The sequence below is a fragment of the Sphingomonas sp. 77B genome (assembly GCF_056497825.1).
In genome coordinates, this window is the sequence record NZ_JBWMBY010000001.1 from 3,576,695 (window position 1) to 3,660,305 (window position 83,611).

Below are 83,611 nucleotides of genomic sequence, written 5' to 3' on the forward strand. Positions count from 1 at the left end.
TCGCGAAGCTGAGCACGGTAGTCAGCGCAAAGACGTGGAAGAGGGGAAGGACGCCCAGGATGCGTTCCTCGCCGATCATCTCCTCGCCGCCGGTATGGATGACCATGGCATCGGCATTGGCGACAAGGTTGGCGTGCGAGAGCATCGCCGCCTTCGGGCTGCCCGTCGTGCCGCCGGTATATTGCAGCACGGCCACATCGTCGGGCTTGGCCGATACCGGGGTCAGCGTGCCGCCGCGCTTCATCATCTGGGCAAAGCTCAGGTGTCGGGGCGATGGGCCGGGCGCGGCGATCATCGCGCGCTTGAGCAGGCGATAGGCCAGGCCCTTGATCGTCGGCAGGGCATCGGCAACCGGGCAGGCGATGACGTGACGCAAGTTCAGCTTTTCGGCGACGTGGGAGACGCGGCCATAGATGTCGGGAATGTCGCAGGTGGCGATGATCTCCGCGCCCGAATCCTCCAGCAGGTGGCACAGCTCGCGCTCGACATAGAGCGGGTTGACGTTGACGACGATGCCCCCGGCCTTGAGCGTCGCGAAGTAGAGCACCGGATAATAGATGATGTTGGGCAGGCAGAGCGCGACGCGGGTGCCCTGTTTCACGCCCAGCGCCTGAAGCCCGGCGGCGGCCTTGTCGACCATCGTGCCCAGTTCGTCATAGCGGGTGATTCGACCCATGAAGTCGATGGCGGGCCGCGACCCGTGCCGCCGTACCGTGGTCTCGAACATATCGGTCAGCAGCCGCGGCTCGAAGACCAGGGGGCGTCCCGTCGCCTGACCCGGTACACCGCCTGTCGTGGTTTCCCCGATGGCTCCTGCCGTCATCGCGTCGCTCTCCTATATCTTTTTTCGACCATACCCGGTTGTCGATTGCGGTCGAGTTGCTTATTGTGTTGACGTATAGGGTAGGTAACGCACCTTAACGTTAGGCCGCAAGCCCATAAAGAGAGGATTGGATGACCAACATCGTGATCGCAGGCTATGCCCGCTCTCCCTTCACCCAGGCTGGCAAGGGCGCGCTCGCACGGGTCCGCCCCGATGATCTGACCGCCCAGGTGATTCGCGGTCTGATCGAACGCACCAGCGTCGATGCGTCGGAGATCGAGGACATCATCCTGGGCTGCGCCTTTCCAGAGGGCGAGCAGGGCATGAACGTCGCGCGCCTGATCGGTCTGCTCGCCGACCTGCCGCTGTCGGTCGGTGGCATGACGGTGAACCGCTTCTGCGGATCGTCCATGTCGGCCATCCATATCGCCATGGGCCAGATCCAGATCGGCGCGGGCGAGGCGTTCATCTGCGCCGGTATCGAGTCGATGAGCCGGGTGCCGATGGGCGGCTACAATCCGCTGCCCAACCCCGAACTCGCCGCCGCGCGCCCCGGTGCCTATATGGGCATGGGCCAGACCGCCGAGAATGTCGCGGAGAAGTACCAGATCACCCGCGCCGAGCAGGAGAAGTTCGCGGTCGCCAGCCAGAAGAAGGCCGCCGAGGCACGCACCGCGGGTCGTCTGGCTGACGAGATCGTGCCGATCCACACCAAGGCGGGCGATGTGACCGAGGACGGCCTGATCCGTCCCGACACCACCGAGGAAGTCCTGTCCGGCCTGAAGCCCGCCTTCGACAAGGACGGCACCGTGACCGCGGGCACCGCTTCGCCGCTGACCGATGGTGCGGCCGCCGTGCTGGTCACGTCGGAGGAATTCGCCAAGAAGCATGGTCTGACGATCCTCGCCCGCATCAAGGCGGTCGGCATTTCCGGTTGCGAGCCGGAGACGATGGGGCTCGGCCCGATCGGTTCGTCGAAGAAGGCGCTGGAGCGTGCTGGTATCTCGGCCAGCGACCTCGACGTCGTCGAGATCAACGAAGCCTTTGCCAGCCAGGCGATCGCCTGCATCCGCGATCTGGGTCTGAAGGACGAGACGATCAACAAGGACGGCGGCGCCATCGCCATCGGCCATCCGCTGGGCGCGACCGGCGCGCGCATCGTCGGCAAGGCGGCGGCGCTGCTGGCGCGCGACGGCGGCCAATATGCGCTCGCCACCCAGTGCATCGGCGGCGGGCAGGGGATCGCCACGGTTCTGGAGCGTGCATGATGGCTGACACGATCAACAAGGTCTGCGTGATCGGTGCAGGCGTGATGGGGGCTGGCATTGCGGCGCAGGTCGCCAACGCCGGTGTGCCCGTCCTGCTGCTCGATATCGTGCCCAAGGACGGCGGTGACCGCGATGCGGTGGCCAAGGGGGCGGTTGCCAAAATGCTCAAGACCGAGCCTGCGCCCTTCATGTCCCCCGCCGCCGCCAAGCTGGTGGAAACCGGCAATATTGAGGATCACCTCGATAAGGTCGCCGAGTGCGATTGGATCGTCGAGGCGGTGGTCGAGCGGCTGGACATCAAGCAGGCACTCTATGCCAAGCTGGAGACGCTGAAGCGTCCCGGCACGGCGGTGTCGTCCAACACCTCGACCATTCCGCTCGCCCATCTGGTCGAGGGGCGGTCGGAGCAGTTCAAAAACGACTTCCTCATCACCCATTTCTTCAACCCCCCGCGCTATATGCGGTTGATCGAGATCGTGACCTCGGAGCATACCGACGCCGGTGTCGCGGCCAAGGTCGAACAGTTCGTCGATCACCGCATGGGCAAACGCATCGTCCGCGCCAAGGATACGCCGGGCTTCATCGCCAACCGTATCGGCACTTTTTGGCTGGCGGTCGCGATCAATGCGGCGATGGACCAGGGGCTGACCGTCGAGGAGGCCGACCAGATCGGCGGCCGTCCGATGGGCGTGCCCAAGACCGGCATTTTCGGGCTGATCGACCTGGTCGGCATCGACCTGATGCCGCTGCTCGCCAAGTCGCTGTCGTCGACGCTGCCCGCGGGTGACGCCTATTTCGACACGATCCGTCCGCTGCCGCTGGTCGACAAGATGATCGCGGAAGGGTTTACGGGCCGCAAGGGCAAGGGCGGCTTCTATCGCCTGGACCGCAAGCCCGACGGCAGCAAGGCCAAGCAGGCGATCGACCTGAAGACCGGCGAGTATCGCGCGGAGAAGAAGCCCGAGCGTCTGCCGGGCCGCGCCGAGAAGGACCTGGCCGCGCTGGTCGCGACGCCGGGCAAGGTCGGCGACTATGCCTGGGCGATCTTGGGTCCGGTGCTGTCCTATGCCGCCGGGCTGGTCGGCGAGGCGGCGGACGACGTGGTCGCGATCGATGACGCGATGAAGCTCGGCTATAACTGGAAGTTCGGCCCGTTCGAGCTGATCGACCGCATGGGTCCGGGCAAACTGGCCGAGCGGCTGCGCGCCGAGGGCAAGCCGGTCCCGGCGCTGCTGGAGACGGCGGGTGACCGCCCCTTCTACCGCGTGGTCGATGGCAAGCGTCAGTATCTGACGCTCGGCGGCGAATACGCCGATGTCGTCCGGGCCGAGGGCGTGTTGCTGCTCGAGGATATCAAGCTGCGCTCCGAACCGCTGCTCAAGAACGGTTCGGCGGCGGCCTGGGATGTCGGTGACGGCGTCGTGGCGTTCGAATTCACCGGCAAGATGAACGCGCTCGACGAGCAGGTCCTGTCGTTGCTCCAGAAGACCATCGCGCTGGTGAAGAGCCAGTATAAGGCGCTGGTCATCTATAATGAGGGCAGCAAATTCTCGGTCGGAGCGAATCTGGGCCTCGCCATGTTTGCGGTGAACATCGCCGCCTGGGGTGAGGTCGACAAGCTGGTCGTCGCGGGGCAGCAGGCGTACAAGGCGCTGAAATACGCGCCTTTCCCCGTGGTCGCCGCGCCTGCGGGCATGGCGCTGGGCGGCGGGTGCGAGATCCTGCTCCACGCCGACGCGATCCAGGCCCATGCGGAGAGCTATATCGGGCTGGTCGAAACCGGCGTCGGTCTGGTGCCGGGCTGGGGTGGCAATGGCGAGCTGATCGATCGTCTCGCCAAGTCGCCCAAGATGCCCAAGGGCCCGATGCCCGCCGCGATGAAGGCGTTCGAGACCATCTCGACCGCGCAGGTGTCGCGCTCGGCGGCGCTGGCCAAGGACCTTGGTTATCTCCGCAAGGACGATGGCATCACCATGAACCGCGACCGTCTGCTCGCCGATGCCAAGCAGAAGGCGCTGTCGCTGGTCGAGGGTTACCAGCCGCCCGAAAAGCCGGTCTTCCGCCTGCCGGGGGCGGCCGGACGCGTCGCCTTCAACGGCGCGGTCGCCGATTTCGCCAAGAAGGGCGTCGCCACGCCCTACGACGTGGTGGTCGCTGGCCGTCTGGCGAACATCGTCACCGGCGGCGAGGCCGACATCATCGACGAGGTGAGCGAGGACCAGCTGCTCAAGCTGGAACGCGCTGCCTTCATGGAAAGCGTCAAGGACGCGCGGACCCAGGCGCGGGTCGAGCACATGCTCGAAACCGGCAAGCCGCTGCGCAATTGATCGGGAGAGGATAATCCCATGCAAGTCTATAACGCACCGCTGCGCGACATGCGTTTCGTCCTCCACGAGCTGTTCCAGGAGGACGAGTTCGGCCCCGTCGCGGGGCAGGACGAATTCGGCCCAGAGCTGTACGACGCCATCCTCGAAGAGGCGGCGCGCGTCACGCAGGAGGTCCTGCTGCCGCTCAACGCCACCGGCGATATCGAGGGCTGCAAGCTGGAAAACGGCGTCGTCCGCACGCCCGCCGGTTTCAAGGAAGCCTATAACCAGTTCTGCGAGGGCGGCTGGGCCGCGCTCGCCTCGCCGGTCGAATATGGCGGGCAGGGGCTGCCGGAGGCGGTGAACAAGCTGGTCGAGGAGATGATCTGCGCGACCAACCTGTCGTTCAGCCTCTATCCCGGCCTGACCCACGGCGCGACCACCGCGCTGATGGGGCATGGTTCGGAAGACCTGAAGAGCTTCTATCTGCCCAAGATGATCTCGGGCGAATGGTCGGGCACCATGTGCCTGACCGAGGCGCATTGCGGCACCGATCTGGGCCTGCTGCGCACCCGCGCCGAGCCGCAGGAGGATGGGTCGTACCGGCTGACCGGCGGCAAGATCTTCATCTCGGCGGGCGACCATGACCTGACCGAAAACGTCATCCACCTCGTCCTCGCGCGCACCCCCGATGCCCCCAAGGGCGTGAAGGGGATCAGCCTGTTCCTGGTGCCGAAGTACCTGCCCAAGGACGACGGCTCGGTCGGCCCCGCCAATGGCGTCAGCGTCGCGGCGATCGAGCACAAGATGGGCCTGAAGGCGTCGGCCACCTGCCAGCTGGAGTTCAACGACTCCAAGGGCTGGGTCGTGGGCGAGCTTAACAAGGGCCTGGCCGCGATGTTCACCATGATGAATACCGAGCGCGTCTCGGTCGGCATCCAGGGCCTGGGCATCAACGAGGTCGCGTACCAGTCGGCCGTCGCTTATGCGAAGGACCGCCTGCAGGGCCGGGCGCTGGGCGGGGCGGCGCGTCCCGACCTGCCCGCCGATCCGATCATCGTCCACCCGGACGTGCGCCGGATGCTGATGACCATGCGCGCCTATGCGGAAGGCTGTCGTGCGCTGGGCCAATGGGCGGCGCGCGGGCTGGATGCCGAGGCGAATGCGATTGACCCGGCCGACCAGTCGCGCGCGGCGGACTTCGTCGCGCTGCTGACCCCGGTCGTGAAGGCGCTTTTCACCGACCTCGCCTTCGACGCGGCGAACATGGCGGTGCAGGTCCATGGCGGCCATGGCTATATCCGCGATCACGGCATCGAGCAGTTCGTCCGCGACGCCCGCATCGCCCAGATCTACGAGGGCACCAACGGCGTTCAGGCGCTCGACCTCGTCGGTCGCAAGATGCCCGCGCACATGGGCCGCTATATGCGTCCCTTCTTCCACGCGGTGTCGGAGCAGGTCGAGGCGCTGGTCCGCCACGAGGACAAGGCGATCACCGGCTGGGCCGCAGGGATGCAGCAGGCGTTCGGCGCGTTGCAGCTTAGCACGGGCATGATCGCGCAAAAGGGCATGAAGGACCCCGAGGAAGCGGGCGCGGCGGCGACCGACTATCTGCGCCTGCTGGGTCTGGTCGGCATGGGCCATTGCTTCCTGAAGTCGGCCCGGATCGCCACCGAGCGGCTGGCCGAGGGGACCGACGAGGCGGGCTTCTACAAGGCCAAGCTCGCCACCGCCGGCTTCTTCTTCGATCGCATCCTGCCCCAGGCGACGGCGGCGTTCCTGGCAATCAAGTCGGGCAAGCGCTCGACCATGGCGCTGGAGCTGGAAGCGTTTTGATACGAAGCGATGCCGGTTGCGCTTGATTGCGCGCAACCGGCATCGTACGCATGATGTGTCATTGTCCTATGCGTCATGCGATGAACGTATAGGGTAATCTGGGGGTGACCGGACAGAACCGGCGCTCCGGCCCGCAAATGGGCATGGAGAGGAGAAGAGGCATGTTGTTGACCCTGACGGCCATGGCCCTTGCAGCGGCTGGCGTGAATGCGGACTCGGTGGTCGGCCGCTGGCAGACCCAGACGCGCGGCGGCGTCGTCGAAATCCAGAAATGCGGCAGCTCGGTCTGTGGCCGTATCCTTTCGTCCGAAGGGCTGCGCACCAACCCGAACCTGACCGACAAGAACAACCGCGATCCCAAGCTGCGCAACCGCCCGATCAAGAATTTGCTGATCCTTCAGGGCTTTTCGCAGGATGGTGCGGCGTGGAGCGGCGGGACCATCTACAATGCCGAGGACGGCAAGACCTATGGCGCCAAGCTGACGCCCGAGGGGGCGGACACGCTGAAGGTGCGCGGCTGCGTCTTCGTACCGCTGTGCAAGACCCAGACCTGGACCCGTATCCGCTGATCCGCAGCGCAACCATCAGAATATCCCGGGGAGTATGCTCATGACCAAGTCCTTCAAGGCGCCGCTCCTGGCGACCGCCATCCTCTCGTCCTCCTTCGCCTTTGCGGGCGCGGCGCATGGCCAGGCCTTTTATCTTCAGGAACAGTCGACCCGTGGCCAGGGCCGCGCCTTTTCGGGTGAGGGCGCCGATACCGGCGCCTCCTCGCTCTGGTGGAACCCGGCGGCGATCGCAGGGATGGAGCGCGGCGAAGCGGTGCTCGGCGCGTCGGCGATCATCCCCAAGGGCGATGTCGTCGACAACGGAACGCTGATCCGCCGTCCGACCCTGCCCGGTGGTCCGGTGCAGACGTTCCAGCCGGTCGGTGGCGACCGCGTGTCGAGCGACCCGATCAATCGCGGCGTCGTGCCTTCCGGGGCGGTCGCCATTCCGCTCAACGACCGGGTCGCGGTCGGCCTGGCGGTCACCTCGCCCTACAGCTTCACCACCGAATATGACGCGACCAGCTGGGCCCGTTACAGCGCGCTCAAGACGGAGCTGCGCACGATCGATATCCAGCCCTCGGTCGGTATCGCGCTGCTCGACTGGCTGCGGGTCGGCGGTGCGCTGAACGTCGAATATACGAAGGCGGAACTCGGCAACGCGCTGCCCAACGTGCTGGCGACGCTGCCCGACGGGTATCAGCGGCTGAAGGGCGACGGCTGGGATCTGGGATGGACCGCAGGCGTCCAGCTGCACAATGACTGGGCCACCGTCGGCATCAGCTACAAATCGCGGATCAAACATAATCTGAAGGGCAGTCTGGAAGTCGGTGGCCTCCTCGGCCCGCTGGCTGGCCAGAACCGCACGATCGACGGGGCGACTGCGACCTTCTACACGCCCGCGCAGATCATCGTCGCGGGTCGCTTCCGCGCCACCGACAAGCTGACGTTGAACGCGCAGGCGGTTCGCTTCACCTGGGCCGATTTCGACGCGATCCGGCTGGGCGCACCGTTGAACACCGCGATCCCGGAGAACTACAAGAACAGCTTCTCGCTGGCGGGAGGTTTCGATTACGCGGCGACGGATCGCCTGACCCTGCGGGCCGGTGCGCAACGTGGTATCACCCCGACCCAGAACGGCAACCGCGATGCGCGTGTGCCCGACGCCAATCGTTGGAACTATTCGATCGGCGGGTCCTATAAGGTGACGCCGCGCTTCACGCTGGATGCAGCGGGCAGCTATATCGACTTCGCCAATGCGCCCATCGACCGCCGTACCGCGGCTTATGCGGGCACGGCCGTGCAGACGCCGATCCTGACCAACGGTCAGGTGCAGAATGCCCGCGCATTCGTGGCGTCGATCGGCGGCCGCTTCAGCTTCTGATTGAGAGACTGGTTATGAAGATCGTCGTGCCCGTGAAGCGGGTGTTGGATTATAATGTGAAGCCGCGCGTGAAGGCGGACGGGACGGGCGTCGATCTGGCGAACGTGAAGATGTCGATGAACCCGTTCGACGAGATCGCGGTGGAAGAGGCGATCCGGCTGAAGGAGAAGGGGGCGGCGACCGAAGTGGTCGTCGTCTCGATCGGCGAGCCGAAAGCGGCAGACACGCTTCGCACCGCGCTCGCCATGGGCGCGGATCGGGCGATCCTCATCACCTCGGACCAGCCGGTCGAACCCTTGGGCGTCGCCAAGCTGCTCGCCAAGGTGGTCGAGGAGGAACAGCCGGGTCTCGTGATCCTGGGCAAGCAGGCGATCGACGGCGACAACAACCAGACCGGCCAGATGCTGGCGGGCCTGCTCGGCTGGGCGCAGGGCACGTTCGCGTCGAAGGTCGAGATCGACGGTGAGAGCGCCAACGTCACCCGCGAGGTCGATGGCGGCCTGGAGACGGTGGCCCTCACGCTGCCTGCGATCGTGACGACCGACCTTCGCCTCAACGAGCCGCGCTATGCGTCTCTCCCCAACATCATGAAGGCCAAGTCCAAGCCGATGGCGACCAAGACGGCCGCCGACTACGGCGTCGATGTCGCCCCGCGCCTGACGATCACCCATGTCGCCGAGCCCGGCAAGCGCCAGGCGGGCGTCAAGGTCGGCTCGGTCGACGAGCTGGTCGAGAAACTCAAAGCACTGGGAGTGGCCAAGTGAAGACGCTGGTTTGGGTCGAGCATGACGGCGGGGCCGTCAAGGATGCCACGCTGGCGACCGTCACGGCGGCGGCCAAGCTGGGCGAGGTGCACCTGATCGTCGCAGGGCAGGGCGTCGATGGCGTGGCGCAGGCCGCGGCGAAAATCGCGGGCGTGGGCAAGGTCCATGTCGCCGACGATGCAGCCTACGCCAATGCGCTGGCCGAGAATGTCGCACCGCTGATCGCCGAGCTGATGGGCCATCACGACGCGTTCCTCGCGCCGTCGACGACGACCGGCAAGAACATCGCCCCGCGTGTCGCCGCGCTCATCGACGTGATGCAGATCAGCGACATCCTGTCGGTCGAGGGACCGGACAGCTTCACCCGGCCGATCTATGCGGGCAACGCCATTGCCACCGTCAAGACCAGCGACAAGAAGCTCGTCCTGACCGTGCGAACCACCGCGTTCGAAAAGGCGGCGGCCGAGGGCGGCGCGGGCACGATCGAAGCGGTGGCCTCGACCGGCGATGCGGCCAAGTCCCGCTTCGTCGGCGCGGAGAAGGCCGAGAATGCCCGGCCCGAGCTGACTAGCGCCAAGATCATCGTCTCGGGTGGCCGCGCGCTGGGCTCGGAGGAGCAGTTCCACGCGCTGATCGACCCGCTCGCCGACAAGCTGGGCGCGGCCGTCGGCGCATCCCGCGCGGCGGTCGATGCGGGCTATGCCCCCAACGACTATCAGGTTGGCCAGACCGGCAAGATCGTGGCACCCGAAGTCTATGTCGCGGTCGGCATCTCAGGCGCGATCCAGCATCTGGCGGGGATGAAGGATTCGAAGGTCATCGTCGCGATCAACAAGGACGAGGATGCGCCGATCTTCCAGGTGGCGGACATCGGCCTGGTCGGCGACCTGTTCACCGTCGTGCCCGAGCTGACGAGCAAGGTCTGACAAACGATCCTCCCCGCTCGCGGGGAGGTGGCAGGCCGCAGGCCTGACGGAGGGGGGCGGCCGCAAGGGACGTCCATCGAGGAAGCCCCCCCTCCACCATGCTTCGCATGGTCCCCCTCCCCGTGGCGGGGAGGATTGATGCTCGCTGGCAATCATCGACTTTAAATTTGGATTAAGATTTACGACATAACCTGCGTGCGCTCTCGTGGAGTGCCGTATGAAACCAGCCGAGCCCCTCGCGCTGAACCATAGCTGGCCCTTGTTCGAACGCGGACGGCGTTTCGATCTGGGGTTCCTGAACGCGCCCGATGCCGCCCCGGTTGAGGTCGACGATGCATGGCTGGCCGCCCATGGCTTCGGGCGTTGGTCCTGTGATCTCGACTCCGAGACGCTGCGCTGGACGACGGGTGTGTTTCCGATATTCGACTGGCAACCCGATCGAGCCCCGGAGCGGCCGGGTATATTACAGCGCTATCGTCCGGAATCGCTGTCGGCGGTCGAGCGGCTACGGTCCTACGCGATCCGGCATCGTCGCGGCTTTACGATCGATGCGGAAATCCATCGACCCGGCGGCTCGCGATGGATCCGGATCATCGGTGCGCCGCAGTGTCGAGGTGAACGCGTGATAGCGCTACATGGCCTGAAAATGGACGTCAGCGCCGAATATCGCTAATCCATGTAAGGAAATGCCCCGAAATTTCGTTGCCTGCTTGTTAGCGCGACGATGCTCCGTTTAGCATTCGCACATGACAGACAATATCATTGGGGGAGGCGATCGTCGGGTTCGGACGATCGCGGATCTGGCGGAGATGGCGGGCGTGTCGCCGGGCACGGTATCGCGCGCGCTGGCAGGCAAGTCGCTGGTCAATGCCGAGACCCGCGCTCGTATTCAGGCGCTGGCTGACCAGCACGGCTTTCGGCCCAACCAGATGGCCAGTCGTCTTCGTACCCGGCGAACCGGGGTGATCGGGATCGTCGTGCCGTTGGGGCATGACCGACGCCAGCATTTGTCCGACCCGTTCTTCATGACGATGCTGGGCCATCTCGCCGATGCGCTGACCGAAAATGGTTATGACGTGATGCTGTCGCGGGTGATCCCGGACGCGCCCGACTGGCTGGACCGGGTGGTCGACAGCGGCATGGTCGATGGCGTGCTGCTGATCGGCCAGTCGAACCAGTATGACGCGATCGAGCGGGTCGCGCGCCGTTATCGTCCGCTGGTCGCCTGGGGCGTCAACCTGCCCGATCAGGTTCATGCGGCGGTCGGCACCGACAATGCCCAGGGCGGCTATCTCGCGGGGCAGCGGCTGGTCGAACGCGGATGCCGCCGCATCGCCTTTCTGGGCGATATCGGCCCGCCCGAGATCCGCCAGCGCCATGACGGAGTAGCGCGCGCCATGGCCGAGGCCGGGCTGGAGGGCCCCATACAACTTTCCACCCATCTCGCCTCCGACGTGATGGCGCAGGAGATCGCCGCGCATATCGATGCGCTGATCGAACAGGGCGGCGGGACGATGGCGATCGACGGGATCGTCGCGGCCTCGGACATGATCGCGATGACGGCGGTGCGCGTGCTCGCCGACCATGCGATCGCGGTGCCCGAGACCCTGCCCGTGATCGGCTATGACGACCTGCCGCTCGCCGCCCAGTCCGTGCCGCGCATCACCACCATTCGCCAGGACATCGCGGCGGGTGCCAAGGCGATGGTCGACGCTCTGTTCGCCCGGATCGGCGGCGAGGAAGCGGGCTCGGTGACACTCGCCCCCGAGTTGATCCTGCGCGAAACGGCCTGAGGCCTCTCCTCCCCGGTGACGGGAGGAAAGGCGGAGGTCAGGCGATCGTCACCCGGTCGCCGTCGAAGGCCAACCGGAACCACGGCGCGGCGGTCCCGCCGAAACGTTGGCGGCGCAGGGCCGCGTCGCTGCCGGCGTCGCGGCCCTCCATGCCCCAATAGTCCACGAAGCTGGTGACATCGCCTTCGCCCGTCACCCACCAGCAATAGGCCTGGGTCGGCTCTTCCACCGGATTGCCTGCGACCAGTCCGGTGCCGTTGACCGGCCGCCATGGCCCCGCAAAGCGATTCGCGACCATCGCGTACAGCCCGGTCGGTGCATTCAGGCCGGGGGCGAAGCGCTTTCCCTGGGTCGACCAGAAGCAATAATACAGGCCGTCGCGGACGATGATATGCGGCCGCTCCAGCTCGCTGTTGACGCCGAGCGCCTCGATCAACGGGGGCTGGATCGTCCAGCCATTGCCTTCGCGCCTGGCGACACCGACCACGCCGTCGATATCCTGGCGCACCCAGCCCGCCGAGCCGACGAATAGCAGATATTCCGCCCCATCCGCCGGATCGCGGAAATAGCCGGGATCGCGAAAGCCTTTGATGCCGCCATTTTCCGGCTCGGCCTGGTTGGCGACGATGTAATGATGGCCATCCGCCGCGACGCTCTCGACCGGCTCGCTCCAGCCCTCGGTGCGGGCGGTATCGCCCTCGACGACGAAGCGGCCCTGCGTCTCGAACAGGCGCTGCTCGAAGGTGCGGGGCTGGCCGCGCCGCCCGGAGGCGGTGAAATACATGGTCAGCGTCGTGTCGTCCTCGCCCAGCACCGCCGAGCCCGACCATTCGCGGCTGCCCGGCGTAAATCCGTCGGCAAAGGTCACGCCGTGATCGCGCCAGCCGTCGGCGCCGTAGCTGGTCAGGCGGATGCGCGCCTCGTCGTGGCGCATCTCGGGATCGGAAAGGCGCGGCGTCGCGAGGAAGAACCACCAGCTTCGCCCACCCAAAAAGGCGGTGCGGCCATCGGCATAGGCGATCTGCCACATGTCCCAGAAATCATGGTCGGGCAGGATCGGCACGACATCGGCGGCGGTGAAGACCGGCAGGCGCGCGTCGGTCTGCGCCGCGATCCCGGCCAGCGCGTCGGCCGACCAATGGGCGGGAATAGGGGTGTCGGTCATGATACCTCAGGTGAAATCGGGTAATGGGATCAGGCTTGCGCGGTGGCACCGAGCGGCAGCCCCTGCGCATTGCGGGCGCGCACCGTGTAGACGGAGACGGCGGCGAGCAGCATCAGTACGCCGCACAGGGTCAGCACGTTGCGCGGATCGCCGCCGAGCCAGCTTTGATAGAAAAGCGGCAACGTCACGCCGAAGATCAGCATGGGGATGACGATCATCATGTTGAAGATGCCCATATAGACACCCGTCCGCTCGGGCGGGATCGAGCCGGCCAGGATGACATAGGGATTGCCCATCATGCTGGCCCAGCCGAGGCCGATGCCGATGGCGGGCAGGAACAGCATCGCCTTGCTGGTCATGTGCGGCATGACCATCATGCCGATGCCGGTGATGACCAGGCAGAGCGCATGCAGCGGCGCCGCGCCGATCCGTTTGGCGAGCGGCACCATCGCGAAGGCGGCGACGAAGGCGACACCGTTGTAGAAAGCCGCCACTTCGCCATTGGTCAGCACCGCGGCGTGAAAGCCCGACGAATTCGCGTCGGCGGTGCCATAGACCGAGCGGCCGATCGCATAGATGACGTAATTCCAATAGGCCATCATGGCGTACCACTGGAACAGGCTCATCAGTGCCAGCTTTCGCATCGGCAGCGGCATGTCGCGGATCGCGCCGCCGATCTCCTTCAGCGTCGCTCCGATGCCCTTGGGCGCAGCGGCGATGCGCGCGCGTTCCTTGGAGGTCAGCGGCAGTTCGGGTACGCGGCGGATCGACCAGACGATCGTGACGAAAGACAGGACCGCGCCGATCATGAAGACGACGCGCGCGGTGTAGGGAATATGGTGCCCATCCACCCAGTCCGGGTTCATCCCCGCCCAAACCAGGATCGAGGGCGTGAGAAAGGCGAGCATCTGCGCCAAGCCGGTAAAGGCGCTCTGCGTCAGGAAGCCGACATTATGCTGCGCACCGTCCAGCCGGTCGGAGACATAGGCGCGGTACGGCTCCATGGTGATATTGTTGCCAGCGTCCAGGATCCAGAGCAGTGACACCGCCATCAGCAGCGACGAACTGAGCGGCATGAAGAACAGCCCCAGCGCGCACAGGACCGCGCCGATCAGGAAATAGGGCGTACGCCGCCCCCAGCGGCTGTCCGTCCGGTCGCTCATCGCGCCGATCAGCGGCTGGATCAGCAGGCCCGTCATCGGCCCCGCCATCTGCAGCAACGGGATCTGGGCCTCCGACGCCCCGAGATAGCTGTAGATCGGCGCCATGTTTCCCTGTTGCAGGCCGAAGCTGAATTGCAGGCCCAGAAAGCCCAGATTCATCTCCAGGATACGGACCAGCGACAGGCGCGGCTTGGGGGTGGCCATGGTTCCGGCAGCAGGGGTGGAGGGGGTCATGCGGGTCCTCTCGCACGCGGGGGTGGGCCAAGGTCTATCGCTGGCTTGCCGCGTCGGAACCATCATGCCGTGCCGCATCACGGATTGCAACAAACGATTGCAATGACAATCGATGAAGTCCTCTGCGCGAGATGGCGGAGGGTCAGGGTATCTCTTCGTCCCGACGCGCCAAGGCCGCGCTTTCCCGCTTGAGTGGGCGCGCCACGGGGCAAACCTCTTGCACGAAGCCGTTCAGCGTGTTGGTCAGGCTTTCGGGGACGAGGCGATAGAAGACGAACTGGCCGCGCTTCTCGCTGGTGACGAGGCCCGCCGCCTCCAGGATCGAAAGATGCTGCGAAATCGACGGCTTGGCCATATCGAAGCGCGAGGCGATATCGCCCGCGCTCAATTCGGCATGGGCCAGATAGGCCAGGATGCGGCGGCGGGCCGGATTGGCCAGTGCCTCGAACACACGTTGCATGATCACGTATTTAGGCAATTCGCTAAGCATTGACAAACGTGCTTCGGTATTTAGGAATATACCTAAATATATAAGGAACGCTGCATGACTTGCCGTTCGACCGCCCGCATGATCGCCTCGCCCGGCAGTAACGCTTGTGACGGGCAGGTACGATGGGCGCCCATGCGATCGCTTTGGATGATTGGGATGACCGGATCGGCCGTGATATTTGCGCCGATATACGTCACGCCTGGGGCCGTGCTGCTGTGGCTGGCGACCTCGGCCGTGACATTGTGCCTCGGGCACTCGATCGGGCTGCATCGCCTGCTGATCCATCGCAGTTTCGCGGCACCGCTCTGGTTCGAACGGGTGCTGGTCTATCTGGGCACATTGGTCGGCATGGCGGGGCCGCTGGGCATGGTGCGGCTGCATGACACGCGCGACTGGGCGCAACGACAGGTGGCGTGTCACGATCTCCATGCCCACCGTGCGTCATGGCTGCGGGATGCCTGGTGGCAGATGCATTGCCGCCTGGACCTGACCCATCCGCCGCGTTTCGAGCCTGAGGTGCGGTTGCACGACGACCGTGTCCTGATCTGGCTGGAGCGGAGCTGGCTGGCGCAGCAAATCCCCTGGGCGCTGTTGGTCCTATGGGCGGGCGGTCTGCCCTGGCTGGTCTGGGGCGTGCCGGTACGGGTGGCGGTCGGCGTCACCGGGCATTGGTTGGTCGGTCACATCACCCACCGGCGGGGTCCGCAAGGTTGGAGCGTCGACGATGTCGCGGTCCAGGGCCACGACCTGCCCGCCGCCGCATTCATCACCTTCGGCGAGGCGTGGCATGGCAACCATCATGCCTGGCCCGACTCCGCGCGGCTGGGGATCGAGCCGGGCCAGCATGATCCGGGCTGGTGGGTGCTGCTGGGCCTGCGCCGGATCGGGTTGGTCCGCGACCTGAAGGAACCGGCGATGCTGTCACCGCGCGAGGGGCTGCGGCGGGTGGCTTTGGCGGAATGATCGCCCTTGTGTTTGGCCGTGCGGCGGTCGACCATCCGGTGCAGAGAGGATCCATCCATGCTGTTCATGATCATAAGTCTGCTGACCGCGCCGATGGCCGCCCAAGCTGTGCCGTCGAAATCGGTCTGCGACGTCGGCCGGGTCATATTGGCGGACATGCTTCCCGGGGGCGGAGATGAAAGTTACCTGGAAACCGATCCGGAACGCAGTGGCCTCATGAAGCTATGTCCGGGACTCCGTGCCGCGCTGCCCAAGGGGTATCGCACGGTCGACGATGATGCCCGGTCGCGTGCCGATATTCACGCGCCGATCCCCGACCAGCCATCGCCCAAGGCCGCCTATATCTATGCGATCGGAGCGCCCGTCATCGCAGCAGACGGGCGCTCGGCGACGGTGGAGATCCTGTGCACCTGCACGGGGCTTTGCGGCTCCGCCACGCGAAGCCGCTACATCCGTACGCCGCAAGGCTGGCGACGCGACGGCAAGCCCCGGATGCTCTGGGTGTCGTGATCGCTCACCGCCCGCCGGGCGGCAGGTTCGTTTCCAGATAGCGGGTCATCAGCGAGTAGAGGTGGATGCTCGTATTCTCGCCCTCAGATATGCCATGGCTGCGGTCGGGATAGGCCATCATCGTGAACGGCTTGTTGAAGTGGATGAGCCGGTCGACCAGCTGGTCCTGGTTCTGGTAATGGACATTGTCGTCCAGCGTGCCGTGGATCAGTAGCAGATTGCCCTTCAGCCGATCGGCGAAGGTGATGGGCGAGCCATTCTTATACCCTTCCGCATTGTCCTGCGGCAGGCCCATATAGCGTTCCTGATAGATGGTATCGTAGAGCTTCATGTCGGTCGGCCCCGCGACCGCGATGCCGGTCTTGTAGAGGTCGGGGTAACGGAACAGCGCGTTCTGCGTCATCGCCCCGCCGCCGCTCCAGCCCCAGATGCCGATCCGGGCGGGGTCGATATAGGGGCGGGTGGCCAGCATCTTCTGCACGCCCGCCGCATAATCGGCCGAGGCGAGGATACCGACTTGGCGATAGATGATCTTGCGCCAGTCATGGCCGCGTGGGCTAGCGGTGCCGCGCGGGTCGAGGCTGGCGACCAGATAGCCCTTTTGCGCCAGCATCCGGTGCCACAGCCCCTGCGACCCCGCCCAGCGATCCGCGACCGTCTGGCCCCAGGGTTCGCCATAGACGAAATAGAGGATCGGATAGCGCTTGGCGGGATCGAAGCCCGGCGGCTTGATGAGCCAGCCGTCCAGCTGCGTGCCGCCGCCGATATCGACGCGGAAGAACTCGGTGGCGGGCAGGCCGGTGTCCTTCACGACCTGGGCGAGCGGCGCATTGGCCGCCAACGTGCGCAGCGGCTGCTGGCGGGTCATGTCGAGCATGTCCGTCACCGGCGGCGCGTCGAAGCGCGACACGGTGTGCAGCGCCCAATGCTCGCCCGGCGCGATGTCGTAGCTGTGCGTGCCCGGCTGGTTCGCAGGCGTCAGCCGCTCGACCCTGGGCGTGCCGGACAGGGTGGTGCGATAGAGGTAACGCTGGGTCGGATTGTCGGGTGAGGCGATGAACCAGGCATAGCCCGCCTTTTCATCGACCCGCAGCAACTCGACCACGTCGAACTTGCCCGGTGTGCGAAGCGTCGCGCGGCCGCTCGCCCGGTCGATCGTATAAAGGTGCCGCCAGCCGTCGCGCTCGGACAGCCAGGTGAGGCTGCGCCCGCCGTTCAGCCAGTCCGGCGCGACATTCGCCTCGACCCAGGCCGCGTCCTTTTCGACCATGATCGGCTTGACCGCGCCGGTCGCGGGATCACCGAGCAGGACATTGTACGTGTTCTGGAGCCTGTTCGATTGTTGGATGAACAGCGCGTCCGATCCGCCTGCCCAGCTGATCTGCGGCACGTAATTCTGGCGCGGATCGCCTGACAGCTTGAACCAGCGGGTCGCACCGTCGGCGACGTCGATTACGCCGGTCGTCACCGCCGAGTTGGTCGTGCCAGCCTTGGGATATTGCAGCGGGATCACCTGCGAATATTGGCCGCCGGTGTTCTTTATCATGTCGAAGGTGCCGACGCCCTTCGTATCGAAGCGCAGAAAGGCGATGCGGCGCGAGTCTGGGCTCCATTCGAAGGCGCGGTGGACGCCGAACTCTTCCTCGTAAACCCAGTCGGCGAGGCCGTTGACGACATAATCGTCGCCGTCCCGGGTCAGCGCGGTCGCCGCGCCGCCCTCGATCGGCTCGACATAGATGTTGTTGCCACGGACATAGGCGATGCGGCGGCTGTCGGGCGAGACGGTGGCGTAGAGCAGGGTCGAGGGCGCGGCGTCGCCGCCGATCTTGTGCAGCCTTTTCGTCGTGGTGTCGTACAGCCAGTAATCCGACAGAGCGTTGGTCCGGCGGAAACGCTTGCCGTTGGTCTGGATCAGCAGCCAGCGATTGTCGGGCGACCATTCATAGCTGTCGATGCCCAGCGGCGCACTCGCCCCCGGCGGGACCAGATCGGCCGCGCCAACCACCACCTGCCGCTGTCCGTCGGCGATCGCATAGCGGACGATGTCCTGCCCGCCCTTGGGCGCATCCTCCAGCGCGAGATAGCTTTCACCATCCTTGCCCCAGCGACTGGAGCGGACATATTCCGTGCGGACGGCCTTGGGCCCGAAAATGCCCTCGACCGACAAGGGCGCGGCCGTGGCGGACGCGGCGGCCTGGGCCGCCAGCGGCGTGGCCAGCGCGAGCGAGGAAAGGGAAACCAAAAGCCCGGAAATCCGCCAGTACGACCGCATCGACCCACCCACTCGAAGAATTGCTCGGGGCCAGCGTAACGACGCCATGCAGGATCGTATACCGAAATCTGCGTGAAGATCGGTGGCGATGCGCTTAGAGCAGGGCGGAAGGCGATCACCAGGGAACGGGCCGGTTGATGGATGCAGGGATAGATCATGTCGCGATCATCGGCGGCGGCTTTGCGGGCACGTTACTGGCCATCAATCTGGTGCGCCATGGCGGCCCGCGCGCGACATTGATCGAGCGACGGGCGAACCAGCTGGCGCGCGGCGTCGCCTATAGCGCGGCGCATGCCGATCACCTGCTGAACGTGCGGGCTGGCAATATGAGCGCGCTGCGTGACGATCCCGACCATTTCGTCCGCTGGCTGGTCGCGCGCGGGGCGGGGGATGCCAAGACCTTCGTGCCGCGCCGGGTGTACGGCGACTATCTGCGCGACCTGTTGATGGAGACGATCGCGGCGGACCCGGCAAGGCTGACGCTGGCAAGCGGCGAGGTGGTAGCGTTGGAGCAGACCGGACAGGGTTATCGCCTCGCCATGGCCGAGGGGGCGAGCCTGTCGGCGGATGCGGTGGTGCTGGCGCTGGGCAATCTGCCGCCGCACACCCCGCCGGGGATCGATCCCGCGATGCTGGTCGACGGGTGCTATCGCGAGGACCCTTGGGCGGGCGATATCGCCGAGGGGCTGGGCGAGGATGACAGGGTGCTGCTGGTGGGCAGTGGGCTGACCGCGATCGACGCGGCGCTGCTGCTTGACGCCAGCGGGTTTGGCGGGCGGACCATCGCCATTTCCCGCCGGGGGCTGGTCCCGCGCCGCCATGCCGAGACGCCGCCGGTTATCCCGATGCGTGAACGGCCAGCCGCCAGCCTGTCGGCGCTGGTGCGGCATGTGCGCTGCGCGGCGACCGAGCAGGGCTGGCGCGGCGCGGTGGATGCGCTGCGGCCCGTGACGCAGATGATGTGGGGCGCGGCGGACGGCGCGACGCGGGCGCGTTTCCTGCGGCATGTGCGGCCCTATTGGGACGTCCATCGCCACCGCCTCGCGCCCTCCGTCGCCGATCGGGTGGACAGGTTGATGGCGGCCGGACGGCTGTCGGTCGCGGGCGGCAAGCTGGTGCGGGTCGAGCCGGATGGTGCGGGGGCGATTGTCCACTGGCGACCGCGTGGGAGCGATAGCGTGGAGACGCTGCGGGTCGCGAGGATCGTCAACTGCACCGGGCCGCAGGGTGACCTGCTGCGATCGCAGGAGCCGCTCATCCGGCATTTGCTGGATGCGGGCATGATCCGGCCGGACGCGCTGCGCATCGGCCTCGAGGTCGATGCGCAGAGCCATGTCGTGGCGGCGGATGGAAGCGTGGACGACCGCCTCTATTGCATCGGCCCGATGACGCGCGGCGGCCTGTGGGAGGTGGTGGCGGTGCCGGACCTGCGCCAGCAGAACTGGGAATTGGCGCGGCGGCTGGCCCACGCGCAATGGGTCGGCGGCGAGGGGTTGTAACCCGCCCTCACCCTTCCGGCGCTTCGCGCCTCCCTCCCTCTCCCGCTGGGAGAGGGAAGGGGCCCGCCCGCATGAGCGGGTGGGAAGGGTGAGGGTGAATGCGGCCTAAGTGGTCGCCCCGATCTTCCTCAACCAGTCCGCATGGCTCGGCATCGACTCCGCCATCTGTCCGATCGCGCCTGCCAGTTTGCCCACGAACCCACGGCTCTGCGCGATATCGCCATAAGCCAGTAGCGGATCCAGCCCCTCGGGCATGTTGAACTGCCCGATATGTACCGCCGCCCAACTGGCCGGGCCGAACAGGTCCATGTCGCGCGCGACCAGCCGTCCGGCGGCGCGGAAATGGTCGATCTTCATCGCCAGCGTGTCGGGAATATCCATCGCCGCACACTTCCGCCACAAGGCCGAGTCCGTCCGCTCGGTCAGCTTGTAGTGCAGGATCAGGAAGTCGCGGATGCGTTCATATTCGGTGATCGCGACGCGGTTATATTCGGCTATCCCGGCAGGCTCGAATGCTTGCGTGGGGAAATAGGCGAGTAGCTTGGCGATGCCCGCCTGGATCAGGTGGATGCTGGTCGACTCCAGCGGTTCCATGAAGCCGCTCGACAGGCCGATGGCGACGACGTTGCGGTTCCACATCAGCTTGCGCCGCCCGGTGGTGAAGCGCAGGAAACGCGGATCGCCCAGCGCCTGACCGTCTAGGTTCGCCATCAGCGTCGTGGCGGCCTCGTCATCCGAGATGTGTCGGCTGCAATAGACATAGCCATTGCCGGTGCGGTGCTGGAGCGGGATACGCCATTGCCACCCGGCTTCGCGCGCGGTCGAGCGGGTATAGGGCGTCAGCCCGTCGCCCCCGGTTTCGCACGGCACCGCCACCGCGCGGTCGCAGGGCAGCCAGTGGGGCCAGTCCTCATAGCCGGTGCCCAGTGCCTCCTCGATCAAGAGGCCGCGAAAGCCCGAACAGTCGACGAACAGATCGCCCGCCAGCACCCGGCCATCGTCCAGCGTGACCGAGGCGACATGGCCGCGCGCGTCTTCCAGAGTATGGCCCGCGATCTTCCCCTCGACCCGCACCACCCCAAGCGCCTCGGCATAGCGGCGTAGGAACCGCGCATAGAGACCGGCGTCGAAGTGATAGGCATAGTCGAAGGTCGAGGCGACGCTGCGCGGATCGGCCATGGGTTGGGCGAACCGTCCGCGCTTTCCTGCGCCCCAGGCCATGGACAGGTCGTCGAACGCTATGCCGCTATCGGGGCCGCCCGCCGCCAGCCAGTGCTGATGCACTGCGACCAGATCGAAGGATTTGCCATGCGTGCCGAAGGGGTGGAAATAGCGATGCCCCGCGCGCCCCCAGCCGACGAACTCGATGCCCAGCTTGAAGCTGCCCTTGGTCTCGCGCAGGAATTCGGCCTCGTCGATGCCCAGCGTCTGGTTGAACAGGCGGATCGGCGGGATGGTCGCCTCGCCGACGCCGACCGTGCCGATGGCGTCGGACTCGACCAGCGTGATCGCCAGCCCTCGCGGCATCGCATGGGCCAGTGCCGCTGCCGTCATCCAGCCCGCCGTGCCGCCGCCGACGATCACCACCGACCGGATTGCCTCGGTGGACCTGTCGTTCATCATGCCATCCTCTCCATCATTCCCCGCGCTGGCGGAGCCGATCTTTGCCGCACCCTATCATGCAAAGGTTTGCGATCCCATCCGATCCGGGGCACGCATCCTCCTGTGATTTTACGATCACAGTGAACAAAGTTTTATGCAAAGGTTTGCATAATAGCGTTGCAAACGTTTGCGCATGTGATACCCAGAATCCACGACATCCCGGACACCGGGGCGAATCAGGAGAGGGATATGACGACGAGCGTTCTGCGGTCCTGCGGATCGATGGCAGCCTTGGCGATGGCGTTGGCAAGTGCACCGGCCTTTGCGCAGGCGGCCCAGGCTCCGACCCCGGCGACCCAGGAAGGGGTAACTCCTGATGCCGGTGCGTCCAGCGAGGACATCGTCGTCACCGCGACCAGCGGCGAGCGGTCGCGCTTCCGCAGCTCGATCTCGGTATCGCAGGTCAGCCAGGAGGCGATCCAGAACTTCACGCCGCGCTCGACCGCCGAAATCCTGCGCAACATTCCTGGTCTTCAGCCCAGCGACACGGCGGGTCCGGGCGGCAACGCCAATATCGGCGTGCGCGGTATCCCGGTGTCGACGGGCGGTTCGGAATATGTCTCGCTGCAGGAAGACGGCCTGCCCGACGTCCTGTTCGGCGACATCAACTTCGGCAACAACGACTATTGGCTGCGCTTCGACCAGAATATCAAGACGGTCGAGGCGGTGCGCGGCGGTTCGGCCTCGACCTTCGCCAGCCAGGCGCCCGGCGCGGTCATCAACTTCATCAGCAAGACCGGCGACGTGAAGGGCGGCCAGATCGCCTATTCCAACGGCCTGGGCTTTCGCGAGCACCGTATCGATTTCGACTATGGCGGCCCGATCGACGAGACGACGCGCTTCCATGTCGGTGGCTATGCGCGCAACGGCGGCGGCTACACCAACGAGAATTTCAACATCCTGCGCGGCTATCAGATCAAGGCGAACATCACCAAGGATCTGCCCGACAATCGCGGCTTCATCCGCCTGTATTTCAAGCGGCTGGACGAGCAGGCACCGACCAACACCACCACGCCGACGCTGGCTACGCTCGACGGGAACAAGGTGACCGGCTTCTCGCCGCTGCCCAATTTCGACGGGCGGTCGGGATCGGCCTATACGATCTACAACCGCAACTTCCAATATCTGGACTATGACAATGGCGGCGTGAAGACGGCCGAGGTGCAGGGCATCCACCCGCGCGTCACCGGCATCAGCGGCCAGGTGCATTACGACATCACCGACAATATCTCGCTGGACGACACGATCCGTTACCAGTGGATCAGCGGCAACTTCACGACCCAGTTCATCAACGTCCAGACCCGGACGGGCACCGGCGGCCTGATCGGATCGACGGTGAACGGCCAGACGGTGGGCTCGATCCGCTATGCGGCCGGGCCGAACACGGGCCAGCTGTTCACCGGGCCGTACATAAACAACAACCCGAACATCAACGTGTTCATGAAGAACATGGACAATTTCGCCAACAACCTGACGCTGAACGGCAAGTTCGATGTTGGTCCGGGCAAGGCGCGGCTGACCGCCGGTCTGTTCGTGATGCGGCAGAACATCGTTCAGGACTGGCATGTCAACCGTCAGTATAGCGAGCTGAACGGCAATAATGCCGCGCCGCTCGACCTGTTCTCGACCACCGGCACGCAGCTGACCGCCGCGGGCCAGGCCGGGTTCAACGACAATTGGGGCAGCTGCTGCGCGCGCCGGGTCGACCTGACCTACACCGATGTCGCGCCCTTCCTTCAGGCCGGTTATGAGGTCGGCGGGCTGAACCTCGACGCCTCGATCCGCTATGACAGCGTGCATGGAGAGGGCACCGCGCAGGGCGGTGTCGCAGGTCCGACGACCCGCGTGACTGACGCGCTGGGCTCGGCACTGATCCCGTCGCTGGTGCTCAGCCCGAACGCGGAGAAGATCAACTATACCGATGGCTATGTCAGCTGGTCGGTCGGCGCGCTCTATGCCTTTGACAGCAGCACCAGCGTCTTTGCCCGCGCCAGCCGGGGCGGCCGCTTCAACGCTGACCGCCGTGTCCTGTCGGGCAACTTCAATGCGGACGGCTCGCTGAATGCGCAGGGGCAGGCGACTTCGGTCAACTTCCTCAACCAGCAGGAAATCGGCCTGAAGCAGCGCGGTGGCCTGTACGGTGCGTCCTATTCGGTCGAGGTGACGGGCTTCCACTCGACGCTGACCGAGAACAATTACGACTTCACCCGGATCAACAATCCGGCGCCGAACAACAATCCGAACATCTCGAACGGCTATCGCTCCTACGGTATCGAGTTCACCAGCCGCGTGACCTATGGCGACTTCCACCTGGCGGTCGACGCGACCTATGCGAACTCGAAGATCACCAGCAGCGCGACGCCCGGACTGGTCGGCAAGAAGCCCGGCGGCCTGCCCGACTTCCTGTTCGTCGTCTCGCCGTCCTATGACGCGGGTCCGGTCGCGTTCGGCGTCAGCATGAACGGCCAGACGAGCACCAAGTCGGACGACTTCAACCTCTACACGATCAAGGGGTCGACCTTCTTCAACGGCTTCATCACCGTGCGGCCGATGGACAAGCTGGAGCTGGGCCTGAACGCCAACAACATTTTCGACAAGCTGGGCTTCCGTGGCGGCGGTGGCATCTTCCCGGTCCTGTCGGCGACGCAGGGCGTGTTCAACAACACCGCGCTCTATGGACGCACGGTGACGGCTTCGGTTCGCTACCGCTTCTGATCCACTCCCCTTGGGGCGGGTGCCACTTGGCATCCGCCCCGTTTTTCGTTCAGGAGGACGGCCATGACCCAATCGGCTCCGCCCGCCCGAACCCTGAAGGATATTGCCCGGCTGGCGGGCGTGTCGCCCGGCACCGTCAGCCGCGCGCTGGCGGGCAAGAGCGTCGTCAATGCCGAGACGCGGGCGAGGATCGAGGCACTGGCCGCCCAGCATAATTTCCAGATCAACCAGATGGCCCGCCGCCTGCGCGCGCAGCGCACCGGCGTGATCGGTGTCGCCATTCCGCTGGGCCATGAACGGCGGCAGCGCCTATCCGACCCGTTCTTCATGACCCTGCTAGGCCATCTCGCCGACGAACTGGCGGCGCGCGACCATGACGTGATGCTGTCGCGGATCATCCCGGACGACGACGACTGGCTGTCGCGCATCACGCGTTCGGGCATGGTCGACGGCGTGCTCCTGATCGGCCAGTCGGACCAGCTGTCGGTGATCGAGGCGGTGGCGGAGAGCTATCTGCCGCTCGTCGTCTGGGGCAGCACCATGCCGGGACAGCATCACTGCGCGGTCGGCGTCGACAATCGGCTGGGCGGGCGGATGGCGGGGGAGCATCTGATTGCCACGGGCCGCCGCCGCATCGCCTTCATGGGCGAGGTCCGCACGCTGGAACTGGCGCAGCGCCATGCCGGGCTGTGCGAGGCGATGGCCGATGCCGGACTGCCGCCGCCGCACCAGCTGGACGTCGCGCTGGCACCCGAGCTGATGCCCGCCCAGATCGAGGGCAATCTGGCACGGATGGAGCGGGAAGGGCAGGCGGTCGACGGCATCGTCGCCGCATCCGACATGATCGCGATGGCGACGATGGCGGCGCTGGTCGCCGGAGGACGGTCGGTGCCCGGCGATGTCGCGGTCACGGGCTTCGACGACCTGCCGCTGGCCGAGCGCGCCATTCCGCGACTGACCACGATCCGCCAGGATCTGGAGGCGGGGGCCAAGGCGATGGTCCAGGCGCTGTTCGCACGGCTGGACGGGACCGCCGCACCGGGCCTGGAAATGCCGCCGCGCCTGATCGTCCGCGATTCCGCCTGACAAAAAGATCGGCGCGGTCTTGAGGGAGATCAGACCGCGCCGACAAGGTTCAGGGAGTTCGAGGTAGAGGTCAGGCCAGCGTCAGGCCGACATCCACATTGCCGCGCGTGGCGTTCGAATACGGGCAGATCTGATGCGCGGCCTCGACCAGCTTCTCGGCCTCGGCACGATCAACGCCCGGCAGCTCGACGGTCAGGTCGGCGGTGATGCCGAACCCGCCCGCCGCGCGGGGACCGATGCCGACCTTGGCCGACACGGCGACATTATCGGGGACCTTTACCTTCAGCTGTTGGCCCGCGACCTTCAGCGCGCCGATGAAGCACGCCGAATAGCCCGCCGCGAACAGCTGTTCCGGGTTGGTGCCGTCGCCGCCAGCACCGCCCAGTTCCTTCGGCGTCGACAGCTTGACGTCGAGCGTGCCGTCCTGGCTGGCGGCATGGCCGTCACGACCGCCGGTGGCGCGGGCCTGGGTCTGGTACTTCACGTCGATCGTCACGGTGTATGCTCCAATAATTGTTATCGCGATACATATATGGGGCAGGCCAGCGGGCTTGTCCAGCACGTCTTTTATCGCGATATGCATTTTGCTCTTAGAGGAGATGGCGAATGTCGGCCCCATGGCCGCTCGACGAACAGCTGTGCTTTGCGGTCTATGCCGCGAACATGGCGATCCAGCGCAGTTACAAGCCGATGCTCGACCAGCTCGGCCTGACCTATCCGCAATATCTCGCGCTGCATGTACTGTGGGAGGAGGACGGGCGGACGATCGGCGCGATCGCCCAGCGTCTGTCGCTCGAGTCCAGCACGGTGACGCCGCTGGTCAAGCGGCTGGAGGCCGCCGGGCTGCTGGTGCGCGAGCGCGATCCTCAGGACGAACGACAGGTGCGGGTGAGACTGACGTCGGGCGGCCGTGACATGCGCGATCGCTGCGGCTGCCTGGGCGAAGAACTGATTGCCCGATCCGGCATGGCGGTCGACGATCTGAAGGCGCTGAAGGCCGAGGTCCATGCGCTGCGCCACGCGCTCGAACGGAGAGAGGGCGCGCAGGGGGACGGCGGCGCATGACCTTGGACTTCGCTCGGGCGGAACGGGGTCTCGGATTACGCAAAGTCCCCCGTTGAGCCGGAGCCGATCCCTACGGCTTCTGTGCCAAGGTAAACACCACCCCCGGCGCGTCGCGCAGCGTCACGTATAGCAACCCGTTCTGCCCCTGCGGCACCGTCAACCGCGCCGCCGTAAACCCCGGCGGAACGCTGACCGCCCCCGTCATGTCGGCATTCGCCGCGACCCGGTCGATCAGGAACAGGTCGCGCCCCGTCATCTGGCACCCGTCGGCGGCGCACGTCATCGCATCGATCCCAGGCAGCCGGACCAGCGTCGCGAGCGGGCTCCAGTCGCCCTTGATCGCCCCGCGCACGATCCGGTAGCGCAAGGGCCCCGCCGCCGCCGGACCCAGCCGTGCCGGATCGAGCGTCGCCACCGCGATGTCGGGCGAGGACAGCCGCACATCGCGCCCGCCCTCCAGCGACACCGAGGCGCTGCCATCGGCGGTCCCGACCTCGATCGCGTCGGTCGGGGCCAGCCGCGTGCCATCGGCCGCACGCACCGAGAAGGTCAGGCGGCTGTTGTCGGGCAGGATCGTCTCGTCCTTGCTGGCCAGCGTCACCGGGCCCGCCGCTGCCTTGGGCGTCAGGCTGCGCGCGATCAGCGTCGCGGCGGGACGCGGCGGCGCAGGCGTGATCGGCACCGACAGGGTTCGTCCATCGGTCAGCCTGATCTTCGCGCTCGTCCCCATGGGCTGGCGGCCATCCGCGGCGGTGACGACCAGCCGGTCGGTGTCGCCCTCGCGGGTCAGGCCATCGGGCGAGAGGCGGACATCGCCGATCTCGACCCCGGCGATCTCGTCCAGCCGCTGCCCGGACAATGTGGCGAAGCGGTCGCCCTTGGCCAGTGTCACCGCGTCGACCCGGCTGGCGGGGGAGAAGGCGCGCAGGGCCACGGTGCGAGGGGCGGCGTCGCCGACCTGCTGCACCTCCAGCGTCACCTCGCCCGCCCGCGCCGATTTCAGCGGCAGGGTGACGGTGATCCCGTCCGCCCCGCGCAGGGTGAAGGGCACGGCTTGCGGCGCGCCTCCACCGCTGCGCATGGTCACGGCGGTTACGCAAGCCGCGGCGGGGCCGGTCAGCGCAACGCTGTTGTCGCGGCCGACGACCAGGCTCTGCCCGCTATCGTCGGCACGCCAGTCGCCGCTGCCGGGAAATTGCAGGGTGAAGCTCGGCCCCTCGAAACGGTCGAAGCCCCAGTCACCGTGCAGCTTGGCCGAAACCTTGCCGGACAGCGCGCCCGCGGGCAGCGGCTCGGTCAGGACATAGCCGCCGCGATCGGCCCGCGCGCGGACAGGCAGGTCGATTCGCTTGCCGTCGGCGGTGGTGATCGACACCATCATGTTGCGCGCAAACGCGGTCGAGTAGATTAGCGGCGCGCCCTCGACCGGCAGGACCAGGCCCGGCCGCGCGCCGCACAGCGGCACGTCGGCGGTGACGCGCAGGCGTGGCGGGCTGACCGCGTCGATCGCGGGCATGGCGGCCACCAGCACCGACTTGGGCTTGGCGAAGGAGGGGGCGGCGTTGAGCAGCAGCGACATCCGGTCCCCGTCGCGCGTCGCGAGCGTGGGCAGATAGCCGAATTGCGGATTGCCGAACGCGCCGAACACGCGCGCGATATCGCGTATGACGCCGATATAGGGGCTGTAATAGCCCAGTCCCGCCTCACGAGTATAGCTGACCTGCAGGGCCAGATCGGTCGGTGCACCGATCAACGTATCGGTCATCGAGCTGCTATGGATATCGGCGAGGACCAGATTATCCTGGTTTTCGAGCAGACAGGCCGCCTGCAACTCGATCACCTTGGCCAGGCAGTCGGGGTTCAGCTTGATCGCCAGGCTGTTGGACAAGGCGGGGGCGAGGGTGCGCAGGAATTCGGGATGGCTGTTCTCCTGCGCGCGGATCGCGGCGACGAAGGCGTTCAGCCGCGACCGATCGAGCGAGGCCTGATTCAGGTCCTGCACCGCGCGGACGAACTCGCCCGGCCGGTCGCGCACCGCATCGACGATGGTGCCCGACGCGCCGCCCGTCTCGGGCACCAGGAACAGCGCCATCTGCCGCGCGCCCTTGGGCACGGTCAGGGCCAGGCGGCGATCCTTGTCCTTGGGCTTCCAGGTCTCGGCCGATTGCACCCAGTCCTTGGGCGGCGGGTTGGTCGCTCCGCTGAGGAAGGCGGAGAAGAGGATATAGCGTGCCCGCTGGTCGCGGGGCAGGTCCGCCTCGATCGTCAGCGTGTCGCCGGTGGCGAGATTGGGCACCGCGGCGATCGGCAGAGTCCGGTCGCCGCGCGTGACCGAGATGCGCAGGCCCGGCCCCGGCAGGTCGAACGGGGCGGGATCGGCAGCGCAGAGCGGGCTTTCGACCAAGGCGGCCGCCGCGAGCGCCAGCGCCATCAGCGGGCGTGGGAAAGAGAGGCGAGGGAGCATGGCAGGGACTTAAGGCGCAGACGGCGGCGGGGATCAAGCCGTTCGCGGCAGATGACATGCGGGCGTCACGTTCGAATCCTCCCCGCTTGCGGGGAGGGGGACCGCCGCGAAGCGGTGGTGGAGGGGGAGTGCGGTAAGCCACGCCCTGTGCGGAAATCCCCCTCCGTCAGGCCTTTGGCCTGCCACCTCCCCGCGAGCGGGGAGGATTTCGGTTAGCCCAGCTTGTCGGCGGTCTTCGTCTCGAAATCGCTGGCGTCATGGCGTTCGCGGAGCTGCTCGGATGGCTCGCCGAAGGTGCGGTTGACCATCCGCCCGCGCTTCACGGCGGGACGCGCATCGATCTCACGCGCCCAACGCAGGACATGGGTGTATTCCTGCACCTGCAAGAACTCGGCGGCGTCATAGAGGCGTCCGAGCACCAGCTGCCCGTACCAGGGCCAGATCGCCATGTCGGCGATGCTATATTCGTCGCCCGCGACGAAGGCGTTATGCTCCAGCTGGCGGTTCAGCACGTCGAGCTGGCGCTTGGCCTCCATCGCATAGCGGTTGATCGCATATTCGATCTTCACCGGCGCGTAGGCGTAGAAATGGCCGAAACCGCCGCCCAGGAACGGCGCGCTGCCCATCTGCCAGAACAGCCAGGATAGGACGCGTGCCTTGGCCGCCGGTTCGGTGGGCAGGAACGCGCCGAAGCTCTCCGCCAGATGGGTCATGATCGCGCCGGATTCGAAGATGGCGAGCGGCTCGGGCCCACGCCGATCGACCAGCGCCGGGATCTTGGAATTGGGATTGATCGCGACGAAGCCGCTGCCGAACTGATCGCCATCGGAAATGCTGATCAGCCAGGCGTCATATTCCGCGTCCGCATGACCGGCGGCGAGCAGTTCCTCCAGCAGGATCGTGACCTTCACCCCATTGGGCGTGCCCATCGAATAGAGCTGAAGCGGATGCTTGCCGACCGGCAGCGCCTTGTCGTGCGTGGCGCCTGCGACCGGGCGATTGATCGCGGCGAAGCGTCCGCCGCTCTCCTTGTCCCAGGTCCAGATCGCGGGTGGGGTATAGGCGTCGTCGCTCATGGCTCTTGGCTCCAGCTTTGTCCGGTGCGGGAGATGGGCGGGGGCGATGGCGAAAACAATCGCGACCGTGCCTTTTATTTCGCTGGCGGAATGCGCAGGTCGCGACGGACGTACAGCAGCTCATGCCGCTCCTCGCGCGGGATCGCCATGACCAGCCGATAGTCGCGCGCCAAAGCCCCGGAAACCTGGGCCTGCGTGGCGGCGTTCCAAGGCGAGAAGGGGTCGTCCATCGTCACGATCGCCGGGGGGCGTCTCGCCAGGATGCGGGCAACCTCGGCGCTTTCGTCGATCCCGATCGCACCGCGCTCGGCCTCATAAGCGAGCGAGGAGGGGAAGGCATAGGCGGTCGGGATGCAGCCGCCCGACAGATGATAGAGGCTGGAGTCGCCTGCAAAGACATAGGGGCATTCACGAGCGTCGACCGCCGCCATCACCTTGGCCATGCGGCGGATGCCGTCGCCCTCGCCGGGGTCGTTGGTCGCGGCGTGGAAGACGAACAGTCCGGCCCCGATCGCGAAGACCGCAGCCACCACGCGGCGGCGCAGCGCGAAGGCGGGTGCGGCGGCCAGCGCGAGCGGCGCGACCAGCGGCAGGGCGTAATGGTCAAAAAACGCGCCGATCATTGCAAAGGCGATCAGCGCGAAGCCGAGCCAGATGCGGGTCAATGTCAGCGCCGGATGCTTCGGACCCTTGCGCCAAGCATAGACCGCGCAGGCGACCAGCGGCAGCAACTGTCCCCCGATCCCCGCCAGCCGCCCGATGATCTTGGCCGCCGGATAGCCGCGCCGCAGCGTGATGGACGTGAAGTTGGCGAACCAGAAGGCATCGAACCCCGCCGCATCGCCCTGCCAGAAATACAGGACGACCAGCGCGGTCGGCAGCAGCCCCAGCGTCATCCAGGCCAAGGCCGCCAGCCCGACGATCAGGATGTTCGCCCGCGCCCGCCAAAGATACCAGAGGTGCGCCAGCCCGAAGAACGCTCCCTCGACCAGCGGGGTGTATTTGATCTGGATCGCGATTCCCGCCAGCAGGCAGGCGATGGCGCCGCTGACGACGATCGCGCCGACCGCGCGCCGCTCGGCCAGGCGCGGCAGCTCCAGCGTCAGCACGGCGGCGGCGGTCATCGCCAGATTGTAGAAGACCGGCGATTGGCCGCTCCCGCCGCTGAGCAGGGGCAACCACAGGATATAGGCCGCTCCCGCCGCCAGCCCGGCCGGGAAGCCGAGGCCCATGCGCCGCGCGGCCAGCCAGATCAGCCATCCGGTCGCCGCCGTGCAGGCGGTGCCGACCAGCTGATAGGCCAGGAAGCCGTCGCCGGGCAGCAGCCGGAACCCGGCGAACAGCAGGAACAGCCCCGGCGGCTTGCGATCCCACAGGTCGATATACAGGCGTGCCCCGTGCAGGATGCGGTCGCCGACCAGCAGATAATATTGCTCGTCGACATGCGCGACCGGGTTCCCGAAGTCGCGCATCCGGGTCAGCACCGCAAAGGCCAGTAGCATCAGCGCCCCGCCGATCGGCCGGTTCAGAAACAGCTTCAGGCCATGCGGCATCGAATAAGCGGGGCGGGCGGGCGTCATTTCCGTCATCACGAACCCTGTTGGAGGAGGGCGACGGGCGGAGCAAAGTCCGGCGGACCCAGCCCGGTGCAGGGCCGTCCATGTCATCGACACCGGGGCTTTCGCAAAGAAAATCGACATGGTTCCCGGCCGAGTGAAAATATTTTCAGCCACCATGTCCGGTTTGGCCGGGATCGCTCCGTCTTAGCCATGAACACCTCTGGCGGCGGCTTCGGCCGCCTCCGGGCGGGGGCTTCGGCAACCGGGTGCTTTGGTCGTTTTTAGGGCGGGGTGGGGTAATGCTGCTCGATGCGGAAGGCGCGGCCTGGCGGAATGCCAGGGCTTGGGCCCGGGCCGGAAAGATCGAACGGACGGGCGCTTATGTGGCGCCGTGCTGGACCGTGGTCGTGCCCTTCTTCAACGAGGAGCGCGATCTGGCGGCGACTCTGGAAAGCCTGGCGGCGCAGACGGTGCGCTTCCGGCTGGTGCTGGTCGACAATGGTTCGCTCGACGCCAGCGCGCGGGTGGCGACCGAGACCTGCGAGCGACTGGGCCTCGACCATATCCTGTTGCACCAGGGGCTGCCGGGCAAGATCAACGCGCTCCACCTGGGCCTTGACCATGTGCACACGCGCTTCGTCGCGACGTGCGACGCCGATACCTATTATCCGGCCGATTATCTGGCGCAGGCGCAAGCGCTGCTGGAAAAGCCCGGCTGCGTGGTCGCCGGGGCCTATTTCATCGCACCCCGCGACGGCGAGGCGGAGCGACGCCGCGAATCCGCCGCGATCCGGCTGGCCGCACGTGTCCTGCCGCGCCAGTGCCATGCGGGGGGCGCGGGTCAGGCGTTCCGCACCGAAGCGTTGAAGGCGGCGGGCGGTTTCGACGCGCGCCACTGGAACTATGTGCTGGAGGATCATGAGGTCATCCACCGCGTGATGCGCCACGGCACCATGGCCTATGCCGACGGCTTCTGGTGCGTACCCTCCGACCGCGAGCGCGACCGGGAATCGATCCGCTGGACGCTGACCGAGCGGCTGGTCTACAGCATCGCGGCGCCGTTCGCCGGGGACTGGTTCTTCTACGACTTCCTGGCGAAAAGACTGCGTGCCCGGCGGCTCACCACCGAGCGGATGCGCGAAAAGGCCTATCAGCATCTGGCGGGAGTGGTGGGTGAACCGGCTTATTCTATGCGCTGACGATTTCGCCTTTTCCACCGAAGACAGTCTGGTCATCGCCGAGCTGCTGCGCTCGGGAAAATTGAACGCCACAAGCTGCATGACCCTTCGTCCGAACTGGATGGAGGACAGCGTGATGCTGCGATCCGTGCCGCAGGGCGCGCAGATCGGCCTTCACCTGACCCTGACCGAGGAAGCGCCGATCCATCCCAACGGCTTTACCCGGGACGGAGTGATGCCGGGGATCGATCCGCTGACGCGATTGGCGGCGAAGCGCCAGCTCGACCCCGCCGAAATCACCCGAGAGGTGGAGGCGCAGTTCGACCGTTTCGAGGCGGCGATGGGCCGTCCCCCCGCCTTTGTCGACGGGCACCAGCATTCGCACGCGCTGCCCGGTGTTCGCCCGATCGTGCTGGCGATCACGCGGCGGCGCGCGCCCGACGCCTGGGTCCGCACCTGCGAGGACAGGCTGGTCGGCCTGTTGGGGCGTCCCTGGCGCGGCAAGGCGATCGGCAGCGCCTATCATTCGCGTGGCCTGACCCGCGCGGCAGAGGCCGCGGGCCTGCATTGCAACGAGGGATTCGCCGGGCATTACGGCTTTGACGGCCGCTTCGCCGAGGCGTTGCCGCGCTTTCTGGATCACGGCGGCCCGGAGCATCTGGTGATGTGCCATCCCGGCGCTGGCAAGCGGGCGGGCGACGCGATCGCGGCGGCGCGTCGCGACGAAGCCGATGTCTTGCGCGCCGTTTCGGTGTCTGACATGGCGGCGCAACGCGGGCTGGCCTTCGCCGCCTGATACGAGGGCGGTCTTTGGGTAATCAGGGTCTGGAAGGCCGGTTCATGGAGGCGCGCCCGCTGCTGCGTCGCCTGCTGGCCGCCCGGCTCGGCTCGCCCGACGAGGCGGAGGATGCGCTTCAGGACCTCTGGCTTCGTGTCGCGGGTCTCGACGCCGATCAGATCGAGCAGCCCATTCCCTTTCTCTGTCGCATGGCCACCAATCTGGCGACCGACCGCCGTATCGCCGCTGCCAGGCGTGGCGCGCGTGACGGCGCCTGGGAAGAGGTACAGCCGCAATCGGGCGAATATGCCGATCCCGAACGCATCGCCTCGGGCCGCAGCGAACTGGCGCAGGCCCATGCGCTGATCGCGCGGATGCCCGAGCGGATGCGCGAGGCCTTTACCCTGTTCCGCTTCGAGGAACGCCCGCAACGCGACATCGCGGAGCAGATGGGCATCACGGTCAGCGCCGTCGAGAAGCTGCTGCGCCGCGCCTATCAATTTTTGCAGGAAAATCGTGATGCCGGGGGTGCGGATCGGTTGCGGTCGTGTCGTCCTGACAATGGAAGGAGCGGGGACGAGTGACGCGGGAGGAACAGGCGATCGACTGGCACGTCCGGCAACGCGACATGAGCGTGGCCGAATGGGATGCCTTTGCGACCTGGCTGGAGGACAGTCCGGAAAACGCGCGCGCCTATGACGCGGTGGCGATGGCCGATGCCGCGCTGACCGCCCCGACCACCGGGGCCGAACCGCTCACCGTGGAAATGCCGGTCGCCGCCAACGATAACAGGGGGTGGGGTCGTTGGTGGCTGATGGGCGGGGTTGCGGCGGCCGTCGCGCTGATGGCGGGGCCGGTGCTGCTGCATTCGCGTCCCGATATCCGGATCGAGCAGACCCGAGCGGGCGAGACGCGGGTCATTGCGCTGAACGACGGCACGCAGGTCGAACTGGCGGGCGGATCGCGGCTTCGGCTCGACCGCAACGACACGCGCGTGGCGACCCTGGAAAGCGGACAGGCGCTATTCCGCGTCCGCCACGACGCCTCCGCTCCTTTCGAACTGCGCTCGGGCGACGTGTCGATCCGCGACGTGGGGACCGTGTTCAATGTCCGGCGCGAGGGGGCTCGGCTGGACGTGACGGTCGCGGAAGGGGCCATCGCGCTGGCGCCGCAGGGCCAGGAAATGCAGCAGCTGTCCGCCGGGCAGGGCGTGCGGCTGGACGAGGCGCGGGGCAGCGTGCGCCGCGTCCGCGTCGACCCGGCGATGGTCGGCGGCTGGCGTCGCGGTTTCCTGGATCTGGACGGCGACACGGTCGACGCGATTGCTGCCCGATTGCAATCCGCCTATGGCATGCGCGTCGCGGTGGAGGGGCCGCTGGCGAAGCGCAGCGTCACCGGGATCGTCCGGATGACCGGCGACGCCGGCCAGGACGTTCCGCGTCTCGCGAAGCTGATCGGAGCGGAGTGGCGCCAAAGCGGTGGGGACTGGATTTTGCGGGCGTCGGACGGGGTTCATTGAGCGCGGCCTGTTGGCCGTGGCCGTCCTTGCCTTGCCTGTTGCCGGTCGGGCGCAAACCACCGGCGATACCGCGTCCCGGCGGATCGTGCTGGCCCCGGCGACGCTGGACTTCGCGCTGCGCGAACTGGCGCGGCAGGGGGGCATCACCGTCGTCGCCACCGATCCTCGCCTGCGGAACGTCCACACCCGCGCACTGACCACCGCCGCGCCGCCGTCCAAAGCTTTGGCGCTGTTGCTGCGCGGCACCGGCTATCGCGCCATCGCGGTCGATGCCGCCAGCTTTCGTGTCGTCGGATCGCCGCGCCTGATACCGGCGCGGCGTCCTTGGTCGCCTTCCTCTCCGCCCCCTGCCGGTGCGGGCAGCGACATCATCGTGATGGCCAGCAAACAGGGGACCGAACTGGCGCGTTATCCGGGCAGCGTGTCGGTGGTCGGTCGCGGCGTGGCCTTACCGAACGGGTCGATCGACCTCAGCGATGTCGCCGCGCAAACGCCGATCCTTCAGACCACCGCGCTGGGGCCGGGACGCAACAAGCTGTTCATTCGCGGCATCGCCGACAGCAGCTTCAACGGCGCGACCGAGTCCACCGCCAGCCTCTATCTCGACGAGGTTCAGATCGCCTTTGCCGGGCCTGATCCGGGGTTGAAGCTCTATGACGTCGGCGAGGTTGAGATCGCCGAGGGGCCGCAGGGTGCGCTGCACGGATCCGGCGCGATCGGGGGGATCATTCGCCTCACGTCCAATCCGGTGTCGCTGACCCATGACGGCGGCCGGATCGAATGGGGCGGTGCGCTGACCGGGGGCGGGGCACCCAGCAACGATGTGGCGGCCGTCGCCAACAAGGTGTTGCTGCCCGATACGCTGGGCGTCCGGCTGGTCGGCTATCATGCGGCCGATGGTGGCTATATCGACAATCTGCGCACGGGCGCACGCAACATCAACCGGGTGCTGACCAGCGGCTTGCGGGGTGCGCTGGCCTGGGATGGCGGTGGCGGCTGGCATGCGGAACTGGGTGGCGGCACCCAGTCGATCGTGGCGCGCGATGCGCAATATGTCATGCGCGAGGATGTGCTCGCCAGCCGATCGGCCATCCCGCAACCGTTCTGGAGCGACATGCGGTTCGGGCGGCTGCTCTTGACCAAACAATGGGCCAGCGGCCTGCAGTTCGTCTCCGCCACCGGCCTGGTTCAGGGGGCATCGTTCGAACAGTTCGATGCCAGCACGCTCCTGCCGCTTGGATCCTATCAGTTGAACGGGTCCAAGACCTTGTTCTCTCACGAAAGCCGCCTGTCACGGCGCCTTCCCGGCGGTGGTTCCTGGGTGGTCGGTGTCAATCTGGTGTCCGACCAATCGGTGATGGGGCGCTCGCTGACCATCCGCCAGGGCGTTCGGCCGGTGATCGGCGTGACCAATGTGACGCGGAGCGGCGCCGTCTTTGGCGAGGCGACGCATCCGCTGACCAGCCGCTTGTGGGTGACGCTCGGCGGCCGCCTGACTGCTGCGCGAGTGGATGGCGAACCGTCGATCGCGCCGCGATCGAGAAATTTCGTTCGCGGCCGTTCCACCACGCGGGTCGACCCGACCTTCGGCTTTTCCTGGCTACTGGGCGGCGGCTGGACTTTGTTCGGACGCTATCAGTCGGGCTTCCGCACGGGCGGCCTGGCGGTGGCGGCGGGCGTCGGACGGGTCGCCAATTTCGAGTCCGATTCGATCCAGATGGTCGAGGCGGGGCTGCGCCATGTGCGGCGCGGGGCCACTGGCGTGTCGGCCTCGGTCAGCCTGTCCCACGCGCATTGGAGCGCGATTCAGGCCGATCTGCTCAATCGCGGGGGCCAGCCCGTGACGAGCAATATCGGCGACGCCCGGATCGATGCGCTGGAGGGCTGGGTCGAATGGGTGCCGCGACAGGACTGGCACCTGACGGGCGCCGTGTTCGTGACCGACAACGAGGTGACCGGCTCGATCGCCTCGCTCAGCCGCGCCAACAATCGCCGTTTGCCCGAAACGCCCAGCATTTCTGCGCGCATGGGCCTGATCCACGATGTTCCGCTGGGGCGCGAGACGGTGCTTTCGGCGCGCGGCGAAGTGGCGTTCGTCGGGCCGTCCGTGCTGGGGGTAGGGGATCTGCTCGACGTGCGGCAGGGGGGGTATGGCGTCGCCAACCTCGGGCTGACGGCACGGCGGGGGGGCTATGCGTTGGCGCTGACGGTCGACAATCTGCTCGACGAGCGGGGCAATCGTTTCGCCTATGGCAACCCGTTTCTGCTGGGGCGGCGCAATGTCTCCACGCCGTTGCGACCGCGTACCGTGGGCGTCAGGCTGAGCGCGGACTTCTGATCGCGGCGCGGGCATAAGCGGCGAAGCCCGCCAGCACATGGCGCAGGCGAAAGGCGTGGAAGTGTCGGATGGTCGCCACGGGTCCGGCAAAGCGATCGCCGAGATTGTGCAGGTCCTGCGCCAGCCAGCGGCGGACCCGGCGGTCGCTCCCGATATGCTTGGCGTATAGCGCCCCGTCGCCGAACCCATAGCCTGCCAGCAGGGCGACGCCCTCATCCTCCCGGCGGCGGCCATGGTGGTGATCGACCGTGAAGCCGGGATCGTACCGGATCGCAACGCCCAGTGCCTGTGCGCGCATCAGGAAGTCGGTGTCCTCGGCGGCGCGGAACGGCGCGCCCGCCCCGAAGCGTTCGTCAAATGGCCCAACCAGGCAACGGACATCGGCGCTGAAGGCCAGATTGGCCCCCATCACGAAGCCGCCGGGAAACACGCCGGGCTCCGCGATCATCGGGTGATCCTCCAGCTTGACCGTCAGTGTCAGGTCGGCGGGATCGCCCAGCAGGATGCGGCCACCGATGATGACGGGTGCGGGCTGTTCGGCAAAGGCACTGGCGAGCCGGGTGAAATAGTCGGGGTGCAGCACGCAATCGTCATCGGTCATCGCAACGATCCGCCCGCGTGCCGCGCGCAAAGCCATATTGCGCGCGCGGGCCAGGCCGGGCAGCGGCTCCGACAGCAAGCGAACGATAAAGGGCCGATCGGTCGCCCAGTGCCGGATGACCGCCGCAGTTGCATCGGTCGAGCCGTTGTCGACCAGGATCAATTCGATCCGGCCATCGCTCCATTGCCCCGCGGCGGCCTCGACCGATGCAAGCGTGGCCGCCAGGCTGCGGCTGCGATTGCGGGTGCAGATCAGCAGGCTGAGGTCGATCATTCCGCGATCATCTCCGCCGCCTCCTGCGGAGACCCCGCCTGTCGGACGAGGGGGCTGCCGTGCGTCCACGCGGCGATATAGGCACCGACCTTGCCATAGTCATTGTCCAGCACGACGTGCGGGATGCCGAGCAGAAGCGCCAGGATATGGCCGTGCAGCCGATCGGTGACGATCCGCTCGCCGCGCGATAGCAGCCGCAGACCGCGTTCGACCCGCATAGTTGCGCGCTCGGTCGGAGCGGACGCCGCGACCGGCGGTTCGTCGAGCCAGTCGAGCGCCACGGCACCCGGCGAGGCGAGCAGCGGCGCGTCATCGCGCGCCGCCCGTTCGGCATCGGAGCGCAGCAGCATCAAGGTTCGGCATTCCGCCTCTATCGGACGCGCCACATGACCCAGACCGAAGGCGGAGTCGGGGGCGAGCGTGCTGGGGCAATGGAAATGCCGGCGCGCCAGATCGAGGCTCGCCGTGTCGCGGACGTGCAGGTGGAAATCGGGGTGGCTGTCGATTAGCGCGGCGAACCGATCGCGATGGGCTTCCTCGCGAAAATGGATCGACTGGGGCAACTGGACGATTCGGTGGTTGGGAAAATGCTGGATCAGATATTCGCGGAAATGCTGATGATGCGGCCAGATATCACCCAGATTGCCGCCGCCATGGATCAGGATCGGCCCAGTCGGGCAGGCGGCGTGAAAGGCGGCCTCGTCGAAATCGTCCCAGCGGCAGAGATACGCCGGATCGCCCGCGCCGACCGCATGAAGCAGCGCGATCTCGCCCAGCCAGATCGCGCTATCACCCACATTGGGATGGTCGGGAAAATCGACCAGCGCATAGGGCTCGCCTGGCGTGACGTGGCGGCGATAGAGCGCGAGCAGCGCCTCTCGCTGGCCTGCAATGACGTCGCCGGTCACGCCGCGATGGCGCTCGGCAATGCGCTGCGGACACTGGCGTAGAGTGCCTCGCAGCGGTCGAGCCAGAGGTCGCGGGCGAAATGCGTCTCCACCCGGCGGCGGGCGGTGCTGCGTGGAATGGCCATGGCCCGGGTCAGGGCGTCGGCCAGCGCGGAGACATCCCCGGCGGGGGCGATGCATCCGGCCTCGCCCACGACTTCGCGCGCCGCGCCCGCATCGAACGCCGCGACCGGCAGTCCGCACGCCATCGCCTCGATCGCCACCAGCCCGAACGGCTCGTCCCAGCAGGGGGTGAACAGGAACACCGACGCGCACCCCAGTTCCCGTGCCAGCGCCACCCCATCCAGATGCCCGCCATAACGAATGCCGTCGTTCAGCAGCGGCTCGACCTCGGCGGCGAAATAGTCCGGGTCCTCGATCGCACCGAACAGGGTCAGCGCGACGCCCGCTTCCCGCGCGGCAAGGATGGCGAGGTGCGTGCCCTTATTGGGGGTGATCCGGCCGCACCACACCGCCTCGCCATTGCCCTGCTCGACAAAGGGCCAGGCGGCGGGATCGATCGCATTGTGCAGCACCGAGGCTTCCGGCGGCGCGCCGTTCGGCCACCAGGCCTGCAACTGGCGGGCGGAGGTGACGGTCAGCCTGTGCGTCGGGCTGGGGCTGATCGACACGAAATGGTGAAGCGCGTCATAGGGCGGCACATGCAGCGAGGTGACGGTCGGCACCTGCGCGGTACGGCGCTGCTCCAGCGGAAAGCGGTGCAGGCTGTTGTTGTGCACCACATCGAACCCACCCCGCGCGATCCGGTCGCAGGCGGCGGCATAGCCCGCATCGACATGCGCGATCAGTTCGGGCTTGCCGCGATGCTCGGCCCAGGGGAACACGGCTTCGTAATGGACCGGCAGAACCGGATCGAGCGTGAAGCGCGGGTCGCTGTCGCCGCTGGCGAACAGCACCACCTCATGCCCGCGCGCCGCCAGCCCCTCGGCCAGATACCAGCCATGTGCCTCCATGCCGCCCAGGAACGGCTGGCGGATCGGCTGGCGGACATGGGCGAGCAGCGCGATCCTCATGCCGCGACGCGCTCTTCCAGCATGCGGATGACGCTGGCGGTGTTGGCATAGGGCTGGTGGCTTTGCTGCCCGGTCAGCGCAAGGTCATCCTCGTCGGGGCGGCGCAGGATTTTGATCGGGCGGCCGGGCGTGTCGTCGATCAGGCCCATCAGGCGAAAGGCGTGCAGCCAATGGCCCATGGTGCGGTATCCCCATTTCGCCTCGAACAGCTCGGCATTGCGCACCACGCTGTCGATATGGTGGACCGGCGGCATGTGGTGGGGGTGGTACTGGTGATAGGCTAGGCCGCCCTTGATCCAGGCGATCGGCACGCCCGCCTTGTCCACCACCTTGCCGAAATCGGTATCCTCGCCGCCATAGCCCGCATAGCGCTCGTCGAACCCGCCGGTCGACAGGAACGTGTCACGCCGCATCGCGAAGTTGAGCGACCAGAAGCAGCGGTAATCCTCGCACCGCTCGATCCCCTCCGGCGGCGGCCCGCGCCGGTCGGAGTGGCGGACCGCTACGCCTGCGAAGTCCTCATACCGCCACTCGCCCGCCGTCGCGCCGCCGGGCAGGTACATGACCTCGCCCATCAGCAGCCCGTCTTCCTGATCCAGAGCGCGGTCGTAATCGGCCAGCAGTTCAGGCGTCGGGATGCAGTCCATGTCGAGGAAGACCAGCTTGTCGCCGACCGCCGCCTTGGCCGCCACGTTGCGCGCGGTCGCCAGCGGCAGGCGGGGCCCCGATACCATCATCTGGCGGATGGGGAAGGGCGCCTCGGGCAGGTCGTAGGGCGTATCCTGGATGACCGCGACGATCAGCTCGGCGGGCAGCATCGTCTGGCGGCTGAGGCCGATCACGACATTGCGAAGATGATCGGGGCGGCCCCCGGCAAGCGTGACGACCGAGATCATGAAAGGGCTCCGGTGGATTGGGGGATAGGGGAATGGTTCGGGGCGGTCTGCCATAGCCGTTCGGCCAGCGCCTCCAGCCAGTCGGCGGCGGCCTGCGCGGGTGCGTCGGCGATCATCGCGCGCTGTACGGCCGGGCGGTGCTGGCTACGGGTTTCGGCTAGGGCGGCGGTCCAGGCCTGGGCCGAGGAGGGCAGATGCGGGCGGACACAGGCGACCCCGGCGGCGGCCAAAGCCTCCGCCTTGCGGTGCTGCTCGTCGAAATAGCGCCATTCGGGAATGGCGAGCCAGGGGCGGGCAGCGGCCAGTATCTGCTGGCAGGTGGTATTGCCGGTCGAGGCGATGACGAGGTCGGCGGCGGCGACATGGTCGGCCGGATTGTCGACCCAGCCGCGATGCTCGATATTGGCGGGCTCGGTGGCGTGCCAGTCGCGCGCGACCGGGCCGATGGTGATCCAGCGGGCGCCGGGGCGGCTGCGCGCACCGACCCCGAGCGGCGCCTGGGCAAAACCGCCGCCGCCGCCGCCCGACAGGACCAAAATCATTTCCTCGTCCGCGCCGACCCCGATCCGCTGGCGCGCCAGCTCGCGCTCGGGGATGCGGGTATCGACACCCAGCCCACCGACGAAGCAGGTCTTGGCGCGCATCGCGCCGTCCCACTCGGGCTGGGCCAGCGCCTCGTCGAACGCGGCGAGCAGCCCGGCGGCGCCGTCATAGGCGGCACGGTGCCCGGCGTCGCTTCGGTCGCCATGCTGGAGGATCTTCACATGCGGGACCGAGCAGATCCGCGCCAGCTGCGCGATCTCGGCGGATACGTCGCAGATCATCAGCGCGGGGTCGGCGCGGTCGAACCAGTTGGCGATCACCGCCATGGCATGGCGGATGCCCGGCCAGCCGAGCGGCGCGCAATGCAACGTCTCGGGCGTCGGCACCGCGTCCATCGTTCCCGCCTCCAGCCCGGTCGGCTCGAAGAGGGATGGGATGGCGACGATCTCGACCTGCGGCGGCAGGGCTGGAAAGATGTCGTCGCGCGCGCAAAAGATGGTGACGGGCCGCTCGGGCGGCAGGGCGTTCAGGATGGCCGCGCAGCGTTCGGCATGGCCGCGACCCTGATGATGGACGAAATAGCCGAAGGGGCGCGTCACGCCGCCGTCGCCTGGGTCGGCATCGGCGCGGTCAGGCCCAGTTTCTCCAAGCCCTCCATCACGCCATTGGCATGGTGCGCGGTGACACGCATCAGGCCGTCACGCTCGGCGAGGTCGGCGAGTTCGTGTCCGGCATTGCCGACGACGATCGCATGGCCGCAGGCGTCGAGCATGTCGACATCGTTGCCGCTGTCCCCGGCCGCGATGCACGCGCCCATCGGCAGGTCGAGCCGCCGGGCATAGGCCGCGACCGCCGCCGCCTTGCCGCCCAGGGGCGCGAGCACGTCGATCAGCCGTCCGTGCGAGAACACCGTCTTGGCGGACAGGCCCTGTTCGGCCAGCGTCTCGCGGACGCGCGCGGCATCCTCGGCCGTGCCGAAATAGCTGACCTTGTGCGGCCCGGCGGTGTCGCGCGGCTGCGGGCGCAGGCGCAAGGGCTTGAGCGCGGCGACCACCGCCTTTCGGTCCCATCCCTCGTTCAGATGGGCGGCAAAATCCGGGCACTCCTGCCATCCGCGCTGCCCCTTCAGCATGATGCGGGTGCCGACATCGGTGATGAAGGCATCGGGTTCCGGGATGCCCCATTGCGACAGGATGATCCGGGCCATGGCGAAGGAGCGGCCGGTCGCGACGACGAAGGGCAGGTCGCTCGCCTGACGCCACGCCGCGAAGTCGTGCGCGCCTACCCGGCATCCGGTCAGCGTATGGTCGATATCGCTGGCGAGCAGGCCGGGGGTGCGCGGCAAGCGGGCGTAGAGCGCGGTGGATTCCATGGCGTAGCGATCCCAGGCATAGAGGGCGGAGCCCGACCGGCCATTCGCGCTCATACGCGTGTGGGTGTCGGGATCGGACAGGATGGTAAGGCAGGCGGTGGCGATGGCGTCCTCGTCGCGCGGTTCGACCAACAGGCCGTGCTCGAGCGCGGTGATGATCTCGCTGGGGCCGCCATGCCGCGTCGCGACCACGGGCACGCCCGCCGCCGCCGCTTCGATCAGGGTCAGGCCGAAGGGCTCGTGCAGCGCCGCGTTGACGAACACGCCGCCCGCGGCCGCGCGTTCGTAGAGTGCGGCGACATCCTGCCCGTCGTGACGCGGCGGCAGGGCGAAGCGGCCGCGAAGCTCCGGCGTCTTCGCCAGCGTCAGCAATTCCGCCAGCACGGCGCGTTCCTCGGTCGATCCGGGGCCGTCATGCTGCCCCGCCAGGATCACCAGATTGGCGGCGTCGCGTAAGGCAGGCGAAGCGGCATAGGCACGGGCGAGCGCCCCCAGATTCTTCTTGGCGACCGGCCGGGCGATGGCGAGAAGGATGGGCTTGGCGGGTTCGTCCAGCCACTCGCCCAGCCGGTCGACGAGGGTCGGGCGGCCAGCGCGGCTTCCCTCATGGTTCGGCACGCCCGGCGCGATGCGGTGGACATGTCCGCTGGCGGGGACGCCATAGGCCTGGACTTGTCGCTCCGCTTCGTCGGTCGTCGAGACGATCAGTGCATCGGCAGTAGCGATCGCGGTTCGCTCGGCGGCGATCCGACCGTCCAGCGCGGGCGAGGGCCCGTGATGGCGGCGCTTGTCGATGCCCAGCGCATGCGGCGTGTAGACGAAGGGAATAGCAAAGCGCCGCCGCGCCTCGGCGGCGACGGCGGCGGCGTCGGAGAAATGCGCGTGGATGACATCGGGCAGGCGCGGCAGCCGGGCGAGATGGACGCAAAAGGCTTCGGTGAAGCTGGCCAGATCGTCGGCCAGTGCCTCCTTTTCCAGATAGCGGCGATTGGCTGTCGCGATCCGGTCGATGGTCAGCTTGGGCGACAGCCGCTCGGTGGCACGAGCGTGCTCCAGCGACAGGCCCGGTTCCTCGAACAGGCGCGTGACGATCGAAACTTGATGCGTATCAATATTATTCGCCTGCGCAGCGGCTGCGTCCAGAATATAGGCGATATGGCCGCCGGTATCGGCGGTAATGCCATAATGGACGGGCGGCGATTTCAGGCAACCGCCAAGTGCCAGATGCAGGATGAACAATCGCGCCCCTTTCGTTATGGAGCGACAACGTTGTAAATATTGATTGGCTCCCAATCACATAGTGGAAAGATTGCATTCGATTGACATGACCGTCATCGAAGCCTGCAATAATCTTGATCGATATCAATAAGTGGCAAGGTCAGCTTAACGGCGGCTGCCCGTTCGAAGCGCTCAGGCCGCCATCCACGGCCAAGTTCACGCCGGTGATAAAGCGTGCGTCCTCGCTCGCCAGAAAGGCGATGGCACCCGCAATATCCTCCGGCTCGGCGCCGCGGCCCATGGGGATGCGCTCCTCGAATTTGGCGATCAGTTCGGGTTGTTCCTTCATGCCCTTGGTCAGCGCGGTATAGGTCAGCGACGGGTTGACGGCGTTGACGCGCACACCGTTCGCCGCCTCGTCCAACGCCAGCGCGCGGGTGAAGTTGGTGACGGCCCCCTTGGCCGCGCAATAGAAGCTGTGGTTCCAGTCGCCGCCCAGTCCGGAAACAGAGGACATGTTGACGATGCACCCCCTGGTCCGGCGGAGATGCGGGATCGCGGCATGTGCCATCTGTACCACGCCATAGAGATCGGTCTCGATCACCTTGTAAAAGGCGGAAAAATCGCCCTCGTCCAGCTTGCCGAGATGATCGATCCCGGCATTGCTGACCAGAATGTCGACCCGTCCGAACCGCTCGACCGCCAATGCGACCAGCGCCTCGCAATCGGCCATTTGCGACACATCGGTTTGGCGCGTCGCAACGGTGGCGGGGGCAAGGTCGTCGGCCAGCGCTTGCAGGCCCGTGCTGTCCTTGTCGCCCAGCACCAGGGTTGCACCGTCCTTCGCGAAGCGGCGCGCGGCACCTTCGCCGATGCCGGAGGCTGCGCCGGTGACGATCACGATCTTGCCTTGGAATCGGGCCATGCCTGACGCTCCTGTCCTGCCATTTCCGGTCGGTGTACCCCGGCCTGCGACAACAGGTGCGTTCAACGGGTGTTCCGCCGGGATCGATCAAAAAGCGGAAACGACGGAAAAAAAGGGCGTCAGTGGCGAAGCATGTCCTCGGGCAGTCCCTGGAAGGACGATGCTTGGCCGAGCGTTTGGCGGTTGGTGGCCAGCCACTCTTCGGCTTGCGCGCGGCCCTTCTCGCGCAAATCCTGAAGCACCGACCAGCGTGTATCGACCTTGCTCGTCCCCGATGGCCCGGCCAGTTCGGGCGGTGGCGACAGCAGGTGGAGGTTGACCCGTGCGATCGCCCGCATCCGAGGATCGCGCGAGGGTTCGGCGCGGGCGACGTCCTGAATCTCGGACAAGGCGCGCAGGTCGCGGCGCAGACAGGCGTTGAAGCTGATGTCGCTGACTCGGCGCATCACCTCGCCCACCGAGCCGCCGATATCCTCGACGGTGAAGGGCGTGATCTGGACGACCATCATGTCGGTCGCACCGATCGCCTCGGTCAACAGCGGTTCCAGCGCGGGGTTGGCGGTGAAGCCGCCGTCCCAATATTGCTCACCCTCGATTTCCACCGCCGCGAACAGCTCGGGCAGGCAGGCCGAGGCCATCAATGCATCGAGCGTCACATCTTGGCCGGTGAACAGCCGCGCCGATCCGCTCGCGATATGCGTCGCCGCGACATAGAAGGGCAGGCGCGTCTGGCGGCCGAGCAGGTCCAGGTCGATGCTGTCCTCGACCGCCTGTCGCAATGCGCGCATGTCGCGCACCCCCGGCAGAAAGGGCGCGACATAGCGGCTGGAGAGCTTGGCGATGTCCAGCGACTTGCGCAGCAGCGGCTCGAAGAACGGGCCGCCCAGCGCGCCGACGTCGAGCGGAGCGAGCGGCGAGGCATCGGCGACGTTGCGCCACAGCCGTTCGAGCGCCGTTTTCGCACCCTCGGCGCCTTCCTTTGCATAGCCCGATACCACTGCCGCGCCGTTCATGGCCCCGGCGCTCGCTCCGCTGACCCCGACGATCTCAATATCCTCGTCGAGCAGCCGTTCGACCACGCCCCAACCATAGGCTCCGTGTGCGCCGCCACCCTGCAGCGCGAGCGCGACGCGGGGCCGGGACGGGACATCGGGTTTAAGATGGTCGGTCATGGCATAGCTCCTCCTACGCGGCTTCATGCTGCAACGCACAAAAGACAAACGCCATCCCGTTTCGGCGAATTTTTATTCGACCGGGTCCCCATAGAACTTAGACCGTGATGACGTTGCGTTGAACCAAGGCGAGCCCCTCCCCTTCAGGGGAGGGGTTGGGGTGGGGCCTCGCCACGGGCTGCACGCTTGCGGAGGCGCCCCACCCCCGGCCCCTCCCCTGAAGGGGAGGGGTGAGTTCATCTCATGTCATCTTGCTCTAAGCCCCATCCCGGCGAAGACCGGGATCCAGTTGGCTCAGCGTCGGTATGTCACTCCATCGCCGTGCCACCGGACCCCGGCCTCCGCCGGGGTGGTCAGGATGTGAGGGTCGCTCAGCGCTTGGTGAAGCCGCCGATCCCCGCGATCGCCAGCGTGGCGGCAGGCTTGGACATTTCCGCGAAGGTCAGCCGCAGATAGCGAACGGGCCGGACGCTGGTGAAGGGCAGGCGCTGGGTGGAGAGTGCATAGGCGATGTTCGAAAACTCGCCCGCGCCCGCCCGGGTCCAGTTCCTGCCGTCGACGCTCGTCTCCGCGACGTAGCCGCGCGGCGGGGCGGCATCGACCATGACCTGGCGCGACGGGGTCAGGCTGAAGCCCGCGACGTCGCGCACCTGACCCATGTCGATGGTGACGCTGGCGGGCTTGCCCGGTGTCGGTGCGGGCTGGGTCCAGATGGTCTTGGCGTCGTTGTCGAGCAGCTTTTCCGCCCCCGGCGCGCTGGCCGAGACGATGGTCCAGCCCTTGGTGTCGAGGACGGTCGGGTCGCTCGATACGATGGCGGGGACGGGGACCGGCGCGACGCTGTGGAACAGCGACACCTCGCTGATCGCGGGACAGACCGGCGCCTCGGCGATGCGCAGGCGGACGCGGCGCGCGGTGATGGGCGCGGGCAGGCGGATGATCCGCTGGGCGCTGATGCACTCATGCTCGGCGAGCTGCTGCCACTTGCCGTTCACTTCCGCATCGACCGCGAAGCGCGTGACGCGCACGCCGAGCGGCAGATATTCGCGGATGCGGATCAGGTCGAAGCTGCGGTTCGGCGGGAGGTCCAGCGTCAGGCTGGGCGTGGTCACGCCATCCGGCGCGGACCAATAGGTGTCGCGCTGGCCGTCGAGAACCTTGGCAGGCTCGAACCCCTTGCCGCGCACATGGCTGGCGCTCGCCACGGCGCCTTGCGCGAGATCGGTCGCGAAGCTGGCGCGGATCGCGTCGCCGAAGCTCTTCAGGATTTTCACGTCCTGATCGGGAATACGCCCGCGCCGGTCGGGCGGCAGGTTCAGGTTCATGTTGGTGCCGCGCGCCACCGACGTGTCGAAATAGCCGACCAAGTTTTCCGGCGAGCGGACCTTCGAGTCCTCGTCCGCATGATAGAACCAGCCGGGGCGGATCGAGGTGTTGGTCTCGGCGGGCCACCAGAGCGGCGCCCCGCGCACGCCCGAATTGCCCTCCGACTGGACGTACGGGTGGTTGGGCATGGTCGGCCAGCATGGATCGCCCGCAATCCCGTCCTCATTGCCGACCCAGCGGATATCGGCACCCAGCGGATCGAAGGTGCAGGCCATCGGCTGATGCTGGTGGACCAGCGCGATGATCGACGGCCAGTTATAATATTTGGGCGCGTCGATCTGTCGCGTCTCGCGCGCGCCGCCATAATAGCCGTCGCCGCCATTGGCCCCGTCGAACCAGAATTCGAACAGTTCGCCATAGCCGGTGCAGAGTTCGACCACCTGCTTGCGGAAATATTCGACATAGGACGGACGGGCATAGTCGGCCCGGTTGCGGTCCCAGGGCGAGAGATAGATGCCGAAGGCCAGCCCGGCGCGCTTGCAGGCGTCCGACATTTCGCGGACGATATCGCCCTGGCCGTTCTTGTAGGGCGAGTTGCGGATGCAATGCTCGGTCAGCTTGGTCGGCCAGAGGCAGAAGCCGTCATGATGCTTCGCCGTCAGGATGATGCCCTTCAGGTTGCCCGCCTTGGCCGCCCCGACGATCTGGTCCGCGCTGAAATCGCTCGGATTGAACATCTTGGGGTCTTCGTCGCCATAACCCCATTCCTTGTCGGTGAAGGTGTTCATCGCAAAGTGGATGAAGGCGTACTGCTCGCGCTGATGCCAGCGCCATTGCCGCGCCGAGGGGACCGCGCCGTAGGGAGCAGGCGCAGCCGCCCCCTTTTGCGCAAAGGCGGGCGCGGCGGAGGCGACCAGGCCGGAGGCGAGGACGGCGCGGCGGGAGAAATCGGTCATCTTCAATTCGGCTCCGGGAGGGATCAGGCGGGCAGGTGGTCGAAGGACGGCGGGCGATCCTTGGGATCGCGGCCAAAGGCGGGATTGGGCTTGGCGCCCATGGTGAAGGACAGGGTGCCGCCCTTCGCCAGGGTGGCATGGTCGATCCAGCTCTTGGTCCAGGGGCGACCATTCCAGGTCACCGACTGGATATAGGGCGTATCCGGGCCATTGCCTTTCGCCTCCACGACCAGCGTCTTGTTGCCCCCGACCGTCAGTTGCGCCCGGTCAAACAGCGGTCCGCCGAAGACATAGGCGCCGCTGACCGGATCGACCGGATAGAAACCGAGCGCGGAGAAGAGGAACCACGCGCTCATCTGGCCGCAATCGTCATTGCCAATGATGCCGTCGGGCGCATTCTTGTACATCTCGGTCAGCAGGCGGCGGACCATCCTTTGCGTCTTCCAGGGCGCGCCGACATAGGCGTAGAGATAGGCCGCATGCTGGTCCGGCTCGTTACCATGCGCATACTGGCCGACCAGCCCGGAAATATCCGGCGGCGCGTTCTTCGGGAGCGTCGATGGCGCGCTGAACAGCTCATCCAGCTTCGCCTCGAACTTCGCGTCGCCGCCCATGTGGCGGATCAGGCCGTAGACGTCATGCTGGTTCAGGAAAGTCGCCTGCCAGCCATTCGCCTCGGTATAGTCGCGCCACCAGGGCTTGGGCATGTGGCCGAGCTGGACGGGGTCGTAATCCTTCCACCAGCTGCCGTCGCTGAACCGGGGGCGGGCAAAGCCGATCGAGCCGTCGATGACGTTGCGCCAGTTGCCCGAGCGCTTGCGCAGCCGATCGGCCTGTGCCGTCTGGCCCACGGCCTTCGCGATGTGCGACGCGGCCCAGTCGTCATAAGCATATTCCTGCGTCCGGCTGACGCTTTCCCACCAGATGTCGGCGGGGACATAGCCCTTGGCATCGTACAGGTCGCGGCCCTTGGAGTTGTCCATGTCGGGCGCGGAGAAGTCGAAGCTGCGCTTGGCGATGCCCGGCCAGGCGGCGGCGTAATCGGCGGGGATGCCCTTCACCATCGCCTCGGCCATGATCGGCGTGCCGTGCCAGCCGATCATGATCCCCGTCTCCTTGCCCTGCAGCGTCCAGACCGGCGGGCCATAGGCGCTTTGCTGCGTCTGGCGGATCATGTCGTCGATCAGCTTCTTGGCCTGGGCGGGCTGGGTCAGGATCAGCCAGGGATGGAGTGCCCGGTAGGTGTCCCAGGTTGAGAAGGTGCTATAGGCGAACTGTCCGGCGGGGGCGGTGTGCACCTGTCCGTCCAGCCCGACATAGCGGCCGTTCACGTCGGAGAAGAGCGTCGGCGCGACGAGCGTGTGGTAATTGGCAGAGGCCAAGATCGCCTGCTGGTCCGGCGTTCCGCCCTCGACCCGGACACCGCCCAGCGTCTCGGCCCAGCGCGTCATGGCGGCGCGGCGGGTGCGGTCGAAGTCCCAATGCATGGCCTCGGCGGCGAGGTTCGCCTTCGCGCCCGCCACATCGACCGCCGAAATGCCGCAGCGGATCAACAGCGGCGCGTCGCCCAGCTCGTCGAAGAACAGCGCGGCCTTCAGCCGGTTGCCCTTGACGTCGGTGCCGGGGGTTGGCGCGTCGCCATCGCCGTAAAGCTGGATGCGAGCAGGCTTTTTCGACAATTGCATCGCAAAGAAGATGCGCCGCCCCTTGGCCCAGCGGAACACACGGCGGGTGCCGGTGATCGTGCCGTCGGGGTCGACGGTGATCTCGGCATCGGTGATGAGTGGCTTCTCGTCGCTCTTGTCGAGGACCAGATGCGACAGGTCGATCAGGACATGGCCCGGTCCCTTCGGATAGGTGTAGCGGTGCCAGCCAGTCCGCTCGGTCACGGTCAGTTCGGCCAGAACGCCGGACTCCAGCTTGACGCGGTAATAGCCGGGCTGGGCCTGTTCATCCGAATAGCGCTGGCGATAACCCGCATCGGGGTCCGACAGCGGCCCCGGCACCAGCTTCAGCGCGCCCCGCGTCGGCACGACCAGCACGTCGAGCATGTCGCCGATGCCCGTGCCCGACAGGTGCGTATGGCTGAACCCCATGATCGAGCCGTCGCCATGGTGATAGCCCGAACAGGTGTCCCAGCGCTCGACATCGGTATCGGGGCTGAGTTGCACCATGCCGAAGGGCATGACCGCGCCGGGATAGGTATGGCCGTCGCCGCCCGTCCCGACGAACAGATTGGGACGCGCGACCGGCATCGGCACGGCGGCGCTCAGGCCCCCGATCGGCAGGCTGGCAAGCGCGGTCCCGGCGAGGAGTGAGCGGCGGGTCAAAATCATGCGAACGTCTCCCGCAAAACCTCCGGCCGGGTGGCCGCGACATGGACGATCAGCTCGCCGAACAGGCCATTGGCCCAGGCGAACCAGTCGCGTGTGAACTTGGTGGGATCGTTGATATCGACCCCTTCGTGAATGAAGCCGGTACCGCCCTGCGATCCGCGCAACATCGACAGGCTGTTGCGCAGCAGCGCGGGATCGGTCGAGGTCAGCGCGCGGACGATGATCGACATCGGCCAGACCTGACCCGGCCCGGTATGCGGGCCGCCGATGCCGGTCAGTGCCTTGCCCTCGAAATACCAGGGATTGTCCTTGCTCCAGCACGCCGCGACTGTCCGCTGCCACAGCGGGTCGGCTGGGTCGACGCAACCCAAATAGGCCATACCGGACAGCGAGGGCACATTGGCGTCGTCCATGAAGACGGCATTGCCATAGCCATCGACCTCGAACGCCCAGACGCGCTCGCCGCTCGGCAGGGTCATCGTGCCGAACTGCTTGAGCGCCGCCTCGACCTCGGCGGCCAGTGCGGTGGCGTCCTGCGCCAATGCGGGTTCCCCGACCGCGCTCGACAGCGCGGCGAGTTCACGCAGCGTCGTCATCGCGAACAGGTTGGCGGGCACGAACTGGCTGTAGAGACAGGCATCGTCCGAGGGGCGGAAGCCCGAATGGATCATGCCGTTGGCACGCGTCGGCAGGCCGTAACCGCGATAGAGCGTCTCGGTCGGCTCGGGTGCGGAGCGGCGGAAGCGATAGGGGCCCAGGCCGTCCTTGCGCTGCTGCTCGCTAAAGGTCTTGACGATCAAGCGGGCCGAGGCCTTCCATTCGGCATCGAACGGCGTCACGTCGCCCGTCTCGCGCCAATAGCCGTACGCCAACCGGATCGCATAGCAGAGCGAGTCGATCTCCCATTTCCGCTCGGCGACGCCGGGCTTCATCTCGGTATCGTCGTGCAACGCCCAGCTGAGGTTCGTCTTGGCGGCCGGGTCCTGCATGAAGGCGTTCGCGTAAGGGTCGATCAGGATCGACCGCGCCTGCCGCCCGATCAGCCCGCGGAACAGCCGCCCCAGCGCCGGATCGCGCTTCACCAGATGGAGGTAGGGCCGCAACTGCGCCGCCGAGTCCCGCAGCCACAGGCACGGGATGTCGCCGGTGATGACGAAGGCATCGGGCTTGCCGTTCACCTCGCCCAGCGACAGCACGGTGGTGTCGAGGGTGTTGGGATAGCAATTGCCGAACATCCACCGGAGCGTCGGATCGGCAATCAGCTTCGAGACGCGGGTGATCTCCGCCTCGACCGCCTTGGACACGAAACGGCGTTCGGCGACCGGCGGGCGCTTGCTGATAAGCGACGGCGCGGCGGCGAAGGCGGGGGCAGCGGCGAGTGCGGCGCCCCCGGCGATCAGTTCTCGACGGTTCGGGGTCATTTGGGCAGGTCCTGCGGCTGGCCGGTCACGGTGAACTGGGTCCATTGCCCCGCACCGTCACCCGGCTGGCCACCGCCGATATAGAGCTTGTAGGTGCCCGGCAGGATGCGGCGGGTGCCGTCTCGCCACACCTGGCTCATCATGCGCGGATCGATGGTGAAGCGTGCGGTGCCCGCCTGGCCGGGCTTGAGCGCCACGCGGGTGAAGCCGACCAGCTGGCGTTGCAGCACCGGGTCGGTCAGCACCAGCGTCTCGCCGGTCGCGGGCGGGACCAGATAGGCCTGCGTCACTTCCTCACCGGCACGCTGGCCGATATTGCGAAGCTGCACCGCGACATCGACCGGCTGGCCGACCGCGACGCTGGCGGTGATGGTCGGCTGGCCATAGTCGAACTTCGTGTAGCTCAGGCCGTGCCCGAAGCCCCAGGCGGGCTTGCCGGTGAAGTAGCGATAGGTCCGCTCCTTCATGCCGTAATCGGCAAAGGCGGGCAGGTCGGCGGTCGAGTGATAGATGGTGACCGGCAGGCGACCCGACGGGTTCACGTCACCGGCCAGGATCTCGGCCAGTGCGGTGCCGCCCTCGGCCCCCGGATAGAAGGCCGCCAGCGTCGCGGCGGGCTTGATATCGCCCAGCGACACCGCCGAGCCGGATACGATGACCGCAACCACCGGCTTGCCGGTCGCCTGAAGCGCGGTCAGCAGGTTGCGCTGCGGCTCGGGCAGGACGATTTCGGTGCGATCGCCGCCCGCGAAGCCGGGGACCGAGACGCCCAGCGCCTCGCCCTCCAGATCGGGCGACAGGCCGACGACCGCGACCAGCACGTCGGCGGTCCCGGCGACCTTCAGCGCCTCGGCGGTCAGGGCCTCGGCGGGGGGAAGCCATTGCAGGCGGAAGCCCTCGTCGCCGCCCTTATGATCGATCTCGACGCGGATGCGGCGCGGGGCCGAACCGTCGATGGTGGTCTCCAGCTTCTTGCCGCCGATCACGTCGTCCACGACCAGCTGGTCGTCGATATAGAGCTTCACCGCGTCATGCGCGGGGCAGGCGTGCCAGCATGCGGGGCCGTCGAGGCGCAGGCGATACTGGCCCGGCCCCGGCGGGGTCAGCGTGCCGGTCCAGCGACGCTGGAAGGGCGCCGTCCGGGTATAGTTGAAGTCGATGCGGCGATCCTGACCCGCGACCGACCACTGGCCGTTGGCGCCCATCGTCTCGACCGTCAGGCCCGTCTTGCCGTTCGCCGACAACGCGGTTTCGGGGACGACCACGAATGCGCCTTCGGCCAGCACCGACCCTTGCGCATAGCGGACATCGCGGCCGAACTTCGCGCGGATGCCGTCGAGCGGCGTGACCGGGTTGATCGCGGTGCCGTGATAATTGCCCTCCAGCACGCCCAGATCATCGGCATCCGCGCCGAACACGGCGAGCTTCTTGCCTTTGAGCGGCAGCAGGTCGTTCGGATTGTCGAGCAGGATGATGCCCTTGCGCGCCGTCTCCAGCGCCAGGGCGCGATTGGCGGGGGTTCCGAGCTGGCTGGGCTTGATTGCGTTCCACGGGGAGTCGACCGTCAGCATCCGCCGCACCGCCAGCGCCCGCGCCAGCGCGGTGTCGATCTCGGCTTCGGTGATGAGGCCGCGCTTCAGCGCCTCGGGCAGCGAGCGATAGGCGTTGCCGCAATTCAGGTCGGTCCCCGCGCGCAGCGCCGCGGCGGCGGCGGCGGGGGCATCGGGCTGGGCATGGTGGAACATCCAGATATTGCCGACCGCGTCGCAGTCCGACACGACAAGGCCGTTGAAACCCCAGTCGGTGCGCAGTCGCTGGGTCAGCAGCATCGGGTTGGCGCAGACCGGCGTGCCGTGGATCGCGTTATAGGCGCACATCAGCGACAGCGCCTTGCCCTCGGTCACCGTCGCGCGGAAGGCGGGAAGGTAGGTCGCCTCCAGATCGCGCGGGGACACCATCACGTCGAAACTGTCGCGCCCGCCCTCGGGACCGGAATGGACCGCCATATGCTTGACGGTCGCAATGACCTTCGGATGCTTCAGGTCCGGGCCCTGAAGGCCGCGCACGAAGGCGATGCCGATGCGGCTGGTGAGATAGGGGTCCTCGCCATAGGTTTCCTGGCCCCGGCCCCAGCGCGGATCGCGGAAGATGTTGATGTTGGGCGACCAGATGGTCAGCCCCTGATACAGCCCGCGATCGGCGTTCAGCGGACGGGCATTGAACTTCGCCCGCGCCTCGGTCGCGACGACGTCGCCGACCTTCTGGATCAGCGCGGGGTCCCAGGTTGCGGCCATGCCCATCGCCTGCGGGAAGACGGTCGACGGCCCGTTGCGCGCGATGCCGTGAAGACCCTCGCTCCACCAGTCATAGGCGGGCAGGTTCAGCGCGGGCTCGGCCGGGGCCTCGTTGACCAGCTGCGCCGCCTTCTGCGCGACGGACAGCGTCTGCGCTTCCGGGGGAAGGGCGGGGGTGGCGGCCTGACCGGCGGCGGCGAGGAGGAGGAACGGGATCACTGGGCGTCCTTCGGACCAAGGGTGTAGATTTTCATTTCGCGCGCCAGGGTGGCGGCGTCCGCGTCGCTCTGGATGGTGAGCGTGATGCTCTCACCGGGCAACAGGTCGAAACCGTCATCGGACGGCTCGGCGGCGGTGATGCCGAAATTGACCTGCACCTGCCGCGCGAGGTTGCGCGCGGTTAGCGTCAACTGCTTGCCCGCCCAGCGCGCGGTAATGCCCGGTACGGGGTAGAGCATGTCGCGCGGCACTTTCCGCTCGACGATCTGGCGGGCGATGACTTTGTCGCCGTCGAACAGCTCGGCGACGGCGTAGCTGCTCTCCGGCGCGGCCCCGGCGAACAGCGTGGCGTCGGGGATCGTCGCGACATCGCTGGCCGAGGCGGCGGCCATGGTCACGCTGCCGCTTTGCGAGCCCAGCTTGTGGCCGTCCATGCCGTATCCGGTGACGCGCCAGCCGAGCGGCTTGGGCGCTGTGGCGTCGGAGATCAGCGCGATGCGCGTCGCACCGGGCTTGGTTTCCGCCACGATCGTCTGGGGCGCGAAGAAGCGCCGCGCCTCGTGCTGGAGCATCTTGTCATGGCCGGTCCAGTCGATGCTCGACCAGCTGATCGCGGGCCAGCTGTCGTTGAGCTGCCAGTAGAGCGAACCCAGCGTCACCGGGCGGCAGGCGCGGTGATGGCGTGCGGCGAGGCCGATGGCACGCGCCTGCATCGCCTGGGACAGATAGACCAGATCGGCAAAGTCGCGCGGATCGCGCAGATTCTGCTTCAGGTAGAAGGTGATGCGGTCATTGCCTTCACCGCTCAGGAACTTCTGGTGCGCCTTCATCACCGGGCTGTCGATGCGGAAATCCGCCGGGTCGGCGAAGGTCGCGATGGTCGACAGGTCGGGAAAGGCCTGGAAGCCATATTCAGACATGAAGCGCGGGCAGCTGTCGGTATAGCGCTCGACCGGCTTGGAGCCCGACCAGACGTCCCAGAAATGGCGGTCGCCATTCTTGTCGGTGTCGGTCGGCCCCTCATAATCGGTCGAGGGCGAGCCCGGCCAATAGGGGATGCCGGGCGAGTATTTGACGACCGCATCGCGCAACACGCGGTCGAACAGCACGGCCATGCCGGTCCCGATCCGCTCCTGCTCGTCCGGGCCGACCGCCTTCTTGAACGCCTTGCGATCCGACCAGTTTTCCCAGCCCGACAGCACTTCGTTATTGCCCGCCCAGATGACGAGCGAGGGATGCGATTGCAGGCGCGCGACCTGCTCCTCGGCTTCGATCCGGACATTCTCGCGGAACTTGGCGTCGGGGGGCGTGACCGCGCCGCCGAACATGAAATCCTGCCAGACCATCAGGCCCAGTTCGTCGGCGGCGTCGTAGAAGCTGTGCTCGGGATAATAGCCGCCGCCCCAGATGCGGACCATGTTCATGTTGGCGGCGGCGGCCTTCTCGAGCAGCGCGCGCTCGGTCTCGGCGCGGACGCGTGCGGGGAAGGCGTCGAAGGGGATGACGTTGCTGCCCTTGGCGAAGATCACGTTGCCGTTGATCTTCAGGCCGAAGCTGCCGTCCTTGCGTACCAACTCGACCGTGCGCAGGCCGGTGCGCTTTTCGACCGTTTCCGCGCCCGCCAGCGCGGCGTTGACCGTATAGAGCGGATGCGCGCCGAAGCCGACCGGCTGCCAGCGCTGAGGGCGGGTGATCGAAACGGGGACGACCACGTCATTCTCGCCCGGCTGGAGCGCGACGTCGCGACGCACCCGGATGCGCTTTCCGTCGGGGCCGGTGACGGTGACGTCCATACGTCCGGTCTGCGCACGATCCGCGACGACCGAGGCGCGGGCGAGGATGCGCGCCTCGGCATCGGTCAGCGCCTCCTGCTCGATACCGAGGTTGTCGATACGCGCGGCGTCCCATGCCTCCAGCCGGGCGGGGCGCCAGATGCCGATATCGACGATGCGCGGCGCCCAGTCCCAGCCATATTGGTATTTGGGTTTACGGATATAGGGCGAGGTCTGAACGCCCTTGGGCTCGTCGCCATAGGGCGAGTCATATTCACCGGGCAGTGGGTGCTTCTCGGCCAGCACCATCGGCTGGAGCGCCTTGATCGGCGAGGCGAAGGTGACGACGATCTCGTTCGCGCCGATCTTTAACAGCGGCTTGGCGTCGCCTCGCCAGCGGCGATGGGCGTTGTCCGCCGAGAGCAGGGGCTGGCCGTTCACGCTGACGGTCGCGAAGGTGTCGAGCCCGTCGAACACCAGGTCCAGGTGATCGCGGCGAAGCATCTCGGGCGTGACGTTGAGTGTCGTGCGATACTGCCACCCGGTCAGGCCCGCCCATTGGATCGGGGCCTCGTTCGCGCCCTTATAAGGATCGGGGACGATCTTCGCGGCGATCAGGTCCTGCTGCACACTGCCCGGCACCGTTGCCGTCAGCCAGTTCGCGGCTTGCGGGTGCGCGCTGGCGGCGGCGGCGTCCTTCGGGTCGATCCGAACCTGCCAGCGGTCGAGCGTCGCCACCGTCTTGGGCGCGGCCAAAGCGGGGAAGGGCAGGGCGAGCGCGGCCAGAATCAGACCGAGACGATGTTTCACAGCGATTTCCCCGAAAACGACCGCGCTGCCTCGGGTCGGGCCGACCTTAAGCAGGATGCAGGACTATGGCTTTGACGAGACCGGGGCGCACGGCGCGGACGCGCGGCGATGGCGGGGCATGTCCCCGATCGCGCCAGGCTCTTTCTCGCCATCCGTCACCCCCGTCATCCACCGGCTTGTCGTGCGCCGGTATTCTCATGGTATGTTTTGGTATCATGGCGCGATGAACGGGGGGCGTCCACCCATTTTCTGGGCCGATCGCCTATCCCGCTGGGCCTGCAATGCTTTGATACGTCAATGCGCCATCCCCAGCGCCAACAGGCCGATGATCCAGATCAACAACACCGTTGCCGCCATCACCGATACGACCAGCGTCATCAGCAGGCCTGACACCCGTCCGAGGCGATAGGCCCCGCGCAGCTGGAGGAACAGATGGATGGGAAAGGCGAGCATCAACAGCGCGACGCCGTGCAGATGCGCCAGTTTCGTCCACAAGAGCATCACGACCATCAGCAGGCTGACGAAGCTGAGCGAATAGGTGACGAACACCGCATGGTCAAACATCGCCAGCCCGCGCTTCCAGAGGAAGAACAGCCACATGAACGGCATCGACAACAGGATCAGCGCCCAAGAGAATTTATAGCCGTTCGCTTCCATCTTGAAGAGGAGGAACTCCGGATCGCGAATGGCGTGGACGATCTTGGCGTCGAGCGATTTCCAGCCGGTGATGACCTGTTCGTGATGCTCGCCATCGCCCGCTTTTGTCTCTTGCCCGCCACCCATCGCCATGGCGGTGAAGTCCATGCTGCGCCTCTGCTCGACCAGCGTCCGGCGTTCCTTGTCGAGGGCGGCGGTATCACGCTTCGCCGCAATGGCCGTGGCGCGCTCGCGATCAATACCGGCGATGCGCTGGTCGACCTTGGCGACTTCCGCGCGCAGCTCGGTCGCGGCTTCCCAGCTGCCGGGGGGATGGAAGGTGCCGAAACCGCCCAGCACCGAATAGGCGATGTACAGCAGGAAAACGCTGAACAGATACAGCGCCAAAGGCGACAGGAAGCGCCGCCGCTCGCCCGCGATATAGCGGCGCGTGAGCTCGCCGGGCCGGGTGACGAGCATCGCCATCGTCCGCCAGACCTGCCCCTCGATATGCAGGACGCCGTGGCTGAAATCATGCCACCAGGCGCCCAGCGTGCGGTGGATATGCGACGACTGGCCGCAGGCATGGCAATAATGGCCGACCAACGCCGTCCCGCAATTCAGACAGGCTTTCGCCTCCGCTCCCTGCATCTCACCCCCTTTGTCGATGCCGACCCCATTGACGAGACACGACAATTCGCGACCCGACGCAAGGCCAAAGATGGCTCAGCTTTGTGCGGACAGGCGGGTGTCGACCAGATCCAGCTCGCGGCCCAGTCGCTGTGCCGTGTCCGACCCGATGGCGCGCGTATTGAGCAGCTCGAACACGACCCGCCGCTCGGCGCGGATCGCGGCCAGGCGCATGCGGCGCTCCACCTCTTCGAAACGGCGGGCATCGGGATCGAAGTCGCCTTCGAGCGTGTCGATCCGGCTGCGATAGCCGTCCATCAGGCGCGACGCGATCTCGACATATTGGTCGGCATCGTCGCGCCCTTCGGCCATTTCGTGCTGGAGCCGTTCCAGCTCGGCAATGGCCGCCTTGGCGGCGGCGACTCGGGTGTGGTCCAACTCGCTCATGCCGTCCTGGACGGGCAAAGCGAGTCCGCGCAGCAGCAGCGGCAGGGTGAGGCTGGCGATGACCAGCGAGGACAGGATGACGCCGCACGCCAGGAAGATCACCAGATCGCGCGCCGGAAAGGGCGTGCCGTCGCCCAGCGTCAGCGGCAGGGTCAGCGCACCCGCCAATGTGATGGCCCCGCGCGCGCCCGCCACCGACATGGCGGTGATGACCCGGCGCGGCGGGCTGGCGCGGCCCGGCGTGCCGCGCTGCCGGAACAGGGTCAGCCGCAGCGCCACCCAGGTCCAGGCGAAGCGAAGCGCCGCCAGCCCCGCCACGATCGCCAGCACATAAAGGCTCAGCCACCACAGAGAGGCATGGCCGGTCAGCATCACCGTGTCGCGTGCGCCCGCGAACACCTGCGGCAATTGCTCGCCCAGAAGCACGAAGATGATGCCGTTCAGCGTGAATTGCAGCATGTCCCACACCGCCTGGCGCCGGATGCGGGTGGCGGCCTTCACCCCCGACGAGACGTTGGTGAAGGACATGGCGATGCCCGCCGCCGCTGCGGCCAGCACGCCCGAGCTTTCGACATGCTCGGCAACCAGATAGGCGGCGAACGGGATCAGCAGGCTGACCAGGATGTTCGATCCGCTGTCGTCGCCGAACCGCCGCGCGAACAGGCTCTTGGTGGTGATCGTGCCCCAGGCGATGGCGACGCCCAGCCCGACGCCCGACACCGCCATCCACGCAAAGGTCAGCCCGGCCTGGGTCAGCGAAAAGGCGCCGGTCAGCGCGGCGGCGACCGCGAAGCGCAGGCAGACCAGGCCCGAGGCGTCGTTGAGCAGCGACTCCCCCTCCAATATGTGCATCATCCGCTTGGGGATCGGCACCTTCTGCGCGATGGCGGACACCGCAATCGGATCGGTCGGCGACACCACGGCGGCGAGCGCGAAGGCGACCGCATAGGGCATGGCGGGGATCATCCAGTGGATGAACAGCCCCATGCCCAGCACCGTCAGGAACACCAGTCCCAGCGCCAGCCCCAGGATCGCCCCCGCGTCGCGAAACAGCTCGTCCTTCGGAATGCGCCAGCCGTCCAGAAAGAGGAGAGGCGGCACGAAGAGCAGAAAGAAGATTTCGGGGTTCAGTTCGACCCGGATCTGGGCGATCCCGCCAAGCACCGCGCCGAGGGCGATCTGGACGAGCGGACGGGGAAGCGCGGAGGGCAGCAGGCGGGATAGAACCCCGCTCAACACCACGGCGAGGAGCAGGAACAGGCTGAGCGTAACGATGTCCAATCGGGGACCTTTCGGGTGCAGCGGTTGGAGTGGCCGTGGCGACGAGGCGGCACGACCGGCATAAATGCGACTGGTGGGGCAGGACCGACACGAATCGCGAAGCCGGAGCATGACATGCGGGGCAAGGGGCGTTCAACCCGTTAAACGGGTTTTGTGGGCTGATCGGTGTCCCGAACCATTCCTCCCCTGCAAGGGGAGGTGGCAGGGCAAAGCCCTGACGGAGGGGTGTAACCCTCTCGAGAGCGGGACACCCCTCCGACGCGCTACGCGCCACCTCCCCTTGCAGGGGAGGATCTTATGCCGCTGCGCGCAGGTTCCGGTCGATCGGCGCGAGGGCGGAGAGGAACTGTTCGGCGCTCGCCCGCCACGAAAAGCCTTGCCCGTAAGCCGCGCACGCTCCCCGATCGAGCGTCAGCGCGGCGGCGATCGCGCGGTCCAGCGCTTCGTCCATCACCCCGACTTCCGGGCTCAGCACGTCGAGCGGCCCCTGCACCGGCAAGGCGGCGACGGGCGTGCCGCAGGCGAGCGCCTCGATCATCACCAGCCCGAACGTGTCGGTACGGCTGGGAAAGACGAAGACGTCCGCCGCGCGGTAGATGGCGGCCAAATCCTCGCCGAACTTTGCGCCGAGGAAGTGAACGTCGGGATATTGTTCCGCCAGCGCCGCACGGGCCGGGCCGTCGCCGACCACGACCTTGGTGCCGGGCGTGCGCGTTGCCAGAAAATTCGCAATATTCTTCTCGACCGCGACGCGGCCCGCGTAAAGCTGTACCGGGCCGGGCAGGCCCGCGACCGTCGCGTCGCGCGGGCCGTCGGCGCGGAACAGCGTGGTGTCGACGCCGCGTCCCCAATGGCGGTTCTGCGGCAGGCCATGCGCGGCCAAGGTCGCCGCCACGCTGGGGGTCGAGGCCAGGATCGCGGTGGAGGGGGCGTGGAACCAGCGGACATAGCGCCAGACGAATTCGGGGTTGACCGCCTTCACCCGCGCCGCGACATAATCGGGGAATTGTGTGTGATAGGCGGTGGTGAAGGGCAGGCCACGGCCCAGGCACCAGCGCCGCGCCAGCAGGCCCAGCGGGCCTTCGGTGGCGATGTGCACCGCATCGGGTCCAAACCCGCTGAGCGCTCGCCCGACCGCGCCGGGGGCGGGCAAGGCGAGGCGGATTTCGGGATAGCTGGGGCAGGGGATCGAGGCGAACAGGTCGGGCGACAGAACGCTGACCTCATGGTCCATTGCGCGCAGCTCGGCCGTCACCGATTGCAGGGTGCGGACCACGCCATTGACCTGGGGGCTCCAGGCGTCGGTGACGATCGCGATCCGCATCGGTCCTTGTCCTTTCCGATCAGGCGGCGATCGCGGCGGCGACCACCGGCTTGCTCCGCCTAGCCTCCATCTCGTCGCCCCAGTGCAGGATTTCCATCGTGCCGTCGAAATGCTCGACCAGCGCGGTGCAGCCCTCCACCCAGTCGCCGTCATTATAATAGGTGACGCCGTTGATGTCGCGGATTTCGGCGGTGTGGATATGGCCGCACACCACCCCATCGACGCCGCGCGCCCCCGCCGCATGGGCGACGACCTCCTCGAAATGCGAGATGAAGGCGACGGCGTTCTTCACCTTGGCCTTGGCGTGCTTGGACAGCGACCAATAGGGGCGTTTCATCCACCGCCGGACGATATTGACCCAGCGGTTCACCTCCATCAGCGCGGTATAGGCGAAGTCGCCGACATGGGCGAGCCAGCGATGCGCCAGGGTGATCGCGTCGAACTCGTCGCCATGCAGGACCAGCAGGCGGCGACCGTCCGCCGTCTCGTGGATCGCCTTGCGACAGATGGCGATGCCGCCGAAATCCATGCCGGTGAACTGGCGGAAGATTTCGTCGTGATTGCCGGGGATATAGACGACGCGGGTGCCACGCTTGGCGCGCTTCAGCAGGCGCCAGACCACGTCGTTATGGGCGGCGGGCCAGTAGAATTTCTTCTTCAGCCGCCAGCCGTCGATCATGTCGCCGACCAGGTACATGGTCTCGCTGTCGACATGGTCGAGGAAGTCGATCAGCATTTCCGCATTGCAGCCGCGCGTGCCGAGATGGACGTCCGAAATCCAGATGGTGCGATACCGGCGGCGTTCATTCCCTTCGGGTTCCGGCGTCACCAGCGCGCGGGGAATGAAGTCGAGGATGGCGGCGTCTTCGTGCAGCGAACCATCGATCGGAATGCTGGTGATCGGCATCGGCATAACCCCACGCTTGGCGTTATGCGTGTCATGCCTGTCATCTGTTACGCGCGCGTCGCAGATCGGTGACAGAGGCAAAGCAGTTTGATGACTCGTTAAAGTCAGGGCACAAGAAAAGCCCACCGATCCCAAGATCTACGGGCATCTCTCGTTCACAAAGCCTGGTGACTCCCCCATCCCCTCCCGCAAGCGGGAGGGGATGGGGGAGGGAATGCCCCAAGCGATAGGCTCGGTGAGACTCCATGCCCTCCCCAAACCCCTCCCGCCTGCGGGAGGGGCTTAAGAAGGCTCAAGTCAGGTCTTAGAAACGCACCGCGACCGACGCGGCATAGGTCCGGCCGTTCTTGTAGAAGGCGGTCGGACGGTCGGGCGTCGCGTTATACTGGTAATAGGTCTCGTCGAGCAGGTTCTGCGCGTTGACCGACAGCGTGATCTCCTTGGTCAGCTGCAAGCCCGCCGAGAAGTCGAGCTGGCTGTACGGCGCGACCATTTCGCGCGAACCCAGGCGGCCGATCGTGCGGAAATAGCTCGAACGGTAATTGTAGCTCAGACGCGCCTGGAAAATGCCCTTTTCGAAATAGGGGATCACGTTGACCGTGTGGCGCGACAGGTACGGCAGGTTCAGCGCCGCGCCGGTCGTGTCGACCGACGAGGTCGAGCTGTCCTGGTACGAATAGTTCGCCTGGATACCGAAGCCGCCCCAGATTTCGGCCTGGGCCGACGCCAGCGCGCCGTTGACGGTCGCCTTGCCGCCGTTGATCGGCTGGTTGACGTTATAGGTCGTCAGCGCGTTCTGCAGCGTGTTGAAATAGACCGCATTGGTGCGCGTGTTGATGATGTAGTTCGAGATGTCGCGACGGAACAGCTCGACTGCCAGCAACGTGCCCGCGCGCGGATACCATTCCGCGGTCAGTTCATAGTTGGTCGACTCATACGGCTTCAGGTTCGGGTTGCCGCCACCGCCGTCGAGCGTGACGTTGTTCAGCGTCAGCGATGCCGCCAGATCCTCATAGCGGGGACGCGAGATCACCCGGGCGACCGCGCCGCGCACGATCACCTGCGGGGTGATCGAATAGGCGATGTTCACGCTGGGCAGGAACTTCAGGTAATCGGTGGTGGTGGTGGTGGGCACCGGCACCGGATTGGCGAGGTTGCTCTGCGTCACCGCATAGCGCGACTGGTCGCGGGTATAGACCAGACGGCCGCCGATGTTCCCGCGCACGCCGCTCTGGTCGAAATTGGCCTGGATATACGAGGCCATGACGGTCTCACGCACGCGGCTGGATGCGCCGATCTTGTTGACCAGCGGGCTGTTGATCGCCTTGGCCAGGATGTCGATCACCGCCTGATCCGGCAGGTTCAGATACTGGGTCGCATTGCCCGAACCGCCGGTGCCGTCGAACACGCCGCCCGGCGTGACCAGGGTGGGCACGCCCAGCTGGTTGGCCGTCATCGACGTGGTCATATAGGTGTTGATGCCACGCGCATCGAGCCGGTTGACGTGATCGGTCACGCGGCTGCCCAGCAGGATCTGGGTGAAGGGGCCGAACTCGACCGGGATGGTCGCGTCATAGCCGCCATAGATGTCGCGGTCGGTGGTGACGCTATAGTCCAGGCCGCCGATCTGCGCAGCATTCAGGCTCTGGCCGTTGATGACGACCGGACGACCTTCGATCGTGGCGGGGTTGTTGTTCGGGTTGGTGAAATAGTTGGCGGGGTTGGTCGGATCACCGACATAGTTGACCGTCGCCGACTTCGGCCCGAACGCATAGCTGAACGGCAGCTTGGTCTGTACGTTGAACAGATATTCGGGGTTGCGGCCGCCGGTCGCGCGCGACCAGCCACCCGCAAAGCTGACCTTCGCGCCGTCATCGCCTTCCCAATCGGCGAAGAAATTGAGGTTGTCGGTCTTCAGCTTGGTCTTGCGGACCAGTGTGTCGAGCTGCGACGCCTGGTTCGTGGCCGCCCCGAACGACGCCGAGTTCACGACGCCGTTGCTGACATTGGCGGTCTGCAGCACGTTGCCGGTCCAGGCGACCGGGATCGTGTACATCGACTGGCTGTAATTGTTGTAGTTGCCGTCGATGTGCAGGCCGTTCAGGGTCAGCGTCAGATTGTCGGCCGGGCGATACTGCACGGTGCCCGACACGCTGGCGCGCTCGCGGGTCTGCTGGAAATAGGCATAGTTGATGCCGAAGGGGGCGACCGCGTTGATAAGATCGTTCTTCGTACCGCCGGTGATGGTGGCGTTCGGGCTCTTCAGGATGCCCTGGCCGCTGGCGTCGCGCAGGACGTTGCCGTTGGCGTCCTTCTGGAAGAAGTCGCTGCCGCTCTGATAGCCGAAGAATTCGACGCCCGCGCGGGTCAGGTTCTGCTTGTCATAGGTGCCCGCGATCAGGAAACCGAAATTGTCGGCCTGGTTGTGCCAGCTATACAGGCCCGATCCGCGAATATTGCCCTTTTCCGAACGGTCATTGTACGAATAGCCGCCCGAGGCGAAGACCGAATTGGGATCGAGGTCGAGCGGGCGACGAGTGCGCACGATGACCGTGCCGCCCAGGCTGCCTTCTTCGATGCGCGGTTCCGGCGACTTGTAGACTTCCAGCCGGTCGACCAGTTCGGGGGCGAGCAGCGAATAGTTGAAGGTGCGGCTGGATGGGTCGTTGTCGTTGCCGCCCCAGTCGGCCGAGGCGAGCGCATGGCCGTCGAGCAGCATGCGGTTCAGCGCCGGGTCGGTGCCCAGGATCGCGACCTTCTCGCCTTCGCCGAAGCGGCGATCGATGCTGACGCCCGGAATGTGCGACAGCGATTCCGCCACGTTGCGGTCGGGGAACTTACCCACGTCCTCGGCGGTGATGACGTCGACGACGGCGTTGGCCTCACGCTTGACGTTGATGGCGTTACGCAGGCTGGAGCGGATGCCGGTGACGACGATGTCGCCGCCGTCGCTCTGGTCGCTGCCCGGCGCGGTCTGGGTGGGCGAGTCGCCCGGCTGCGTCGTCGTCTGCGCAAAGGCGGTGCCGTGAACCCCGGCGAGGGCGGTCGCCGTCAGGATCATGCCTCGGAAGCTCAACATATTCAAATCCCCCAAAATATGCTCGCGGCTCCACCGTGCGCGCTTGTTTTCTTTGTCCTGGGGTGGCTGGTGGCATCCTCCCCGGCTGGCTTTTTATATTATATGCCAGAATAACCAACCTGTAACCAAACTGACATTGGTCCGTAAACGGAAAAAATGTGACGTTTGGTTCATGAGACCATTGGGCTGGCGCATTGTCCGACGTGCTGCTTAAATGACACTATCATGAGGGTCGGCGCGGGGATGGTGCGGACGCGCAGGCCGAAGTTGCCGGGGGATGTTCAAGATGGTCATGTCACTGGTCCGGGCCGGGCCGCCCTTGCTGGAGATCTGCGTCGATGACGCGGGCGGCGTGGCGGCGGTCGTGGCGGCCGGTGCCGACCGCATCGAACTGTGCGGTGCCTTGGGGCTGGGCGGGCTGACGCCTTCGGCGGCTCTGGTCGCCCATGCGGTCGAGTCGGGCGTCCCCGTACATGCCATGGTCCGTCCGCGTGACGGGGATTTTCGCTTCGATGCGGCCGACATCGCACTGGCGACGGACGAGATCCGTCGCCTGGTGGCGATGGGGGTGGCGGGCGTGGTCGTCGGTGCAATGGCCGACGACCGGCGCCTCGACCTCGACCTGCTCGCGCGCTGGCGGGATGCGGCGGCGGGCGTTGCGATCGTCCTTCACCGGGCGGTCGACCTGGTGGCCGATCCGGTCGAGGCGGTCGAGCAGGTCGCGGCGCTGGGCTATGACCATATCCTGACCTCGGGCGGCGCGGCGACCGCGGAGCAGGGTGCGGAGGTGATCGCGTCGATGGTCGAGGCCGCCGCAGGGCGCCTGTCGATCATCGCCGGCTCGGGCGTTTCGGCGGACAATGTCGCGACGCTGATCGCCAGGACCGGGGTCGATGCGGTCCATGCCTCGGCCAGCGTGCGCGAGGATTGGGGGGATCCGCGGGTGCTCGCCATGGGCTTTGCGGTGGGGGCAAGGCGCCGGACAAGCGCCGATCGTATCGCGGCGATACGGCAGAAAATAGGGGAAGGATAAAAGCCAATGTATGCCATATATAATACCTATTGCTCGCTTGGGGTGGCTGCGATAAGCCTGACGAAGAAGCGGGGCGTGGCATGAGCGACGCCCGGGACAAGGGGGATGGCGCAGCCATGACATTCTCGGCGCAGGTCGGCTCCTTCCGAAAGGGGAACCCCGCGCCTTTGTACCTCCAGCTCCAGCAGCTGTTGCGTGACGCGATCACCAGCAATGTCCTGGCCGAGGATGACGCCATTCCCGCCGAGCGTGACCTGGCGATCGAATATGACGTGTCGCGGATCACGGTGCGCAAGGCGATCGGTGGCCTGGTCGAAGAGGGTCTGCTGACGCGGCGACGCGGCGCGGGCACCTTCGTTGCGGGGCGCGTCGAGAAGAGCTTCTCCAAGCTGTCGTCCTTCTCGGAGGACATGATCGCGCGCGGACGCACGCCGAGCAGCCAGTGGGTCAGCCGTGCGCCGGGCACGGTTACGCCCGAGGAGGCGCTGTCGCTGGGCCTGTCGCCGGGCGCGCCGGTCTATCGCTTCCAGCGCGTGCGCTTCGCCGACGAGGTGCCGATGGCGATCGAGATCTCGACCATCGCGGGCTTTGCGCTGCCGTCGATCGAGGCGGTCGATCGCTCGCTCTATGCCGCGCTGGAGCGAACCGGCAACCGGCCGATCCGTGCGCTGCAACGGCTGCGCGCGGTTCCCTTCGGCGCGGACCATGCCAAGATGCTGGACGTCGATCCGGGTCATGCGGGCCTGTTGATCGAGCGGCGCGGATTTCTACGCGATGGACGGGCGGTGGAATATACCCAGTCCTTCTATCGCGGCGATGCCTATGATTTCGTCGCGGAGTTAACCGATGTCTGATGTGATGACCGCTGGTAGTGCGGGAACCGGCACCCTGATGGGAGCGGAAGCGGGCGAGGCGCCGGAGGCGATCGCCCGGCTGCTGGCGCGCAACGCGCCGACCGTCAAGGCGCTGGCCGAGCGGCTGCGTGCCGCCCCGCCGCCGGTCATCATCACCATCGCCCGTGGGTCGTCGGACCATGCCGCGACCTATGGCAAATATATCCTGGAGACCAAGACCGGCGTGCCGGTCTCCTCGGCCGCACCGTCGGTCGCGTCGATCTTCGAAACGCCGATGAAGGTGCGAGGAGCCCTGGTCATCGCCATCTCGCAGTCGGGGCGCAGCCCGGACCTGCTGGCGACGGTCGAGGCGTATCGCGCGGGCGGCGCACATATCGTGGCGCTGGTCAATGACGAGGAGTCGCCGCTGGCGACCGGTGCGGACACGTTCCTGCCGCTGTCGGCCGGTCCCGAAAAGGCCGTCGCCGCCACCAAGTCCTGCCTGACCGCGCTGGCTGGGCTGGCGCAGCTCGCCGCCGCCTGGGCGGGTGACGAGGCGCTGGAGACGGCGCTGGACGACCTGCCGGGTCAGGTCGAACAGGCGCTGGGGCTCGACTGGTCCTCGGCGGTCGAGGGGCTTCGCGACGTCAGCCAGATGTTCGTGCTGGGGCGCGGTTATGGTTACGGCGTGGCGCAGGAAGCCGCGCTGAAGCTGAAGGAAACCTGCTCGATCCAGGCCGAGCCATTCAGCGCCGCCGAGGTTCGTCACGGCCCGATGCGCATCGTCGAGCCGGGCTATTCGGTGCTGGGCTTCGCCACTTCCGACGTGGCGGGCGAGGATGTGAAGGCGGTCGCCGACCAGTTCGCCGCGCGCGGCGCCAAGCCGTTCGTGGCGGGGCAGGGCGGTGACCTGCCCATGGTCGCGGGCCACCCCGCGCTCGAGCCGATCTCGATGCTCGCCAGCTTCTACCGCATGGTCGAGGCGCTGGCGCTCGCCCGTGGCATGGACCCCGACTCGCCGCCGCATCTGCAGAAAGTGACCCGCACGCTATGACCCGTTTCCGTTTCGTCAACGGCCATGTCGCGACCTCCGGCGGCGTTCAGCAGGGTGCGGAAATCACCGTCGAGGGCGACCGTATCGCGTCGATCGGCGCGGTTGAGGGTTCGGCCGATACCATCGACCTGAACGGCGGCTGGGTCGTGCCCGGCTATATCGACACGCAGGTCAATGGCGGCGGCGGCGTGCTGTTCAACGACCGTCTGGATGTGGACGGCATCGCGAGCATGGCGGCGGCGCATGCCGCCTATGGCACCACCGCAATGCTGCCGACTTTGGTCAGCGAGACGCCGGACAAGATCGCCCGCGCGCTCGACGCGATCGACGAGGCGATCGAGGCGAAGGTGCCCGGCATCGTCGGCATCCATGTCGAGGGGCCGGTGCTGAACCCGGCGCGCAAAGGCATCCACGATCCGACGCGCTTCCGCGATCTGGACGAGGACATGGTCGCCGTCCTGACCCGCCCGCGCAAAGGCAAGGTCATGCTGACCATCGCGCCCGAGCGGGTGCCGGTCGAGACGATCAAGCGCCTCGTCGATGCGGGCGTGCTGGTCAGCGCGGGGCATAGCGAGGCCAGCTACGAACAGGCGATGGCGGCGTTCGATGTGGGGCTGTCGGGTATCACCCATCTCTATAACGCGATGCCCGCCATGCAGCAGCGGGTGCCGGGTCTGGCGGGCGCGACGCTCGATGATCCGCGGCCTTATAGTGGTCTCATCATCGACGGTTTCCATGTCGCCGCGCCGATGCTGCGGCTGGCGCTGAAGGCGCGGCCGTTCGAGAAGCTGATGCTCGTTACCGACGCCATGTCGTCGGTTGGCGCGGTGGAGAAGGACTTCGTCCTGCACGGTCGGCATATCGACGTGTCGGGCGGCAAGTGCACCTATGCCGACGGCACGCTGGCGGGCTCGGACCTCGACATGGGGTCGGCGGTCGCCAATGCGGTCGAGCAGCTGCGCATCACCGTCGATCAGGCGGCGGCCATGGCCGCGACGCATCCGGCGGCGTTCCTGGGCCTCAGCCATGAGCGCGGGGCGCTGGCGAAGGGCTTGCGCGCCGACTGGGTGGTGCTCGACGCCGCGCTCAAGCCGGTCGAAACGCGCATCGCCTCGGCGGAGCCGGTCGCGGCATGACGGTCGCGCGCCGCGACCTGCTGCTGGGCAGCGCGGTGGTGGGGCTGGCGGGCGGCATCGCGCCCGTGCCAGCCTTCGCCGCCAATCGCCGCCCGGCGGACGGTGCGGGCGCGCTTCCCATGCCCGAGCCGGTGGATCAGCTTCCGCCCGCTTTGCCGGTGCAGGATGCCGCGCGTGTCCTGATGGATCGCGGCTGGCTGTTCCATGAAGACGATATCGAGCCCGCGCCGCTCGACACGCACAATGCCACGTACTTGTCGGTCAAGGCTGGGAATGCGCGCGGTGCGGCGGCGGTCGATTATGACGATAGCGACTGGCAGGCGGTCGACCTGCCGCACGACTGGGCCTCGTTCCAGCCTTTCGTGAAGACCGCCAATGTCGCGCAAGGGTATCGTCCGCGCGGGATCGGCTGGTATCGACGCAGCTTCCGGCTGGACCCGCGCTTACGCGGTCGGCGGATCGAGCTGGAATTCGGCGGCATCGCGACCTTTGCGACCATCTGGGTCAATGGCAGCGTCGTCTCGCATAATTTCTCCGGCTATAACGCGATCCGTATCGACCTGACGCCGTTCGCGCGCTTTGGCGACGAACCCAATATCGTCGCCGTCCGGGTCGATGCGGATGCGATGGAGGGCTGGTGGTATGAGGGCGCCGGGCTCTACCGCCATGTCTGGCTGGGTGATTATGCGCCCGTCTCGATCGCGACCGATGGCGTGCACTGCGATCCGCGCAAGACCGATGGCCGCTGGCATGTCCCCGTCACCACCACGCTGACCAGCATTGCGCCCGCCGACTGCCCGGTGACGGTCGAGGCGCGGTTGCTCGACCCGCAGGGCAAGGTCGTCGCGCAGGGGCAGGCGGAGGCGACCGTTCCGACCTTCGACGAAGCCACCGCGACGTTCGATCTGCCGGTGGCCGATCCGACGCTCTGGTCGGTCGAGCGGCCGACGCTCTACACGCTCGACGTGCGGCTGCTGCGCGACGGTCAGGTGGCGGACGAGCGACGGGTGCCGATCGGCTTTCGCACGATCCGCTTCGACGCCGCGCAGGGCTTCTTCCTCAATGACCGGCCCGTGAAGCTGAAGGGCGTCTGCCTGCATCAGGATCATGCGGGCGTCGGCACCGCCATCCCCGATGCGCTGCTCGGCTGGCGGCTGGAGCGGCTGAAGGCGATGGGCTGCAACGCCATCCGGTCCAGCCACAATGCGCCGACGCCGGAGCTGCTCGACTGGTGCGACCGGCTCGGCCTCCTCGTGATGAACGAGAACCGGCAGTTCAATCCGGCGCCCGAATATCGCGCGCAGCTGGAATGGCTGGTCCGGCGCGATCGTAATCACCCCAGCGTCATCCTGTGGTCGGTCTTCAACGAGGAACCGATGCAGGGCACGCCCGCAGGCGTGGCGATGGTCCAGCGCATGGCGCACTGGGTCCGCGCGCTGGATGACAGCCGCCCGGTGACGGCGGCGATGAACGGGGCGTTCTTCAATCCGATCAACGTCGCGCAGGTCGTCGATGTGACCGGGTTCAATTACTATCAGGGCGATTACGACCGCTATCACCAGCTGAATCCGGCCAAGCCGATGACCAGCTCGGAGGATACCAGCGCCTACATGACGCGCGGCGCGTTCGAGAGCGATCCGGCCCGCCATATCGCGTCGAGCTATGATATCGAGGCGGCCAGCTGGGGCGATACGCATCGCGGCGCATGGAAGAAGATCGCCGAACGTGCCTATGTGGCGGGCGGGTTCGTGTGGACCGGCTTCGACTATCATGGCGAGCCGACCCCCTATGGATGGCCGACCATCTCCAGCTTCTTCGGCATTTTGGATCTGTGCGGCTTTCCGAAGGTCGCCTTCGACATCCACCGCGCCGCCTGGATCGATGACGCGCCCGTCGTCGCGATCGCGCCGCACTGGAGCTGGCCGGGGCGCGAGGGCAAGCCGACCAAGGTCATGGTCCTGTCCAATGCCGAGCGCGTCGTGCTTCGCCTGAACGGCAAGACGGTGGGTGAGGCGGCGGTCGACCGTTTGATGGGCAATGAGTGGACCGTGCCGTACGCGCCGGGCCGGATCGAGGCGATCGCCTATCGCGGCGGCCGCGAGGTCGCGCGCGCCGCGCATGAGACGGTCGGAGCGCCGGTCGCGCTGCGCCTGACCCCGGCGCGCACCGTGATGGCGGGCGATACCGAGGATGCGCAGGCGATCACCATCGACGCGGTGGATGCCAAGGGGCGCCATGTCCCGACCGCCAACCTGATGACCCGCTTCGCCATCGAGGGCGGGGCGATCATCGGCGTCGGCAATGGCGATCCCAATAGCCATGAGTCCGAAAAGGGCAATCAGCGCTCTCTTTTTAACGGTCTGGCCCAGATGATCGTGCGGCCTGATACCGGGCGCGGACGGATCGTCATCCGCGCGACGGCGGACGGGCTGAAGCCAGCGACGCTGAAGCTCGATCGGCTGGGCGTGGCGCCGCGTGCGCAAGTCGCGGTGATGAGCGGCGACATGGATGTACGCGAATGGCGGCGTTCGCCGTTGCTGGCGACCAAGCCATCGCCCGACGTCGCACCCGCGGCCAGCGATAATAATGGCTGGGCCTTTGTCCAAGCCGGTACGCCGACCCCGGCGGAAGGCGCGGGCTGGCGTGTCTATCGCGCAATCGTCACGCCTCGGCGGGCGGTGGCGGCGCGGGGCGGCGAGCTGACGTTCGCATCGGTCGGCGGCATGGCGAGCCTGTGGGTCGATGGCCAGTTGATCGCCGAAAAGCGCGATCCCAAGCCCGGCCCGATGACCGCGACCCTGCCCTCGGGTGCGGGCAAGCGGACCATCGCGCTGATCGTCGCGGGACTGGGCAATATCGATAGCGGCCTGCTGGGCCGGGTGACGATCGCCCCGCGCTGATCGCGCTTGGGGATCGGTCACGGGGAAGGAATGCAGTTTGGCGAAAGTGACGTGCGATGAGTGACCTGACCATTTATGCGCCGCTGGCTGGCTGGGTGACGCCGCTGGCCGAAGTGCCGGACCCGGTCTTCGCCGAAAAGATGCTGGGCGACGGCGTGGCGATCGATCCGGTCAACGACGCGCTGTGCGCCCCGTGCGACGCGACCGTGCTGACGGTGCATGAGGCGGGCCATGCGGTGACGCTGCGCAGCACCGACGGCTATGAACTGATCTGCCATATCGGCATCGACACCGTGTCGCTGGGCGGCAAGGGGCTGACCCCGCAGGTGCAAGCGGGTGCGAAGGTGCTGGCGGGCCAGCCGCTGATCCGTTTCGACCTCGACTATCTGGTCCAGAACGCGCCCGCCGTCGTCACGCCGGTCATCGTTGCCGATGCCACCCGCTATGCCGTCGAGCCGATCGCCAAGGGGCTGGTCGCGGTCGGCGACCCGTTGCTGCGCGTCGTGCCGCTGGGCGGTGAGGCGGAGGTTGGCGACACCGGCGGCGAAACGCTGGTCGAGGAAACGGTCGTCGCGCTCTCGCATGGCCTGCACGCCCGTCCCGCCGCCCGGCTGGTCGAGGCGGTGCGCAAGCATGACGCGCGCGTCACCCTGTATCACGGCGACCGCCATGCCTCGGCGCTGAGCGCGGTCGGTCTGCTGGGGCTTGGCCTGGGCCATGGTACGACCGTGCGGATCGAGGCGAGCGGGGCGCAGGCGGCCGGTGCCTTGGCAGCGGTCATCGCCTTCCTGAACGATGCCACGCCCGAGGAAACTCCGGTCGACGTGCCCGCGCCGGTACGCGGCGAGGGGCCGGGGCTGGGCGGGGTGCCCGCCGCACCGGGACTTGCGGTCGGGCCGATCCATCGCCTGACCCGCGCCGCCATTCCGGTCGAGACGCGGGCGGGTACGGAGGAGGAAGAACGCACCCGACTGAACGAAGCGCTCGATACGGTGCGCGAGGGCCTGGCCCGGGCAGCGGCCGCCGGTGGCGCACGCGGCGGGGTGATGGCGGCGCATGGTGCGATGCTGGCCGATCCGACGCTGACCGACGCCGCTTTGGCCGTGATTGGCCGAGGCATGAGCGCGGGCGTGGCGTGGCAGGAAGCGATCACCGAACAGGTTGCCGTCCTGCTGTCGAGCGGCGACCGCCGTATCGCCGAGCGCGCCGACGACCTGCGCGATCTGGAACGCCATGTGCTTGCAGCCCTTGCAGGGCTGCCGATCGAAGGGCCGAGCGTGCCGAGCGGCGCGATCCTGGTCGCCGAGGATCTTCTGCCCAGCCAGGTCGCAGCGCTCGATGCCGCCGTCGTGGCGGGTATCGCGCTGGTCAAGGGCGGGCCGACCTCGCATGCCGCGATCCTGGCAGCGGGCATGGGCTTGCCCATGGCGGTGGCCTTCGGCGAGCCGCTGGCCGCGCTGGAGGATGGCCGGGTCATCGTGCTCGATGCCGATCGCGGCCTGGTCGACCCCGAACCCGATGCCGAGGCACAAAGCACGGCGCGTGACACCATCGCCCGCCGCAAGGCCGAGATGGAGGCTGCCCGCGCCGCGCAAGGGCCGTGCCGCATGGCGGACGGCACCCGGATCGAGATGTTCGCCAATCTCGGCTCGGTCGCCGATGCCGAGGCGGCGGTGGCCGAAGGCGCGGAGGGCTGTGGCCTGCTGCGCACCGAATTCCTGTTTCTGGAGCGCGCCACTGCGCCGACCCGCGACGAACAGGCCCGCGATTATCAGGCGATCGCCGATGCGCTGGGCGACCGGCCGATGATCGTCCGCCTGCTCGACGTGGGCGGCGACAAGCCCGCGCCCTATATGGACCTGCCCGTCGAGGAAAATCCGGCGCTGGGCCTGCGCGGCATCCGCGTGTCGCTCGCCGATCCGCAATTGCTGGAGGATCAGGTGGCTGCGATCCTGGCGGTGCGCCAGCCGTGCCGGATCATGGCGCCAATGGTCGCCAGCCTGTCCGAACTGGAGGCGGTTCGCGCGGTCGTCGAGCGCCACGGTCGCAAGGCCGAGGTCGGTGTCATGATCGAGACCCCGGCGGCCGCGATTTCCGCCGATATTCTCGCGCGTAAGGCGGACTTCTTCTCGATCGGTACGAACGACCTGACCCAATATACGCTGGCCATGGATCGCGGCAATGCGGCGGTGGCGGCCGGGGTCGACGGGCTTCACCCGGCGGTGCTGCGCCTGATCGGCACAACCTGCGACGGGGCAGCGCGCCACGACACACCGGTCGGCGTCTGCGGCTCGCTGGCCGCCGACCGTCTGGCGGTGCCGATCCTGCTGGGCCTGGGCGTGACCGAATTGTCGGTGCCCCCGGCGCGGGTCGCGGCGACCAAGGCGCTGGTCGGCAAGCTCGACATGGTGAAATGCCGCGCCGCCGCGATCGCCGCGCTGGCGCTTCCCTCGGCGGCGGCGGTTCGCGCGCACATCACGACTATGCTTCAGGAGATCGGCGCATGAGTTCGCCCATGGCCACCATCCAATCGCTCGGGCGGGCGCTCATGCTGCCCATCGCGGTGCTGCCGGTCGCAGGGCTCCTGTTGCGCCTCGGCCAGCCCGACATGCTGAACATCGCCTTCATGGCGAATGCGGGCAATGCGATCTTCGACAATCTGGGCCTTTTGTTCGCTGTCGGCGTCGCCACCGCCTTTGCCCGCGACGGCAACGGCGCGGCGGCGCTGGCGGGCATCACCTGCTACCTCGTCACCATCAAGGGCGCCGAAACGCTGATCGTGCCGCCTGCGGGGACCGGCGCGGGGCTGGCCAAGGACATCGCGGCGACCGTCGAGGCGGCGTGGCGGGCCAAGTCGGTCCATCGTTTCGACGTGCCGGTCGGCATCGTCGCGGGGTTGATCGGCGGCAATTTCTACAATCGCTTCGCCACCATCAAGATGCCGGAATATCTGGCCTTTTTCGGCGGTCGTCGCTTCGTGCCGATCATCTCGGGGATTGCGGGCCTCGGCCTCGCCGCGCTGCTGGGCGTGGCATTCGGGCCGGTCAATACGGGCATCGACGCGATGAGCCAGGGCATTGTCCAGGCGGGCGGGCTGGGGCTGTTCGCCTTCGGCGTGCTGAACCGCCTGCTCGTCGTCACCGGCCTGCATCACATCCTGAACACCGTCGCCTATTTCGTGGTCGGCGATTATCATGGCAAGACCGGCGACCTGACCCGCTTCTTCGCGGGCGATCCGACGGCGGGTGCGTTCATGAGCGGGTTCTTCCCCGTGATGATGTTCGGCCTGCCCGCCGCGTGTCTCGCCATGTATCACGAAGCGCTGCCGGAGCGGAAAAAGGCGGTCGGCGGCATGTTGTTCAGCCTGGCGCTGATGTCGTTCCTGACCGGCGTGACCGAGCCGATCGAGTTCAGCTTCATGTTCCTGGCGCCGGTCCTCTATGCCTTCCACGCCATCCTGACCGGCATTTCGGAAGCGCTGATGAACGCGCTGGGCGTGCGGCTGGGCTATACCTTCTCGGCCGGTCTGTTCGACTATGTCATCAATTTCGGCAAGGCGACCAAGCCGCTGATGCTGCTGCCGATCGGCGCGATCTATGCGCTGATCTACTATGTCGTGTTCCGTTTCGCGATCCGCCGCTGGAACCTCCAGACGCCGGGCCGCGAGGTCGAGGCGGCGGCCGAGGGGGAAGCCACGGAGGCCGCCGGTGGTCGCGGTGCGTCGTTCGTCGCGGCGATGGGGGGCAGCACCAATCTCAGCGAAATCGCCGCCTGCACCACCCGCCTGCGTCTGATCGTGGTCGACCCGGCCCGGGTCGACGAGGGGGCGCTCAAGCGGCTGGGCGCGCGGGGTATCCTCCGCCCCTCTGCCAGCGGCGTCCAGGTCGTCCTGGGGCCGGTTGCCGATACGGTCGCCATGGAGATGCGCGCCGCGATCGAAACCGGGCCGATCGCCGCCACGAGCCGCGCAGCGACGCCGGTCGCACCTGCACCGATGCAGACGGCGACCGTCGCGGAGGCGACCTGCCTGCCGGACACGCTGGTCCAGGCGATGGGCGGTGCGGACAATATCGTCTCGGCCAGCCGTCATGCGGGACGGTGGCGTGTCGTGCTCGCCGATCCCGACCTTTGTGCCGCGACGCTGCCGGCCGATGCCCGCGCCGTCGCCCCGGCGGGCGCTGATATCGTTCACATCCTGATCGATTAAATTATTGTCATCCGGGCGTTAATCATATTGCCGCGTTCAATGCAGACTATATAGCCGCGGGTCGCGTGATAGAAATTGATAGCGGTCGCGCCGCGTTGTCGATCGGAACGGAGGGAATTTTTGGCCAGCGATACGCCAGAAATGTTGGACGACAAGCGGCTTTACCGTGCCCCGGCGCTGGAAAAGGGGCTCGACATATTGGAGCTGCTGGCCGCCGAGGACCATCCGTTGACGATGAGTGCGATCGTCACCCGTCTCGGGCGGTCGACGGGAGAGCTTTTCCGCATGATCCAGGTGCTGGAGCATCGCGGTTACGTGGCGCAGGGGCAGGACGGTTATGTCATGACCCCGCGCCTGTTCCATCTGGGGCTGAAGCGCCCGCCGGTGCGCAGCCTGATGGAACAGGCGCTGCCCGAAATGCGGATGCTGTCCGATCGGATCGGCCAGTCCTGCTACCTCGCCATCCCGTCGGGCGCCGCATCCTCCGTCATCGCGCGGATGGAGGCCAGTACCTCGGTCGGCTTCTCGGTGCGCGTCGGCTATCGCCGTCCGATCCATGAAACTCCGTCCGGGCAGGTGCTCTATGCGTTCCAGCCCGATCAGACGCGGCGCGAATGGGACGGTCTGTTCGACCCGCCGCTGTCGGAGGAGCGCCACGACCATCTGGTCGCCACGGCCGACGGCATCCGTGACCAGGGTTTCGCACAGGCGGACAGCGCGGAATTGCCCGGCATGGTGGAACTGGCGGTGCCGATCATGCGCGGCGGCCGGGCGGTGGCCGTGCTGACCGTTCCGTTCATCCGCATCACCGATGCGCTGGTCGATGGCGATCAGGCGCTGGCCGAACTGCGGGCGACGGCGACGCGCATTTCCGAACAGCTGATCGGCAACGACGCCCGCATCTGATCCCGGCATGGTCCCGACTTGTCCCGTCGCGACTTCGCGGCGATAGGACCGTGGCCCGATTGAACAAATCCGACGAGCCGGACTTTAGTCCCGATCGTAGGAGCGCCGAAGCGTGGCGCCGATCGGACAGGTACGGGGGACCATCAGAGTGCTGCTGAAATATTATAAGGGATCGTTTCTGTTCACCTTGCTCTGCCTGGCGATCGCCGCCTGGCTGGGCTTTCAGAGCACGGGGACGGTCCCGGGTACGCTCGGCATCCTGTGGATCGTCCTGGTCCTGGGCGTGCTGGAAGTGTCCCTGTCCTTCGACAATGCCGTGGTCAACGCGACCGTGTTGCGCGATATGGACGACAAGTGGCGCCACCGTTTCCTGACCTGGGGCATCATCATCGCCGTCTTCGGGATGCGCATCGTCTTCCCGCTCGCCATCGTCGCGATCGCGGCGCATCTGGGCCCGATCGAGGCGGTGAAGCTGGCGGCCGGGGATCCGGTTCGCTACGAACAGATCATTACCTCCGCGCATGTCGGCATCTCGGGTTTCGGCGGCAGCTTCCTGGCCATGGTCGGCCTGAACTTCTTCCTCGACGACGAGAAGGAAGAGCATTGGCTGCCGGTGATCGAGCGGCCGCTGGCTGCCTTGCGTGACATTTCGGGGCTGGCGACGGGGATCGTCCTGCTGGCGCTCTATGCGATTTCACGGTTCATTCCGGCCGAGGACGCGATGACCTTCATCACCTCGGGCATCTTCGGCCTGCTGACCTATATCGCGGTCCATGCCATCGGCGTGCTGCTAGGCAGCGACGGCGATGCGGCGACCGGCGCGGCGGCACGGTCGGGCCTTGCGGCGTTCCTCTACCTCGAAGTGCTCGACGCCAGCTTCTCGTTCGACGGGGTGATCGGTGCGTTCGCGCTGTCGAACAACCTGTTCATCATCGCGCTGGGGCTGGGCATCGGGGCGATGTTCGTCCGTTCGATGACGATCATGCTGGTCGATCACGGGACGCTCGCGCAATATCGCTATCTGGAGCACGGCGCCTTTTACGCGATCGTCGCGCTCGCCGCGATCATGCTGCTGTCGGTGAGGTTCCATATCCCCGAGACGATCACGGGCCTGATCGGCGCGACGCTGATCGGTCTGGCCTTCTGGGCCTCCGTCCGCAGCAACCGCAAGGCGCCCCACGACCTGCCGCACGGCGGCGATCCGGTGCAGGCGGCGGGCAAGCCGATCGGCGACTGACCTGCGGATCGTGTCGCTTGCGGAACACTTTGCCCCTGCGGGGGATTTCTCTCCTGAACGTTGGGCGAGGGAAATGTCATGTCGGTTTCCGCAATCGATACGCGACGCGAGCAGAAGCGCGCCGAAGACGGGCCGCTACTGACCGAATTGTTCCTGAAGGGGCGGGGCCGCGACACGATGACGGCCGAGGATATCGCGGTGCTGGAGGACAGCATCGACGAGGTCCGCACCATCCCTGCCCGCACCATCGTCATCCGCCGCGACGAGCGGGTTCGGTACAGCAGCATGCTGCTGGAAGGTGTGATGTGCCGGTACATGGACGACCGGCAGGGCAACCGCCAGATCGTCGCCTTTCACGTTCCCGGTGATTTCGTCGACCTGCACGGCTTTGCCATGCGGCATCTGGATCACGACGTCGCGACACTGACTCCGGTGCGGGTCGCGCTGGCGGGACACGATCGTCTGGAGCGGATCGTGGCGGGCTATCCCCGGCTGACCCGCTTGCTGTGGTTCTCGACGCTGCTCGATGCCGCGATGCACCGGGAATGGGTGTTCCGGCTGGGGCGGCTGGAGGCCGATGGCCGTGTCGCGCATCTGTTCTGTGAGCTTCACGCGCGGCTCGCCATGGTCGACATGGTCCGGGACGGCGTGTTCCGGTTCCCCGTGACCCAGATCGACCTGGCGGAGGCGGCGGGGATCACGCCGGTGCATCTTAACCGCGTCCTGCGGTCGCTGCGCGAACGGGGCCTGATGACCTTCCGCAGCGGGGAGGCGCATATCCTCGACCTCGACATGCTGGCGGCGCTGGCCGATTTCGATCCCGGCTACCTCTATGGCGGCGGCCCGACCCTGGACAAGCCGAGCGTATGACCCCGCTCGATGATCCTGGCAAGCCCTATCACGGCGTTCACGACGATGCGGGCGTGGCGACCGCCGAATGCGGGATCGTCATGCTCGACGGGCCCAATGGCGTGGCGGTCGCGATGACGCCCGCCGCCGCGCGTGCCACCGGCGAAGGGCTGATGGCGGCGGCTCTGCTGGCGGAGGCGCAGGGCGGGGAGGGGTAGGTCACAAGACTTTACCCGCCGGAACGGGGGCTTATGGTGATGACGCGCCTTTCATGACCGGGAGTTCACATTGCGTCATCTGTCCCTCGCCGCCGCTCTGGCGGCTCTTATGAGCACGTCCGCGATGGCGTCTCCGCCCCAGGCTGTACAGGCCCCCGCCGCCAATCCGCTGATCGCTCCCTGGACCGGCCCCTATGGCGGGGTGCCGCCGTGGGACAAGGTGAAGCCCGAGCTGTTCCCGGCCGCGTTCGAGGCCGCGCTGGCCGAGCGCAAGCGCGACTATGACCGGATCGCCGACAACCCGGCCAAGCCGACCTTCGCCAATACCTTCGTGCCGATGCAGAATGCCGGGCAGACGCTGAACCGCGTGATGACGCTGTTCGGGGTGATGACGGGCAATATGAACACCCCCGCCTATCAGGCGCTGGACCGGGAATGGTCGCCCAAGCTGTCCAAGGCCTCCGACCAGATCACCTTCAACCCCAAGCTGTTCGCCCGGATCGAGGCGATCTACAAGGCGCGGGACACCAGCGGCCTGGATGCGCAGCAGAAGCGGCTGGTCACGCGCACCTATGACAGCTTCGTGCGGCAGGGTGCGAAGCTGACGCCGGCGCAGAAGGAGCAACTGTCCGCCTTCAACCAGAACCTCGCCATCAACTTCAGCGAGTTTTCGCAGCGGTTGCTGGCTGATGAGGGCACCGCGATCATCGTCACCGACGAGGTACGGCTGGCGGGCCTGCCCGAGAGCGTGAAGGCGGTCGCCAAGGCGGCCGCCGCCGAGCGTGGGCAACAGGGCTGGGCGATCGTCAACACGCGCTCGGCGGTCGATCCGGTGCTGACCTTCGGCACCGATCGGGCGCTTCGCGAGCAGGTGTGGCGGGCCTTCACCAAGCGCGGCGACAATGGCGACATCAACGATACCAAGGCGACCATCGCCCGCATCGTTCGCCTGCGCGCCAATCGCGCGCACCTGCTGGGCTTCAAGACCCATGCCGACTGGCGGATGCAGGACACGATGGCCAAGACCCCGGCCGCCGCGATGGACCTGATGATGCGTGTCTGGCCCGCCGCCAAGGCCCGCGTCGCCGAAGAGGTCCGCGACATGCAGGCCATCGCGGACGCCTCTGCTGCCAAGGGGGAAGGGGCCAAGATCACCATCGAGCCCTGGGACTATCGCTTCTACCAGGAGAAGGTCCGCAAGAGCCGCTACGACCTCGATCAGGCCGAGCTGAAGCCCTATTTCGAGCTGAACAACATCATCCAGGGTTCGCTCTATGCGGCGAACCGGCTCTATGGGCTGGAGTTCAAGGAAATCACCGGCACGGTCCCGGTGTTCGAGCCGAACATGCGCGTCTGGCATGTGACGAGGGGCGGCAAGGAAGTCGGGCTGTTCTACCGCGACGATTTCGCGCGGACGGGCAAGCGTTCGGGTGCCTGGGCGAACACCTATCGCGGCCAGCGCAACCTGCCGCCGGTGCAGACGGTCCTGTCGTCGAACAACAACAACTTCGCCAAGGGCGCGCCCGGCGAGCCGGTGCTCATCAGCCTGGACGATGCCGAGACGCTGTTCCACGAGTTCGGCCACGCCATCCACGCAATGCTGCAGAACGTGACCTATCCCGGGCTGGCGGGGACGCCGCGCGACTTCGTGGAATATCCCAGCCAGGTGAACGAGCATTGGCTGCCGACCCGTGACGTGCTCGACAAATACGCGCGTCACTACAAGACCGGCCAGCCCATGCCGCAGGCGCTGCTCGACAAGATCAAGGCGTCGGAGACCTTCAACCAGGGTTTTGCGACGACCGAATATCTGTCCTCGGCGATCGTCGACATGAAGCTGCATACGATCCCGGATGGGATCGTCGATCCGGCCGCGTTCGAGGCGACGACGCTGCGCGAGATCGGGATGCCGAAGGAATTGGTGATGCGGCACCGCCTGCCGCAGTTCAATCACCTGTTCTCGTCGGACAGCTATTCGGCCGGTTATTACAGCTATCTCTGGTCGGAGACGATGGACGCCGACACCTTCGCGGCGTTCGAGGAAGCGGGAAGCCCATGGGACAAGGCGACGGCGGATCGCTTCGCGCAAATCCTGTTGTCGACGGGGAACGAGACGGATCGCGCTGAAGCATACCGCGCGTTCCGGGGCCGTGATCCGGATGTTAATGCGCTGCTCAAGCAACGCGGCTTCCCGACGAAATGAGAACTTCCTCCCCTGCAAGGGGAGGTGGCAGGGCGAAGCCCTGACGGAGGGGTGTCCCGATCGGCGAGGGCAAACCAACCTCGCCACCGGCGATACCCCTCCACCATGCTACGCATGGTCCCCCTCCCTGTCTGATGCGACGGTGGTATGAAGATGTTGCGGAAGGGAGCCCGTCCCCCCCGAGGGTCTGGAGCCCGATAGGGAGCAAGGGTCCCTTCCGCGTTGGTCACAACCCTGAACAGTTGCTTGGGACTGCTGATCCCGCACGACATGGACAGGAGCCTATACCATGCCACAAGCCGTTATCGGCTGCGACCTTTCGCGTGCCGTCATCGACATCTGCGAGCTGCCATCGGGCCGGATCGGGCGGATCGCCAATACACCGGATGCCATCGCCGTCTGGCTCGACACGCTCGACCACGACATCCGCCTTGTCTTCGAGGCGACCAGTGGTTGCGACGGTGACCTGATCGCCGCGCTGGCGACACGCGGCCATCCCTTCTCGCGCGTCAATCCGCGTCAGGCCCGCGAGTTCGCCAGAGCCACCGGCACGCTGGCCAAGACTGACCGCGTCGATGCCCGCGTGCTCGCGCAGATGGGCGCAGCGCTGAACCTGCCCGCTACCATCCCGCTCAGCCCTGCCCGTTCACGCCTGGCCGATTTCCTGCGTCGCCGCAGACAGTTGGTCGACATGCGCAAAGCCGAAAAGCTGCATCGCCACAGCGCAGGCCAACCCGAAATCGCACAAGCCATCGAAGCCATGATCGACCTGCTCAGCCAGCAGATCGCCCAGCTCGACCGCCAGATCGCAGGCTTCATCGCCCAGGATCGGGCCCTGTCCGAACAGGCCCAGCTGCTGACGGCTGTTCCCGGCATCGGGCCCACCGTCCTGGCAACCCTGCTCGGTGAACTTCCCGAACTCGGCACGCTGTGCCGTCGAAAGATCGCCTCGCTCGCCGGCCTCGCTCCCCACGCCCGCGAAAGTGGCACATGGCGCGGCGCCAGGCGCATTTGGGGCGGGCGGCGCAAGGTCCGCGAAGCCCTCTACATCGCCGCCCTCAATGCCTCACGGCGCATCCCCGTCCTCACCGCTATGCGCGACAGGATGCGAGCCAAAGGCAAGGCGCCAAAGACCATCCTTATCGCCGTCGCACGCCAACTCCTCGTCATCCTCAACGCCATGATCCGAAAGCGACAGCCTATCGCTCTCTCATGAGCATCACAGTTGCCCC

At 66.8% G+C, this 83,611-nt stretch carries 61 protein-coding genes (1 of these 61 only partly in view); 33 read left to right on the forward strand and 28 right to left on the reverse strand.

All coding sequences use genetic code 11. From position 1 onward, the window contains the following. Positions 1-823 carry the start of a long-chain-fatty-acid--CoA ligase gene (locus tag AC1GI4_RS16830; protein ID WP_479630262.1) on the reverse strand. 893 nt of this gene lie to the left of the window's left edge, so the window shows 823 of its 1,716 coding nt (coding positions 1-823); it begins with the start codon at positions 821-823; its stop codon lies beyond the left edge, outside the window. A gap of 131 nt (positions 824-954) precedes the next feature. Here AC1GI4_RS16830 and AC1GI4_RS16835 point away from each other — a divergent pair, with 131 nt between their 5' ends. The 9 genes from AC1GI4_RS16835 to AC1GI4_RS16875 all read left to right on the forward strand — a co-directional run bounded on the left by AC1GI4_RS16835 (position 955) and on the right by AC1GI4_RS16875 (position 11,648). Further along, positions 955-2,091 carry a thiolase family protein gene (locus AC1GI4_RS16835; protein WP_479630263.1) on the forward strand — a complete coding sequence of 379 codons (1,137 nt, stop codon included), beginning with the start codon at positions 955-957 and terminating at the stop codon, positions 2,089-2,091. Then, the gene (locus tag AC1GI4_RS16840; RefSeq protein ID WP_479630264.1) at positions 2,091-4,418 is read left to right on the forward strand and encodes a 3-hydroxyacyl-CoA dehydrogenase/enoyl-CoA hydratase family protein; all 2,328 of its coding nucleotides are present in this window, start codon (positions 2,091-2,093) and stop codon (positions 4,416-4,418) included. Before AC1GI4_RS16835 ends, AC1GI4_RS16840 begins: the two co-directional genes overlap by 1 nt. Before the next feature lie 18 nt (positions 4,419-4,436). Continuing rightward, positions 4,437-6,233, forward strand: coding sequence for an acyl-CoA dehydrogenase C-terminal domain-containing protein (locus AC1GI4_RS16845; RefSeq protein ID WP_479630266.1), 1,797 nt, complete (start codon positions 4,437-4,439; stop codon positions 6,231-6,233). A gap of 161 nt (positions 6,234-6,394) precedes the next feature. Further along, positions 6,395-6,802 carry a DUF2147 domain-containing protein gene (locus AC1GI4_RS16850; RefSeq protein ID WP_433910227.1) on the forward strand — a complete coding sequence of 136 codons (408 nt, stop codon included), beginning with the start codon at positions 6,395-6,397 and terminating at the stop codon, positions 6,800-6,802. 34 nt (positions 6,803-6,836) lie between these two features. Further along, entirely contained in the window at positions 6,837-8,165 is a 1,329-nt protein-coding gene (locus tag AC1GI4_RS16855; RefSeq protein WP_433910228.1) for an OmpP1/FadL family transporter, read from the forward strand. 14 nt (positions 8,166-8,179) lie between these two features. Then, positions 8,180-8,929, forward strand: coding sequence for an electron transfer flavoprotein subunit beta/FixA family protein (locus tag AC1GI4_RS16860; RefSeq protein WP_479630268.1), 750 nt, complete (start codon positions 8,180-8,182; stop codon positions 8,927-8,929). Then, positions 8,926-9,855, forward strand: coding sequence for an electron transfer flavoprotein subunit alpha/FixB family protein (locus tag AC1GI4_RS16865; RefSeq protein ID WP_479630269.1), 930 nt, complete (start codon positions 8,926-8,928; stop codon positions 9,853-9,855). The genes AC1GI4_RS16860 and AC1GI4_RS16865 overlap by 4 nt, the downstream gene beginning before the upstream one ends. Positions 9,856-10,072: 217 nt before the next feature. After that, positions 10,073-10,528, forward strand: coding sequence for a hypothetical protein (locus AC1GI4_RS16870; protein WP_479630270.1), 456 nt, complete (start codon positions 10,073-10,075; stop codon positions 10,526-10,528). Positions 10,529-10,601: 73 nt separating this feature from the next. Then, positions 10,602-11,648 (forward strand): LacI family DNA-binding transcriptional regulator, encoded by a 1,047-nt coding sequence (locus AC1GI4_RS16875; RefSeq protein ID WP_433910232.1) that lies wholly within the window; start codon positions 10,602-10,604, stop codon positions 11,646-11,648. Between the two features lie 37 nt (positions 11,649-11,685). On the opposite strand, the gene AC1GI4_RS16880 is transcribed toward AC1GI4_RS16875, so the two are convergent. The 3 genes from AC1GI4_RS16880 to AC1GI4_RS16890 all read right to left on the reverse strand — a co-directional run bounded on the left by AC1GI4_RS16880 (position 11,686) and on the right by AC1GI4_RS16890 (position 14,670). After that, on the reverse strand, positions 11,686-12,813 hold the full coding sequence (locus tag AC1GI4_RS16880) for a glycoside hydrolase family 68 protein (RefSeq protein WP_479630271.1): 1,128 nt from the start codon (positions 12,811-12,813) through the stop codon (positions 11,686-11,688). Between the two features lie 29 nt (positions 12,814-12,842). Then, positions 12,843-14,180: an MFS transporter gene (locus tag AC1GI4_RS16885; RefSeq protein WP_479630272.1), complete on the reverse strand. Its 1,338-nt coding sequence runs from the start codon at positions 14,178-14,180 to the stop codon at positions 12,843-12,845. Positions 14,181-14,352: 172 nt separating this feature from the next. Then, complete coding sequence (locus AC1GI4_RS16890) at positions 14,353-14,670, reverse strand: metalloregulator ArsR/SmtB family transcription factor (protein WP_433910235.1); 318 nt, start codon at positions 14,668-14,670, stop codon at positions 14,353-14,355. Positions 14,671-14,856: 186 nt separating this feature from the next. Here AC1GI4_RS16890 and AC1GI4_RS16895 point away from each other — a divergent pair, with 186 nt between their 5' ends. After that, entirely contained in the window at positions 14,857-15,663 is an 807-nt protein-coding gene (locus AC1GI4_RS16895; RefSeq protein ID WP_479630273.1) for an acyl-CoA desaturase, read from the forward strand. 57 nt (positions 15,664-15,720) lie between these two features. After that, positions 15,721-16,173: a hypothetical protein gene (locus tag AC1GI4_RS16900; protein WP_479630274.1), complete on the forward strand. Its 453-nt coding sequence runs from the start codon at positions 15,721-15,723 to the stop codon at positions 16,171-16,173. A gap of 4 nt (positions 16,174-16,177) precedes the next feature. On the opposite strand, the gene AC1GI4_RS16905 is transcribed toward AC1GI4_RS16900, so the two are convergent. Then, a complete protein-coding gene (locus tag AC1GI4_RS16905; protein ID WP_479630275.1) occupies positions 16,178-18,415 on the reverse strand; it encodes a S9 family peptidase in 2,238 nt (745 codons plus the stop codon). Positions 18,416-18,582: 167 nt separating this feature from the next. Here AC1GI4_RS16905 and AC1GI4_RS16910 point away from each other — a divergent pair, with 167 nt between their 5' ends. After that, positions 18,583-19,944 carry an FAD/NAD(P)-binding protein gene (locus AC1GI4_RS16910; RefSeq protein WP_433910239.1) on the forward strand — a complete coding sequence of 454 codons (1,362 nt, stop codon included), beginning with the start codon at positions 18,583-18,585 and terminating at the stop codon, positions 19,942-19,944. Positions 19,945-20,049: 105 nt separating this feature from the next. Here AC1GI4_RS16910 and AC1GI4_RS16915 read toward each other — a convergent pair whose 3' ends face one another. Beyond that, positions 20,050-21,567 carry a tryptophan halogenase family protein gene (locus tag AC1GI4_RS16915; RefSeq protein WP_479630276.1) on the reverse strand — a complete coding sequence of 506 codons (1,518 nt, stop codon included), beginning with the start codon at positions 21,565-21,567 and terminating at the stop codon, positions 20,050-20,052. A gap of 228 nt (positions 21,568-21,795) precedes the next feature. On the opposite strand from AC1GI4_RS16915, the gene AC1GI4_RS16920 reads away from it, so the two are divergent. Further along, on the forward strand, positions 21,796-24,321 hold the full coding sequence (locus tag AC1GI4_RS16920; RefSeq protein ID WP_479630277.1) for a TonB-dependent receptor domain-containing protein: 2,526 nt from the start codon (positions 21,796-21,798) through the stop codon (positions 24,319-24,321). Positions 24,322-24,384: 63 nt separating this feature from the next. Next, positions 24,385-25,407 (forward strand): LacI family DNA-binding transcriptional regulator, encoded by a 1,023-nt coding sequence (locus AC1GI4_RS16925; protein ID WP_479630278.1) that lies wholly within the window; start codon positions 24,385-24,387, stop codon positions 25,405-25,407. Between the two features lie 70 nt (positions 25,408-25,477). Here AC1GI4_RS16925 and AC1GI4_RS16930 read toward each other — a convergent pair whose 3' ends face one another. Further along, positions 25,478-25,903: an organic hydroperoxide resistance protein gene (locus tag AC1GI4_RS16930; protein ID WP_479630279.1), complete on the reverse strand. Its 426-nt coding sequence runs from the start codon at positions 25,901-25,903 to the stop codon at positions 25,478-25,480. A gap of 110 nt (positions 25,904-26,013) precedes the next feature. On the opposite strand from AC1GI4_RS16930, the gene AC1GI4_RS16935 reads away from it, so the two are divergent. Beyond that, positions 26,014-26,472, forward strand: a complete 459-nt coding sequence (locus tag AC1GI4_RS16935) for a MarR family winged helix-turn-helix transcriptional regulator (RefSeq protein ID WP_479630280.1) — start codon at positions 26,014-26,016, stop codon at positions 26,470-26,472. Positions 26,473-26,542: 70 nt separating this feature from the next. Here the strand turns inward: AC1GI4_RS16935 and AC1GI4_RS16940 are convergent, their stop codons facing one another. The 3 genes from AC1GI4_RS16940 to AC1GI4_RS16950 form a co-directional block, all read right to left on the reverse strand. Then, complete coding sequence (locus AC1GI4_RS16940; protein ID WP_479630281.1) at positions 26,543-28,936, reverse strand: hypothetical protein; 2,394 nt, start codon at positions 28,934-28,936, stop codon at positions 26,543-26,545. Between the two features lie 212 nt (positions 28,937-29,148). Next, positions 29,149-30,012 carry a glutathione-dependent disulfide-bond oxidoreductase gene (gene yghU / locus AC1GI4_RS16945; protein WP_479630282.1) on the reverse strand — a complete coding sequence of 288 codons (864 nt, stop codon included), beginning with the start codon at positions 30,010-30,012 and terminating at the stop codon, positions 29,149-29,151. A 74-nt stretch (positions 30,013-30,086) separates the two neighbouring features. Next, positions 30,087-31,601, reverse strand: coding sequence for an ArnT family glycosyltransferase (locus tag AC1GI4_RS16950; protein WP_479630283.1), 1,515 nt, complete (start codon positions 31,599-31,601; stop codon positions 30,087-30,089). Positions 31,602-31,870: 269 nt separating this feature from the next. Here AC1GI4_RS16950 and AC1GI4_RS16955 point away from each other — a divergent pair, with 269 nt between their 5' ends. From AC1GI4_RS16955 to AC1GI4_RS16975, 5 genes are read left to right on the forward strand one after another with little or no spacing between them, the layout of a single operon-like run. Then, positions 31,871-32,770, forward strand: a complete 900-nt coding sequence (locus tag AC1GI4_RS16955; RefSeq protein WP_479630284.1) for a glycosyltransferase family 2 protein — start codon at positions 31,871-31,873, stop codon at positions 32,768-32,770. Beyond that, positions 32,745-33,545: a ChbG/HpnK family deacetylase gene (locus AC1GI4_RS16960; RefSeq protein WP_479630285.1), complete on the forward strand. Its 801-nt coding sequence runs from the start codon at positions 32,745-32,747 to the stop codon at positions 33,543-33,545. Before AC1GI4_RS16955 ends, AC1GI4_RS16960 begins: the two co-directional genes overlap by 26 nt. Positions 33,546-33,559: 14 nt before the next feature. Continuing rightward, positions 33,560-34,111, forward strand: a complete 552-nt coding sequence (locus tag AC1GI4_RS16965) for an RNA polymerase sigma factor (RefSeq protein WP_294272130.1) — start codon at positions 33,560-33,562, stop codon at positions 34,109-34,111. Further along, positions 34,108-35,046 (forward strand): FecR family protein, encoded by a 939-nt coding sequence (locus AC1GI4_RS16970; protein WP_479630286.1) that lies wholly within the window; start codon positions 34,108-34,110, stop codon positions 35,044-35,046. The genes AC1GI4_RS16965 and AC1GI4_RS16970 overlap by 4 nt, the downstream gene beginning before the upstream one ends. 16 nt (positions 35,047-35,062) lie before the next feature. Next, the gene (locus AC1GI4_RS16975) at positions 35,063-37,384 is read left to right on the forward strand and encodes a TonB-dependent receptor (protein ID WP_479630444.1); all 2,322 of its coding nucleotides are present in this window, start codon (positions 35,063-35,065) and stop codon (positions 37,382-37,384) included. Here AC1GI4_RS16975 and AC1GI4_RS16980 read toward each other — a convergent pair. From AC1GI4_RS16980 to AC1GI4_RS17065, 18 genes are all read right to left on the reverse strand, one after another. Beyond that, a complete protein-coding gene (locus AC1GI4_RS16980; protein WP_479630287.1) occupies positions 37,362-38,258 on the reverse strand; it encodes a glycosyltransferase family 2 protein in 897 nt (298 codons plus the stop codon). The two genes, AC1GI4_RS16975 and AC1GI4_RS16980, sit on opposite strands and share 23 nt — an antisense overlap. Then, complete coding sequence (locus tag AC1GI4_RS16985; RefSeq protein ID WP_479630288.1) at positions 38,255-39,166, reverse strand: polysaccharide pyruvyl transferase family protein; 912 nt, start codon at positions 39,164-39,166, stop codon at positions 38,255-38,257. Before AC1GI4_RS16985 ends, AC1GI4_RS16980 begins: the two co-directional genes overlap by 4 nt. Further along, positions 39,163-40,239, reverse strand: a complete 1,077-nt coding sequence (locus AC1GI4_RS16990; RefSeq protein ID WP_479630289.1) for a glycosyltransferase — start codon at positions 40,237-40,239, stop codon at positions 39,163-39,165. Before AC1GI4_RS16990 ends, AC1GI4_RS16985 begins: the two co-directional genes overlap by 4 nt. Then, entirely contained in the window at positions 40,236-41,135 is a 900-nt protein-coding gene (locus tag AC1GI4_RS16995) for a glycosyltransferase family 2 protein (RefSeq protein ID WP_479630290.1), read from the reverse strand. Before AC1GI4_RS16995 ends, AC1GI4_RS16990 begins: the two co-directional genes overlap by 4 nt. Beyond that, the gene (locus tag AC1GI4_RS17000; RefSeq protein WP_479630291.1) at positions 41,132-42,277 is read right to left on the reverse strand and encodes a hypothetical protein; all 1,146 of its coding nucleotides are present in this window, start codon (positions 42,275-42,277) and stop codon (positions 41,132-41,134) included. Before AC1GI4_RS17000 ends, AC1GI4_RS16995 begins: the two co-directional genes overlap by 4 nt. After that, positions 42,274-44,289, reverse strand: a complete 2,016-nt coding sequence (locus AC1GI4_RS17005) for an HAD-IIB family hydrolase (RefSeq protein ID WP_479630292.1) — start codon at positions 44,287-44,289, stop codon at positions 42,274-42,276. Before AC1GI4_RS17005 ends, AC1GI4_RS17000 begins: the two co-directional genes overlap by 4 nt. Before the next feature lie 139 nt (positions 44,290-44,428). After that, positions 44,429-45,193: a meso-2,3-butanediol dehydrogenase gene (gene budC / locus AC1GI4_RS17010; RefSeq protein WP_433910258.1), complete on the reverse strand. Its 765-nt coding sequence runs from the start codon at positions 45,191-45,193 to the stop codon at positions 44,429-44,431. Between the two features lie 119 nt (positions 45,194-45,312). Continuing rightward, positions 45,313-46,365: a patatin-like phospholipase family protein gene (locus tag AC1GI4_RS17015; RefSeq protein WP_479630293.1), complete on the reverse strand. Its 1,053-nt coding sequence runs from the start codon at positions 46,363-46,365 to the stop codon at positions 45,313-45,315. Positions 46,366-46,736: 371 nt separating this feature from the next. Continuing rightward, a complete protein-coding gene (locus AC1GI4_RS17020; protein ID WP_479630294.1) occupies positions 46,737-48,647 on the reverse strand; it encodes an alpha-L-fucosidase in 1,911 nt (636 codons plus the stop codon). A 23-nt stretch (positions 48,648-48,670) separates the two neighbouring features. Next, on the reverse strand, positions 48,671-50,983 hold the full coding sequence (locus AC1GI4_RS17025) for a GH92 family glycosyl hydrolase (RefSeq protein WP_479630295.1): 2,313 nt from the start codon (positions 50,981-50,983) through the stop codon (positions 48,671-48,673). Further along, positions 50,980-52,404, reverse strand: coding sequence for a glycoside hydrolase family 125 protein (locus AC1GI4_RS17030; RefSeq protein ID WP_479630296.1), 1,425 nt, complete (start codon positions 52,402-52,404; stop codon positions 50,980-50,982). Before AC1GI4_RS17030 ends, AC1GI4_RS17025 begins: the two co-directional genes overlap by 4 nt. Then, a complete protein-coding gene (locus AC1GI4_RS17035; RefSeq protein ID WP_479630297.1) occupies positions 52,401-54,917 on the reverse strand; it encodes a glycoside hydrolase family 3 N-terminal domain-containing protein in 2,517 nt (838 codons plus the stop codon). Before AC1GI4_RS17035 ends, AC1GI4_RS17030 begins: the two co-directional genes overlap by 4 nt. Further along, the gene (locus tag AC1GI4_RS17040; protein ID WP_479630298.1) at positions 54,914-57,499 is read right to left on the reverse strand and encodes a beta-mannosidase; all 2,586 of its coding nucleotides are present in this window, start codon (positions 57,497-57,499) and stop codon (positions 54,914-54,916) included. The genes AC1GI4_RS17035 and AC1GI4_RS17040 overlap by 4 nt, the downstream gene beginning before the upstream one ends. A gap of 294 nt (positions 57,500-57,793) precedes the next feature. Further along, positions 57,794-58,786, reverse strand: coding sequence for a DUF3667 domain-containing protein (locus AC1GI4_RS17045; protein WP_479630299.1), 993 nt, complete (start codon positions 58,784-58,786; stop codon positions 57,794-57,796). Between the two features lie 75 nt (positions 58,787-58,861). Further along, positions 58,862-60,493: a Na+/H+ antiporter gene (locus AC1GI4_RS17050; RefSeq protein WP_479630301.1), complete on the reverse strand. Its 1,632-nt coding sequence runs from the start codon at positions 60,491-60,493 to the stop codon at positions 58,862-58,864. A gap of 295 nt (positions 60,494-60,788) precedes the next feature. Beyond that, positions 60,789-61,817, reverse strand: coding sequence for a glycosyltransferase family 4 protein (locus tag AC1GI4_RS17055; protein ID WP_479630302.1), 1,029 nt, complete (start codon positions 61,815-61,817; stop codon positions 60,789-60,791). 19 nt (positions 61,818-61,836) lie between these two features. Further along, positions 61,837-62,724: a UDP-2,3-diacylglucosamine diphosphatase gene (locus tag AC1GI4_RS17060; protein ID WP_433910268.1), complete on the reverse strand. Its 888-nt coding sequence runs from the start codon at positions 62,722-62,724 to the stop codon at positions 61,837-61,839. A 304-nt stretch (positions 62,725-63,028) separates the two neighbouring features. Further along, positions 63,029-65,803, reverse strand: a complete 2,775-nt coding sequence (locus AC1GI4_RS17065) for a TonB-dependent receptor (RefSeq protein WP_479630303.1) — start codon at positions 65,801-65,803, stop codon at positions 63,029-63,031. Positions 65,804-66,089: 286 nt separating this feature from the next. Here AC1GI4_RS17065 and AC1GI4_RS17070 point away from each other — a divergent pair, with 286 nt between their 5' ends. The 13 genes from AC1GI4_RS17070 to AC1GI4_RS17130 all read left to right on the forward strand — a co-directional run bounded on the left by AC1GI4_RS17070 (position 66,090) and on the right by AC1GI4_RS17130 (position 83,595). Beyond that, positions 66,090-66,836, forward strand: coding sequence for a copper homeostasis protein CutC (locus tag AC1GI4_RS17070; protein ID WP_479630304.1), 747 nt, complete (start codon positions 66,090-66,092; stop codon positions 66,834-66,836). A 116-nt stretch (positions 66,837-66,952) separates the two neighbouring features. Then, positions 66,953-67,690 (forward strand): GntR family transcriptional regulator, encoded by a 738-nt coding sequence (locus tag AC1GI4_RS17075; protein WP_294272259.1) that lies wholly within the window; start codon positions 66,953-66,955, stop codon positions 67,688-67,690. Then, complete coding sequence (locus tag AC1GI4_RS17080; RefSeq protein ID WP_479630305.1) at positions 67,683-68,723, forward strand: SIS domain-containing protein; 1,041 nt, start codon at positions 67,683-67,685, stop codon at positions 68,721-68,723. Before AC1GI4_RS17075 ends, AC1GI4_RS17080 begins: the two co-directional genes overlap by 8 nt. Further along, complete coding sequence (nagA, locus tag AC1GI4_RS17085; protein ID WP_479630306.1) at positions 68,720-69,859, forward strand: N-acetylglucosamine-6-phosphate deacetylase; 1,140 nt, start codon at positions 68,720-68,722, stop codon at positions 69,857-69,859. Before AC1GI4_RS17080 ends, nagA begins: the two co-directional genes overlap by 4 nt. After that, the gene (gene galA, locus AC1GI4_RS17090) at positions 69,856-72,759 is read left to right on the forward strand and encodes a beta-galactosidase GalA (RefSeq protein ID WP_479630307.1); all 2,904 of its coding nucleotides are present in this window, start codon (positions 69,856-69,858) and stop codon (positions 72,757-72,759) included. The genes nagA and galA overlap by 4 nt, the downstream gene beginning before the upstream one ends. Positions 72,760-72,815: 56 nt before the next feature. After that, complete coding sequence (gene ptsP / locus AC1GI4_RS17095; RefSeq protein WP_479630308.1) at positions 72,816-75,266, forward strand: phosphoenolpyruvate--protein phosphotransferase; 2,451 nt, start codon at positions 72,816-72,818, stop codon at positions 75,264-75,266. Further along, the gene (nagE, locus tag AC1GI4_RS17100) at positions 75,263-76,966 is read left to right on the forward strand and encodes an N-acetylglucosamine-specific PTS transporter subunit IIBC (RefSeq protein WP_479630309.1); all 1,704 of its coding nucleotides are present in this window, start codon (positions 75,263-75,265) and stop codon (positions 76,964-76,966) included. Before ptsP ends, nagE begins: the two co-directional genes overlap by 4 nt. A gap of 120 nt (positions 76,967-77,086) precedes the next feature. Continuing rightward, positions 77,087-77,872, forward strand: a complete 786-nt coding sequence (locus AC1GI4_RS17105) for an IclR family transcriptional regulator (RefSeq protein ID WP_479630310.1) — start codon at positions 77,087-77,089, stop codon at positions 77,870-77,872. Positions 77,873-78,023: 151 nt separating this feature from the next. Continuing rightward, positions 78,024-79,109 carry a DUF475 domain-containing protein gene (locus AC1GI4_RS17110; protein ID WP_479630445.1) on the forward strand — a complete coding sequence of 362 codons (1,086 nt, stop codon included), beginning with the start codon at positions 78,024-78,026 and terminating at the stop codon, positions 79,107-79,109. A gap of 78 nt (positions 79,110-79,187) precedes the next feature. Next, on the forward strand, positions 79,188-79,979 hold the full coding sequence (locus AC1GI4_RS17115) for a Crp/Fnr family transcriptional regulator (RefSeq protein ID WP_433910276.1): 792 nt from the start codon (positions 79,188-79,190) through the stop codon (positions 79,977-79,979). Beyond that, on the forward strand, positions 79,976-80,176 hold the full coding sequence (locus AC1GI4_RS17120) for a hypothetical protein (protein ID WP_479630311.1): 201 nt from the start codon (positions 79,976-79,978) through the stop codon (positions 80,174-80,176). The genes AC1GI4_RS17115 and AC1GI4_RS17120 overlap by 4 nt, the downstream gene beginning before the upstream one ends. 124 nt (positions 80,177-80,300) lie before the next feature. Beyond that, complete coding sequence (locus AC1GI4_RS17125; RefSeq protein WP_479630312.1) at positions 80,301-82,379, forward strand: M3 family metallopeptidase; 2,079 nt, start codon at positions 80,301-80,303, stop codon at positions 82,377-82,379. A 289-nt stretch (positions 82,380-82,668) separates the two neighbouring features. Next, positions 82,669-83,595, forward strand: a complete 927-nt coding sequence (locus AC1GI4_RS17130) for an IS110 family transposase (protein WP_479628293.1) — start codon at positions 82,669-82,671, stop codon at positions 83,593-83,595. Positions 83,596-83,611: the final 16 nt, after the last annotated feature.

Coding starts and splice junctions, on each gene's coding strand:
- AC1GI4_RS16950 (WP_479630283.1), bottom strand. CDS start 31,601: ATGACGGAAATGACGCCCGCCCGCCCCGCTTATTCGATGCCGCATGGC.
- AC1GI4_RS16850 (WP_433910227.1), top strand. CDS start 6,395: ATGTTGTTGACCCTGACGGCCATGGCCCTTGCAGCGGCTGGCGTGAAT.
- nagE (WP_479630309.1), top strand. CDS start 75,263: ATGAGTTCGCCCATGGCCACCATCCAATCGCTCGGGCGGGCGCTCATG.
- AC1GI4_RS16990 (WP_479630289.1), bottom strand. CDS start 40,239: ATGAGGATCGCGCTGCTCGCCCATGTCCGCCAGCCGATCCGCCAGCCG.
- AC1GI4_RS16915 (WP_479630276.1), bottom strand. CDS start 21,567: ATGATGAACGACAGGTCCACCGAGGCAATCCGGTCGGTGGTGATCGTC.
- AC1GI4_RS17055 (WP_479630302.1), bottom strand. CDS start 61,817: ATGCGGATCGCGATCGTCACCGACGCCTGGAGCCCCCAGGTCAATGGC.
- AC1GI4_RS17015 (WP_479630293.1), bottom strand. CDS start 46,365: ATGACCGACCATCTTAAACCCGATGTCCCGTCCCGGCCCCGCGTCGCG.
- AC1GI4_RS16890 (WP_433910235.1), bottom strand. CDS start 14,670: ATGCAACGTGTGTTCGAGGCACTGGCCAATCCGGCCCGCCGCCGCATC.
- AC1GI4_RS16855 (WP_433910228.1), top strand. CDS start 6,837: ATGCTCATGACCAAGTCCTTCAAGGCGCCGCTCCTGGCGACCGCCATC.
- AC1GI4_RS16995 (WP_479630290.1), bottom strand. CDS start 41,135: ATGATCTCGGTCGTCACGCTTGCCGGGGGCCGCCCCGATCATCTTCGC.
- AC1GI4_RS16870 (WP_479630270.1), top strand. CDS start 10,073: ATGAAACCAGCCGAGCCCCTCGCGCTGAACCATAGCTGGCCCTTGTTC.
- AC1GI4_RS17060 (WP_433910268.1), bottom strand. CDS start 62,724: ATGCCGATCACCAGCATTCCGATCGATGGTTCGCTGCACGAAGACGCC.
- AC1GI4_RS17020 (WP_479630294.1), bottom strand. CDS start 48,647: ATGACCGATTTCTCCCGCCGCGCCGTCCTCGCCTCCGGCCTGGTCGCC.
- AC1GI4_RS17120 (WP_479630311.1), top strand. CDS start 79,976: ATGACCCCGCTCGATGATCCTGGCAAGCCCTATCACGGCGTTCACGAC.
- AC1GI4_RS17115 (WP_433910276.1), top strand. CDS start 79,188: ATGTCGGTTTCCGCAATCGATACGCGACGCGAGCAGAAGCGCGCCGAA.
- AC1GI4_RS17070 (WP_479630304.1), top strand. CDS start 66,090: ATGGTCATGTCACTGGTCCGGGCCGGGCCGCCCTTGCTGGAGATCTGC.
- AC1GI4_RS17080 (WP_479630305.1), top strand. CDS start 67,683: ATGTCTGATGTGATGACCGCTGGTAGTGCGGGAACCGGCACCCTGATG.
- AC1GI4_RS17025 (WP_479630295.1), bottom strand. CDS start 50,983: ATGATTTTGACCCGCCGCTCACTCCTCGCCGGGACCGCGCTTGCCAGC.
- budC (WP_433910258.1), bottom strand. CDS start 45,193: ATGGCCCGATTCCAAGGCAAGATCGTGATCGTCACCGGCGCAGCCTCC.
- AC1GI4_RS16935 (WP_479630280.1), top strand. CDS start 26,014: ATGTCGGCCCCATGGCCGCTCGACGAACAGCTGTGCTTTGCGGTCTAT.
- AC1GI4_RS16840 (WP_479630264.1), top strand. CDS start 2,091: ATGGCTGACACGATCAACAAGGTCTGCGTGATCGGTGCAGGCGTGATG.
- AC1GI4_RS17125 (WP_479630312.1), top strand. CDS start 80,301: ATGGCGTCTCCGCCCCAGGCTGTACAGGCCCCCGCCGCCAATCCGCTG.
- AC1GI4_RS16980 (WP_479630287.1), bottom strand. CDS start 38,258: ATGATCGACCTCAGCCTGCTGATCTGCACCCGCAATCGCAGCCGCAGC.
- AC1GI4_RS16895 (WP_479630273.1), top strand. CDS start 14,857: ATGACCGGATCGGCCGTGATATTTGCGCCGATATACGTCACGCCTGGG.
- ptsP (WP_479630308.1), top strand. CDS start 72,816: ATGAGTGACCTGACCATTTATGCGCCGCTGGCTGGCTGGGTGACGCCG.
- AC1GI4_RS17045 (WP_479630299.1), bottom strand. CDS start 58,786: ATGCAGGGAGCGGAGGCGAAAGCCTGTCTGAATTGCGGGACGGCGTTG.
- AC1GI4_RS16845 (WP_479630266.1), top strand. CDS start 4,437: ATGCAAGTCTATAACGCACCGCTGCGCGACATGCGTTTCGTCCTCCAC.
- AC1GI4_RS16900 (WP_479630274.1), top strand. CDS start 15,721: ATGCTGTTCATGATCATAAGTCTGCTGACCGCGCCGATGGCCGCCCAA.
- AC1GI4_RS16940 (WP_479630281.1), bottom strand. CDS start 28,936: ATGCTCCCTCGCCTCTCTTTCCCACGCCCGCTGATGGCGCTGGCGCTC.
- galA (WP_479630307.1), top strand. CDS start 69,856: ATGACGGTCGCGCGCCGCGACCTGCTGCTGGGCAGCGCGGTGGTGGGG.
- AC1GI4_RS16835 (WP_479630263.1), top strand. CDS start 955: ATGACCAACATCGTGATCGCAGGCTATGCCCGCTCTCCCTTCACCCAG.
- AC1GI4_RS16885 (WP_479630272.1), bottom strand. CDS start 14,180: ATGGCCACCCCCAAGCCGCGCCTGTCGCTGGTCCGTATCCTGGAGATG.
- AC1GI4_RS17065 (WP_479630303.1), bottom strand. CDS start 65,803: ATGTTGAGCTTCCGAGGCATGATCCTGACGGCGACCGCCCTCGCCGGG.
- yghU (WP_479630282.1), bottom strand. CDS start 30,012: ATGAGCGACGACGCCTATACCCCACCCGCGATCTGGACCTGGGACAAG.
- AC1GI4_RS16925 (WP_479630278.1), top strand. CDS start 24,385: ATGACCCAATCGGCTCCGCCCGCCCGAACCCTGAAGGATATTGCCCGG.
- AC1GI4_RS16860 (WP_479630268.1), top strand. CDS start 8,180: ATGAAGATCGTCGTGCCCGTGAAGCGGGTGTTGGATTATAATGTGAAG.
- AC1GI4_RS17130 (WP_479628293.1), top strand. CDS start 82,669: ATGCCACAAGCCGTTATCGGCTGCGACCTTTCGCGTGCCGTCATCGAC.
- AC1GI4_RS16880 (WP_479630271.1), bottom strand. CDS start 12,813: ATGACCGACACCCCTATTCCCGCCCATTGGTCGGCCGACGCGCTGGCC.
- AC1GI4_RS16920 (WP_479630277.1), top strand. CDS start 21,796: ATGACGACGAGCGTTCTGCGGTCCTGCGGATCGATGGCAGCCTTGGCG.
- AC1GI4_RS17075 (WP_294272259.1), top strand. CDS start 66,953: ATGACATTCTCGGCGCAGGTCGGCTCCTTCCGAAAGGGGAACCCCGCG.
- nagA (WP_479630306.1), top strand. CDS start 68,720: ATGACCCGTTTCCGTTTCGTCAACGGCCATGTCGCGACCTCCGGCGGC.
- AC1GI4_RS16910 (WP_433910239.1), top strand. CDS start 18,583: ATGGATGCAGGGATAGATCATGTCGCGATCATCGGCGGCGGCTTTGCG.
- AC1GI4_RS16955 (WP_479630284.1), top strand. CDS start 31,871: ATGCTGCTCGATGCGGAAGGCGCGGCCTGGCGGAATGCCAGGGCTTGG.
- AC1GI4_RS16875 (WP_433910232.1), top strand. CDS start 10,602: ATGACAGACAATATCATTGGGGGAGGCGATCGTCGGGTTCGGACGATC.
- AC1GI4_RS17030 (WP_479630296.1), bottom strand. CDS start 52,404: ATGACCCCGAACCGTCGAGAACTGATCGCCGGGGGCGCCGCACTCGCC.